The following is a 115,343-nucleotide window of genomic DNA, read 5'->3' as shown; positions in this document are numbered from 1 at the left end:
GCATTTGTACTTTTTTAAAAGTGCTAGCGTCTTCAGGGTATAACATGGTATAAACTGTTCCACCAGCATTCCAAATTCCAGGCTGCGCAGCATTGGCAAAGACTTTTTGAGATAAGATAATTGTCATCAGCAAAAATGCTGTGATTCTTATTTTTGAAATTATCGTTTTCATACTCTTACTGTTTTAAGGTAAATATTGTTGTAAAAGTGCTTCAAATATATGTAGCTTTTTATGGCGAAAGTCAGTTGTACCAGTGATTTTTCCATCAGCATATTCAATTTTAAAAAAACCAACACCTACGATGGTTTTAGTCTTTACATCTACTTCTGCTTCTGCAACAATATTGTTGTGTTCATCTCTTAAAAACAACTTCATATAGAATGGTATGATCTCGTCTTTATTTTTCAAATAAGCTTGTAAAGTTTGATCCGAATACTGTTTCAATCCAAAAGGCAAATTGTCTGTTGGTGCTTCCTCTTCAAAGCGCTGAATGCCTTTCATAAGTTTATCTTGAACGGTGCTGTCTTCGATTAACTTAAACTTAATCTCGCAAGCCTCATTTCCCATCGCATCTTTAAGGTAAGCCGTTGCATAAAAATAGCTTTTCGGTTCTACGTAAGATATAATTTCACGTTCTTCGAGATAGAAATAGTTGGTGATAATGTCGCCTTCTCCAGGTACTTTTTGCCGATGTATTTCTTTGTATAAATTTTCTTTTTTGCTGTAATAACGCTCCGTAACGGATTGCGTACCGTCTATATTAGCCTCAATTTCATAAAGCAGCTTGTTTTTGTAATGGAATTTGACATGACTTTTACTTCTGTCCTTAAAACGAATTTTCTGCTCAATGATACGATGTTCATTGTCGTAACTATATGAATATTTTCGGTTTAAATACGGATTGCTGTGTTCCCAAATTTCTTGATGTAAGCGATTATTTTTATATACTGCTTTTGATTTTGCCCAACTATCATCAAGGAAACTCTGGTTTTCGAAAGCACTGATTTTTCCGTCAGAGTTAAAACGATGAATAACTTTTTCTACTTTTTCAATACTATCTCCTTCAAAACTGTAGAAGACTTGTTCTACATGTGTCACCTGCTTCTTAAAGCCATAATCTTGGTAAGTAATATTAGGTAACGATTGTCCCTTACTTCCAACAAAAGCAAAAAATATGATGATTGAAAATACTGTTTTACATTTCATTTTCTATAGTTTATCGTTGTTGTTTATTGCTTGTTGAAATTCTTCCTTAGTAAATGTCTTCAGTGGGTTTATTTTTTTGATTAATTCCATCACAAACCATTGGTACATCTTTTCATATTGATTTTTAATGGTTGGATTAGAAAGATTTACAGTATAATGCATCACATCGCCATTGGCTAAAATAACTTCCATTTTTTCTATTTTTATTTTAAAATAGGATTCCATGAATTGGTAATGAATTTGAATTTTTAGTGTGAATCCGTCTTTGTATTTTTTTGAAAAAACTAACTTATAATCTTGTTCCGAAATTACAGCAGTTCTCAAAAATCGGAATCCAGGACGTAACATTAAGGCTTCATATTCTTCAATTTTAGGATGAATTGTTTTGAAATTTTGCTCTTTTTGGTAATAGCCGTAAAGTTCGGTTGTAGGGGAATTGTTTGGTTTTTGTCCAAAAACAAAAATTGTAAATAACCCTATAAAAATGAGGAAACGATTTTTCATTTGCTTAAACTTTATGCTTACCTATTTTATCAATTCAAAATTTTAACAAAACATTTTTTAATTTGATCTTGTATATTTTTGAATACGCTCTTTCGATTTTTCACGAATATAATCTCTTACCTCTGTTTGAAGTTTTGGTAAGGTATCTTTGGTAGCGTCTTTGTCCATTTTCATCATGAACTCGAAGGAAGCATAAGGTGCTACTTGATATATTTCGTTAATTAGGCTAGCATAAAATTGCCCTAGTAAATCTCCAGTTATTGCTTTTGCTTTCCACTTTTTGTCAAGATTAGCCAAATGTTGTTTTAAACCATCAGGATTGGAATTGTAAACATCAAAATACGCCTTAGCTTCGGTTGAAAGTGTTTTATTAGATGTATTTACAGGTTTTGGTTTTTCTATCGTAAAGTTACCGTTTCGTAAGACGCCATTGACCCAATTTCCTTTTTGAGTAATCACAAAACTTTTATCGGTTTTATAGCCTTTACCATTTAGGTTGCTATTTGAAAACTGACCAACATATGATTCACCATTAGATTTATAAACCAACATTCCAACGCCTTCCATTTTATTGGATTTAAATTCTCCCATATACAAATCGCCATCGTTATTTTTATACATTCCTAAATAATGTGGTTTGCTGTTTTGAAAAAAGCCATAGTACCAACTTCTATCACTGTATTTGTATTGTCCAAAACCATTGGCACAATCTCCGGCACAATTGCTTTTATAGATGTTGTTTGTGTAATCATAAGTTAGCATATCTCTAGTGAGTTTACCATTGGTGTAATATCCAGCCACAACTGCTTTGCTATTTTTAAGTTGGTATCCATAGCCGTTTTGTAAACCTTTTTGCCAAGTTCCGTAATAGATCACGCCTTCACTTTTCCATGAATATATGCCGTATCCGTCATAATTTCCGTCTTTAAAATTTCCAATGTAATAATTGCCATTAGGTAAGGTATGCGTAGCAACACCATTTATCTTTCCATTTTCAAAAAAACCTTCAATAACTTCTCCGTTTGCAAAACGTTTTTTGCTAAAAGTGTTGATGCAGTCGCCTGATAAACAAGTGTCTTTTTCTGTTAATTGAGTTTCAGTAGAAATTTTGTTTGCTGTGGCTGATTTTGCAGTTGTAGCTGCTGCAGCAGTGTTTGATTTTTGTACTTCTATTTTATCGGTTGATGCGTTGAATATACGCGCTTTGAAAAACTTTTTATCAACTACTTTATCAAAATCTGATAAAACATAATATTTTTTTGTTCCTTCTCCAACCTGAATAACTGGACTGCATGTGTTTGCTAAGAATCCAATTAAAGTATATTTTCCCTGTACATATACTCCATTTTCAAAAAGATACACATCATTTTTATTGGATATAGGAACATACCATAAACCAGCAATCTGTTTTCCAGCTACAGCCACAGTTCTTGTATCGGACAAAGGAGGCATATTTTCAAAAGCATAAGCACGACCGCTCTTTTGATTCACACTTACATAACTGCTCAATGCATTAGTATAATTTATTGTTTTCCATTCGTTGCCATCTGCAGTTGTTTTTCCATTTTCAATAACTCTTACATTTTTACTATTTGCGACAATTATATTTTCAGCTTCAGTAATTAGCTTTTCTACAGGTAATTTTTGACCATCTTTATTCGTATTTGCATAGGCGTTTCGAGCGATATAGTAGCTTTTTGATATAGGAATGTAAAACACATAATCATTTCCAAGACGACAAAAAAGAAGTTGTTTTTTTAACTCTTTACCATTAATATGTGGTCTTGCTAATAGAGGTGTGTTCGGAATTTTCCCTTTAGTAATGTCTTCTAAAACAACGCTAAAAGCACTAACCCCTTTGTCAAAATCACTATAATAAATAATATCTCGGGTTCTAGGTTTGATGGGTTTATTATCAAAGGAACTTAATTTTGTGGTATTAGTTTCGGCATCAATAAAGGATTTAGAAATCCAATTGCCTTTAGCGTCATATAGATATTCAAATTTTGTAGCAGAGTATCCTTTAAATTTTTCATATACTTCTATTCCGTTTCTAAAATGCGTCTCTTTTTCGTTTTTCTCACCACCAATTTCAATCTTAATTTCTTTTACAATTAAAAGATCTCCTTTTTTTTCATAGCTATATTCACTTGATCTGATTCTGTTTTGATTGTCTTTATAACTTTCTTTTACAACTCTGTTTAGATTATCGTAAGTATAAATTACTGGAGGAGCTTCATTGTATTTATTTTCAATTAAATTACCTTTTTCATCATATTTATAGCTATAACTATTGCCTTGGTAATCTTTAAATACAATTGCTCTGCCTTGATTGTCCTTTGCAATTTCTTCGTTACCTTCATAAGAAAACCATTTTCCATCTCTTGTAAAATAGTTGAGAATACTTTCTTGTAACACATCACCTTTTAGATTATGAAATTTCAAATCCACACCATTTGGAATTGGATTCATAGGTGCATTTACCCAATCTACTTTTTGAGAGAAAGTATTTAGAGTAGCAAGAGTAAAGAGTAAAGTAAGAATTAATCTTTTCATATTTTAAAATTGAATGTTCTTCCAATAATTTTTGTTTGTTTCTCCATTGACAACATAACCTGTACCATTACATCTTGGGCAAACGTTATCAACATGTTTTTCTATATATCGCACTTTTTTTGAAGCTACTTCGGCTGGTTTGTATGATGATGTGGTAACATGCTTATCATAGTAAACTCCCTTAACAACATAGGAATTACTTTTGTATTCTGCGGGTACAAAATAAGTTTCGTTTTTTTCGGCATAAACAGGGACTTTTATTGTTTTTGGACAAGAAGCATAATCATTAGCTCGAAAGGTTTCATTTACATATATTGGGCCACTATTTTTATCTAATTTTGTGAAGATATTTGGGTTATCTGTGAAAACGGTAATAGAATTATCTTGGGGATTAATGCTTTTGATTTTAGCAACTCTGTTGATTTTTTCTATATAAATTTCATCCGATGTTTTTAGTTGAGTAAGTTTAATATTTGAAAATCCAGAAAATAAATCCTTTGATTTTTCACCTACATAGTTAAATCCATCAAAAGGAATAGCGTCCCAAAAGTTTTTATCTGTTTTTTCATTATTTGCTTTAATGTATTTTACATTTTTAGGTTGCCCATTTTCAAACATTCCATAACAAGCATCAATTGTTAATAAATCTCCATATCTATCCTTTATTGTGAACATTTTCGTTCTGTATCCAATTCCGTGTAATTTTCCATTTTTAAAAAAGCCAACTTCCATAAAAATTCCGTCTCCTGCTTTTATATTGTCTTGAGGAATAAGGTTAATACCATAACCATTTAATGTTTTGATATTCTTACTAACCATTTTTGCCAAATGTGGTTTATAAACCTCAACATCAGTTTGTTCGTTTAATTCTACAATGTTTGGTTTTTCTGTAGCTTTCGCTTCAATTGTAAATTTTATTTCTTGGTCGAGTATTACTGCCCAATAGTTCTTTTTATTTACTTCGTCTTCTAAAAACACTACTGATCCATTGCCTAATTTAAAAGCTGTAGGTAGCAAAAAACCAGTTATAGAGTACCCAAAAACATTATTCATGAAAGTGCCTAAATGGTTGTATCCATAATAATACGCTTTATTATCACTCCTCCAATCCATAAGTTGTTCTCGCTCGGTGGGGAAATTCAAATAACTATCCGAGGGGTAAAAAGAGGGTTTCTTAGCTGGAATATAATCAACTAATCCAGAACCATATTTAGGATGACTAACCCACTGATGTGTTTCCATTTTCGGCAAATAGGCTTTGTCCATAATGGTATTCCCATCTTTGTCCCAAACTACAAAGCGCTCAACTTCTGGGTCTTCCTCGTCTTTTAATAAAACATTCCAAAGTTTACCGTTTTCATGAAAGATAGGATTCTCATAAATATCTTCTCTTTCTGGATTGTAATCGTAGTACAATTGGTCATTGGAAGCATAATACATCTTGCAATTAGGAAAACTTTCTTTGTCTGCTTTTTCTTTATACTTAACATTTTTACTGTATAATGCTACACTGTTAATAGTAAAATCTAGTCTTTCGTAAGTTCTATTCTTTTTAGCTGGTTTTCCTTTACTTTTTACGTTGTAGGGCTTTCTAAGATATTGATAATAATCAATGCGTTTACTCTCAAAATAATTGTAAGTACCAAAAACTTCACTACCAAACAGCTTGGTGTTGTCCATAATGAATTCTTGCCCAAATACATTAAGCACTAAAAAGATAGAAAATATAACTGTTAATACACATTTTTTCATAGCATTATTATTTATAATGTTTCACTTTCATATCAAAAATCAAATCAAAATTGGTGCTACCACTCTCGGTACCATCTGCATATTTTAGGTACTGAAAAACCATACGCTTTTGGGAACCAAACCTTCTGTCAAACTGAATTCTTTTGATCCAATCGCCTTGTTCATTACGAGCTTCCGCAGGAATATCAAACACAATTTTACTTGCAGTTTTTTGAAAAGTTTCCGATAAAGCATTGTTATTTCTTCTATAAGCAGTTCGCAATTTTAAAGCATATTCAAAAGGTTTCTCTACATCTTCAATTTCATATTCTATTCTTCGAACATTATCATAAAACGTAATTCTTTGTTTTTTGGAAATGGTAAAACTCGCAAATATATCATCGCCTTCATACATATAACAACTTTCAATAATACGATCTGATTTTTCAGTAGTTGTTTCTTTTATATAATTATATTTATGAATAAACTCTAAGAATACTTTAGTACCTGTTGCATTTCTTCTTGTCATGGTTTGTAACATGCCACCTTCATCATAGGTGAAAGTATCTGTATAGGTTGCGTATTTTCCTGTTGATGTGATTTTAATTAAATTTCCCTTGGCATCGTAGTGCATTTTTTGTGAACTATTGAAATTTTCGGCTGAAGCTATGGTATTGATGCTATCTAAAACACCGTTTTTATATACATAATTTTTGGTTGTTTCGCTCGCAAACTTTCCATAAATCCGGGTATATTTTTGAATAATATGACCTTCTTTATTGAATGAATACACTTCCGCCATTACAGGTTCGTAGCCTAAACTGTCACTTTTGTAATAGGCAATTTTAGCATGATCGGGTTGTTTTTGAAAACCATACGATTGCCAATAGGATTTGGGTGGTGAAATATGGTGGTAATTTTGTGCATTCACAAAAAAACCAACTAATAGCAGTAAAATAGTTACTTTAAATTTCATTGACTGTAGTTTTAGTTACGGTATTCAATAGTTCTTCTGGTAATGGTGTTACATTCCCATTTTCCATTTTTCATTTTGTAGTTTTTACGTTCTATCCAGTTGCCTTTTGCATCAAAGGTGTATTCAAAACGCTCTTTGTCTTGACCATCTACTTGGATTTTATCTAAATCTTGGTAGTCAAATTCATCTCCAAAAACATCTACTTTTCGGGTTTTGTAGTGATATTTGGTAACGCTACTTATTCCAAAGTTTGTAATAGTCTTTATTAGTTTTTTTCCATTGCTATTTAATACAATACTATCGGTTTGATCAAGTATATCATCAATGTATCGTTCAGTAATATGAACTGTATTTCCTTCAGTATTTGATTTATACCAATGCTTCGTTTGTTTTATTTTTTTCTTCTGAGGATTATATACTGTTTCTTGTGTGTAATCATCATCGTTGCCTTCATAAAGTACTTCAAAAACATCAGGTTGGGTTACATTTAATAAATAACGACTTACTTTAATTTTCTCTACATCAAAAGCACCATAAGTATAGTGCCAATCTTCAAGGGTTTTTAAAGTATTGGGATTGGTTATTTTTACCGACTTTAGTTGTCTAGAATTAGCGTCAACATAATAAAAAGCTATATCAAAATCGGCATAACTGTTGTTGAAATTGACAAATTGATAATCCGTTAATTGATACGTATTGTTCCACTGTAAATAGATTTCTAAAATGGGAAATTCTTCGTTTTCATCAACTGCAATTTCTTTAGTTGTCAAACTTTTAACTTGTGAAAAATCAATGACATCCACTTGATTTCTAAACTCCCATTCTGTAGGATAATAAGGGATGTAGTCTTGGGCAATTGTTACATTGATTGATACTAAAAGTAATGTAAAAAATAAGTAGTAATTTTTTTTCATGATTCTATTTTTATGATAGTATTATTTTAAATTATGATTGTCAGATGAAAGTTTTTGATTAAGCATTTTTAATAACAAAAAAGGAAATACAATAACGACTGAGCCCCACTGGTTTTCAGGTGTAAAAGTCTCTGGAAATCGTTTGACCAAAAAAAATAGTATTAAACCTCCCACAATTATTGAAACATGAAGTACTATCATATTCGGATTAAAGGCTCCAAAATAAATGGTTAATGGTTGTTGTTTCTGATGCAAGTAAATCCTTTCGAATAAAACAAAAATCAAATTGAGATTGAAAAACCAATTTTGAAAAAAAACAATTTCCATATTGGTTAGGATGATTTCTCTGTTGTCTGATACAGCAATAAAACCAAAAAAAACAATCAAGAAAACCCAATAAATACCCATCGAAAATAAACCGCCCATAAAACCGGTTGATTGCCAATCTTCATTTATTGCATTTGGATTTTTTTTAAAATACAATCGATCAACTATTAATCGTATCAGTTCATTCCACCAGAAAAAATACATCAAGTAAAACACTGTAGTTTGCCCATTGAGTACCGACAAAAGTGTTAATAACATGAAAACCAAAAAATCCCATTTTTTATATTTTTTTAATTGCTGGTCAATTATTGCTTGTAATCCCATCATTTGTTCTAAATATTATTTGAAATATTTCGAATGAAATTCGTTAAGATGGTGTTTTAGGAATACATCAATAGCTTGTTCTACCCCTTGTTCATATTTTGGAGCATCTGCAGGCACAATAGCGGCTTTAGCTGTGGCTTTGTTTTTAGCTACGTAAACCGTGCCAAATGCAGTTTTTGTTCCCCAATTGTCGTAATCTGAATCCACATAATTCGTGATTTTTTCTTCTTTGATAACACCGTCAATATCTAAATCTTTTTTTAGAATGCCTTGGTATTCGGCTAAAGGGGAACCACCAATTTTATTACGCCCAACAATAAAATGAACAATAGTACTGTTTTCTGATAAAACCAAATTTGTTTTAGCAACTACATTAGCACCTATACCACTTTTGTTAGAACCTTTTGACTTTACAAATTCTACATATAAATCCACTCGAATCACAGCTGCATCGTTTAGTTCTTTAGAAAGTTTTGTTGTGTTCTCTGTAGAGCCTTTCTCTTTATAAAAAAAACCTACATTCTGAGGATGTACAGTAATTGCTCCTTCAACAGTAGTTGAGGGAAGCATTTTTAGGCTGTCACTATATTGGTATCCTTTATAAAATTCGGTGTCTTTTGCTTCCTCTGTCTTCATAACATTAAAGCCTTTTTCTTTAAGGTCAGCTATAAATTGACTATAAGCAGTATTCGTAATATTCTGTAGTGTTTCTTCTGGAATATCTAATCCTACTGCAAGTGAAGCTTTTGCAGATCCCATAACAGCACCAAACAATCCCGAACCTCCTTTTTTTGAAGCTGCTTTTTCACTATACACTTGATAATGCACAGCAAAGTCGGCTATATATACATTTCTGTTATCAAATTTTGGTTTTTCTAAACTTAAAGGGCCAGATTTTCCAGGTTTAAATTCTCCTAATGTTTGAGCACTTAAAATAGCTGCATTAATACAAAATGCTATTAAAATAAAATGTTTTGCTTTCATAAATTTGGATTAATAATTTACTTTACAATATTATATTAATCCGTTTTTTTATGAAATAGGGCATTTGCACCATATTTATAGAATAGTAAATAATTTAGATCAATTAATGAATAAAACTGAAATGAGAAAGGGTTGCTTTAGATTTTTATATAACTAATTCTAATTTCTTTAGGAATAAGAATTATGATAAGTACTAATTTATTGCATTAGTATATTAAAAATTTTAAAGTATATTTGCTCGATAACTCAAACCTAAACAGTATATAAATTAGTATACGATTTAGTATACGTTTTTTATAATATTATATAAAAAACTGCGAAAATTAATGATTTTGGGCAATTCATAACCCTGAGGTCACGGGTTCAACTCCCGTCTTCGCTACGAAAAATCAAATCCCTAACTAGTCAAATAGTTAGGGATTTTTTATTCCTTAAATTTCGCTATTCTTTTATCTACTCTATATTTTATTTGAAATGACAACATGTTAATAACGTGGAAATAGATATATTTGAGAAAATAAAATTTTACATTTATTATTAATTTATTATTAATTTACAATTATAAATCAAATTCGTGTGATTTTATAATGTAGATTAACAAATTGGTTTTAACCAATAAAACTAAAATACAATTGTAAAATGAATATCTGAAATTATGAACTATGACTATTATCTTGAAAGATTCAGAAAATCAGCAGAGCAAATTGACAAAAAAATGCTGAATGAAAAACATCTTAAAATTCATGTAGGTGTCACTCTTGATTCGGTCGTTCTGAAATTGTATAAAACAACATGGGCAAATGACAAAACTGATCCAATTAATGATAAAACAAGGATTTTCTTTGCTATTTGGATAAATGACAAAACCTTACAAAACAACAAACTATTTTATAATATTCACGCGTTGAAACTTCGCGAATTAAAAGGTTATTCAATTACTAGCAGAATATTTGCTAATAATTTCAGAGAAGCTTTTATCAAGTTGGAACAAAATTGGGAAAATGTAAGCTTTGAATTTGGACCATTAACACTAATGGAAGGTTGGGAACATTTTGATAACGAAAACCTTGAAAATGGCATTATTAAATTGGCAAACAATTTTTCAAATATTGCCTATTTAATTGACAATACTTTAAAAAAATTTAAGTTAAAAAAAAATAATTGATTTAAAACTGTATTTAAAAACCTCATGAAACCTTATATTGGAAAAAAACAGTAGCTGCTTTGATAGATTATTCTATTATTGTAATAATTGATTTCTATTTAATATTTGCATTAGGTGAACCTGTAGCTGGAGAGCCAGAAAGTTATGAATTAAATGGTTTTCCCGCATTAATAACAATTTTCCCTTGGTTTATTTTTACTATTTGTTTCGAATACTTTTTAGGTTCAACCCTCGGAAATGGAATTGTGGGTTTAAAGCCAGTTGCGGAAGATAATTCAACTATGAAAATTACATTTATTCAATCTTTACAGAGACATCTGTTAGACCCAGTTGATATGTTTTTTTTAGGTCTCGTTGGATATTTGGTAATGAAAAACAATACAAAAGGACAACGATTAGGTGACATTTGGGCAAAAACTATAGTAATAAAATATAGAAATTAATTTTTTTATTATATTTAATTAATTATTAATTAAAACCCTTAATTTATGAAAAAAAATTACCTGCATTTTTTATTAGTATTCGCTTCTATCACTAGCTTAAATTCTCAAAATCTATGGGGTGTAGATGCTTCAATTGACGTAACTAATGCCCAATTTCAAAATAATTTCATAGAAACTGGAACAGCTAATAACTATAGCATTAACGATTGGACAGCTCTATCCATAAGTCAAAGTGGAGGTTCTGTAAGTCCTGGAGCAGCCTACTGGAAAAGAAACACACTCGGATATTCTCAAGGAGCGTATTGGGGCGGAACTACTCCTATTAATTCTCCTTCACAAGCAAATGGTATTGCAATTTTTGATTCTGATTATATGGATAATGGAGGCACAACAGGTGCTTTTGGAAATGGTAGTTCTCCAAGCCCACATAAAGGAGAGTTAATTTCGCCTAGAATTGATTTAACTGGTAATACAGACATTCCTCTGGCGGTAAAATTTTATTCTTTATACAGAAGCTTTCAAATTACAAAATTGAGCATATCTTTCTCTTCTGATGATGGAGTAACTTGGGGAAATTCAGTTGATTATAGATCTTTACAACCTGATTTAACTGAAGGATTTATAACAGTAGACCTTCCTTCAACTTCCACTGAAAATGTAACTAACTTAACACAATGTAGAATAAAGTTTACTTTTGAAGGTGATTATTATTTTGCAATAGTAGACGATATAACCATCTTAGTTTCAACATCTCTTTCTACTAACTCCTCTAATTACATTAGCAATACAATTAATTTATATCCAAATCCATCCTCTAATTTCATCCAAATTAAAGGAGATTTATCAAATCAAAAATTTAAAATCTATAATATACGTGGTTCAGAAGTTATGCATGGAACTATTTCTAGTAACAATCAAATTGATATCCATAATTTATCTAATGGGATATATTTATTAAAATTCAATGACGGGAATAGTGCAAAGTTTATTAAAGAATAAGTTTTTTAATTGTAATAACTTGTAAAATGTACAATCTACTTTAAAATTCAATTCTATTTCATAATACAGAAAAATTAAATATTCCTTTTCACTCTTATAATTTTATTTTAAAATAGGTTCAAATCCCGCTTAGATACAAAAAAGCAAATCCCTAATAAATCTAGTCATTAGGGATTTTTTATTTAATTTAGTTACTCATTTAAACACCCTATTTTTTAAAATTATATAGAAATAGGTATATTTGAGAAAATAAAATTTTACACTTATTGTTATTTTTATTTTAAAGAATAGCTCTGAGCTTATAATTATAATCTTTTAGAATCTATAGAATAGCATTTAGGTTATAAAAAATACCTTTTTGCTTATATTTAATAGCTTTTAGGTTATAAAGAAAAGCTTTTTGCTTATAAGTATCACCTTTTAGATTATAAAGAATACCTTTAAGGTTATAAACACAAGCTTTTAGATTATAAAGAATACCTTTTAGGTTTAAATTAAAAACCACTCCCTTACAGAGGGGTAATATTTTTATTTACTTTGTGCGTATGAAAAGCATTTCTACCTTTACTTTACATTTTAAAAAATCACTAAATTTATTCAAAGAAAAAACACAGGTCAACTAACACATAAAACGAATACAACTTAATATTAAATATGTCTTTGTCTTCTTCTATTTGCAGAAAATTCAGAACATAAAAGATAAATCTTTTATTGGAAAAATTAGAATGGAACACATTAAAAAATATTGGTATGTTTATATAGTTTTGTTTGTATTCTTTATGTTATACAAACCTGTTTTTTGTTTTTTAATTTTAGGTCTAATGATATTTGTTTTAGCATTAAGTTGTTTTTCTTTTATTGATTATATAAATAAAGAAGGAATAAAAACCAATGGAAAAATCGTTAAATACAAATTAGACAATGAAGGAAAAAAAACTCCAATTATTGAATTTAAAACCCTAGAAGGCAAATTAATAACCAAAACAGCATACTGTTATTTCTCAACAGATTTAAGCTTTTTAAAAACTTATTCAGACAAAAAAAATGAAAATATTGAAGTGATTTATGACAAAAAGAAACCACAAAAATTTATAATAAAAACTGAAAACAATTCTAATTCAGTAATTTTAACTGTCATGATAATTATCAGTCTAATTTTTATTGCAATTCCAATTGCCGAACTATTAGAGCTAATAAAAATTGAAATATAAAAATAAAACATCAACACAAACACCAATTACCTTTAACCATGAAAAACACTTTTTCTTTAACTACTCCACTCACTTGTCTTTTAATCGCTTTTTTTTCTTTTACTGCTATGAGTCAAAATGAAATAGATAGTATTGGCAACAAACAAGGGGAATGGATACTTTCAAATAAAAATTTTTCCTTAAAAGCAACTTTTAAAGATAATAAAACGGTTGGCCCAATGCGTTTCTATGAGAATGAAAAGTTAGTTTTGGAAGCTACAGAAGGACCAGATAAAACCTACACTTGGAAATTATACACCAATGAAGGTAACAAAGAAGGCATTGCTAAAAATAATGAAGAAGGCTTATTTCGATATTATGACCTACAATCCAATGAAATAGATTCTACTACTCTAATAAAACTTAATTCAATTGGTGAAATTTTACCAACTTATAATGGTGGCATCAATCAATTTCACATATATATCGCACAAAATATTGACTCATTAAACATTAAAAACGAAAAATTTAAAGTCGATTTTGTAATCAATCAAAATGGTAAAGTAACAGATGTAAAAATAGCTTCTTCAACAAACCCTAATTTGAATGATCGTATCATCCATTTTTTTGAAAATTCTCCACGATGGAATCCAGGTTTTCAACGCTTCCGTTTTGTAAAAGTTAAAATGTCAATTCCTTTAAACTTACAATAATTAAAAGCTAAAAATAAAATCATCTTACAGAAGGAATTGAAATCAGATTTTTTTTATTCTGTAATTTTAGTCTATTTTTACGACCAGTATCGTCTAACTTTAAACAAGAAATGAAAAAAATAGTTTTCTTGATATTTTTCTTAACTATATCAAACTTTTTCCACGCACAAAATCGCATTTCTGGAACCATTTCAGAAGAAAATTCAAATCTTCCTTTAGCTGGCGCTTATATTTATATTACCGAATGGAACAAAGGAGTTGTTTCTGATGAAAACGGCAACTATTCTATAACTTTAACTACAAAAGGTAGACTGACACTTCAATATTCCTATTTGAGTTACGAACCAGTAGTTAAAGAAGTTATTCTTTCGGATTCCAATACGGAACAAACCCTAAATGTACAATTAAAAAAGCATATCATTCAAATGGATGAAGTGGTGCTATCAAATTCATATATCAACACACAAAGTACCAATACTTATGAAGTTGATGTAGTGGATATTGATAATATAGCTAAAGTGGGTGGTTTTAGTGTAATGGACATTATTAATAAAATACCGGGTGTCGATGCAGTAACTTCTGGAACTATGGTAAGCCGACCTTCCATTCGCGGACTTTCAAGTAATCGTGTTTTAACAGTTATTGATGGGGTGCGTTTTGAGACCCAACAATGGGATGACGAACATGGAATTGGAGTAAATGAAAATGGGTTTGAAAAAATTGAAGTCATCAAAGGGCCTGAAAGTTTATTATACGGACCAGAAGCAATGGGTGGTGTTATTAATTTTGTAAAAACCAAACCAGCTCCTATTGGAACTACTCAAGGTTCCGCTTTTGCCGCTATGTCTACCAATAATTTGGGTTGGAGAGCCAATGCTAAAGTAGATGGCGCTAAAGAAAATTTGAATTGGGGTGTGAGTGCTTTAGGTAAACTTTTCTCTGATTATTTCATCGACAATCAATCTTTCCGTATTCCAAATACCCGTTTGTTAGAATATGGTGCCAAAGGGTATGTGGGTACCAATAGAAAATGGGGATCCACTAATTTAGAATATACTTTTAATCAAGCTTTTTTTGGAATTTTAGACGGTAAAGACATTACTTTTGGACCTAATGGAGAAATTATTAATAGTGATATTGAAAAAGAAAAATATCCATTTGAAATTGAAGCCCCTTTTCATACAGTAGTAGACAACCGACTTACTTCCCACTCTACTTTTCTAACAGGAAAATCGAAATTGGATTTAGTGGTGGGTTACCAAAACAACCACCGTACTGAAAATGAAGAATTATCTGGTGTAAAAAAAGGCTATAAGTATGTCGATATGACCTTGCAAAGTGTAACCTATAACTTGAAATGGTATGCTCCTACTTGGAATAGATTCAGTACCATTGTAGGTTCTCAAGGGATGTACCAAAACAACACCAATAATTCGGGAGCACAAACGGTTTTAATTCCAGATGCAAGGATTAAAGATTTTGGTTTGTTTGCAGTAAACAAATACCAATACCAAGCTTTTAATTTTAGCTTGGGTGCGCGTTTCGATTCTAGAAATTTAGATACAGATGAAACGAACGGCTTAAATTATACTATTCCCGAAATTTCCAAATCGTATAATAATGTAAGTGGTTCAGCCGGTATTGCTTATACTATTGCTAAAAAACTAACCTTACGCTCTAGTTTTGCAACAGGCTATCGTTCACCTAATTTAAACGAATTAACATCAAATGGTTTCAAATTAGAATCCCAACGTTTTGAAGTAGGAAATGCCAATTTTAAAAAGGAGCACAATCAACAATTTGATTTGAATGCGGTTTATGCCAATGAATCGATAAGCATTGAAGGGGCTTTCTTTGTGAATACCATTCAAAATTATATTTACATTGCACCAACAGGCTCTACAGTTCCTAGTAATTTAGATCCTGCTACAAATGTTCCATTGTATGAATTTCAACAATCGGAAGCACAAATTACAGGTGGAGAAGCTACGCTTTCTATTCATCCAGAAGGCTTAAAATGGTTCCGCTTGGACAATAGTTTTGCTACCTTAAAAGGAATACGAACAGATAATGATTCCTATTTACCCATGATGAACCCAACAAAATTAACCAATACCATATTCATTACGCTGAATGATTTTGGTAAATTTAGTAGTTCGGTTATCAACTTAACAGTTGCTTCTACTTTTGACCAAGACCAAGTAGCCGAAAATGAATTAAAAACACCAGGTTATTCTATATTTAATTTAGGAATTAGCACTACTTATAAGAAGACCGCTTTTACCTTAACTACGAACAATATTTTTGATCGCAATTACATCAATCATATGTCTCGTTTTAGACCTTATAAAATTGCGGAACCTGGCTTAAATATTGCATTAAGTGTAAAAATACCCTTGGATTTAAATTAATTTTAGAGATATAAAAGAAATAAAACCTTTCAGTAGTTGAAAGGTTTTTTTTATTTAATAAATTAAAGTTTCGCAATATAGTTATACACTAAAAAGTCCTGCTGAAATCCCATAGAAAGATATAATTCTTTTGCCCTCTCAGAAGCTTGTAAAACAGCTATAGTAGCTCCTTTTTTTTGAGCAAGGTTTAAAACAAATTGCATGATTTCTCTTGCAAAACCTTTTCCTCTCATTGCAGGAATGACGCCTAAGCAATGAATTCCTGCAACGGTCTCAGTAACATACAAAGCAACAGTTCCTACTCTTTCACCTTCAAAAGTTATGGTAAAAAAAGATATGGTATCTTTTGTTTTCTGAAGCACTTCATCTGAAATAGAATATCCAAAAGCCTTCTCAAAATTTGAAGTCCACATAGTTATACCCTCTTTATCTTCTATTTCTTGAAAAGACAATCGAAATAGTGTATCCCAATTTTTATCAAGTCGCAAAGACATCCCATATTGAATAGATTTTAGTCGAAACATGGAAAAATCAGAATGTTTATCATTTTCACCTTCTTTAAAATAAGCATATGTAAGTCCTATCTTGTTGTTTTCTAGTAGCTGCTTTATTTTTTCAATATCAACTTCGTTACTTTTTTGTGACCAAATTCGGTTAGGCCATTCCCCTTTATTTATTGTTGCTATTGCTGTATTTTCTGAAACAGTATAATCACCCGTTACTAAAGCCGCTTCTTTCCAAAGTGACGTTAAGTTTTTAATATTTATTTGCGTAGTATTCATCATTTCATATTTAATAAAAGAATTCCAATAATCATCGCTCCAATTCCTAAAACTCGTTTGGGTGTAATTAGTTCAACAGGCACTTCTAACCAACCGTAATTACCTGCTAAAAAAGAAAATAAAAGTTGCCCACATAAACCCAAAACTATTACTTTGGATATACCTAGTTTTGGTATTGTATAAAAATAAAAAGAGATGCCTAGCATACTAAAAAACGCACCAGCAAACCACAAATACCAAGGTACATTGACCAACAATGTAGTTGTAGGTGCTTTTTTTGTAAGCAAGCAAGCGAGTAAGATTCCAAACAAAGTACTTCCAAACGAAGTGACAACAACAGCAAATACAGGTTGTTTTAAATAGTTCCCTAACTGCGAATTAAATCCTGCTTGAACTGCTAAAAAAATACCACCTAAAAAGGCAATAGTGTATAAACTAATCTCTTTCATAGTGCAAAGTTAGATTAGAGAATTATAGTACTCCTTTACATATGTTGATGGATATTATTTTTCTTTTAATTCTTTACGAATGCGACTCAGCTGTGTGGGAGTTATACCGAGATGAGATGCAATATGATGTAACGGAATGCGTTTGTCTATAGTAGGATACATCTGTACTAATTGTAAATATCTTTCCGTTGCCGATTGCATTACCAAACTAATTTCTCTTTTTTCTTTATCTATCACCCAGTTTTTTTCAAGATAAGCAATATAAAAATCTTTTAAATCTGTATGTTTCTCAATTAGTTCTCTATACTTCTTATAATTTAAAGTGAGAATCGTACAATCTTCTAGTGTTTCTAAAGCAAATTCAGAAGGAATTCCTTTTAGACAAGACACTTTTGATCCTGCAAAGTTTTTTTCTAAAAAAATATTTTTATTATATGTATTTCCTTTCTCATCTATAAAATAAGCAATAATGGCTCCTTTACAAATAACATGAAGTGATTTTGCTACTTCTCCAACTTGTAAAAGCAAAGTTCCTTTTGAAAAATGCTCAAGTTCCGTTATCTCATACAACAATTCGATGGATGCATCACTTACAGGAGCATAACTTCGAATTACTTGTTCAAAAAGAAATTTATATGCTGTAGGATTTGACATTTTTTGTAAAATTTTACAATTATAAAAAGGTACTAGTCGTAATGGAATAAAAACATCATGAAAAATACAAAAAAATGCTTTGCGGCATAGTTTAAATAAAAAAAGCCTTTCTAAATCAGAAAGGCTTTTTTTGTCGGGGTGGCAGGATTCGAACCTGCGACCTCCTGCTCCCAAAGCAGGCGCGATAACCGGGCTACGCTACACCCCGTGAACGAGGATGCAAATATAAGACTAAAATTAAGACCTGCAAATAAAAAAATATTTTTTTTTTCAAATCAAAAAAGAGACTAAATAATACCCTAAATTTTCAACTTTACCTAAAAAAACAGTATCTTTTGAAGTCCTAAGAATTTACAATAGTTTTATAATCTATAATTTAGCGAATAGTCCTAAAATTAAAATCAAATACTTAAATTTGCCCAATAAAATAAATCAAAAATGTTAATAATAGGAATAGCTGGTGGAACAGGAAGTGGAAAAACCACTGTAGTTCACCAAATTATGAATGAATTACCGGCAACTGAAGTTGGAATTATCTCACAAGATTCATACTATAAAGAAACACATCACCTTAGTTATGATGAACGTACTAAAATAAATTTTGACCATCCAAGAGCCATTGATTTTGATTTATTAGTTGCACATTTAAAAGATTTAAAAGCAGGTAAAACGATTGAACAACCGGTTTATTCCTTTGTAACACACGATAGAACAGACGACTCTATCATTACACATCCTCGAAAAGTAATGATAGTAGAAGGAATTCTAATTTTAACCAATCCAGAGTTACGCGAAATGTTTGACATTAAAGTTTTTGTTCATGCCGATTCAGACGAACGCTTAATCCGACGTTTGAAAAGAGACATTGCGGAAAGAGGAAGAGATATGGAAGAAGTTTTGAACCGTTACCAAAACACTTTAAAACCGATGCACCAACAGTTCATTGAACCGACTAAAGCGTATGCTGATATTATTATTCCAAATGACAAATACAATACCGTAGCTATCGACGTAGTGAGAGCGGTAATCAAACAACGCATCCGTTAATTTGAAAAAAATTAAAAGCATATTATCACAATTTACTTTCCTTAGTTTTTTAGGAAACAGATACCTATTAGTAACCCTAGGATTTCTGGTTTGGATGCTTTTTCTAGACAATTATTCGTATTTAGAACATCGGGTTCTGAATAAAGAAATAGACGAATTGCAAGACAATATCAACTATTACGAAACCGAAATTAAAAAAGACAGTATTCGCATCAAAAAATTGAAAAATCCCGATCAAATTGAAAAATATGCTCGAGAAAAATATTATATGAAACGCGAAAACGAAGATATTTATATTATCGAATTTGAAGGAGAAGAAAAACAAGAGCAAAACGATTTTTAATTGATTTTGAAGTCTCACTTTTGCGCTTCTTTTCAACCATGTTCCTGCTGTACGCACTACAAGGTAGTTGGCTTCCATCAGGACTAAAACAAACGATAGGAACAGTAAAACCATTAAAAAAACAACTAATGGAAAGTCAAAAATTATTTCAAGAGTTTGAAGCCATTTCCTCTAAAGAATGGAAACAAAAAATACAATTTGAACTCAAAGGTGCCGATTATAATGAAACTTTAGTTTGGGAAAGTTTAGAAGGTATTAAAGTGAAACCTTTCTACCATGCAGACGAATTTGAAACTAATACTCAAGTCAACACTCAAGTAACCCAATTTAAAATTGTACAAAATATTTTTGTTCACGATGTTACAAAATCCAATAAAAAAGCACTAGATTCTTTACAGCGGGGTGCAGAAAGCATTCGCTTTACGATTGAAAATGAGTCGGTAATTATAAAGGATTTAATGCAAAATCTTCCGTTAGATAACAACCACTATTTTTTTTATTTACCTTTTTTATCAATCGATTTCGTAAATCAAATTAATGATTTTGCAACCAAAAATAAGGCAAATTTTTCTATCCAAATTGACCCCATAGGTCATTTAGTCAAAGAAGGAAATTGGTTCACCAATTTAGACACTGATTTTAACACATTAAATCAAATTGTTGCTAAAACAAACCTGCCGTTTCTAAATTTGCAAACGCATATTTATCAAAATGCTGGAGCTAATATCATTCAGCAATTGGCTTATACTTTAGCGCATGCAAATGAATATTTCAATAGAATCAACTGGTCTGTTGAATCTAATTCAAAAATAACCATTACTATTGAAGTTGCTGTGGGAACGCATTACTTTTTTGAAATTGCCAAACTGAGAGCCTTGCGCCTTCTATTTGAAATACTAGCAAAAGAATACCATCCCAATATCGAATGTCATATATTAGCAACACCAACGAAACGAAACAAAACTTTATACGATTACAATGTAAACATGCTTCGCACTACAACCGAATGCATGAGTGCTATTTTAGGTGGTGCTGATTCTGTTGCGAATCTTGCCTATGATGCGTTATATCATAAAGATAATGAATTTGGTGATCGTATTTCTCGTAACCAATTATTAGTTTTAAAGAACGAAAGCTATTTCGATAAAGTCAACAATCCTGCTGATGGCGCTTATTATATCGAAACTATTACAGAACAATTAGCTGAAAAAGCACTCCAACTTTTTAAAGATATTGAAGCAAATGGTGGGTTCATTACGCAATTAATTGAAGGCACAATCCAACGAAAAATAAAAGAAAGCGCTACCAAAGAACAAGAACTTTTCGATTCAGGAAAAGAAATTTTATTAGGTACTAATAAATATCCAAATAAAAATGACCGAATGAAGGATGATTTGGAACTATTCCCATTTGTAAAAACCCATTCGCGCAAAACGCTAATTACACCAATTATCGAAAAAAGATTAGCTGAAAAACTAGAACAAGAACGCTTAGCTCAAGAAGAATGATCAAAAAAATTATATCTATAGTATTTCTTATTTTCCTAAGCACTTCCTGTAAAGAAATTGCCGAAAAAACCTCTGAAGCAATCATTGAGAATCAGAAAAAAGAAATTAGTGGAACGTATCACACCATAAAAGCTGAAAAAATAAAAGTATTTTTACCTGAAGAATTTAAGTATACCAATACACAAAATTATTTAAACCAAATTGCACAATCTGGGGATAGTTCAGCTTATTATGCTGAAAAAAAACGCTTTAAAGACATTCAAGATTCTGGAAAAAAAATATATCTTTTTGAATATTTAAAAGGCGCTAGTATTGTAAAAGTTTTACCGGAAAGATACGTAGCCTTTACGAATTCTGATGCAAAATATATGCTTGGTATAGTTGATAATATAATCAAAGCTAACAATACCGAAATAGATTTTGAAATAATGGAATCACAGTTTAAAGGAAATAAAAACATCAGTATTTTTAAAGTGATTTACCAAGTAAAATCTCCCAAACTTATCGTAGACATGTACAAATATGTCTATTTTATTAGTTATAACAAAAAAAGTGTTTTTGTAAATTTAGAAACACCTTCTTTGCTTGATTTTGATCCTTATATTCAAAAAATAAGGCTATAATTAAATCAAAAAATGAATGTACTATGAGAAAAGACATACAAAATTTAAAATTAGAAGTCAGAAGTCAGAAATCAGAATCTGTCAGTTCGAGCGGAAAAGAGAATTTCATTACCGCAGAAGGAATTGAGGTAAAATCAACTTACACAGAAGAAGATATTCAAAATTTAGAACATATTGGTTTCGCAGCAGGGTTTACACCTAATCTTCGTGGCCCATACAGCACCATGTACGTTAGAAGACCTTGGACCATTCGTCAGTATGCTGGTTTTTCTACTGCAGAGGAAAGTAATGCTTTTTACCGTAGAAATTTAGCAGCGGGTCAAAAAGGACTTTCTGTTGCCTTTGATTTAGCGACTCATAGAGGTTATGATTCTGATCATGAACGTGTAGTAGGCGATGTTGGAAAAGCAGGTGTAGCCATCGATTCGGTAGAAGACATGAAAATTTTGTTTGACCAAATTCCCTTAGGAGAAATGTCGGTTTCCATGACCATGAATGGTGCGGTTTTGCCTATTATGGCTTTCTATATTGTTGCAGCAGAAGAACAAGGTGTGGCACCAGCATTACTTTCAGGAACTATTCAAAATGATATTCTGAAAGAGTTTATGGTAAGAAACACTTACATCTATCCTCCTACTCCTTCCATGAAAATTATTGCTGATATTTTTGAATATACCAGTAAAAATATGCCCAAATTCAACTCGATTTCTATCTCTGGGTACCATATGCAAGAAGCAGGTGCTACTGCAGATATCGAATTGGCTTACACATTAGCAGACGGATTAGAATACATTCGCACAGGTTTAGCTGCTGGAATGGATATTGATACTTTTGCGCCTCGCCTTTCGTTTTTCTGGGCGATTGGAATGAATCATTTTATGGAAATTGCAAAAATGCGTGCAGGCAGAATGTTGTGGTCCAAACTATTAAAACAATTTCATCCTAAAGACGAAAAATCATTAGCCTTACGTACACACTGTCAAACTTCTGGATGGAGTTTAACGGAACAAGATCCATTTAATAATGTGGCGCGTACTGCTATTGAAGCTGCTGCTGCTGCTTTTGGTGGCACGCAGTCTTTACATACCAATGCTTTAGATGAAGCCATTGCTTTACCAACCGATTTCTCTGCTCGAATTGCTAGAAATACGCAAATTTTCCTTCAAGAAGAAACTAAAATTTGTAAAACGGTGGATCCTTGGGCAGGAAGTTATTATGTAGAAAGCTTAACGGCTGAAATTGCTGAAAAAGCTTGGGCTTTGATTGAAGAGGTAGAAGCTTTAGGGGGTATGACCAAAGCGATTGAAGCAGGAATTCCAAAATTACGTATTGAAGAAGCTGCTGCTAGAAAACAAGCCCGCATTGATAGCGGACAAGATATAATTGTTGGAGTTAACAAATACCGTTTGGAAAAAGAAGATCCGTTACATATTTTAGATGTGGACAATCAAATGGTGCGTAACCAACAATTAGAATTATTAGCTAAAATAAAAGCTAATCGAGATGCACAAAAAGTAGCCGCATCTTTGGCAAAATTAACGGAATGTGCTAAAACAGGTAATGGAAATTTATTATCTTTAGCTGTAGAAGCAGCTCGTAATAGAGCCACTCTAGGAGAAATTAGCGATGCACTCGAAAGTGTATTTGGAAGATATAAAGCACAAATTAGAAGTTTTAGTGGCGTGTATAGTAAAGAAATAAAAAATGACGAAAGCTTTGAAAAAGCGAAACAATTAGCCGATGCTTTTGCTAAAAAAGACGGACGTCGTCCTCGTATTATGATTGCCAAAATGGGTCAGGATGGTCATGATCGTGGTGCCAAAGTAGTGGCAACTGGTTATGCAGACGTTGGTTTTGACGTAGACATTGGTCCGTTGTTCCAAACACCGCAAGAAGCCGCGAAACAAGCCGTTGAAAATGACGTACATATTTTAGGTGTTTCTTCTTTGGCTGCGGGTCATAAAACTTTAGTTCCTCAAGTAATTGCCGAATTACAAAAATACGGTCGGGAAGACATTATGGTGATTGTGGGTGGTGTCATTCCAGCGCAAGATTACCAATTCTTATTCGATGCTGGTGCGGTAGCTGTTTTTGGTCCTGGAACCAAAATTAGCGATGCTGCTATTCGTATTTTAGAAGTTTTATTGGAGGAGTAATTAAAAACACAACCCCTACAACACCTCAACAATATAAAATAGCTTAGCTCTAAAAGGCTAAGCTATTTGTTTTTATACCTTTTTCGCTATACTATTTTTAACATCATTATCAAAAATTGGAATCCAGAAAAATCGGTTTGTATAGTTTTTATAACCTACTTTTTATACTATTCTAAATTGTAAGGTATTATATTTAGTAATTATGAAAAATAGTAATTCCTTTTTGGCAATACCGAAAAAATACTGCCTTTTAATTTTATTCTTAGCAAACTATACATTCACTTTCGGTCAGCTCGGTTTTTGTAATGGAAGTAGTGGCGCACCTATCTTTTTTGAAAACTTTGGAAGCGGTAGTACATATGGTCCGCAATTGCCTGCAGGAGTTACGAATTACACCTATGTAGCCAGTGGCTTTCCTCAAGATGGACAATATACGCTTTACAACAGAACGAATCTTATTCCAAATAACTGGTTGTATTCGTTAGATCACACTCCTGACACAGAACCTAATGGCCTGAATGGAAAATGTCTCATCGTTAATGCTAGTAATACACATGGTCAATTCTATAGAAGAGTGGTTACGGGCTTATGCAGCAATACGACTTTTGAATTCACCGCTTGGTTACTAAATATTTACAATTCGGCTTCTGGTGGCTGTCCAGGAACTGGTATTCCTATTAATGTGACTTTCGAAATTTGGAATGCAACTGAAACGGTATTGCTACAATCGGGAAGTACTGGAAATATTGCTGGGACCTCATCACCTAATTGGAATCAATACGGACTAGTTTTTACTATGCCAACTGGGCAATCTGCTGTTGTTCTAAAAATGAAGAACAATGGCGCAGGCGGTTGTGGTAATGATTTGGCGATTGATGACATCATGTTTCGTTCATGTGGGGATTATTCTTCTATTACGAATACCACTGCTTCAGGAAACTCGATTACTATTTGTCCGAATGAAACACTTACCCATACCAATTTACAAGTTACTACTTCTGGTGCTTCAACTCATTTTTATCAATGGCAACAAAGTACAGACAATATTAATTTTTCTGATATTTTGGGAGAAACCAATACTACTTTTACACTACCTACATCTTCAGTAACCACCTATTACCGAGTAAAAGTAGCACAAGATATTACGCACATTAACAATAATTTTTGTTCTACTTTATCTGATATTTACACGGTTTTTGTGAGTGCGTTACCTGACCCTCCTGTAAGCAATGAGAATGGAACCGCTTGCAACAATTCAACTACTACTCTATCAGTTAGTGTGAACACTAATGAAACGGTAAATTGGTACGATGCTCCTACTGGTGGTTCACTTTTATTAGCAAATAGCACCTCTTTTACACCAACCAACATTGGGACCTATTATGCGGAAGCCATTAATACAAATAGTTGCTCTAGTGCTACAAGAACTGCTGTTACTTTAGAACCAATGCCTACAGTAACAACTAACGGCACAACAACTATATGCTCTGGTGAAGCAACAGCTATTACTTTAACATCTTCAAATCCAAGTGTAACTTTTAGTTGGACCGTTGTACAAACGAATTGTGCTGGAGCTTCTGATGGAACTGGAAACACTATTTTACAAACGCTTACCACTTCTGGAAATACAGTTGGAACTGCTATTTACACCATAACTCCTTCCATTAATGGTTGTGAAGGAACAACAGAAACTATTACCATAACTGTAAATCCTATTGAAAATGTAACGTTAATCTTTCCGAATATACCTGTGTTATACTGTGAAAATGCAACAGTCCCCGTTTTACCTACCACATCTTCAAACAGTACACCTATTACAGGAACTTGGAATCCAGCAGTAATTAACACTACAGTTTTAGGAACTACAACCTATACTTTTACTCCAGAACCACAAACTTCGTGTGTACAAATTGAACCTTACGAAATCACAATTAGGGTGGCTAATGATTTTAGACCTAATTTTGAAGATACTATTCGTTTTTGTTCAGGAACCACACCGCCTATTTTAGAGACTGAAGCTCCCAATGGAATTACCGGAACTTGGAATCCTCCTGTAATTGACAATACTTCTTCAAACTCCTACACTTTTACTCCCGATGCGGGTCAATGTGCGCAACCCCAAACTATAGAAGTAGCCGTAATTGAAGGTACTTTAACCAATTTAGAATACACAACTACAGCTGCTTTTGCTGAAAACCAAATTATCACCGCGATTGCAAATGAAGCAGGTAATTATTTGTACCAACTAGACGATGGTCCTTTACAAGAAAGCAATATTTTTGAACAAGTATCAATGGGAAGTCACACCATTACGGTTATAGATATAGAAGGTTGTTCGGAAGATCTAACCAAAGAAGTTTTTATTATTAATTATCCCTATTTCTTTACCCCAAATGGAGATGGAATTAATGATACTTGGTCTATTCGTTTTGAAAATGCGTTTCCTAATGCTGTTATTTCAATTTTTGACCGTTATGGTAAATTAATCAAGCAAATTACTAATAATTCTAACGGTTGGGATGGTACTTTCAACAATCAAGATTTACCAGCAAATGATTATTGGTTTACCATAGAATTTACGGAAAATAATACACCGCGTATGTATAAATCTCATTTTAGTTTGATTCGTTAGTTAAAAATAAAAAAGGAGATTTTTTAATCTCCTTTTCTTGCTAAAAACACAACATCTATTTATTGACCCACAATAATTTTTCTAGAAATTACTGCTTCATTGGCTCTGAGTTGTAATAGATAAATTCCCGTTGGTAATCCCGAAACATTATATTCTAAATTATACAATCCTTCCGTTACCGTATCATTAAATAATTCCCCCACCAAAATTCCTTTTTCATTATATAAAGAAGCCATTACTTGGCTTGGTTCTGCAATTGCAAAATGAAGATTGGTTAAGCCTTTACTTGGGTTTGGGTAATTCCCAATAACAACCACTGCGTTTTCACCTGTAGTTTCAGTAGTTGCAATGGTTCTTGCTAAAGGTGCTAGAGCAGGTACATTGGTTGTAGCTAAAGTAGAAGCCGCATTGGCACTTTTTAAGAATTTCTCCCCATCTCTAACATAATAACTGTGCGAATAAAACTGTCCTGGATTTACCGTTTGAATCGTATTCACATAATTCCAATCTGCTTGTACACGGTCATTTTTCACATCTAAGATAAAATACCCATGATTGCTTAAATCAGCTTTCTTAATATGCGGATTAAAAGCAGCGACCAACCAGTTTAAGAACGAACTTGTAAATCCTGCAAACTCATCTAAATTAGAAGAAGTAATACTTGGCGCTACAAATTCAACTCCCATTGAACCTGTTTTAAACAACGTATTATACGTTAACAAACTCTTTGGTAAATCTGCTACAAAAGTCATATGAATATCACCTGTAATTACAACAATATTATTGATTTTTTTGTCTTTAATATAGGTATACAAACGCTCTCTTTCTTCTTGATAACCGTTCCACGTATCTTTTAATTCTAAAGGAATAACTGGCATCATTAAAACTTGATTTCCTACTACTTTCCATTTCGCTTTAGAGTTCGATAATTGTTGGGTAAACCAATTGAACTGCGTTTCCCCTAACAATGTCTTATTTCCTTTATTTTCTTGTAAATTAACTCTTTGCAATTTTGAATACACTTCTGCTCTTAATTCGTTCCATTCTTTTTGAGAAACATTTTTTTCTAATTTTTGAGCATCCCAATCAGAAGCTTCCATATACACTAATAATTTATCATATAAAGCATCAAATTCTTCTTGAGAAATAGCTCCTTTTCCTTCTTTCATTTTAAAAGAACCTTCTAAAAAGGATTTCAAAAGAAATTTATTCGCCTCATCTTGAGAAAAACGAGATAAATCGGTATTTTGAATTTTGAAAAGAAAAGAATCGTCTTGTTTGTCTCTACCTTCAATTCGGGTATCTAATAGAATTAAATCCATTAAATTACCATATTGTATTCTTCTGTAAATTTGATTTGGGTTTTGAACATTATCGCGAATAGGCATCCATTCAAAATAAGCTTTCCAAGCGTTATTTTTTCTAGTATTCCAATCTCCTTCCGTAGCTGGTTGATGATTTTCTGCACCATTTACATAGGCATCATTTGCAAATTCATGATCATCCCAAATTAAGATAAATGGATGTTGCTGATGTGCTCTACGTAAAGAAGGATCCAATTTATAAAACGAGTGACGTACTCGGTAATCATCTAGTGTGATGATTTCGTTAGTAGGTTCATGACCACGACCAACTGCAGAAGAATAACCAAATCCGCCTTCTTCGTATTCATAAATATAATCTCCTAAATGAATGACCGCATCAATGTCGTTTCTTTCAGCTAAACGGTCATATACATTAAAAAACCCATTTTGATAATTCGAACAAGAAGCCACAGCAAAACGAAGTTGCGACACTGAAGTTGTAGGAACAGTTCTGGTTCTCCCTGTTATAGACTGTTTTCCAAGAGCCGTAAAACTGTAATAATAAGTAGTCCCAGGATTTAAACCCGTTACATCTACTTTTACCGTGTAATCTCTGAAATCTCCCGTTTGAAAATTTCCTTGTTGCACTACATGCTGAAGTTGGGGATCGGTTGTCATTTTCCAACTCACAGTTACCTCTTCGTCGTTATAAGGCGTAACACGCGTCCAGATGATGATGCTAGTACTTGTTGGGTCACCAGAAGCCACTCCGTGATAAAATGGAAAAAGAGAAGCATCCATAGTACCTTGTACTGTAGTTGTCTTCTCTTGTTCTCCATAAGAATGAGAAATTTTTGTCAATCTCGCATTCATTTGTTTTTGAGCTGTTCCTAAAAAGGCACAGCAAAGCATTGCAAATAAAAAATAATTTTTTTTCATGATTAGAATGTTTGTTGTTTGTGGAGCAAAACTAATCATGAAAAAAAAGATTTGAGTCTCGGTTACATTAAGAAAAATTAAACAGTTTGTAACCAAAAATCACGAGATGTTAAAAAAACATCAAGTATATTATTCCCCTTTTATCGATAGGTTATTTTCTTTAATATAAAGCGCCATTTGTTGGGCTACAGCATTAGGTCTATCCGAAGAAATAATCATGACACCCGCTTTTACAATGTCTAAATAAATAGCATCTCCATTTGCAATGGCACTTTTGTCGATATTCCCCATGGTTCCAGATATACAAGCAATTCCTTTCTCTTTCATATAGTGCATGGTTTCTGGTTTTGGAAAAGTAGTTCCTACAAAAGCAACCATATTTTCGGCTTTAACCCCTAAATTTTCCATACGCTCTACATCTTCTTTACCTCTAGCTGAAACCGAAAGCATCATCTCTGGAGCCAAAGCAGCCACTTCTGCAGCTTGAGTAGCATTATACGTAATAATTATGGAATAATTTTCTGCTTTATTACGCTTTACGGCATCCACTATCATTTTAAAAGGCACGCCTCTTTTTACATCTAAGGTATACACAACCTTATCTTTTCCCCATTGCAACACCTCGTCTAAGGTTTCAATTTTATACGGAGTAACATTTCCTTCGGTATCTTTTAAAGATAATTCTTGTAATTCTTTGTAGGTATATGCATTGATATTTCCAGTTCCTGTAGTAGTTCTATCTAAGGTATTATCGTGCATCATGACTAAAACTGAGTCTTTGGTTAATGCAATGTCTGTTTCAATTACGGCTGGATTATACGAAATTGTATGTGCAAATGTAGCCGTACAATTTTCTGGAAACCCAACTGTTGGTCCACCTCGATGTGCACTCACCACAGGATAAAAATTACTTGAAGCTCTAAAAAATGATTTAAAATCGGTATTATTTTTAAAAACTAAAGTGTGTTCTTTTTGTTGCGCAGTTCCTAAATAGAAACTACAACATACAGCTACATATAAAACGATATTTTTCAAAACGTAATTTTTTAAAATTTGAAGCACAAAAGTACATATTCTATGAAATGATACGCCTATAGAAATGTTAATTAATTGGAGTCCATTTTCGCACTAATTTTTATTAAAAAACTTCTACATTTGTAAGGATAATTTATTTTCATGTCAAAACTACCTCACATTCCAACAAGCATTTTCTCTGTGATGTCGCAACTAGCGAATGAACATGGAGCTATTAATTTATCCCAAGGGTTCCCTAATTTTCCGGTTGACCAAAGACTTTTAGATATAGCAAAGCAACTGACACAAGAAAACACCCATCAATATACACCTATGGCTGGGCTGCCATCTTTATTAGAAAAAATTAGTCTGCTTACTTACGAAAAATATGTACGAAAAACAGATATTGCTACTGAAATTTTAGTTACAGCTGGAGCCACTCAAGGCATTTATACTACGATTAATGCCTTAATTGATCACGGCGATGAAGTGATTATTTTAGATCCGTGTTACGACAGTTATGAACCTTCTGTTTTAGTTGCGGGTGGCAAACCCGTTCGTATTGCATTAAACGAAGATTATGCCCCAAATTTTAACCGTATTGAAGCCGGAATTACTAGTAAAACCAAAATGCTTATCCTTAACAATCCACACAATCCTACGGGAAGAATTTGGAAAGAAAATGAGTTTGAAGCTTTAGAAACACTTTTAGAAAAACACCCACAAATAGTACTTTTAAGTGATGAAGTGTATGAATACATTTCTTTTACACAACCCCATATTTCGATAAACACTCGTCCTAAATTAAGAGAACGTGCCATAATTGCTTCCTCATTTGGAAAGTCGTTACACGTAACCGGATGGAAAATCGGTTATTTGATTGCACCAGAAAAACTAATGCAAGAAATAAAAAAAGTGCATCAGTTTTTAGTGTTTAGCGTGAGTAGTCTTTCCCAACATGTGATTGCTTCTTATTTAGACATGGTTGATTTTGATGCTATAGCTAAAATGTATCTACAAAAAAGAGATTTATTTCGATCCCTTTTAGAAGGCAGTCGTTTTACCCTATTACCCTGTGAGGGCACGTATTTCCAAGTGGTTAATTATGAAAAAATCAGTTCAAAAAACGACACTGATTTTGCGAAAGAATTAATTACCCATCATGGTGTTGCCTCCATTCCAATTTCGGTATTTTATGAAGATGCGACAGACAAGCAGATGTTGCGCTTTTGTTTTGCGAAAACCGATGAAACTTTAGTTGCTGCTGCGGAGAAGTTGAGAAGGGTTTAGATTACTAATTTGGATTGAAATAATAGATAGATTTAATATTTATTTAATTTTAAGGCATCTTGTAGTTTACTTCAGTAAGCTGCTTCATTTTTTTAACAAACTCCACATCTATTTCGTAAATTTTTTTATTAAAACTTGAATCTATCATTTTATTATCAAAATAAGTGTAAGTTTTTCTTTTGTCATATAAAACAACAAACAATGTATCTGAAAAATTCCCATTTCTTTTATAGTCCCATTCATAAAAAACTTTTCTTCTGACTATCTTTTCTATTTTATCAGAATTTGAATCAAAAAAAACTAAAGATTTTATTGTCCCATTTTCTGGTTCATGTTGATATTGCAAAAATTTCAGTTTAGAATTGACAAAATAAGATTTCTGAGGAGTTAAACCATCATATTGAAAAACAAAACTTTTCGCATTAAATTCTGCTATACTAGCATTAAACTCATTTTCATATCTTGAGAATAATTTGTCATTGCTTTTATTGGAACAACTTATAAAAAAAGCAGACGCTATCGTAAAGAAAAAAACTTTTGATTTCTTTTTCATTATCATTTTCTATTATATAAAAAAGTGCATTTATTTTAGAGGTTTCAAAATTGAATTACTTCACCTCTTTCCCTTTTACAAAAACTTGTGTTGGTTTTACATACGGTACTTTTTCGATAGGCATTGTCATGATATCATTTGAGAAGATAGTAAAATCGGCCCATTTTCCTATTTCTAAACTTCCTTTTTCTTTTTCTTCAAAATTAGAATAAGCGGCCCAAATGGTCATTCCTTTTAAGGTTTCTTCTCTAGTTAAGGCATTTTCCATTTGGAAACCCTTTTCTGGGTAATTTTTCAAGTCTTTTCTAGCAACAGCCGCATAAAAAGTCAGCATGGGATTCACTTCTTCTATAGGAAAATCAGTTCCTAGAGCAAGTAAACCCGCTTTGTTTAAAATCGTTTTATAAGCATAGGAATTTTTAATACGTGCCTCACCTACTCGATCTTCCGCCCAATACATATCGGAAGTAGCATGTGTAGGTTGTACTGAAGGAATGATTCCTAATTTGAAGTAATCAAAATCTTGTTCCTGCATAATTTGAGCATGTTCAATTTTCCATCTTCTGTTGGGTTTATTTTTTAAAACTTCAGCGTAGATTTTTAATAAAACGGTATTGGTAGAATCGCCAATAGCATGGGCATTCATTTGATAATCAGAATTGGCTATTTGTGTAGCAATTCTTTTTATTTCTTCTATTGGTGACAATAAAGCACCAAATTGTTTGGGTTTATCTGAATAAGGTAAATGCAAGCAAGCACCTCTAGAACCTAAAGCACCATCGCCCATAAATTTGAAGGAACGTACATTTAATTGTGGTGTTTTATAAATTCCTTTTTGGGTATAATATGCTAAGTTTTCTTTGGTAGCCATGGCCATGGCATAAACATTCAAATCCAATACTTTGGCTTTTTGTAGGCTATCAATTAATTCGATAATTTCGCGATCCAAACCTGCTTCATTAATGGTTGTAATTCCATAATTAAACACCGTATCCTGAGCTTCTTTAAGCGCTTGTATTTTTGTTTTTAAACTAGGTTCAGGTGTAATGGCTTTGATTAATTCCATGGCGTTGTCTACCAAAATCCCAGTTGTTTCCCCATTGATAACTTCTACTTGTCCGCCATCAACTTTTGTGTTTTCTGTAATTCCTGCCAAATCAAGAGCCTTTCCATTTACCAACATAGCATGACCATCTATTCGCGTTAAAACCACAGGTGTTTCTGGAAATAACACATCTAATTTTGCTCGTGTAGGAAACTCTTTATTTTCCCAATCGTTTTGATCCCAACCTCTACCTTCAATAAAAGCAACCTTTTTTCTTTGCTGAAATTCGACCACTTTAGCCACTACCTCATCATAACTTTTTGTTCCTCGTAGATTCACCGTTTGCATCGTCAATCCATATTTGTAAAGATGGGCATGGGCATCATAGAAACCAGGATACACATATTGATTATTGGCTTCAATGATATCTTTAGCTTCAAAACGTTCATTGGCCTCTTTGGTTGTACCAATAAAAATAATTTTACCCTCTTTCACCACCAATGCTTCTACTATGTCAAAAGTGTCGTTAACTGTATAGATTTTAGCATTTGTTAGCATTAAATCTGCAGATTCCTTTTTAGAGCTGCAAGAAGTTAAGCTTACCAATAATAGTATTAAAAAGAATGAGAAACGTTTCATGATGGCTTATTTTTTTATAAAAACAAATGTAACAGAAACTAATGGATTTTACTAAAAGGCCTTTACAAAAATCTTTTGTAGCGATTCTCTTATGCGATATTTTTTTTGCTTTTAAATCACAAAAGAAGCTTCATTCGTGTTTTTAATTAAAAAAAGTTTATCTATTTTAGCCCCGGTAGAAACGACATCCTTTTTTATTAGGGCTTTCTAGATTTACAGTAATTTACCCTAATAAAAAAGATAGAGTGGATAACGGGACAGATTGTGTTAGAAATAAAAAGTGGTGCTCCAAAAAATAAAATACTACAATTTATTCTTTAAAATAGAGGACTTCGCCTACTTTAATGTATTGTTAACAAATTTGGCTTGAAAAAACCATAAATAATTGTATTTTTACGACTCAAAAATTTTTAAAAAACAAATGGGTAAAATCATAGCAATTGCCAATCAAAAAGGTGGTGTTGGTAAAACAACAACTTCTATTAATCTTGCTGCAGCACTAGGTGTTTTAGAAAAGAAAGTACTTTTAATTGATGCTGATCCACAAGCAAATGCCAGTTCGGGTTTAGGCATTGATGTAGAAAGTGTTGCCATCGGTAGTTATCAAGTTTTGGAACATAGTAACACTCCAGAAGAGGCGACTATGGCTACCAATGCTCCTAATGTTTCGGTTATACCTGCACACATAGACTTAGTAGCTATTGAAATTGAGCTAGTAGACAAAGAAAATCGTGAGTATATGTTGAAAAAAGCACTTGAAAGTGTAAAAGACAAATACGATTACATTCTTATCGACTGTGCTCCTTCATTAGGATTACTAACATTGAATGCATTAACAGTTGCGGATAGTGTTATTATTCCGATACAATGTGAATATTTTGCTTTGGAAGGTTTAGGAAAACTATTGAATACCATTAAAAGTGTTCAAAAAATACACAACCCAGAATTAGATATAGAAGGATTATTATTAACAATGTATGATTCTCGTTTACGTTTATCGAACCAAGTAGTTGAAGAAGTGCAAAAGCACTTTAACGATATGGTTTTTGAAACCGTAATTCAAAGAAATATTAAATTAAGTGAAGCTCCAAGTTATGGTGAAAGCATTATCAACTATGATGCAACCAGTAAAGGAGCGACCAATTATATTAATTTAGCGGAAGAAATTATCAAGAAAAATAAGTAATATAGAAAGATGGCGAAAGCAGAAAAAAAACAAGCACTAGGAAGAGGTTTATCCGCTTTATTGAAAGACCCTTCAAACGATATTAAATCGGTTGAAGATAAAGGAGCCGATAAAGTAGTAGGTAGCATTATTGAGCTTGAATTAGATGCAATTGAGATAAATCCGTTTCAACCGAGAAGTAATTTTAACGAAGAAACCTTAAAAGAATTAGCCATTTCCATCAAGGAATTAGGTGTTATTCAGCCGATTACGGTTCGTAAATTAGATTTTAATAAATTCCAGTTAATTTCTGGAGAAAGAAGATTACGTGCTTCTAAACTAGCGGGTTTAGAAACGATTCCTGCATACATTCGTTTAGCGAACGACAATGAATCGTTAGTAATGGCATTGGTGGAAAATATCCAACGTCATGACTTAGACCCTATTGAGGTAGCTTTATCGTACCAGAGATTAATTGATGAAATTAATTTGACTCAGGAAGAATTGAGTGATCGTGTAGGTAAAAAACGTTCTACAATTACCAATTACCTACGTTTATTAAAACTAGATCCAATTATCCAAACAGGTATGCGTGATGGTTTTATTTCTATGGGTCATGGAAGAGCATTAATTTCTATTGAAGACGACGAAGTACAATCTTCTATTTACCACAAAGTAGTGAGCCAAAACTTATCAGTAAGAGAAACAGAAGCTTTGGTTAAAAAATATCAAGATAGTTTAAAACCTCAAGCAGCTAAAACCAATGCAAATAGTTTTGAAGTAGCAGAAACCGATCAAAAAGCCTTTACTGGATTCTTTGGAACCAAAGTTGATGTTAAAGTAGCTTCTAATGGAAAAGGAAAAATTACCATTCCATTTCATTCTGAAGAAGATTTTAATCGTATTTTGAAATTGATTAACTCCTAGTGAAACACTTATTAATCATATCTTTTTTTGGTTTACTTTTTGGTAACAGTTGTTGGGCTCAAGAAGAAGTTTCTTTAGTTATTCAAGACACTATTACTGCTAAAAACTCAAAAATAAATCCATTATCTCCTGCTAAAGCAGCTTTTTATTCGGCTATACTACCAGGTTTAGGTCAAGCTTACAATAAAAAATACTGGAAAATTCCTATTGTATATGGTGGTTTAGGAGCGGGTATTTATTTTTACGCTTGGAATAACAAAAAATACCATGAGTATAGAGATGAATACAAAGCGAGATTAGATGGTACTTCGAAAGAAGGACAGCATCCTGTTTATGGCAGTCTTTCCAATGACGGACTTATTAGAGGTCAAAAATTTCATCAAAGAAATAGAGATTTATCTGCTTTAATTACTGCGGGTATTTATATCTTAAATATAGTCGATGCCAATGTTGATGCTCATTTACTTCAGTTTAACGTAAACGAAAATCTATCCATTAGACCTGAATTATATCAAAACGAAATTGACTATCGTTTTAAAACAGGATTAAAATTAACCTATAATTTTTAACATTTCATTGGCTAACAGAAGCTAAAAAAAACGTCATATACTTCATGAAAATTGCACTTTTAGGATATGGAAAAATGGGTAAGGTTATTGAAAAAATAGCCTTAGAACGTGGTCATGAAATTGTACTAAGAAAAGGAAGAAGTGATACTTATGCTGGTCTAGAAAAAGCGGATGTAGCAATAGACTTCAGTATTCCTACTAGTGCTGTTGCCAATATTTCGGCTTGTTTTGAAAACAAGGTACCCGTTATTTCTGGAACTACGGGCTGGTTAGAAGAATATGATGACATAGTTGCCTTGTGCCAAGCTAAAAATGGAAGTTTTATTTATGGTTCTAATTTTAGTTTAGGCGTGAATATCTTTTTTGAATTGAATGCTTGTTTAGCAAAAATGATGGCCAATTTAAAACAGTATCAAGTATCAATGGAAGAAATTCATCACACACAAAAACTAGATGCACCCAGCGGCACAGCTATTTCTTTAGCGAATGGAATCATCCAAAACACCGATTATACAAACTGGACATTAGAAGAAGCTACTTCTTCTGAAATACATATAGAAGCCAAAAGAATTGAAAATATACCAGGTACACATAGTATCTTTTATGATAGTAGTGTAGATCAGATTGAAATTAAACACACAGCACATACTAGAGAAGGGTTTGCATTAGGAGCTGTTGTAGCTGCAGAATGGATTATTGGAAAAAATGGCATCTTTACAATGAAAGATGTTTTAGGATTACGTTAGAAGTTAGAAAGATAAAAATAGAATACTTGTTTTGAAGTTTAAATTCATAAACTTTAAACAATTTAAACAATTAAATAAAATAAAGATGTCAGTACAAGGTTGGTTATTATTTATCTTAATAGTACAAGTCATACATGGTTTAGGCACTTGGAAATTATACACAAAAGCAGGTAGAAAAGCGTGGGAAGCTTTTGTCCCCATTTATAATGCAATTGTATTAATGAAAATCATCAACAGGCCTACATGGTGGACTTTGTTGCTTTTCATCCCTATCATTAATTTGTTTATGTTTCCTATTATTTGGATAGAAACTTTACGAACTTTTGGTAAGAAATCTACACTTGATATGGTTTTAGGAGTGGCTACTCTAGGCTTATATATTTTTTATGTAAACTACACTCAAGAACTTACCTATCATGCGGATCGTGATTTAAAAGCTCCTACAAAAGCTATGGATACCTTAGGTTCGTTAGCATTTGCCATTATTGTTGCCACCTTTGTACATACTTATTTTATACAACCTTATGTAATTCCAACTTCTTCTTTGGAAAAATCCTTATTAATAGGTGATTTCCTTTTTGTAAGCAAGTTTAATTATGGAGCTAGAACACCTATGACACCCATTGCAGCTCCAATGGTACACGATTCGATTCCTTTAGTAGGAACTTTGTCGTATTCTAAAAAACCACAATTACCCTATTTTAGATTTCCTAAATTAGAGAAAATTAAAAATAACGATATTGTTGTTTTTAACTGGCCAAGAGATACCCTAGACAACATGTACAATCCTTCGAATAGAAGAATTGACAAACCAATCGATAAAAAGACTAACTATGTTAAAAGATGTGTGGGTATTGCTGGAGATTCTTTAGAAATTAAAGATGGAATTGTCTTTATAAATGGAAAAGAACTTATTTTACCAGAACGAGCTAAACCACAGTATTTTTATATTATTAAAACCAAAGAGCCTCTATCTCAAGGTTTATTAAACGACTATGATATTTCAGAAACAGGTTACGTTTTTGAAATTGATAATGAAGTTTGGGATAAACCTGAAGTAAAAAAACTTTTGATAAACAATTATGGGATTGAAGAAGTTGACAGGGATTTGAAAACTTCTCTAATCAGAGGAAGTATTTCTCAAGAAATATTTGATAAATTAAATTTAAAGATAGCAACCAATTATATACTTGGTAATCTGACTTTTGAAAAAGTAGAAAAAATGAAATCTGATTCTAGAATTATTTCTACTAAAAGGCAGATTAAAGAAGGTGCTGAAGACGGTACTTTCCCAGATTTCAAAGATGGTAAACCTTCTACAACTAGAGATTGGAATGGAGATAATTTTGGACCCATTTACATTCCTGAAGCAGGTAAAACGGTTACTTTAAATAAAGAAACACTGCCGCTTTATAAAATTATTATCACAGAATATGAAGGGAACACCTTAGAAGTGAATGGCGACCAAATTAAAATTAACGGACAAGTAACCAATCAATATACCTTCAAACAAGATTATTACTGGATGATGGGAGACAATCGTCATAATTCATTAGATGCACGTTATTTTGGTTATACTCCAGAAGACCATATTGTAGGTAAGCCGGTATTCATCTGGATGAGTTGGAATTCAAATGGAAAAGGAATCAATAAAATACGTTGGGAACGATTGTTTACAACCGTATCTGGAGATGGGCAACCCAAATCTTATTTCAAATACTTTTTAGTTTTACTTGTGTTATACTTTGTAGGCGAGTATTTCTATAAAAAAAGAAAAAAAGAGAAAGCAGCTTAATTAAAAATAAGCCTTAAATATTACAAGAGTTTATATTTCAACAATATAAACTCTTGCTTTTTAAAATTATTTCACAAATGAACATTTTATTACATCCAACCTATTTCCCTTCTATAAGTCAATATGCTGCTCTATTACAAGCGGAGACCATAACTTTTGAAAAAGAAGATAATTTTCAAAAGCAAACGAATCGCAATCGCATGTATATTTATAGTCCGAATGGGGTTCAAATGCTAAACATCCCCGTTAAGCATAGTAAAGAATTACACCAAAAGTATAAAGATGTAAAAATTGAAAATGCCTTTGATTGGCAAAAAAACCATTTTAAATCTCTAGAAGCAGCTTATAGGACTTCACCTTTCTTTGAGTTTTTCGAAGATGATATTCGTCCCGTTTTTGAAAAAAAACACGAGTTTATGATGGATTTAAATTTTGAAATATTTGAAATCATCAATGCCTGTTTAGGTATTACCTTACCTTATACTACAACCACAGAGTATTTTCATGAAGCAAAAAATTATACGGATTTTCGTCCGTTAGCCAATGGAAAAAAAGACACTTTTGTAAACGAATCTTACACTCAAGTTTTTAATGAAAAACACGGTTTTATTCCGAATTTAAGTATTTTGGATTTACTTTTTAATGAAGGAAGACATGCAAAGGACTATTTATTAAAACAAAAACTACTTTTTTGAGTGGTTTGTTGCAACGGATTCTATTTTCTTTAATCGCGTAAAAACCGGAAAGTGATCGCTAAGCTTCACTTGATTATCTGTTATAAATTCTTTCACTATAAAAGCATCTTCAACAAACACATAATCGATTCGCGCTGGATAATATTTAAAATTATAGGATTCTCCAAAACCTTGTCCTGCTTGTTGAAAAGCATCGGTCATTTCGCCCTTAATATTACTATACACATAAGAAAAGGCACTATTATTCATATCGCCACAAATAATTTTGGGATACGAACAACTTGAATAATGATCTTTAATCAACTCCGATTGCAATTGTTGTTGTTTAAAAGCTTCACTAATTCGTTTAAAAATAAACTTGGACTTATTTTCATCTAATTTCTCATGAATATCGGTACTAATTTTAACCGATTGTAAATGCATACTGTATACTCGTATGGTATCCTCTTTTTTCACAATATCAGCAAAAATGACATTATTTGTAGAATTTGGAAATACTATTTTTCCAGTATTTACGATTTCGTATTTAGAAAAAATAGCTTGACCGTATTTATTTTTATCCCCTTTCAAATATATTTTTTTGTAAGGAAAATTTCGCAACCTTACATCTTCATTAGGTGTAAATTCTTGCAAACACAAAATATCTGGATTGTAATCTTGAATGACATCCGAAATATCACTAGGGACATTTTTATTGGGCAACCATTCGTACTTATTAAACAAACGTACATTATAACTCATAAGTGTAAAATCATCCGGCTCTGCTTCTAATTTAGCTTCTTTAAAACGGTATAATTTACCTAAAAATGTTATTCCAATTAACAGCACTATTCCAGAAAGCAACATTTTTCTTTTCAATTGAAGCAACCAAATGATAAAAAAAGCGGCATTCAGTACTAAAAATAGAGGCAATAAAAGCGTCAAAACACTTAAGAAAGGAAATAAATTGGGTGCTAAAAAAGGTAAAATATAAGCAAGAAAGGTCATCAAAGCTAAAACTTTATTACAAAAGAAGGCGATTCTGCTTATTAATGATTCTCTTTTCAATTATTTACCCACTTTAAATAAAAATTCCTTTTCTTCTTTGCTTAAACTATCATAACCTGATTTACTAATTTTATCCAAAATATCATCTATCTTTTTCTGATTGATATCTTTTTCTTGAGTAGTTTTAGTAAAAGTAGTCTTTTGATAGGTGTTTTTATGTACTTTTTTAAATGGTGTTTTCTTTTTGGGAGAAAAAAGATTTTCTATTCCATCTTGTAATTTAGAAATTCCTTTTGATAAATCAGTACCATTTTGAAGTAATTTAACATATATAAAACCAAATAAAGCACCTCCTAAATGCGCTACATGGCCACCTGTATTATTCAAAGGCAACTGAATTAAATCCAATAGCACAATTACAAAAGTAACTTGCCATAATTTAACAGTTCCAATTAAAGGAATTCGTAATAACATATATGGAGCATAAGTAGCAGTAGCTATCAAAATTGCCATTATGGCACCACTAGCACCTACTAAAGCTGAGTTCATTCCTAAAAAATAATAGGAAACTATAAATACGAATCCTGCAAAAATTCCTCCTAACACATATAATCCTAATAATTGCCTTCCTGTGAAATAGGTTAAAAACAATCTTCCTGAAAAATGCAAGACCAACATGTTAAACAATAAATGCAAGAAACCATCATGCAAAAACATATACGTAAACAACGTCCATGGTTTGGTTACAAAATGGCTTGAGCTAGAATATAGCGCCAACCAATCGGGATATAAAAATTTTCTTATTTCAAAAGAGAAGAAAACGAATGAAAGTATAAACAGGCCTACATTCCAGAAGATCAACCGCTGAACGATACCACCCATTTTATACTGTAATTTTAAATCTTCTAGAATATTCATACTACTTTTTATCTATCCCAACGATTTTTATTAAATTGATTCTTTTTCCAATACCAAACCATTATCAGTCCCGTTAATGCTCCACCAACATGCGCATAATGTCCAAAATTACTATTTGAAATTCCTAGATAACCTCCAATGATTCCATAACAAACGTCAAAGCCAATAATTATTATAGGCACAAAATATTTTGCCTTTACAGGAACGGGTATAAACATTAAGGCCAATTCTGCATTAGGATACAAATACGCAAAAGCAACTAACAAACCATAAATGGCTCCAGAAGCTCCAACAACGGGTGTAAAGAAGGCTGACAACATTCTATCTAAAGAACCACTCGATAAGTATTGACTCCAATCTGTATTATATTTACCTTCATTAAGAATTCCAAAGATTTGACTTTTATCAATACCATTATCAACTAAAATACTCATGCCATGATGAAAAAAAATATAATTAACAACAGTGTGCAATAAAAAAGCACCAATTCCACAAGAAAAATAAAAGAACAAAAACTTCTTGCCTCCCCATAAATGTTCTAAAGCACTACCAAAAGAAACCAAAGCAAACATATTGAATAAAATATGTGCAATCCCACCATGCATGAACATATGCGTTAAAGGTTGCCAAAAACGAAATTGTTCATTTTCAAAATAATGCAAAGCCATTAAATTGAAAGAGTTAGGAACTAAATAGGTTCCAATAAAAAATATAATATTAATGATTAACAAATGCTTAACCATTTCTGTCATTCTCATCATAACGCGAATTTTTTATCTAAATCCTCTACACTAAGCGTAATAAAGGTTGGTTTATTAAATGGGGAAACATTAGGGTCTTTACAAGCAAATAAAGCATTTACCAAATTTTCTTGTTCCAACTCTGTTAAATAGGTTCCCGTTTTTACAGCTACACTTTTTGCCATTGTTTTAGCAATACCGTCGTTCAAACAAAAGTTACTCTCTGGCACATTATTTTGTAATCCATTGATTAATTCTTCTAACAAAATACTCACTTCACTTTCTTGAATAGATACGGGTATTCCAGAAATATGAATACTGTTTTTTTGAATGCCGTCAAAAATAAAACCAGTATTCTCCAAAGAAGGAATTAATTCCTGTATAAGAAACATCTCTTCATTTGTAAAGTGCAATTCTAAAGGAAATAATAATTGTTGGCTAGAAGCCTTTTTCAATGTAATATTACTTAAAAATTGTTCGTACAAGACACGTTGATGTGCTTTATTTTGATCAATAACAAGCATACCCGACTTAATCGAACTTACAATATATTTTTTGTGAATTTGATAGGTTCTTGAAGGAGTTATTTCCACTTCTTTACTTTCAAAAAAAGAACCCGTTACTTCTTCACTTTCAAAAGAAAGACTCTCCACTTCTTTAGTGTCCTGACGTAAATCTACATACAAACTTTCCCAAGAATGAGCCGTTTCCTTTTTAGCATAATTCCCACTAGAAGCATAGGAATTGCTACTGTTTTTAACAGGCTTTTCGTCTAGAAAAGGGTTAAAATTAGCATCCACCTGAATTAAAGGCACATCCGAACTTTTATCTTTATACGCATAAGGTGTGTCTAGATTTGGATCTCTCTCAAAATCTAAAACTGGGGCCACATTAAATTGACCTAAACTGTGTTTAACCGAAGAACGCAAAATAGCATACAAGGCTTGTTCGTCATCAAACTTGATTTCTGTTTTGGTGGGATGAATATTAATATCAATCGTATGTGGCGGAACTTTTAAATATAAGAAATAACTCGGCTGGTTGCCTTCTTTAAGCAATCCATCATAAGCACTCATAATAGCATGGTGCAAATAACCACTTTTAATAAAGCGATCGTTCACAAAAAAGAATTGTTCACTCCTACTCTTTTTGGCATATTCTGGTTTACCAACAAAGCCACTAATTGTTACTATTTCAGTATCTTCTGAAACGGGAACCAACTTCTCATTGGTACGACCTCCTAATATATTTACAATACGTTGTCTGTAATTTGAAGAAGGTAAATTATAATTCTCAGAACCGTTATGAATTAGGGTAAAATAAATGGATGGATGTGCCAAAGCTACTCTTTGAAACTCATCCATAATGTGTTTCATCTCTACCGTTTCAGATTTTAAGAAATTGCGTCGCGCAGGAATATTAAAAAATAAATTTTTAACTAAGAAAGAAGTTCCTTTAGGCAAAACAGCAACTTCTTGCGACACAAACTTACTTCCTTCAATAATAATATGGTGTCCTAATTCTTCTTGATCCTGCTTGGTTTTTAATTCAACATGAGCAATAGCTGCAATAGAAGCTAAGGCTTCACCACGAAAACCTTTGGTATGTAAATCAAATAAATCTTCTGCATGACGTATTTTAGAAGTCGCATGACGTTCAAAGCACAAACGCGCATCGGTTACACTCATTCCAATACCGTTATCGATAACTTGGATTAATGTTTTACCGGCGTCTTTAACAATTAATTTTATATCTGTTGCCTTCGCATCAATGGCATTTTCAAGTAGTTCTTTAACTACAGAAGCAGGTCGTTGAACTACCTCTCCTGCAGCAATTTGGTTGGCAACATGATCGGGTAATAACTGAATAATACTAGACATTTATTGTTTTTTAAAAATAGACAAATCAAAATCTATTATATACATAAAAAGCAATAATAAAACTAAAACTATAATTAAAATTCTTAGATTAAATTGCCTATTCCCTCTGTTTCTGCTATTTGCTCTTGCTTCACTCCAATGCGCCCTCAAATCGTTATAACTAACAGCATCTCTATCCTTTTTTATAATAGAATCAAAATCGTATAAATTATCGATTTTTTTTCCTTCATAGTGACGAGGCGTATAGTTAAACTTTTTATTTTTAGGCAATTTGAATTGACCTCTTCCAAATTTAATCATGCGTAATTATTTTTTTCAAATTTACGGATTTTTACGCTTTTTTGTCTGAATTTTTTGTTAACAAAAAATCCCGAAAAATTCGGGATTTAATCAAGTAGGGTAACCTTTTTTATTTTCTATTTAAATCGACCATTTTTATGGCGGCGATAGCGGCTTCTGTACCTTTATTACCGTGTTTTCCACCACTTCTATCAATTGATTGTTGCATCGTATTATCTGTCAACAAACAAAAAATAGTAGGCACATCGTATAAAACATTCAAATCTTTAATTCCTTGAGTTACCCCATCGCATACAAATTCGAAATGCATGGTCTCACCTTTAATTACACATCCAATTGCAATTACACAATCCACATGCTGGGTTTGAATCATTTTTTTTGAACCAAAAATTAGTTCGAAACTTCCAGGAACATCCCAACGAATAATATTTTCTGGCAAAGTACCACAATCCAGTAAAGCTGCTTTAGCACCTTCAAAAAGGCCATTGGTAATCGTATCATTCCATTCTGAAACAACAATCCCAAATCGAAAGTCTTTCGCATTTGGGATTGTGTTTTTATCGTATTGAGATAAGTTTTTATTTTCAGTAGCCATAAGCTTATTCTGTCATCGCAATTAAAGCATCAATATTAACCGCTTCTCTTGATGTTTCATATTTTTCTTTGATAGTAGAAAACATCGCGTGAGCTTCTGCTTTTTTATTATTTAAATATGCCAATTGAGCTGCTTTCATTAAATATTTTGGTGCTGTAAAATCGTTTTCATCTACTTCAGAAGCTTTTTTGTAAGATGCAATAGCTTCATCAACTTTATTTAATTCTGAATAAGCATCACCTAATGCACCTAAAGCAATCGCTTTCGTCATTACATCTTGCGCATCATACTCTAAAAGGTATTTTTCAGCATTTTTAAAATCTTTAATATGCAAATAAGCCATACCTGCATAATAATTAGCTACATTACCTGCTTTTGAACCTGAATATTGTTCCGCTAAATTAACTAATCCTAATTTTCCTTCTCCTCCTTTAAGTGCTAAATTAAATAAAGAATCTGGATTTTGTGTATTGGTTAATGCCTCATTAAAATAAACCTGAGCTTGGTAAATATCATTTAATGCTTGTTCTTGTTTTGGCTCTGCTACAAATTTATTAAACAATATGTATCCTACTGCAGCTAATGCAATTACACCAACAATTCCTAAAATTACTTTTTGGTTTTTAGCCACCCATTCCTCTGTTCTAGAAGCCGTTGCATCAAGTTTATTAAATACTTCTTCTGTAGTACTTTCACCTGATTCTAACACTTCATCAAATTCATTTTCGTTTTCTAAAACTTCTTTTGGTTTTGGTGTTTTATAACCTCTTTTGTTATATGTTGCCATTTATAATACATTTATTAGAGGTGCAAAAATATAATTTTTATTCAAACACACACAAAAAATATTTTAAAATAATCAATATTTAGACAAGAAACCTAGGAATACCAGAATTTGCTTACACTTTGATTGCTAGTTTGCACAAGAAATAGTACTCAACAAGATTTTACATTTTTACACTCATTTACTTTATTTTTATCTAAAAGACTTCCAATATCTTTTATTTACCATTACTTTTGTAGTCTGTTTACTTAAAAGAAATTTCGCTTGTGTTTTTAAAACATCTCACACTATTAAATTATAAAAATATCGCTTCAAAATCCTTAGATTTTGACAGTAAGATTAATTGTTTTGTAGGAAAAAATGGCGTTGGAAAAACCAATATTTTAGATGCCATTTATCATTTAGCTTATGGAAAAAGCTATTTCAATCCACTAGCCACACAAAATATCAAACACGAAGAAGATTTTTTTTTATTAGATGCTGTTTTTCTAAAAAAGGATACCGAAGAAAAAATTTCGTGCAGTATTAAAAGAGGACAAAAAAAAATAATCAAACGCAATAATAAAATATACGATAAGCTTTCGGAACACATTGGATTTATTCCTCTTGTTATTATTTCTCCATCAGATACAGATTTAATTATTGAAGGAAGTGAAACCCGAAGAAAGTTCTTAGACAGTGTACTTTCTACTTTAGATCAGTATTATTTGAATGAATTAATTCAATATCAAAAATTACTCGCACAAAGAAATGCATTGCTAAAATATTTTGCTCTTAATCAAGTTTTTGATAAAGACAATCTTTCGATTTACGACGAACAATTAGAACCTATTGGAAAAAATATTTATGAGAAAAGACAAAATTTTATCCATCAGTTTACTCCTATTTTCCAAAAATACCATGCCATCATAACCAATCAAAACGAAACGGTTCAATTGGTTTACCAAAGTCAGTTAACAGAAGCAAGTATGAGCGAATTATTTTCCCAAAACCTATCGAAAGACAGAGCTTTACAATATACTAGTGCTGGTATTCACAAAGACGATCTTTCTTTTGAAATTGAAGGTTACCCAATTAAAAAATTTGGCTCTCAAGGACAACAAAAGTCTTTCCTAATTGCTTTAAAATTAGCTCAATTTGAATTTATCAAACAACAAAGTGGAGAATTACCTATTTTACTGTTTGATGATATTTTTGACAAACTAGATGAAAGTCGGGTAGAAAAAATTGTTTCTATGGTGAATGACTCGGTTTTTGGACAAATATTCATTTCTGACACACATGCAGCACGTACTGAAGAAATTATTAAAAGCACCCATCAGTCGTATCGCATTTACAATCTTTAATTACTTAACCATAAATTAGTATTTTTACATCATTAAAATGCAACTCTCTTATGATTTTTGAAACTGATTTCTCCCTACAACCTTTTAATACTTTTGGTATAAATGCACTAGCAAAACAATTTGTCGCAGTACATTCCAAAGAAGAATTAGCCACTGTTTTACAAAATCACAACGATATTTTCATTTTAGGAGGAGGCAGTAATATGTTACTAACTAAAAACATAGATAAATTAGTAGTTCATGTTGACTTAAAAGGAATCGAAATTGTAGATACTAATGATGATTTCGTTTGGGTAAAAGCTCAAGCTGGTGAAAACTGGCATCAATTTGTTTTATACTGCATTGAGAAGAATTATGGAGGTTTGGAAAATCTTTCCTTAATTCCTGGAAATGTAGGCACAACCCCAATTCAAAATATTGGTGCCTATGGCGTAGAAATTAAAGATACCTTTTTTTGTTGTGAAGCCATGGAAATTGCTACTCAAAAATTAGTTACATTTGATAAAGAAAGTTGTGCTTTTGGTTATAGGGAAAGCATTTTTAAAAATGAATTGAAAAACCAATACATTATTACTTCAGTTACTTTTAAGTTAACCAAAAAAAATCATAAATTAAATACTTCTTATGGAGCTATTGAAGAGGAACTAGCTAAACAAAACATTAGTAATCCTTCCTTAAAAGAAGTAAGCAATGCGGTCATCGCAATACGACAAAGTAAACTTCCAGACCCAAAAGAACTGGGAAATAGCGGGAGTTTTTTTAAAAATCCAATTGTTTCTAAACAAATATACGAGCAAGTAAAATTAAAATATCCAAATATGCCTCATTACCCAGTTTCAGAAACTGAAGTAAAAGTTCCCGCTGGCTGGCTTATTGAACAAGCTGGTTTTAAAGGAAAACGCTTTGGTGATGCAGGAATTCATAAAAACCAAGCTCTAGTCTTGGTTAATTATGGTACCGCAACAGGCACAGAAATTTTAGAAGTGGCTCAAAATATTCAAAAAACAATTTTAGAACAATTTGGAATATCAATTGAAGCCGAAGTAAACATTATCTAATTCGGATTACACAAATTAAAAACAACAAACCCTTTTTTAAAAATTGTTTTTTGTATCTTTGTACCAGCTAATTTTTATTTACAGAGATGAAATTAATTTTACTTACAATAGGTCTTCTTGCTGTTGCTATTCTTGGCATCACAATAAAAATTTGGGGAAAAAAAGACGGTAAATTTGCAGGTACTTGCGCAAGTCAGAGTCCTTTTTTAAATCCTGATGGAGAAAACTGTAGCTTTTGTGGTAAAACACCTGAAGAAATGAAAGACTGCAAAGAAAGTTCGCATTCCTAATTTTAGATTTCTATTATGATTTTTACCATCTTACTAATTGCATTAGCAGTTGTTGTAGGCATCCAATTTATTTATTATGTATTTATTTTTGGACGTTTTTCTTTTGCTAAAGCACAACAAATAAAAACTAACGCGACTCCTGTTTCTGTTATCGTTTGTGCTAAAAATGAGTCTGAAAACATAAAAAAGTTTTTTCCCATTTTGATGAGTCAAAATTATCCTACATACGAAGTGGTTTTAATTGATGACGCCTCAACCGATGAAACGTTAGAATTATTTGAAGCCTATGAAAAAGAATATCCTAATGTAAAAGTGGTAAAAGTTCAGAATAACGAAACATTTTGGGCAAATAAAAAATATGCACTAACTTTAGGTATTAAAGTAGCTAAATACGAAAACCTACTCTTTACTGATGCAGATTGCGTTCCTAATTCTAGCAATTGGATTAGCCATATGAGTAGCCAGTTTTCAGAGAAGAAACAAATTATTTTAGGTTACGGTGCCTATGAAAAAATCAAAAATTCTTTTTTAAACAAAATCATCCGTTTTGAAACTTTATTGACCGCTACACAATATTTTGGCTGGGCAAAAACTGGAAAACCCTATATGGGTGTAGGTCGTAACTTAGCCTATCAAAAAGAACTTTTTTTAACCTCTGGAGGTTTTGTAAATCACATGAAAATTCGTTCTGGTGATGATGACTTATTTGTTAATCAAGTAAGCAATAGTTCTAATACTGCTATTTGTTTCACTCCAGAAAGTTTTACTTATTCAGAACCCAAAAAAACATTCTCTACTTGGTTCAATCAAAAAAGAAGACATGTGTCAACCGCAAAAATGTACACCACTTTTGACCGCTTTCAATTGGGTCTTTTTTACTTTACCCAGTTATTTTTTGTTTTACTTACAATTATTTTACTGGCTTTCCAACAAGAATGGTTACTGGTATTAGGTTTACTATTTTTTAGATATCTTTTCACATGGATAAGTTTAGGTTATGCTGCTGGAAAGTTAGATGAAAAAGACACTTTGATTTGGTATCCTATTATAGAAATAATACTTATCTTCACACAACTGAATGTTTTTTTTACTAATCTTTTTTCAAAACCAGTACATTGGAAATAAATTCTGAAATTATTCAAAAAAACATTGAACTTGCTAAAACTGGCGATCAAGTAGCTTTTACCTTTCTGTTGGATTTTTTTTGGAATGAAGTCTATGGCTTTATGCTAAAAAGAACAGAAAACGAAACAGATACAGACGACATCACCATTGAAACCTTTGCTAAAGCATTCGATAAAATTGCAAGTTACAATCCTGAATTTGGATTTAATACTTGGTTAATTACAATTGCAAAAAATGTACACATCGACATGCTTCGTAAGAAAAAATCTTCATTATTTATTGATATATCAGATGAAGACGATGATCGAGCTTTTAATGTAGTAGATGACACTCCTTCTATTGAAGACGAAATTATTACCGAACAAAATCTTTCTCAATTATTGAGTTACATCAAAAAATTAAAGCCAGCTTATCAAGAAGTGATTCAATTGCGTTATTTTCAAGAAATGAGTTATCAAGATATGGCAGAAACTTTGGAGGAACCACTAAATAATATCAAAATAAAACTACTTCGTGCCAAAAAATTATTAGCTGAAATTATTACTAAAAAAGAGAAGAAAAAAACAAAATAACTTTTCTATATTTGGCAACCAACCAACATAGCATGTTATGCAAGATTTTACCACTTCTCAGAAGCTAAAACATTTATTTTCACTTCCCGTAATTGTAGCTGCTTTAGGCTATTTTGTAGACATTTATGATTTATTATTATTTGGAATTGTAAGGGTTCCTAGCTTAGAAGCGTTAGGATTAGATGCCAATGTAGCAGGTTCAACGATTTTAAATTACCAAATGGTTGGCTTATTAATAGGAGGTATTATTTGGGGAATTTTCGGAGATAAAAAAGGAAGATTATCAGTGCTTTTTGGATCCATTTTAGTGTATTCATTAGCGAATATTGCCTGCGGTTTTTTACCCTATTTTCCTAAAGATAACTTAATAACAATATATGCTTTATTGCGTTTTGTTGCTGGAATAGGCTTAGCAGGTGAACTAGGCGCTGGAATTACTTTGGTTTCAGAATCTTTACCGAAAGAATTAAGAGCTATTGGCACCTCTATTGTAGCGGGTTTTGGATTATTAGGAGCGGTTGTAGCTCAATTAACCGTAGAACTTGCTGGAGATTGGACCATTGCCTATTTTGTAGGAGGCGGTTTAGGGTTGCTTCTTCTATTTCTTCGTGTAGGAGTAGTTGAATCTGGTATATATAAAGACATCAAAAAATCAGAAACCATTCAAAAAGGGAATATTTTATTATTTGTAACCAATACAAGTCGTTTTGTAAAATATTTAAAGTGTATCGCCATCGGACTTCCCACATGGTTTTGTGTAGGGATTTTAGCCGTAATGGGAAATCAATTCGCTCCAGCTTTTGGAATCGAAAACATCAACCCAGGAAAAGCTATTATGTGGACCTATATCGGTATTTCTGTTGGAGATTTTGCTAGTGGTTTTATTTCACATTGGTTACATTCTAGAAAAAAAGCTATTTTTTACATGATGCTTTTTACCCTTGTAGGTGTTTGTCTCATGCTTTTTGGAGGAACCAAAACAGAAAACATGTATTATTTCTACTGTGCTTGGCTTGGTTTAGGCACAGGTTATTGGGCAATGTTTGTGACTGTAGGTGCCGAACAATTTGGCACTAACATAAGAAGTACGGCTGCCACTACAATACCAAATATGGTAAGAGGCCTACTTCCAGTTATGTTGATTAGCTTTAATTATTTAAAGGTTTCTAATGGTGTTGTTTTAGCCGCTGCCATTGTAGGTCTTGTGGTTTTTATTTTGGCTATTTATGCTACCTTAACGATTCCAGAAACACACAATACCGATTTGGACTTTGTGGAGTAATACATTGTTACTTTGTCGTTAGGTTTAAAAACAATAACAAATCCTAACAATTTCATAAAGTTTGTAATTTTTCTAATTTCTAACTTCTAACTTCTAACTTCTTTTTATCTTTGTAGTTCAAATTGATTAGAATGGAATCGGTATTAAATAATGTTTTTCCACCAAAGGAACCCAAACCAAAATGGTTACGTGTAAAATTACCTACTGGAAAAAAATATACAGAATTAAGAAGCTTAGTAGATAAATATAAATTAAACACAATTTGTACCTCTGGTAGTTGTCCTAATATGGGTGAATGTTGGGGAGAAGGTACAGCTACATTTATGATCTTAGGGAATGTATGTACGCGTTCTTGTGGTTTTTGTGGGGTGAAAACAGGACGACCAGAAACAGTAGATTGGGACGAACCTGAAAAAGTAGCACGCTCAATCAAATTAATGAAAATTAAACACGCCGTTATAACGAGTGTAGATCGAGACGATATTAAAGATATGGGATCTATCATTTGGGCGGAAACGGTGAAAGCCATTCGCAGAATGAATCCGAATACGACTTTAGAAACTTTAATTCCTGATTTTCAAGGAAACGAAAGAAATTTAGATCGTATTATAGCTGTTGCTCCAGAAGTCGTTTCTCACAATATGGAAACGGTAAAACGATTGACACGTGAAGTACGTATTCAAGCGAAATACGAAAGAAGTTTGGAAGTACTTCGTTATTTAAAACAACAAGGTATCAAAAGAACCAAATCGGGAATCATGTTAGGTTTAGGAGAAACTGAAGAAGAAGTCATTCAAACTTTACATGATTTAAAAGATGCAAATGTAGACATTGTAACCATTGGACAATATTTGCAGCCCAGTAAAAAACATTTACCTGTAAAAGAATTTATCAAACCAGAACAATTTGAAAAATACGAGAAAATTGGTAAAGAATTAGGTTTTAGACATGTCGAAAGTGGAGCGCTTGTTCGTTCTTCTTACCATGCTGAAAAACACATTCATTAATATTTTAAGCCTTACTTATATAAAAAAGCCTTCTTAATTCGAAGGCTTTTTTATTTTATGAAATCTTTAATCCAAAATTAGGGAAGCGTTTTTAGGACTTTTTACTTTATATTTTATAGTAAGTTTCTTTTCATTTTTAGAGGGCAACTCTACTTTCCAAGTAATAATTTTTGTTTCCTCAGCTAAAGTTCCTTCTTTGTATTCTTCTTCTTGAACGGTAATTTCTTTAGTATTACTTATTGGCAATTGATCCATCACAACAATATCAATAGGATACGGTTTATTGTTTTTAATTGAAATTTCGAAAGCTCTACTTTCTGTTTTATAGCTACTTAAAAATTGTTTCGCCTTAAATTCTTTCAATTGCTTTCTCGAAACACTAATTCCTTTGTCTTTTCCTAAGGAAACTTCTAAAGTATCAGATGCATTTTGTAAGTCTAACAAAGATTTCCCTAAATAAGCACCTTCAAAAAATAAATTTAATTCACCATCAAACAAATTTAAATCTTGCCAATCGGTTATTTTGGCAGTTAAATAAGCACTTGCGTCTAATTTTGGTATACTCAAATATTGATACTTCGCTGGCAAATTAAACGTTTTTATTTCAGCTGTATATACTTTTCCATCACTTAAAACGGTATATGGATCTTTGATTTCATAAGAAATAGTAGTTGGTTGATAAGCCACTGTTGTTTCCATGGGAATACTAGAATCTTCTTCCTTATATTTTTTTCTTGATCTTCTAGAAGAATAACCCGTTACAACTACTGCTTCTAATAAAGCAACACTTTGATCCAAAACCACATTAATAACATTACTATTTGCAGGAACTATTTTTTCTTCCATTCCAACATACGTAAAAACTAATTCACTATTTACGCTAGGTACTTTTAGGGTATAATTTCCATTAAAATCGGTAGTTGTACCTATTGAAGTTCCTCTCACAACCACATTAGCACCAGCCAAAGGACCTATATAATCTGAAACGGTTCCAGAAATCGTGTTCCCTACTAATTGTCCAAAAGTTTGGACCGTGCTTTGTTTTCTTCTTTGATTTAAATCCAAATACCAAGGAGTAATCGTAGGTGCAACACCACTTTCTGTAGGGTTTCCACTAGAAATAGACATATTTACATCTTTCCAATCTTCGCCAGAAGACTGAAAAATATTGGCTTTAAGCAATAAATTTATAGGACTGTTTACATCTTCAACCCTTAAATCATAATTGGAATACCAGCCTGCATCTAATACATAATAATCAATATCGAAAGAAGCATTTGCAACTGCATTTGTTGCAGATACAGTTACTACAATGTCACTTGTTGCATTTTCATCAGATTGATTTAAGGCTTTTAATTGTTTGTCCAATTTAACTAAGGTCGTATCAATACCCATTATTTTTTGCTCAATTTCGGTTTTTTGCTTCACTAAATCAATCAAACGTTGCCTATGAAATTCAACTGCTTCTCTTAAATCAGTAGTTTTTAATCCCGAATTAGTCCCTCCAACAACTTGGTTTTTAGATAAAATCCCTTCTTCATTTTTAAGAATAGAAAGAATATTTGTTTCTGTTGTCTTTTTTAACTCCCATTCTTTTTTTTCAGTTTCTAATTTGCTTATTTCTGCTCTATGTTGTTGCGTGTTAAGAAAATTATTTTGATGAATTACAGATAATATTGTAAAACGTCCTTTTCCTTTTACTTGCAAACTTTGCTTGTCGATTTTAGGTGAAATTCCTTGAAAAACAAGTTCGGTTTTACCCGAATCAAAAGTTGCATTTGCACTTCTACTTACTTGAGCACCTTGAGAAAAAACAATAACTTTTTCTATTTTAGAGTTTACTTTTTTTGTTTTGGTTTGTGAAAACATTGCCATTGTTGCCAATAAAAAACAAACTAAAACATACTTTTTCTTACTTTGATTATTCATCATTATTACTGTAAATTAAGTTGGAAAGAACATTAAATTAAATCGTAATGCTCATCAACAAATATAATAAATTACTTACTTTTGTAGTCTAATTTTCCCCCATGAAAAAAACAAAAATTGCAATTAATGGTTTCGGAAGAATTGGCAGAAATGTTTTCCGATTACTATTAAACCATCCTAATATAGAAGTCGTTGCTATTAACGACATTGCAGACAACAAAACCATGAGTCATTTGATTAAATATGACAGTATTCATGGCGTTTTACAAGAAAAAATAAGTTATAATGACAGTGCTATTCTTATTAATGAAAAAGAATATTTATTTTTTCACGAGAAAGAGATTAAAAATTTAGATTGGAAATCTTTAGACATCGATTTTGTTATTGAATCTACAGGTAAATTTAAAACTTGGGACACCCTTTACCCTCATATTTTGGCAGGAGCTCAAAAAGTAATTTTATCCGTTCCACCAGAAGATGATTCCATAAAAACGGTTGTTTTAGGAGTAAATGAAACTATTTTAGATCATTCTGAACGCATTGTTTCCAATGCTAGCTGTACCACAAATAATGCAGCACCCATGATAAAAGTGCTTCAAGAACTGTGCGAAATTGAACAAGCTTATATTACAACAGTACATTCTTACACTACCGACCAAAGTCTTCACGACCAACCTCATAAAGACCTAAGACGAGCAAGAGGTGCTTCACAATCTATTGTACCTACTACAACAGGTGCCGCAAAAGCCCTTACTAAAATTTTCCCAGAATTGGATGGTAAAATTGGTGGTTGTGGCATTCGTGTTCCAGTTCCAGATGGCTCTTTAACTGACATCACCGTTAATGTTAAAAAAGAGGTTACTATAGAAGAAATCAACGCTGCGTTTAAAAAAGCATCGGAAACGTATTTAAAAGACATTCTAGATTATACAGAAGACCCAATCGTTTCTGTAGATATTATTGGCAACAAAAATTCTTGTTTATTTGATGCCCAACTCACTTCTGTTATTGATAAAATGGTAAAAATTGTGGGTTGGTATGACAACGAAATAGGGTATTCCTCAAGATTAATCAATCTTATAGAATATATGACTAAAAAATAATCTTTTGTCCCATATATTCTGCTTAAAAAAATAGTATTCCACAGAAAAAAAACATATTTTTGTTATAAACTGTTTAGACCAAAAGTTTACTTTAAAATCGGATTTTAATGAAAAGCTTCTTATTTGCTTTTTTCTTATTTTGTACTTTTAGTAATGCGCAATCCCTTCTAAAAGAAACAACTCAAATAAATGATAGTGTAGATTATTATCTAGAGATTGCATCGTTTAATAAAGAAGACAAACATTCTTTTAATAAAGCTATCGTTTACACAGAAAAAGCAATTGATTATGCTAAAAAACAAAAACTAGATGATAAACTTCCAGAATGTTATCTTATTCTAGGAAACATCTACTATGATTTGGAAAAAACAGATACCGCTATTGAGAATTACATTCGAAGTATTAACCTTTATAAAGTTCAAGAACCTAATTCAGATTTAGCATTAGCCTATTATAGTTTAGGAAAATGTTATCTCGAAAAAAACAAAGTAGAATTATCAGAAGTTTATTTTAAAAAAGCGAGTGAGATTTACGAAAAATTGAACTTTAAGGATGCTATTCAATTAATAAACATTCAAAAAGGAATTATACAAAAAAATAAAAAGAACTATAACAAAGCAATTTCCATTTTTTCATCCATTATCAATTCTATTAATAATGATGCTTTTATAAATACTAAAGTGGAAGCTTATTATCAAATTGGGGAAATTGAACTTATTAATAACCGCTACGATCAGGCAATTGAAAACTTTGATTGGGCATTAGAACTAAACGAGAGTAACTCTAAAAACGTTCAACTACAAAAGAAAATTTTAAAACAATTAAGTGTAACACATAAGTACAAAAAAGATTTTTCAAAATCACAAGCCTACTTAGAAGAATATGTTGACATTGTAGACTCATTAGGAAATTACTATAATCATTCGTTAACTGAAAACACCTTTGACAAAATTCAGTTTGACAAACAATTAAAAACCATAGAACAATTAGACAAGGATAAAAAAATCCAACAACGTTCCTTACGCTTTAACAAACTAATTAGCATTTTAAGTATCGCTTTAATTTCTATTTTATCGTTATTAAGCTTATCCTTATACAAAAACAATAAAATTAGAATTAGCACCAACAAGCTTTTAAAAGAAAAAAATAAGGAATTAACTATTGAAAAAAACAAAGCTGAAAGAGCCAGTAAAGCAAGAGCAGAATTTTTAGCAACAGTTAGTCATGAATTAAGAACCCCTTTAAATGCTATCAATGGGATTACGTATTTACTGTTAAACGAAAAACCTAAAGCCACGCAATTAAACTATCTAAAGTCATTAGAGTTTTCAGGAAAATATCTGCTTACTTTTATTAATGACATTTTAGAAATTAACCGCTTAGAATCGGATAAAGTCTTAGTAGAAAAGATCAATTTCAACCTAGTAGAATTGATTGATAATATTAAAATATCCTTTAACGAGTTTATTGAAGAAAACAATATTAATTTTCATCTTTTGGTTGACAAAAGTTTCAATCCAAATATCATTGGTGATCCTACCAAAATTTCTCAGATTATCATCAATTTAGTAAATAATGCCATTAAATTTAGCAAAAACGGAGATGTTTGGCTTTCCATTCATAAGAAAAGTGAATCCAATAATAAAATCACACTTTCTTTCGAAGTAAAAGATAATGGAATTGGAATACCCAAAGACAAACAAGCTACTATATTTGAAAGCTTTAGTCAAGGTTCTGTTGAAGTGAATCGAACGTATGGCGGAACTGGTTTAGGTTTATCTATTGTTAAAAAAATTGTAGAAATATTAGGAAGCGAAATCCATTTAGACAGCGACACCAATAGAGGTACGACTTTAACTTTTGACCTAACCTTTAAAAAAGGAAAAGAAGAAAAGAAAGACAAAGAAGAAAGTATTTCTAAAGAAAAATTAGATTCTGGAAAACAGAAAAAAATTCTTTTGGTTGAAGACAACAAAATCAACCAAATGATTACCCAAAAAATGCTGGAACAAAAAGGCATTCCTTCTCATACAATTGATAATGGTGAAGAAGCTATTGAACATCTTAAAGAAAACGGCTATGATTTGGTTTTGATGGATGTACATTTACCAGGTATAAACGGTACTGAGGCAACCTTAGAAATCAGAAAATTTAATCCTACCATACCTATTATAGCACTTACCGCTATTTCTCTGAATGAAAACAGAGAAATGTTATTGTCCTATGGTATGGACGAAGTAATCATGAAACCTTTCGTTCCTGAAGAATTTTATGAAATCTTATTCCGTTTTTTAACTAAAACTGAAGAATAAAACTTTTAATCAGATTTCTAACGTGCGGTTCCGCTTTTTTAGCCGCTTCTAATACTTCTTCATGGTTTACTTCTTCGATATTTTCTTCATTACCCATATCGGTAATCACTGAAATTCCCAAACAATCCATATTCATGTGCTTAGCTACAATAACCTCAGGAACTGTTGACATACCTACACAATCTGCTCCCATATTTTGAACCATTCTATATTCAGCTAAAGTTTCAAAAGTAGGTCCTTGTAATGCCAAATAAATGCCTTCTTGAACTTCAACTTGCATGGTTGTTGCAATTGCTTTTAATTTAGCCAACATTGCTTTGGAATAGGGTTCACTCATATTTACAAAACGGGGTCCAAAACGTTCCTCATTATGCCCTCTCAAAGGATGTTCTGGCATCATATTAATATGATCTTTTATCAGCATAATATCACCCACTTTAAAAGTAGGATTTACACCTCCAGAAGCATTGGAAACAATTAGTTTTTCAATTCCTAATTGCTTCATTACACGAATAGGAAAAGTCACTTGCTTCATATCATACCCTTCATAGTAGTGAAAACGACCTTGCATGGCCAAGACTTTTTTATCTCCAATTAATCCAAATAACAAGGCTCCTTTGTGTCCTTGTACAGTTGAAACAGGAAAATTAGGTATTTCTGTATACGAAATAGTATGCAAAATTTGAATATCATCTGCAAAACCACCTAAACCCGAACCTAAAACAACTCCATATTCAGGTTTAAAATTAGTTTTCTCAATGAGGTAATTAACTGTTTCTTGAACTTTCTCCCACATAATTTAAAATTTTAGAATTAAATCCTAAGGCATCGTTTATTATTTTGCTCTGAATAGGTAAATAATACAATTGATTTACTGGTAATTTTCCTTGCAAACGCATGTAATCTTTTTCAGTTGTCACAATTTTTCTTCCTTCGGCTACTTTCAAAATTTTCTGAATATCCTCTTCTGCAAAATTATGATGATCTGGAAAAGTCATAACTGTATCCTTTTCCCTTTTTAAATGCTCGAAAAAAAATTCCGGTTTTGCAATACCTGCTAAGAGTAATATATTTTCCTCAAACGCTTTTACCTCAATTTGATCTCTTTCACCATACAAATAATCATCATATACAATCGTACTAAAATAGACGGGAATATCTTTTGCTATTAATTGTTGCCTTATTTTTACCTGCGCAATTTCCGATAAATCTTCGGGACATTTGGTGACAATTATCAGGTTTGCTCTTTTTTTACCCATTTCTGGTTCTCTTAAGTTTCCAAAAGGCAAAATATAATCATCACTAAACAAGTCATTATAAGCGGTTAATAAAATATAAAATCCTGCTTTCACTTTTCGATGTTGAAACGCATCGTCTAATAAGATTACCTGAGGGTTATGCGTTAGTAATTGATTAATTCCATTTCTTCGGTCGGCATCAACAGCTACTAAAACATCCGGAAATTTTGAAAAAAACTGAAAAGGTTCGTCACCTATTTCTTTTGCAGAAACCGATTCATCTGCTAAAATAAACCCTTTAGATTCCCTTTTGTATCCTCTACTTAAAGTCGCAATTTTATAATCGTGTAACAATCGGATTAAATATTCGATTTGAGGAGTTTTACCTGTACCGCCTACACTTAAATTCCCAACAGCTATTACAGGAAGTGCATAAGACTGACTTTTAAAAATCCCTAAATCGTAAAAAAAATTACGTATAAACGTGATAATCCAATATACAATTGCAAGTGGAAATAATACTTTTCTTAAAAAAATCATAGTACGAAAGTAGCATTTTTTTATCTTTGAAATAAATATTTGTACATGAAACTTTTTGAAATAATTGCAACTCTTGAAGAACTAGCTCCACTAGCCTATGCGGAAGATTTTGACAATGTAGGCTTATTGGTAGGGAATCGAAATGAAACCATTCATGGTATCTTAGTGTGTCATGATGCATTAGAAGCTGTTATTGATGAGGCAATTTCCAAAAAGTGCAATTTAGTGGTATGCTTCCATCCTATTCTATTTTCAGGGTTAAAGAAAATTACTGGTAAAAATTACGTCGAAAGAGCTGTCATTAAAGCCATTAAAAATGACATTGCTATTTATGCCGTTCATACCGCTTTAGACAATCATCAATTAGGTGTTAATAAAATTTTAAGTAATGCGCTGGGTTTAGAAAACACCAAAATTTTAATTCCTAAAGAAAATTTCATCAAAAAGCTAGTCACCTACACCATTCCTGAAAATGCCATTACACTGCGAAATGCTTTATTTGAAGCTGGAGCTGGAAAAATAGGTAATTATGAAGATTGTAGTTTTAACAGTGCAGGAACAGGAACCTATCTTGGTAATGAAAACAGTAACCCAGAAATTGGCGAACGCTTTGAGTTTGTTGAAAGTACCGAAATTAAAATCGAAGTTACATTTGAAAAACATTTAGAGTCGAAAATCGTAGCAGCTTTATTTAAAAATCATGTGTACGAAGAAGTTGCTTATGAGCTTTATAGTTTAACCAATACACATCAAAATATTGGCTTAGGTATGATTGGTGAATTAACAGAAGCTAAATCAGAAATGGATTTCTTACAACATGTAAAAGAAAAAATGCAATGTGGAGGCATTCGACACAGCGCTTTTACCCATAAAAAAATAAAAAAAGTAGCTGTTTTAGGTGGTTCAGGTAGTTTTGCTATTAAAGCTGCCTTACAAGCTGGAGCAGATGCTTTTATCACTGCAGATTTGAAATACCATCAGTTTTATGAAGCGGAAGGAAAGCTCCTTTTAGCAGATATTGGTCATTTTGAAAGTGAAAGATACACAAAAAATTATATTGTTGATTATCTTAAAGAAAAAATCACTAATTTTGCAGTCGTTTTATCAGAAGAAAATACAAATCCTGTTCAATACTTTTAATATGGCAAACAAAAAAGAACTTAGCGTAGAAGATAAATTAAGAGCACTTTATGCTTTACAGCTAGTTGACTCAAAGATTGATGAAATACGTAATGTAAGAGGTGAACTTCCTCTTGAAGTGGAAGATTTAGAAGACGAAGTTGCCGGTCTAACTACTCGTTTAGATAAATTAAAATCAGATTTAGAAACTATTGATGTGCAAATTAAGGAAAAGAAAAATGCCATCGATGATCACAAAGCTAATATCAAGAAATATTTAGAGCAACAAAAAAATGTTCGTAATAATAGAGAATTCAATTCTTTAACAAAAGAAGTAGAATATCAAGAATTAGAAATTCAATTAGCGGAGAAGCACATTAAAGAAATGAAAGCCTCTATTGAACATAAAAAAGAAGTATTAGCACAATCTAAAGAAAAATTAGAAGCAAAGCAACAGCATTTGAAACACAAAAAATCGGAATTAAGCGATATTATGTCTGAAACTGAAAAAGAAGAAAACTTCTTATTAGAAAAATCAGCAGAGTATCAATCTCAAATTGAAGATCGTTTATTAAGTGCTTACAACCGTATTAGAAATAGTGTTCGTAATGGTTTAGCAGTAGTTTCAATCGAAAGAGGTGCTTCTGCAGGATCTTTCTTTACAATTCCGCCACAAACTCAAATGGAAATTGCAGGTCGTAAAAAAATTATTACGGACGAGCATAGTGGTAGAATTTTAATTGACAACGTTTTAGCTGATGAAGTTAAAGAAGAAATGGAACAATTATTCTCAAAAATATAATTTCTTATTTCCTTATAAATAAAAAATCCCGAAATGCATATTTCGGGATTTTTTTTTATCCTATCTTCTTAGAAGAACTTAATTTATATTTTAGCCCCGATAGCAGTGACATCCTTTTTTATTTTCTAGACTTTTACTTTTTTTAATAAAGGCTGATGAAAATAAAAAAGATATAGCGAATAGCGGGACCGTTTTCTGCAAAAGCAATGGTGTAGTGCTTCAAATAACTAAAAATATACTTCTCACATCTATTAATTTCTGTACTTTAACGGGTAAAAAACTTATCTTTGCTACATGGAAGAAGGAAATTTAATTCGCGTTAATAAGTTTTTATCAGAATCAGGTTTTTGTTCGCGTAGAGAAGCGGATCGACTCATTGAACAAGGTCGTGTAACGATTAACGGACAAGTTCCAGAAATGGGAACCAAAGTGGGTCCGGACGACGAAGTTCGTGTGAATGGAGAATTGATTCAAGAAAAAAAAGAAGCCAAAATCTATTTAGCATTTAACAAACCTCCTGGAATTGAATGCACTACCAATTTAGAAGTAAAAGACAATATAATCGATTACATCAACTATCCAGAGCGTATTTTTCCAATTGGCCGTTTAGATAAAGCCAGTGAAGGTTTAATTTTTCTTACGAATGATGGAGATATTGTAAATAAGATTTTACGTGCTAGAAACAATCACGAAAAAGAATATATCGTAACGGTAAACAAAGCAATAACGGAACGTTTTATTCAACGAATGAGTAATGGAATTCCGATTTTGGATACTATAACTCGCAAATGTAAAGTAGAACAAGTGAGTAAAACAGTTTTCAGAATTGTTTTGACTCAGGGATTGAACCGACAAATTCGTAGAATGTGTGAATACTTAGACTATGAAGTAGTTGCTTTGAAACGCACCCGAATTATCAATATTTCTTTAGATGTTCCTATTGGGAAATACCGCTTGTTATCGAATACAGAAATTAAAGATTTGAATCAGCTAATTGCACCTTCTAGTAAGACCGAAGAAGCCAGTTTACCCAGTAACAAAAGTAAGTTTACAGGAAAAAGGAATTATAGAGACCGCAATAGATAATCCATTAAAAAGCCAATTCCATCACATAATCGTCCATTACGTAATTGCAACCTATATCGATAACTTCTTCTTTTACAATTACTAAGCCCAGTTTTTCATAAAAAAACTTCGCTTGATTGTATTTGTTTACGTTTAAGAAAATTGCTTTTTGGTTTGCTTTTAAAGCTTCTTCTTTTACCTTTTCAAACAATAATTTTCCTAAACCTAAACCTTGAGTTTCAGGTAATACATATATTTTATGAATTTTAGTTTTATTCCGTTCACAATTTAATTCGTAGGAAACGAATCCTAAATAATCGCCCGAGTTATTTTGCACCAAGTAAAAAACATGGCCTTTTTCTAATTGCGCTATTAAAGCCTCTTCAGAATAGAACATAGAAAGCATATATTCCAATTGTTCTTGGCTTAAAATTTCAGCATAAGCAACAGGCCAAATAGCATAGGCCAAATCTTTTACGATTGATAGCTGTTCTTTCTCAATTGTAACAATATTCATAGAAATAGAAATTCGATTTTAAAGTAAAAAATAAAACCATTTAGCTGGATTTGACCTAAATGGTTTTTTTATTTATGCTTGACCTGTTGGTCCAAAATTTAAAGGTACTTGAGGTTGTTCTCCTTCTTCAATTTTGCCATGAGCCGCTTCAAAACGTTGAATATTTTCAGCCATCGCTTTTAATAATCTTTTGGCATGTTGTGGTGTTAAAACAATACGCGATTTTACTTTTGCTTTGGGCACACCAGGCATAATTGCAATGAAATCGACCACAAATTCACTGTTAGAATGATTGATAATCGCTAGATTAGAATAAATTCCTTCTGCTGTTTTTTCATCTAACTCGATATTAATTTGACCTTGTTGGTTATTATTTTCCATAAATGCTAATTTAAAAAAACCTAACAGAAAAATCTGTTAGGTTTTTGGTTATACTTAAACTTAATGAACTACTACTTATTAATAATTAAATTCTTCTTTAGCAGCCATTAATTCATTATACTCTTCTTTAGAACCTACGATTGTATTATCGTATTCTCTCATACCTGTACCTGCAGGAATTCTATGACCTACAATTACATTTTCTTTCAAGCCTTCTAAAGTATCGATTTTACCAGCTACCGCTGCCTCATTTAATACTTTAGTCGTTTCTTGGAACGATGCTGCAGAGATGAATGATTTTGTTTGTAATGAAGCTCTTGTAATACCTTGAAGTACTGGAGTAGCCGTTGCTGTAATGATATCTCTAGCTACTACTAAGTTTTTATCTTCACGTTTTAATAAAGAATTTTCATCACGTAACTGACGAGGAGTAATGATTTGACCTGCTTTAAGATTTTGAGAATCTCCAGCATCTTCAACCACTTTCATTCCGTATAATTTATCATTTTCAACGATAAAGTCGCTCGTGTGAGCCAATTGATCTTCTAGGAATAAAGTATCCCCAGCGTCTTCAATTCTTACTTTACGCATCATTTGACGAATAACTACCTCAAAGTGTTTGTCATTAATTTTTACCCCTTGTAAACGGTATACTTCTTGAATTTCATTTACCAAGTACTGTTGTACAGCAGATGGACCTTTAATTCTTAAGATATCTTCTGGTGTAATTGCACCATCAGAAAGAGGCATTCCCGCTTTTACATAGTCATTCTCTTGAACTAAGATTTGGTTCGAAAGTTTTACTAAATATTTCTTTACTTCACCAAATTTAGATTCGATTGCAATCTCTCTGTTTCCTCTCTTAATTTTACCAAAAGTAACAACACCATCTATTTCAGAAACTACAGCTGGGTTAGAAGGATTACGCGCTTCTAAAAGCTCTGTAATTCTTGGTAAACCTCCTGTAATATCACCTGCTTTAGAGGAACGACGAGGAATTTTTACTAAAATTTTACCTGCTTTAATTTTCTCTCCATCATCAACCATTAAGTGAGCTCCTACTGGTAAGTTGTACGAACGAATTAACTCACCATCTTTACCATAGATATGTAAAGTAGGAATTAATTTTTTATTACGAGATTCAGAAATTACTTTTTCTTGGAAACCAGTCTGTTCGTCAATTTCAACTACAAACGAATCCCCTTGCTTGATATCTTCATATTCTACTTTACCCGTAAATTCAGAAATAATAACTCCGTTATATGGGTCCCATTTACAGATAGTAGTTCCTTTTTCAACAGTTTCACCGTCTTTTACAAAAATACTAGAACCATAAGGAATATTATGTGTATTTAAAACGATACCAGTAGTTACATCTACTAATTTTAACTCCGTAGAACGAGAAATTACAATATCTACTGAATTTCCTTCAGCATCTTCTCCGATAACTGTTTTTAAATCTTCAATTTCTAAACGACCTGCAAATTTAGTAACAATACTTGATTCTTCCGATAAACCTCCAGCAACCCCTCCAACGTGGAACGTACGAAGTGTTAACTGTGTACCAGGCTCACCAATTGACTGTGCAGCAATAACTCCAACAGCTTCTCCTTTTTGAGTCATTTTACCAGTTGCTAAGTTTCTTCCGTAACATTTAGCACAAATACCTTTTTCAGCTTCACAAGTTAATGGAGAACGTACTTCAATTCTTTCTAAAGGAGAGTTCTCAATTTTCTTAACTAACGCTTCTGTTATTTGTTCACCAGCTGGAACTAATACTTCAGAAGTTAAAGGATTGATTACATCATGTAAAGCTACACGACCTAAAATTCTTTCTCCTAAAGACTCAACAATTTCTTCATTTTTCTTTAATGCTGTAACCTCAATTCCTCTTAAAGTACCACAATCTACAGAGTTTACAATAACATCTTGAGATACGTCATGTAACCTTCTTGTTAAGTATCCTGCATCGGCAGTTTTAAGAGCGGTATCCGCAAGACCTTTACGAGCACCGTGAGTTGAGATAAAGTATTCTAAGATTGATAATCCTTCTTTAAAGTTAGAAAGAATAGGATTTTCAATAATTTCACCACCTCCAGCAGTTGATTTTTTAGGTTTAGCCATCAAACCACGCATACCGGTTAACTGACGAATTTGCTCTTTAGAACCCCTTGCTCCAGAATCAAGCATCATATATACCGAGTTGAATCCTTGTTGGTCTTCTCTAATGTTTTTCATTGCTAATTCAGTTAACAATGCATTAGTAGATGTCCAAACATCAATTACCTGATTATAACGCTCATTATTCGTAATAAGACCCATGTTATAATTCATTGTAATTGCTTCAACTTGTTCATTTGCATCTGCAATTAAATCTTGTTTCTTTTCAGGAATAATAATATCCCCTAAACTGAATGATAAACCACCTTGGAAAGCGAATTTATAACCCATATTTTTCATATCATCTAAAAAAGCAGCAGTTGTAGGTACATCTGTTACACCTAAGATTTTACCAATAATATCACGTAAAGATTTTTTAGTTAAGACTTCGTTGATATAACCAGCTTTTTCAGGAACTACCTCATTAAATAAAACTCTACCTGCAGTAGTTTGAATTATTTTATAAACTAATTCTCCATTTTCATTGAAATCTTTTGCTCTTACTTTAATACGCGCATTTAAGTCTAATTTACCTTCATTAATTGCGATATTTACCTCTTCAGCCGAATAAAAAGTTAAACCTTCTCCTTTAACTTTCATTTCAGGAGTAGATAAACGCTCTTTTGTCATATAATATAAACCAAGAACCATGTCCTGAGAAGGTACAGTAATTGGAGCACCATTCGCCGGGTTCAAGATATTATGAGAAGCTAACATTAATAATTGTGCTTCTAAAATTGCTTCTGGGCCTAAAGGTAAGTGAACAGCCATCTGGTCACCATCGAAATCGGCATTAAATGCAGTACACGTTAACGGGTGTAACTGGATTGCTTTTCCTTCGATTAATTTTGGTTGGAAAGCTTGAATACCTAAACGGTGAAGCGTAGGAGCACGATTCAATAATACTGGATGTCCTTTGATTACATTCTCTAAGATATCCCATACTACTGGCTCTTTTTTATCAATAATTTTCTTAGCTGATTTTACCGTTTTAACAATACCTCTTTCAATTAATTTACGAATTACAAAAGGTTTGTATAATTCAGCTGCCATATCTTTTGGTAAACCACACTCATACATTTTTAATTCAGGTCCTACAACAATTACAGAACGAGCTGAATAATCTACACGTTTACCTAATAAGTTTTGACGGAAACGACCTTGTTTACCTTTTAAGGAATCCGATAATGATTTTAAAGGTCTGTTTGATTCTGTCTTAACAGCAGATGCTTTTCTTGTATTATCGAATAACGAATCTACTGCTTCTTGAAGCATACGTTTTTCGTTACGTAAGATAACTTCAGGAGCTTTAATTTCTACTAATCTTTTCAAACGATTGTTACGAATGATTACTCTTCTGTACAAATCATTTAAATCTGAAGTTGCGAAACGACCTCCATCTAGTGGCACCAACGGACGCAATTCTGGTGGAATAACCGGAATTACTTTTAAAATCATCCATTCTGGAAGATTCTCTCTGTTTAAGTTAGCTTCACGGAAAGACTCAACGATATTTAAACGTTTTAAAGCCTCCGTTTTACGTTGTTTAGATGTCTCTGTGTTTGCTGCATGACGCAATTCAAACGACAATGAATCTAAGTCAATTCTTGATAATAAATCCATAATACATTCAGCACCCATTTTAGCGATGAATTTATTTGGATCTGTATCATCTAAATATTGATTTTCCATTGGAAGGGTATCTAAAATATTCAAATACTCTTCTTCTGTTAAGAAATCTAATTTATTTAAAGTTTCACCTTCTGGTCCTTTAGCAATACCTGGTTGAATTACTACGTATCTTTCGTAGTAAATAATCATATCTAATTTCTTAGAAGGCAATCCTAAAATGTAACCAATTTTATTTGGTAACGAACGGAAATACCAGATATGAGCAATAGGCACCACTAAATTAATGTGACCTACTCTATCTCTACGAACTTTCTTTTCTGTTACTTCAACACCACAACGGTCACAAACAATCCCTTTATAACGGATTCTTTTATATTTTCCGCAGGCACATTCATAATCCTTTACTGGTCCGAAGATTCTTTCACAGAAAAGACCATCTCTTTCAGGTTTGTGCGTACGATAGTTAATAGTTTCAGGCTTTAAAACCTCACCTCTTGACTCTGCCAAAATAGATTCTGGTGAAGCCAATCCTATCGTAATTCTGTTAAATCTTTTAACGGTGTTTTTATCTTTTAATCTTGTCATGATCTGATTACTATCGATTTTTTGTAAAAAACTTTTTGTTCAGTGATACAGTCCCCAATTAAGGGTAACAGCCTCAGTATTCAGTCGCAAAACTGATTACTGCGACTGAGACTGTTACTGCTTTATTTATTCTTCTAATCTGATGTCTAAACCAAGACCTTTCAATTCATGCATTAATACATTGAATGATTCAGGTAATCCTGGTTCTGGCATTGTTTCTCCTTTTACGATTGACTCGTAAGTTTTAGCTCTACCGATTACATCATCAGATTTAACCGTCAATATTTCTCTTAAAGTACTTGATGCACCATATGCTTCAAGTGCCCAAACCTCCATTTCTCCAAAACGCTGACCTCCGAACTGAGCTTTACCTCCTAATGGTTGTTGCGTAATTAAAGAGTATGGACCAATAGAACGAGCGTGCATTTTATCATCTACCATGTGTCCTAATTTCAACATGTAAATTACACCCACAGTTGCTGGCTGATGGAAACGCTCTCCAGTACCACCATCATATAAATAGGTATGACCGAATCTTGGAATTCCAGCTTCATCAGTTAAAGCATTGATTTGATCAAGTGAAGCTCCGTCAAAAATAGGAGTAGCGAACTTTCTTCCTAAGTTCATTCCAGCCCATCCTAATACGGTTTCATAAATTTGACCAATGTTCATACGAGATGGTACCCCAAGTGGGTTCAATACGATATCAACTGGTGTTCCATCTTCTAAGAAAGGCATATCTTCATGACGTACAATTCTAGCAACAATACCTTTGTTACCGTGACGACCCGCCATTTTATCCCCTACTTTTAACTTACGTTTTTTAGCGATGTATACTTTAGCTAATTTCAAAATTCCAGCTGGTAACTCATCTCCAACAGTGATTGTAAACTTCTCTCTTCTTAACCAACCTTGTAAGTCATTCAACTTAATTTTATAGTTATGAACTAAGTCATTCACCATTTTATTTGTTGCATCATCAGTCGTCCATTGTCCTTTTGTCAAGTGAGCAAAATCATCTACTGATTGTAACATTTTTTTAGTGAATTTCTTACCTTTTGGTAATACTTCTTCACCTAAATCGTTCATTACACCTTGAGATGTTTTTCCATCAATGATAACAAATAATTTTTCGATTAACTTATCTTTTAATTCATTGAATTTAACTTCAAACTCGATGTCAAGTTTATCGATATCTTCTTTATCTTTTGAACGTTTACGTTTATCTTTAACTGCTTTAGCAAATAACTTTTTGTCTAAAACAACACCGTGTAATGATGGAGAAGCTTTTAACGAAGCATCTTTTACATCACCTGCTTTATCACCAAAGATAGCACGTAATAATTTTTCTTCTGGTGTTGGATCAGATTCCCCTTTTGGAGTGATTTTCCCGATAAGAATATCACCAGGTTTTACTTCTGCACCAATACGAATCATTCCATTCTCATCTAAGTCTTTAGTAGCTTCTTCAGAAACGTTTGGAATGTCATTTGTTAATTCTTCATTACCTAATTTCGTATCACGAACTTCTAATGAATAATCATCTATATGAATAGAAGTAAAAATATCATCACGAACAACTTTTTCAGAAATTACAATCGCATCCTCGAAGTTATAACCTTTCCAAGGCATGAAGGCTACTTTTAAGTTTCTACCTAAAGCTAACTCTCCATTTTGTGTTGCATATCCTTCACAAAGTACTTGTCCTTTAGCAACTTTATCACCTTTTCTAACGATTGGTTTTAAGTTGATTGAAGTACTTTGGTTCGTTTTTCTAAATTTAATTAATTGGTATGTTTTTTCATCTTCTTCAAAACTTACCATTCTTTCCTCTTCCGTTCTATCGTACTTGATGGTAATTTTATTAGCGTCTACATAAGTAACGATACCATCACCTTCAGCATTAATAAGTACACGAGAATCAGAAGCCACTTGTCTTTCTAAACCAGTACCAACAATTGGAGATTCTGGTCTTAACAAAGGAACTGCCTGACGCATCATGTTTGATCCCATCAAGGCACGGTTCGCGTCATCATGCTCTAAGAAAGGAATTAATGAAGCGGAGATAGAAGCAATTTGATTTGGTGCAACGTCAGTATAGTGAACTACATTTGGTTCCACAACTGGGAAATCACCTTCTTCACGAGCAATAACTTTTTCAGCTGTAATTTTACCCGCATTATCCATTTCAATGTTTGCTTGTGCAATCATTTTTCCTTCTTCTTCTTCAGCACTTAAATAAATTGGTTCTGATTCTAAATCAACCACACCATCCGTAACTGGACGATAAGGAGTTTCAATGAATCCCATTCCGTTTACTTTAGCATACACTCCTAAAGAAGAAATCAAACCAATGTTTGGACCTTCTGGAGTTTCAATTGGACATAAACGACCATAATGCGTATAGTGAACGTCACGAACCTCGAAACCAGCTCTTTCTCTAGATAAACCACCAGGTCCAAGAGCAGATAAACGACGTTTATGCGTAATCTCAGCTAAAGGATTCGTTTGATCCATAAATTGAGATAGCTGATTCGTACCAAAGAAAGAATTGATTACAGAAGATAATGTTTTTGCATTAATCAAATCGATTGGCGTAAACACCTCATTATCTCTAACATTCATTCGCTCTCTAATGGTTCTTGCCATACGAGCAAGTCCAACACCAAATTGTGAAGACAATTGTTCACCAACTGTTCTTACACGTCTGTTAGATAAGTGATCGATATCATCAATCTCTGCTTTAGAGTTAATTAACTCAATCAAATATTTAACGATAGTTATGATATCCTCTTTGGTTAAGACTTGCTTCTCCATAGGAATATCCAACTGTAATTTTTTGTTCATTCTATAACGACCAACTTCACCTAAGTTATAACGTTGATCTGAAAAGAATAATTTATCTATAATACCGCGAGCCGTTTCTTCATCAGGCGGTTCTGCGTTACGTAATTGTCTATAAATATGTTCAACAGCTTCTTTTTCAGAGTTTGTTGGGTCTTTTTGTAATGTATTGTGAATAATAGTATAATCAGCAGCATTATTGTCTTCTTTATGTAAAAGAATAGCTTTAACATCTGCATCAATAATTTCTTCAACATTATCTTTGTCTAAAATTGTATCACGATCTAAAATAATTTCATTTCGCTCAATGGATACAACTTCTCCAGTATCTTCATCTACGAAGTCTTCATGCCAAGTATTTAAAACACGTGCAGCAAGTTTTCTTCCGATATATTTTTTAATACCTGTTTTAGACACTTTAATTTCTTCTGCTAAATCAAAAATTTCTAAGATATCTTTATCTCTTTCAAATCCGATAGCTCTGAATAAAGTAGTTACAGGTAGTTTTTTCTTTCTATCAATGTAAGCGTACATTACACTATTGATATCTGTTGCAAATTCTATCCAAGATCCTTTAAAAGGAATAATTCTTGCAGAATATAATTTAGTTCCATTCGCATGGAAGGATTGTCCAAAGAAAACCCCTGGTGAACGATGTAATTGAGATACAACTACTCGCTCTGCTCCATTGATTACGAAAGTACCACTAGGCGTCATATAAGGTATGGTTCCCAAATAAACATCTTGGACAATTGTTTCAAAATCTTCATGCTCAGGATCCGTACAATATAATTTAAGTCTTGCTTTTAAAGGCACACTATATGTTAAACCTCTATCAATACATTCTTCAATTGTATACCTTGGTGGGTCAATAAAGTAATCTAGAAACTCTAAAACGAATTGATTTCTCGTATCCGTTATTGGGAAATTTTCCATGAAGGTGTTATAAAGACCTTCGTTGCCTCTTTCGTCAGATTTCGTTTCCAATTGGAAAAAATCCTTAAAAGATTTTACCTGAATATCCAAAAAATCCGGATAATTAGGTATGTTCTTTGTAGAAGCAAAATTTAATCTTTCAGTCTGATTAGTTATCATCTATGGACAAAATTTTGATTTAAAAAAAGTAATTTTTTTTTGTGTAAAAACACTATTTCAATTTATACTTCCTTTTTAAATAATCAATACATCTTTAAAAATATACCAGGAAAGATAGTCTATTTTCTTTCTTCGTATTGATTACATTTTTTTTCATTTTTGAAAATTAAAACCTTAATCTTCTTATACGAAAAATGGTTTAGGCCTTTGAGATTAAATCTCAAGGCCTAAACCTGGTTTTTTACCTTAGTTTAACTTATTTAAGCTCAACTACAGCACCAGCTTCTTCTAAAGCTTTCTTAAGACCTTCAGCCTCATCTTTAGAAACTCCTTCTTTAACGTTAGCAGGAGCAGCATCTACCATATCTTTAGCTTCTTTAAGACCTAAACCAGTTAATTCTTTTACTGCTTTTACAACAGCTAATTTAGAAGCACCAGCATCTTTTAATACTACTGTAAATTCTGTTTGCTCAGCAGCAGCACCAGCACCGTCTCCTCCTCCAGAAACTACAACTGCAGCAGCAGCTGGCTCGATACCATACTCATCTTTTAATATTGTTGCTAGTTCATTAACTTCTTTAACAGTTAAATTAACTAATTGTTCTGCGAATTGTTTCAAATCTGCCATTTTTCTATCTTTTAAAATGTTTTGTAAAAATTATAATTTATTAAAGCGCGTTCTTTTTTTATTCTGCTGATTCTTCTTTTCCTTCTTGGTTTTGAAGAGCAGCGATAACTCTTTGAGCTGGTGATTGTAATAAACCGATAATTTCACCGATAACTTCAGCTCTAGATTTAATAGAAGCTAATTTATCAAGGTTATCATCACCAATATAAATGTCCTCAGTAATGTAAGCCCCTTTTAAAATTGGCTTGCTACCTTTCTTACGAAATTCTTTGATAATTTTCGCAGGAGCATTAGCAACATCTGAAATCATTACAGAAGTGTTTCCTTTTAAAACTGATGGCAAATCACCAAAATCAGTATCAGAAGCTTCCATAGCTTTTTCAAGCAATGTATTTTTAACCACCTCTAATTTGATACCAGCTTTAAAACAAGCTCTTCTTAAGTTTGAAGTAGAATCTGCATCTAGTCCTGAAGTATCTGCTAAATAAATAACATTTACTCCCGCTAACTTTGCAGTTAAATCTTCAATAGCGATTGATTTTTCTTCTCTAGTCATACTAAAAATTTTTAACTACCAAATTATACTGCCTTAGGATCTAAAGCAATAGCAGGACTCATTGTACTTGATAAGTGGATTGACTTAATATAAGTACCTTTAGCTGCAGTTGGTTTTAATTTGATTAATGTTTGAATAATTTCGTGAGCATTGTCATAGATTTTATCAGCATCAAAAGATACTTTACCTATTCCAGCGTGCACAATACCAGTTTTATCAACTTTAAAATCGATTTTACCAGCTTTAACTTCTTGAACAGCTTTTGCAACATCCATAGTTACTGTACCTGTTTTTGGGTTTGGCATTAAACCTCTCGGTCCTAATACACGACCTAAAGGCCCTAATTTACCCATTACAGCAGGCATCGTGATGATTACATCCACATCTGTCCAACCGTCTTTTATTTTTTGAAGATAATCATCTAAACCTACGTGGTCAGCACCAGCAGCTTTAGCCTCTTCTTCTTTATCTGGTGTAACTAAAGCTAACACACGAACATCTTTTCCTGTTCCGTGAGGTAAAGTTACAACACCTCTAACCATTTGGTTCGCTTTTCTAGGATCAACTCCTAAACGAACAGCTATATCCACAGACTCATCAAATTTTGCAGAAGAAACCACTTTAATTAATGCAGCTGCATCTTTTAAAGTATATTGTTTGTTCTTTTCAATTTTTGAAGCAGCCTCTTTTTGCTTTTTTGTCAATTTTGCCATGTCTAATTCAATTTAACGATTAAAAAGGAGCGTTTCCTGATACTGTTATACCCATAGATCTAGCTGTACCTGCAACCATACTCATTGCTTTTTCAATTGTAAAAGCATTAAGATCAGGCATTTTGTCTTCAGCGATAGTTCTGATTTGATCCCAAGTAACACTAGCTACTTTTTTACGATTTGGTTCACCTGAACCAGACTTAACTTTTGCTGCTTCTAAAATTTGAATTGCAGCAGGTGGCGTTTTTACAACAAAATCGAAAGACTTGTCTTTATACACAGTAATTTGTACTGGTAAAACTTTGCCAGGTTTATCTTGAGTTCTAGCATTAAATTGCTTACAAAACTCCATGATGTTAACCCCAGCAGCCCCCAAAGCAGGTCCAACCGGTGGCGATGGATTCGCAGCACCTCCCTTAACTTGTAGTTTAACTACTTTACTAACTTCTTTTGCCATTTTTAAAAAAATTTAGCACATCTATCAATTGGAAGCGATTGATGTGATTTATATATGTAACTGATTATACTTTTTCTACTTGCATAAAACTCAACTCTAACGGTGTTTTTCTTCCGAAAATTTTCACCATTACTTCAAGTTTACGCTTTTCTTCATTAACTTTTTCAATTGCTCCATTAAAACCATTAAATGGACCATCAATAACCTTAACTGTTTCACCAACAGAAAAAGGAATAGACACGTTATCTACTTTTACAGATAACTCATCCACTTTACCTAACATTCTATTTACCTCAGACATTCTCAATGGCACAGGTTCTCCTCCTTTAGTCTCACCTAAAAAACCAATTACTCCAGGAATTGATTTAATAATATGCGGAACTTCACCAGTAAGATTTGCCTCAATCATAATATAACCAGGAAAATAGACTTTTTCCTTAGCTATTTTTTTTCCATCTCTTACTTGAACCACCTTTTCAGTCGGAACTAAAACTTGAGAAACATAGTCAGACATGCCCAAACGAAGCGTTTCAGACTCAATATAAGCTTTCACTTTATTTTCCTGACCACTTACCGCTCTAACAACATACCATTTTTTCACATTATTATCCGCCATGATCTTATCTTAGCAAGTTATGAAAGCCTTCTAAAGCTTTAACAAACAATTGATCTACTCCAAAAGTCAAAAGCGCAAAAATCACTGAAAACAAAGCAACAATAATAGTTAGACGTTGCACTTCAGCCCATTCAGGCCATGTTACGTTAGATTTCAATTCTTGAAATGCTTCTGAAATATAGTTAACAAATTTTGCCATTATTTTATATGATTTGCACGGGCGGAGGGATTCGAACCCCCATCAATGGTTTTGGAGACCACTATACTAGCCCTTGTACTACGCCCGTTTATTATAAGCCAGTTGAAAAATCAACTGGCTTTTTATTTATTTATAGACTTAAAATTAGTCTAAGATTTCAGTTACCTGACCAGCACCAACTGTTCTACCACCTTCACGAACTGCGAAACGTAATCCAACAGACAATGCAATAGCACTTAATAATTTAACTTCAATAGTTAAGTTATCACCTGGCATAACCATCTCTACACCAGCTGGTAAAGTAATAGTACCTGTAACGTCAGTTGTACGTACATAGAACTGAGGACGGTAGTTATTGTGGAATGGAGTATGACGTCCACCTTCTTCTTTTTTCAAGATATAAACCTCTGCTTTAAAGTGAGCATGTGGCTTAACAGATCCTGGTTTAACGATAACCATACCTCTTTTGATATCTTCTTTAGCAATACCTCTTAATAAGATACCTGCATTATCTCCAGCCTCTCCTCTATCAAGGATTTGACGGAACATCTCAATACCTGTAATAGTTGAAGTTAATTTCTCAGCACCCATACCAACGATTTCAACTGGATCTCCAGTGTTCGCAATACCTGTTTCGATACGACCTGTAGCAACAGTTCCACGACCAGTAATTGTAAATACGTCCTCAACAGGCATTAAGAAAGGCTTATCAACATCACGAGCAGGTAATTCAATCCAGTTATCAACAGCTTCCATCAAAGCTAAAACTGTATCAACCCATTTTGGCTCACCATTTAAAGCTCCTAAAGCAGAACCTTGGATAACAGGACCATTATCACCATCATATTGATAGAAAGATAATAAATCTCTAATTTCCATTTCAACAAGCTCTAATAACTCAGCATCATCAACCATATCAACTTTGTTCATGAAAACAACCATTCTTGGCACACCTACTTGGCGACCTAAAAGGATGTGCTCACGAGTTTGTGGCATAGGACCATCTGTTGCAGCAACAACAAGGATAGCACCATCCATTTGCGCAGCACCTGTAACCATGTTCTTAACGTAATCCGCGTGACCTGGACAGTCAACGTGAGCGTAGTGACGGTTTGCAGTTGCATATTCAACGTGAGATGTATTAATTGTAATACCTCTTTCTTTTTCTTCTGGAGCGTTATCAATCTGATCGAATGATTTAGCTTCTGAAAAACCAGCATCAGCTAATACTTTAGTAATTGCAGCTGTTAAAGTAGTTTTTCCGTGGTCAACGTGTCCGATAGTACCAATGTTTAAGTGTGGTTTGGAACGATCAAAATTTCCTTTTGCCATGATTTAATAATTTAATCTTAGTTATATATTAGTGTTCAAAAATTATAAACATATCCAGAGCCAATGACGGGAATTGAACCCGTGACCTCTTCCTTACCAAGGAAGCACTCTACCCCTGAGCTACACCGGCTTGTTTGTCATCAACAGGTATGTTAGTGGGGAGAGCAGGATTCGAACCTGCGAAGGTTTCCCAGCAGATTTACAGTCTGCCCTCGTTGGCCGCTTGAGTATCTCCCCAGACCTTCTTTATTATCAGTTACTTATCCTTTTTTGAGCCGATAGAGGGACTCGAACCCACGACCTGCTGATTACAAATCAGCTGCTCTAGCCAGCTGAGCTACACCGGCAACTATAATAAAAAAAGTCCGCTATTTCTAACGGACTGCAAATGTATAGAATTTATTTTTTATTCAAAACTTTTTTTAGCTTTTTTTTTATTTAAGCATGTGCTCTTATTTTTTCCTTATACTTTACAAGGATTCTTTCAAGCGACTCTTCGGAAAGATCAACCGCCTCCTCGAAGGTCTTGCATGTTTTTTTAACTAAAAATTCCTCACCTGGAACATGTATTTTCACCTCCACTGTTTTATTTTCTTTATCACTTGTGTTTTCAAGTTTTAAATAAACTTCGGAAGAAATCACTTTATCAAAATACTTTTCTAATTTATCTAATCGCTCTTGAACAAAGTTGACTAGTTTTTTGTCAACATTAAAATTAACTGCCTGAACATTTACTTTCATACTTTTTAAAAATTACTTAGGTTAGACAAGTGAATTATTTTTGGTTTCTAGGATGCGCTTCTTGATACACTTTTTTTAACTCAGCGAGGCTACTATGAGTATATATTTGTGTTGACGACAAACTAGCATGACCTAATAATTCTTTAACTGAATTTAAATCGGCACCATTATTTAGCAAGTGAGTTGCGAAGGAGTGCCTAAGAACATGAGGACTCTTTTTAACTTTAAGAGACACACTACTAAAGTAATCATTAATTAATCGATAGACAAATGATTCGCTAACTTTATTTCCCGTTTTAGACAAAATTAACACATCTACAGAAGACGATGCTGCTTTCTCTGCTCTTAACTTAAGATATTCTTTTAGCAATTGCGCTGTACATTGCAACAAAGGAATAATTCTTTCTTTATTTCTTTTACCTAAAACTTTTATAGTTTGATTCAACAAATCAATTTGAGTTACTTTTAAATTAATCAATTCTGCCCTTCGAATTCCAGTTGTGTAAAAAAGCTCAATAATTAATTGATTTCTTATACCTTCAAAATCATTTGCAAATTCATTTAATTCAAAAACATTTTGCATTTCTTTTTCCGAAAAAGGAATTTGAACTTTCTTAGGTGTTTTTAAAGATTTATGTTTCAACAAAGGACTAACCTCTATTTGTTTGATTTTAAGTAAAAATTTGTAAAACGATTTTAAAGAGGAAATTTTTCTGTTCACAGATTGATTTGAAATATCATTTTCCACTAAAGAAACAATCCAGTTTCGAATCAAAGGATACACCACTTTTTCCAAGACAATTGAATCATGATGCTCTCTTAGAAATTGTTGAAAAGAAAGAACATCCGCCAAATACGCATTTACTGTAAGCACAGAATACTTCTTTTCTTTTTCTAGATAATCTCGATATGCTTGTAAATTATTCACCATATAAAAAAACCGTTAGGAACAAAGTTACACTTTATTCACTAACGGTTTTATATTTTGAATTCAAAATATTAAGACTCCAAAGAATCTTTTAATCTTTGAATGTAAGCAGCTTTTTGAATTACAGCTCTTTTAACGATTGACGGTTTATGGAAAGCTTGTCTCGCTCTTAATTGACGAACAGTTCCAGTTTTATCAAATTTTCTTTTGTAACGTTTTAACGCTTTATCGATATTTTCTCCGTCTTTAATTGGAATAATTAACATAGTTTAGGCACCCCCTTTCATTTAGACTGCAAAAGTAATCATTAATTTTAAAAATCAAATTGTTTTTTTTATTTTTTTATCTTTTCAAAGCAATACACCTTAGCCCTGATGGAAAGGATATCCTTTTATTGTTTTTATACTATAATTTGTTATAAAAAAAGAGCGCCCGATTAGGAAGCTCCTTTTTTTATTAGAAATTTGTATAGAAGCAATAAAAGATAGCATAAACAGCAGGATTAGCTTCTATAAAAATTGAATCTTTATTTATTCAACTGCTGGTTTATAATTTTGATTATCAATAATCATTTTAGACAGAATTTCTTTTAAAATTTCAGAAGTTCCGCCACCAATAGGACCTAAACGACTATCTCTAAACAAACGAGCCAATGGATATTCTTCCATATAGCCATAACCGCCTAGCATTTGTAAACAACTATATATGGTTTCATCGGCCACTTTTGTAGATTTTAACTTCGCCATTGTAGCTTCTTTCACCACATATTCCCCTTGATCCAAACGAGCAACTGCTTCATAATTAAAAATTTTACAGTGCTCTACATCGGTAGCATGTTCAACTAATTTATGTCGTAACGCTTGAAATTTATCTATTGTTTTACCAAAAGCCTCTCTTTGTGACATGTAGGAAATCGTGTACTCGATAGCATATTCTGCTCTTGCATGGGCATTAATAGCCATAATTAGACGTTCTAATGCAAAATGCTGCATGATATACGGAAAACCTTTACCTTCTTCCCCCATTAAGTTTTGAGATGGAATTACCACATTATCAAAAGAGATTTCAGCAGTATCGGAAGCTTTCCAGCCTAGTTTATCTAATTTTGTTGCTGTGATTCCTATTTCTTTTGCATCAACTAAGAAAATACTAATTCCTTTATTACCAAGTTCAGGATTAGTTTTTGCAGCAACGACATAATAATCGGCATAAAAACCATTAGTTATAAATGTTTTAGAACCGTTAATGACATACGCATCTCCTTTTTTTATAGCTGTAGTTCGCATTCCTGCTACATCACTCCCTCCAAAAGGTTCTGTTATGCATAAGGCTCCAATTTTATCACCAGAAATACTAGACGCTAAATACGTTTGTTTAATTTGTTCATCTCCTTCTGCATTGAGATGCGTCATAGCTAAATAAGAGTGTGCCCACATGGCTGCAGCAAAACCAGCTGATTTTATTTTTTGCAATTCTTCTAAAAAAATTACGGTGTAAAATAAATCCAAATTTAATCCGCCATATACTTCTGGGTATTTTATTCCGAAAAACCCCATTTCTCCAAATTTTTTCCATATGAAACGGTCAATTGAACCAGTTTTTTCCCATTGTTCAATATGTGGCACGACTTCCTTTTGCAAAAAGTCTCTAAAACTAGATCTAAATAATTGATGTTCTTCTGTGAAGTATTTTGAATTCATAAATGTGTAACTAATGTGTTTAAATTGAGCTATTTTTTTAGAATTCCAAATATAAGGCGATTATTTTTAATTTTTCTAAAGGACAGTTGTTAATTTTTGCTAAATCTTCAATAGAATGAAAAACACCATTCATACTTCGATACGTTACAATCTGTTTAGAAAAGGCATAATTAAAATATGGAAACTGGCTTAATTCTTTGACAGAAGCATTATTAATATGTATCTTTTTTATAACGACATCTGACGGAACAAAAAAATGTTGTTTGCAACTTTCTAAAATTTCTGGTGAAATACCCCATACATATTCTAATTGGTCTACACTAGCAAAAGCTCCAAACTTATCCCTTTCTTTAAGAATAATATCTGATATTTTATCACCAATACCATATATTTTCATTAAATCTTCTTTAGAAGCATCGTTCAAATTTATTGGATTGATCTTTTCTTTTTTCTTGTTAGAAAACGTTTCAAATACAGTTTGTTTTTTAGCATTAGTAACCCAATCCGGAAATTTAAAAAAGGGCGCTATTTTTTGAAGAAGTTCATTAGAAACCTGAGTAACCGCTTGAAACTCGTTTGCAGAGTTTACATACTTGTTCTTTGCTCTAAATTGATGTAATCGATCAATTTCATCTATAGACATACCTAACATATACCCTTTATAATCAGAAATAAAATTCGGATTAAAAGGTTGTATTTGATAACTAGTTTCCGTTTTTACCTTTTTAAGGCTATCGATTTTAGATTGTACTAACAACCACTCTTGATTTTCTTTAGAATCCGCTTTAAAACTAAAAAACCCTGATTTAAGTCCGTAGTAAATGAACTGAAGTAGTACAATTAGTATTGCTAATAAAAAAATCCCACTTCTATGTTCTCTCGAAAATAGAAAGTAGGATTTTAAAAATTTTATTTGCTTTTTCAAAACAAATTATTCCAAATAGGTGATTAAAAAAGAAAAATTATTCTTTTTCTTGTCTTACCAATTCATCATCATTTTCGCTATATGAATCTGGTTCTGGTTTAGGTGGAATAGTTAATACTTTATAGAAAAAATAACTTGCAAAAGAAATTACGATTCCTTGTGCTACAAGCATTGTTATTAAGGCTGATGTATTCATTTTTTTTATTTTTAAAATTATAACGTTGCTCTTCCTTCTCTCACTCTTTTCTTATATGCAAAATAAACAATTAAGCTTATAAAAATAAACAAGGATAGTAACAACATTCTTCCTGCAAACTTATACAAGGTATCATTTGTAAAACTTCCTGTTGCAATGGTGTCTTTAGGCTTAACTACGTCCCCTTTTTTAACCACCACAACTTGATTTTTATCTTGTTTGAATGTATATTCTTTATAGTTAGTAAAGGTAATTACTTTTACTTTTTCCGTTTCTTTATCAAATACCTTTTTAGTGTCTTCAAATGAGAACTTCACACTATTAGGAGTTACTTCTTCGACTGTACCAAAACTTTTTCCTGTACCATCAAAGTTTTCTGCATAATATTCATTAGCAAACCACTCTTTATTATTCGTATCGTTATCTTTTACTTTATCAATCCAATCTGGCACACTAGAAACTAAGACCCATCCTAACAATAAAGGCGTTACTATTAAAATTATATATTTATAAAAACCAGGAATTTTAATATCGGCACCTTGATTCAATTCTGCCCAACCTTTTTTAATTCCAAATATATAAGAGAACAATACGGTTTCTAAGAATGCAAAAACCACTAAACTTACCGTTCCTGCCCAATAATCATATTGATCAAACAAACCTTCATTAAAGAAAATAACAGTTGGTAATCCCATGATTAATACTAATAATCCAAATGACCAAGCTCCTTTATTTTTTTTCCATCCAAATTCATCTTGCATAAAGCCCATCCAAGGAGTCCCCATGGCTAAAGAAGAAGTAATTCCAGCAAAGAATAGCAATCCAAACCAACACACACCAGCAACGACTGCTAAAGCACTACCCCACTGTTGGAATAAATAAGGCATAGTTTGAAAAGCCATACCAAAACCAGCATTTTGAATTACCCAATCTAAACCTAAATAACCCGCTGCAATTGGGATAACGATTAAACTTCCCAAAACCACTTCTACAAATTCATTCATAAATCCAGCTGAAACTGCATTCAAAGCAATATCATCTCTTGTTTTAAGATAGGATGCATAACAGTGAATCGTTCCCATACCTACAGAAAGAGTAAAGAAGATTTGACCCGCTGCTGCCAACCATACTTTGGGACTGGTCAGGGAATCAAATTGAGGTGTCCATAAAAAGTTCAAACCATCCCAAGCATTTGCATCTGGAAAAATATCTGAAGCTCCCGAAGTTCCTAAAGTTAAACCTCTTACAGCTAAAATTACACCGAATAATATTAATAAAGGCATTCCTATTTTTGCCACTTTTTCAATACCTCCAAGTCCTTTCGAAAGAATATAGGTATTCAATAGTAAACAAACGATATAAAAAATGATTGCTTCTCCAGGAATTCCTGTTGTTGACTCCGTTACATTAGTATATGATTGAAAAAAACCAGCCACATCTGCCTGACTCATTCCGTTAAAAGTTCCCACTATTGAATGGTACACATAAGACATTGTCCAAGATTCAATATAACAATAGTAAGCTGCAACAGCTATGTTGGTAAAAATTCCGAAAACACCAATATATTTCCAAACTCTACCTTTCGCCATAGTATCTAAAATATAAGGTGTACTATGATTTCCATATCTACCTCCAAATCGTCCTGAAGACCATTCTATAAACAATAATGGAATACCCATTACTAAGAAACATACTAAATAAGGAATAATAAACGCTCCACCTCCATTTTGAACAGCTTGAACAGGAAAACGAAGAAAATTTCCTAAACCTACAGCGTTTCCAGCCATTGCTAAAATGAGTCCTACTCTAGAACCCCATGAATCTGATTTTGTTGACATATTTTTTTATTGGTTGTTAATTTTCCAAAGATAAGAAAAGTATCGAAAAAACAAAGAAAACTTAAACCATTGACATTCAATGATTATAAATCAAAAACGGAAGAACGTTTGGTATAGATCATATCTTTCAGCTTTAATAAAAAAGCCAAAGTAAGGTAAAACCCAAAACCTAACCCCGCAGTTACAAAGGATATATAAATAAAAAACAATCTCACATTGGTTGCCCTCATTCCTAATTTATCAGCCAATCTTGTGGCTACAAAAAAACCATGTCTTTCGAAAAAATGAAGTATTTTATACATTGTATTCCGTAATTTATTCAAATATAACTAATTTTTAATTAAATGGATTCCAATATGACAATCTAAACACCTGTGTAAATCACAATATTGTTTTTTTAATTGTAATAAACTTTGCGATTCAAGCGCTGATTCTGAAACAATACCAAAATAGGCAAATTTTAAAATAACATTATTTTTCTCAGGTTTTATTTGTCGCATCAAATCTAGTATAGCTTCTGTGCTATCTTTACCTAGATATTTAGAATAAGCAAACTGAACGGGAATAATTGTATTAATAATAAGTAAATCGATGAATTCCTTACTAATTCGCTTCTTTTTAGGAGAACTTTCTCGATCAAAATTATAATGAAAATTCCAATATATACTTGCTGTGATATCAAACAATTCATACCAATTTACTAAACTGTTTAAACGAATGCATTTTTCGAAAAGATTGGGAATAGTATGATACAAAACAGCTAATTGAGACAAGCGAATCGTTGGGAAATTATCGGGTCTCAATTTATAAAACTGCAGTATTTCTAAATGATTCGTTTGCAATTGGTATTTTTCTTTTAACAAATTCCATTTGGCTGCTAAGAGCTGGAAATAAGCATCCTCACAATCCAATTCTAAAAGGGACGTTAAACCAAAAAACAATGCTTCTAAATTTTCTTGATGACTCATTTCTTTTCTTATTATGTGAAAAGGTATTGATTTTGCCATTTTAAAAAAGGCATCTCCATTTGAGTTTAAACCAAAATTTTTAGCCAATAGGCAAAACAAAACCGATTCCCAATCGTTTTTTGAGGCTTCCAATAACGAAAACACAAACTCAGATTTTGTTTCAAGTCGCTCCAAAAACAACCTTTCCAACCAATTTTCAAGTACAAAGGGTTCTATTAATCCGATTTGATTTTCACAATTAATCCAAGATTTTGGATTTGTTAATTGTGTGTAATTGACAATGTCTTTAGAGGCAACATATTGTTTCAATTCTAATACGGGTATTTCTGAATTGTCTTTTCGATAAACTTCAATATCATGTTCCCAAACTACATGTAAAACAACATTATCATAGTTGGCATCTTTTTCATGATGATGCACATACCAATCAGATGATTTAAGATGTATTTCGATATTTCCTGCCCATTTTTGATAATCTATAATCAATTGTGCATTGAAAAAATCAGGACCAGCAGATTGCAAATAATGTCCGAAATGGAGAATTTCTAGTTTTTCTCCCTTAGTAGTGTATAATTGTGTTACATTAATTTTTTTATGCAACCAAATATAATGCAAGAACTCTTCTTTCATAATAAGGCGTATAATAATTTTAGGCGTATAGAAAGACAAATATATAAAAATAAAAAACCTGCAAATCAATAAATTTGCAGGTTTTTTATTTTTATAAGATTAGAACCAATTATTTAATAGAACTAATAACATCATGTTTTGTAATAATGTGGTATTTTCCATTTTCAAGTGCCACTAAAACGGCTTGATTGTCTTTATTAATTAATTTAGACACTTCTTCCACTGGTGTAGTTGCTTTTACTATTGGAAAAGGCTTACCCATTACTTCTCTTATAGGCTTCTCAGCAATATTTTTATCTTCAATATAACTTCTAAACAAATCTGTTTCATCTAAGCTCCCTACAAAACCGGTAGTATCGATAACAGGAATTTGAGATATTTTATATTTTTTCAATCTTTCGATAGCATGAGAAACCAATTCTTCCGTACGTACAATAACCAATGGTTTATCTTGATGCTCTTTAATTAAATCGATGGCTTTGGTTACTTCCTCTTCTAAGAAGCCTCTTTCACGCATCCAATCATCATTAAACATTTTACCCACATATCTACTACCAGAATCATGGAATAAAACGACTACCACATCTTCTGGTTTAAAATGTTCTTTTAACTGAAGTACCCCTTTTATAGCAGCTCCAGCAGAATTACCAACAAAAATTCCTTCTTCTAAAGCTAATTTTCTAGTATATACAGCAGCATCTTTATCGGTTACTTTTGTAAAACCATCAATTAGTGAAAAATCAACATTTTTTGGCAAAATATCTTCTCCAATACCTTCTGTAATATAGGAATAGATTTCATTCTCATCAAAAATTCCAGTTTCATGGTATTTCTTAAAAACAGAACCATAGGTGTCTACTCCCCAAATTTTTACATTTGGATTTCTTTCTTTCAAATACTTTGCCACACCAGAAATGGTACCACCTGTTCCTACACCTACAACAAAATGCGTAATTTTTCCATCGGTTTGTTCCCAAATTTCTGGAGCAGTTTGTTCATAATGAGCTATAGCATTACTTGGATTATCGTATTGATTTACATACCAAGCATTTTCAGTTTCAGTTGCTAAACGTTTGGATACCGAATAATACGAACGAGGATCAGTAGGTTCTACATCCGTTGGACAAACAACAACTTTTGCACCTACAGCCCTAAGAATATCCATTTTCTCTTTGGATTGCTTATCAGAAATCACACAAATTAATTTATATCCTTTTACGATTGCCGCAAGAGCTAATCCCATTCCTGTATTTCCTGAAGTCCCTTCAATGATTGTTCCTCCTGGTTTTAATCTGCCGTCGGCTTCTGCATCTTCAATCATTTTTACAGCCATTCTGTCTTTTACAGAGTTACCTGGATTAAATGTTTCCACTTTAGCTAAAACTAATGCATCGATTTCTTGCGTTAGCTTATTGATTTTAACTAGAGGGGTGTTCCCAATAGTTTCTAGTATGTTTTTTGCAAATTTCATTTTATAATTGAAAAAAATTGTTAGCAAAGATAGTGTGAATATTGCGAATACAAAAATGAAAATGAAGAGCTTATTAACCCTGATGGTAGTGATAGCTTCTTAAATTTATTTAAGAACTTTAACGAACAGCAGGAAAATGGATTCCAAAAATCCTAAAGATTCGTTCCCACCATTAACTAAAGAAATTCCAAACAATTCCAAAGCGTACAATAAAATCGCGATAGGGATAATTTGGTGCAGTATAAAAATTATAACCTGTAAAAGAGGAATTAAAATGTTCTGCTTTCAAAAATAATCGTGCTTGTCGTACTTTGGCATTAATAAAAAAGTCAAACATTGGAAAAGCTCCAATTTTTTTTTCATTTTGCACATAAAACTCTCCTAATAAAGGATTGTAATCGTTTGCATAATATTTTGTAAAATAATTAAAAACGACACCTGTTTGAATGAACATCGCTTTTTTAAACACATGTTCTGAAAAATAAAAAGCATTTCGAGTTACTAATTGTGGAACATTTAAAGTGTTATCGGCATTATCAACTTGTTGCAATAATACTGTATTATCTAAACCAAATTTCCAAAAATGAATATCTTTTGAGGCTTTTAAAGAAGCATAGGTAATCGTATTATTGTTTTGAAAAGGTTTAACCGTTAACGTTTCAATATCATTAGTTGTATTGTCAAAATACAGATAATCGTCTAAAATACTATATTGCGCTTCAAGATTAATCCATTTGGTTCTAGCAGCAATTTGAAAAACATTCCTTTTCTCGTTCTTAAAATTGTTGTACCAATTATAATCTACATAGTTACTTTGATACAATGTATAATTTAAATTAGGGAGACTATTTAATTTTTGATAGTGAAATTCAAATTGATAATTTTCATTTAATTTATAGTTAATTGAAGCTTCAATATTTGATATCGATTGATTTGTAATAGCGTTCGAAACATGCAAATTGGTTTTAAAATTACTCCCAAAATAGGTATAATTTCCACCTATTGAATTAATTCTATCATTAATCGCATTGGGAACTAACGTATTTCCAGAACTATCAAAAACTATACTTTTATAAAAATAATTGTAATTATTATCATCCACATAGAACTGCACTTCACCGTAATTTTTAGTAGTAAATCCAACTCCTATTTTATTATAAAAATGATTGTATCTTGTTTTATTACTTATGGAATTAGAATAGGCATTTCCAAAACGTTCATTAGCATTTGTTTGATCAAAATTAAAAAATTTATATTCATGATTGAATTGATGAGAAAAAATCAAACTATTTGGATTTTCTTTATTTAATTTAAAAGAATGATCAATTAGGAAACGATTTCCTTTTAATAAAGAAGTAGCATCGTTAAAATAAACATCCAAACGTTCTCTTTCATTAAAAGGAGGTTCACTTAATTCAAAAACCGCTGTATCTACTATACCACCATTTTCTTGATTAGATATATCTTGACCTGTAAAATGGGCATTAAGTACATATCTTTTGTCTTTAGTAAAGTAGCTAGTTGTGAACCTAAAATTTCCAGAACTAGAAATGGCATTTATATACTTACCTATTGAACGTAATCCTTTATATGCAATTGAAAAATTTAGATTTCTCTTAGTATTTACAGTTAAAAAAGCATCTAATGATTGTCCTTGTTCCATAACTGTTTTAAAGTATAAATCACTTAATGGTGTAGGAACATTATAGTAGTTAATATCGTTAACTTCTAAATAATTAAAATGTTTTGCTAAAAAACCCATTGTAGGCATCACATTTTTTTTAGTAAGACCAAAATCTAAGGTATTATAGGTTTGTCCTTCATTAGCAAAAGGCAATAATCCAAAAATATCTTTGCGTAGTAAGTTAAACTTATATTCTTTTTGAATGGAAAGTGTTGTATCTAGATACGTGGTATCTTTTTGTAAAGTATAGATTTTATATAAATCTATTGGTGGTTTTTTCATATTTTTTGAAATTCCTTTTGAATTTTTAAAAATACTATCATTGAGATTATTGTTGTTAAAACTACCCAAGCCACCATCAGCTCCTTTCAAAGTATTCTTTTGAGAAAAAACAAATACTGGGATTGATAAGAAAATAATAATAAATACTTTATTCATTAGTTTGAAAATTGCAAACAAATGTAATGAGAAATATTTTTAGATAAAAAATAAAAACGCAAAAGTAACGTTAAACTATTCTAAGTTCAAAAAATAAAAAAAGCCAGTGAAAATCACTGGCTTTAAAATTTATATATAATAATCTAAATTATTATAGTGTAAAATTATAACTCACTTCTGTACCAAAATTTCCACCACCAGAAGCTAAAGTTGTAGTACCCGAAGTTAGCATAAATCCACCAGGTGAACTAATACCATCTCCATAATCATCATATACAACTAATGTATAATCACCATCAGGTAAGCAAAACAATTGTGAAAAAGTTGACTGACCAGTATAATCACCAGCAGCAGATGAAGCATATAGAGTAGCTCCTTGATATAATTCCCAGTATGTTTCTTCTGGATAGCTATCAAAAGTAAATGCTAAATTAACAGGATTTTGGAAACAAGCTTCCGTTACATTGATTGTTACTTTATCTGAACTCGCAGTAGCATTTGAATTTGTATACACTGAAGTTGAAGGAGTCAATCTCAAAACTATTTTCACACCACTTCCTAAATTAGTACCCGTAACAGTTACAGGAATTACTCCCTCATTTGCATTACCAGGAATAGTAAAAGTAGCAGGAACAGAATAATATTGTGGATCAGCTGTTGTTTCTGCTTCAACAACATCTACTGAAAAAGTTCTACTTTCTCCAGTTGTATTTGATGCATATACTTTAACATCAAAAGAATCAGTATCATTTAATGCTACACCAAAATTTATCGTTTTCTTCTCAAAAGAGATATAGTTGAAATCTTCTTTCTCATCCTCACTACAGCTTGTTACCACAAATAATGAGCAAATTAAAGAAAAAGTAACGATTATATTTTTAAAATTCATACTTTCTTAAATTTAAGTTGGTTAATTTTGATCGTTGATAAATGGATTATTTAAAATCTCTGCTTCAGGGATTTCAAAACTTAATCTATCATCATTATAAGGTACCTGAACACCTACTTGAAATAAATGGTTAGCTCCTCTATTTATAGTCGCTCTATTACGTTTCATAGCTAAATAAGATTTACCTTCACCCCATAATTCGATTCTAGTTTGTAAGTAAATTTCATCCAACAAAGCTTGACCAGTAAGAGCATCAACATAACTCACATCAGGAATACGGTTTAATAATAACGCTTTTAAACTATTTCTAGCAGTAAGCTCATCACCACTTTTTGCTGCGGTTTCAGCATTCAATAAGTAGAACTCATCTACTCTCATGTAAATATAATCTGTAGTAATATTCCTTTGCCCACCAGCTGCTCTTCCAGGCGCAAAAAACTTGTTTAGAGGTAATTTAGTAGATGCTGAAAACTGCGTTTTACGAACATCATTTGAAGGAATCGCATTATACAAGTTATTATCAATAACTTTTCTATCACCTGCCCAAGCATAACTATAGGTATACACATCCATTTGTCCCCACCAAGAAATCAAATCTAAACCTTGATCAGTAGTTAAGTCCACTCCCCACATCCAAGACGGAGTATTAACATCGTTAAAACCAGATCCTGCACCAGGATAAGCTAATTGACCAGCAGAAGTTACTGGATAACCACTATTATTAATGATATCCGCAGATACTGTAGCTGCTTCTGAATTTCTACCCATAGCTGCATAAGTATAAGCCAATAAACCTTTTGCAACATTTTTATCAACTTGATTTTTTGCTGTACGTGTATAGCTATCTAATAACGAAATCGCATCTGTTAAATCACTGATAATTAAATCATAAACTTCAGCAGCTGTACTTTTTGGTTTTCCAACATTTACAGGTTCAGTATAGATAGGTAAAATTGGTTGAGAAAGATCATAATTATTCACTTCAAATTGTGCTAAATAAAAATAGGCATAAGCTCTTAAAGCTTTAGCTTGTCCCATTAAATATTGATTCTCTTGATTTGGTGGAATAGCATCATTACCACCTAAGGCATCAATTACAACGTTTGTTGAACGAATAATTCTATAATAATATCTCCAAACTACATAATTTTCATTTCTCTTGAAATCTACTGTTACTTGATAATCACAAAAGTTTCTGTACCAATTGTATGTATTCGTACTTAATGCCATATCACCAGTCAACATATCAGACCAGATATCACAACCTTTTTGACCAAAGTCATTGTGACCCGTTGTCCCACCAGTACCAGTTTCAAACATTAATGAATAAATACCCGTAACAGTTCCTCTTAATAAAGCAGGATTATTTACAGAATTTTCTTGTAACTGTTCTTGAGTTATGAACTCAGTAGGTTCAGTTTCCAAATATTCTTTATCACAACTTGTCCCCAATAGAAGCAAGGCAATAAAAACTGGATAAATTAATTTATTACTTTTCATATTTTTTTTTTTTTTTAAAATTCAAGTTTAACACCTAATGTAAAATTAGATAAAGGTGAATATCTGTAAGTATTAGAACTACCATTTTGAGAAGTAGATGGATTAAATCCTTTTCTATGACTTAAAAACATTAAATTATCACCTGTAACATAAACATTCAATTTAGATAACTGTAACACATCAGCATATTTTGCAGGTAAAGAATACCCTAATCTAACGTTATTGATACCTAAATAATCTGCTTTAGTTAAAAATCTTGTTGAAGTAGAATTAACATTCGCATCTGTACCACTAGAAATTCTTGGAATATCTGTGATATCGCCAGGTTGTTGCCATCTTCCTCTAATATCTTCATGCCAGTTATTAGAACCGATTTGACCGTTACCCATTAATCCTGCATAAGTGAAATCATATGAATAACCACCAATACTGTATGTAAACTGAGTTGATAAATCGAAGTTTTTGTAACTTGCACTCACTCTGAAAGCACCTCTAACATCAGGAATAGCAGATTTACCTACAAACTTACTAGTTGCTTCAGCATAAGCAGAAGTAGTAGTTTTAGCTACCGTTGCATCAGGATTTAAATCTAAATACTGAGTTAAAGATTGAATTCTAGTATCACCTGTATTGAAAACACCATCATTATTAGCATCATCAAAATACATATACCACAAACCAACCCCAGTTGCTGAATCTACACCTGCCCATTCTGGCATGTAGAAATCATAAATAGAAGATCCATTTGTCCAACCATAAGGAGCATTTGATGTATCTAATACTTTCGGTAAATCTGTAGAAGGCTCAATTGGCATTCTCGTTATTTTATTGGTTAAAACTTCACCATTAATACCAAAATCTAAAGTAAGATCTCCTGGGTTTTTAGCTTTAATAATATGCGCTTGCACATCAAATTCTAAACCACTGTTTCTTAACTGACCATCGTTAACTGTAATTAAAGCAATACCAGTTGATGGAGCCACACGTCTTTGAAAAATTAAATTATCTACGTTTTTAATATAATAATCTAAATTTACATCTAAAGTATTATTGAAAAAAGTCGATTCTAGACCAACCTGGAAAATTTTAGAAGTTTCCCAAGTTAAATCTGGATTACCATTACCCCTTGGAGGAATAGAATAATCATCATTTAAATTATTTACATCAAAAGTATCATAACCTGGCCATAAACCTGAACCTTCTTGATCTCCAATAATACCATAACTTGATTTAATCTTTAAAAAGTTGATAAACTTCGAATCTTCTAAAAATGCTTCTCTTGACAATATCCAAGATGCACCTACAGACCCAAAAGTTCCCCATTTATCATTTTTAAAACGAGAAGAACCATCTCTTCTTATAGAAGCCGTAAAATAATATTTTTTATCAAAATTATAATTGAATTGACTAAAGTAACTTTCAATAGAAGCTCTATCTGTATAAGAAGATGGAGGGGAAGAAGTCACTAAATATTGCGCTAAATCATAACTATCTAACACAGCAACTTTATTTTTACTTGCTGAAAAGTTAGTAAATTTAAAGTCGTTTGATTCATGCGCCACAAACAATTCAAAATTATGACTTCCAACTTCTTTGTTGTAACGTAATAACTGTAAGAAATCTTGGTTTACATATGCTGTTCTACTTTTAAATAATGATCCAAATTGCTCTGGAGTAGCTGCTGAACCATAGAATGGATTATTTCTATTGTTATATTCTTGATCATAGTATTGAACACCATATCTTGTTTCTAAAGTCAAATCTTTATACAATTTAAAGTCAAAATTGAAAGATCCGTTGAATTCATTTCTATCTGTTCTACTTCTATCAAAAGTAGCATCAGCAATTGCATTGGTTAAACCTCCAAAACCTCTAGATCCAGAAGTACCATCTCCATAATCGTATTGATTACCTCCAAAAATAGGATCAGGAATAAAATTACCATTTGTATCTCTAGAAAATAATGGGTAAATTGAAGGAATATTATCTACAAACCAAAAGATACTTCCAGAATCCGAAGATTGACCATTATTATTAGTTCTTGAACCAGAATACCCAATATTAGCAGATGCTTTCATCCACTTCTTTGGTTGGTGTGATAAGTTTAATCTAGTAGAATAACGCTTGAAGTCAGAGTTAATGATATAACCTTCATCATTTAAGAATCCAAATGAACTAAAATATTTTGTTTTTTCATTACCACCGCTGAATCTTACATTCGCTTCTTGTCTGTAAGAATTTTGAAAACCGTAATCTTCCCAATCTTCAGGATTGTATTTTCTAGTCACACCAGATCTTACTTGTCCAGTAGCTGGGTCAATAAGATCAGCTCCACTAGTCACGTTCCACATGTTATATCCTGGACTAATACCTGAACCGCTAAATAAATTATTATTTGCATAATCTACTGGATCGGCAGCACCTGTAGCAACCCCTTGATTGTACATTGCATTCCATGATAAACTAATATATTCTTCTGGCGAACTAATAGTATTATATCTTGGCAACAAACTAATATTTATACCAGATTTAAATTCAACTTCTATAGAAGAACTTTCTGATTGCCCTTTTTTTGTTGAAATTACAACAACTCCATTAGCCCCTCTAGAACCGTAAATAGCTGTTGCAGTTGCATCTTTTAATATAGTTAAACTCTCTATATCAGATGGGTTAATTGCATTAACATTCCCAGTATAAGGAACACCATCAACTACAAAAAGAGGATCTCTGTTACCATTAACAGAACCAAAACCTCTAATTCTAATTTGAGCTGATGTACCTGGCTGACCAGAAGTTGTAATTACGTTAACACCCGCAACCTCACCTTTTAAAGCTTGAGAAATATTAGAAACTGCTTTTGCTTCAACATTCTCACTTTTAACTCTAGTTGCTGTTCCTACAAACGCTTCTTTTGTAGTAGTACCATATCCTACCACAACTACTTCTTTCAAATCAACATTATTTTGGGTTAACAAAATACTGTATGCGTTTTCTGAAGTTACTAGCACAGAGGAATCATTCATTCCAACGTAAGAAACAACAAGCATGTCTCCCTGATTAGCTTTAATAGTAAAACTACCATTAAAATCTGTTGTAGTACCTTTACTTGTACCTTTAACTACAACATTAGCACCAGCTAATGGGCCTAAAGCATCTGAAACGATACCTGTAACAGTTTTCTCTTGTGCGAACGAAAACTGCATTGTAAACGCTACCAAAAGCGTAAAAATCCATTTAAACTTCGATCTCATATTAATTTTTTATTTGAGTTAGTTATTTCGCAAACTTCTTAATAATTTCTTAAATAACCAAATAATACTTCGGAATATTACTTTTTAAATATGTTAAATATTTAATTATTAATTTGCATTAAACCAATCAATACTAGTTTAAAGATGTTAATTATTCAAAAAGGTTGCGTTAAAAATTATATTTTTACAAAAAAAACAAAATGTTAAGTAAACGTTATAAATCTATAACTTTTGAATGCGGAACCGATGAAGCTGGCAGAGGATGTCTTGCAGGACCAGTAACAGCCGCTGCCATTATTTTACCCGAAACTTTTGAATCTACTCTATTAAATGATTCAAAACAATTATCCGAAAAAAAACGTTTTGAATTAAGACCTTTAATAGAAAAAGAAGCAGTCTCTTTCTCTTTCACTCATATATTTCACCAAGAAATTGATGAAATAAACATTCTAAATGCCTCCATGAAAGCCATGCAAGAAAGCATTTTACAATTACATCCTTTACCAGAATTTATTATAGTAGATGGAAACAGACCCATTTTCTCAAAATTAGGAATAAAGACATCGTACGGAAAAGCATTTACTGAAGAGGAGATTTCAATTTTAAAAAGAATCCCTAATCAAAGTATTGTTAAAGGAGATTCCAAATACTTAAGTATTGCAGCAGCATCTGTTCTTGCCAAAACATACCGAGATGAATACATGGATACAATTCACGAAGAATTCCCCATGTATAATTGGAAAAAAAACAAAGGATACCCTACCAAAGAACACCGTGAAGCCATAAAAAAATATGGCCCTTGCAAATATCACAGAATGAGTTTCAAACTTCTTCCAGACCAATTGTGTTTGGATTTATAATTTCAACTTTTAAGAAGTTAATACAAATTCATTTTCAAACAACACTTTAAAGTGTTTTAAGATTTTTTGTTTAACCAAAGCTTCGTCTACATGAGTATTCAATTCTACATGCATGGATGTAACTGCCTTTCCTTTAATACCGCAAGGAATGATATTATCAAAATATCCTAAATCTGCATTTACATTCAAAGCAAATCCATGCATGGTTACCCAACGACTAGCACGAACTCCCATAGCACAAATTTTTCTTGCAAAAGGAGTTCCTACATCTAACCAAACTCCTGTTTCTCCTTCACTTCTCGTTCCTTTAATATTATATTCAGCTAAAGTCAAAATAATAGCCTCTTCTAAGAACCGCAAGTATTTATGGATATCAGTAAAGAAATTTTCCAAATCTAAAATTGGATAACCCACAATTTGACCTGGACCATGATAAGTAATATCCCCACCTCTATTAATTTTATAAAAAGTTGCACCCTTTGCTTCCAACTGTTTTTCAGAAAGTAATAAATTTTCAATATCACCACTTTTCCCTAAAGTATATACATGTGGATGCTCTACAAAAAGAAAATAATTGGATGTTTCAATGGTTGTATCTTCTCTTCTATTTTGTATTTTTTGATCTACTATCTCTTTAAAAAGAACTTCTTGATAATCCCAGGTATCCTTGTAGTCTTTTTTACCTAAATCTTGAAGTTTTATTTTCTTATTCATAAAATTGCACTTTAAAACTTAAATCTTCTTGATTCTCTAAATCATCTAACAATATTTCATAAGTAAAAGATTTTTTATCCTCACTTATTTTTGCATTTTTTAAAGAAACCGATTTTATTTTCTTTGGAAATGTATATTTCATAACATATGAACATTCTTTCAATGCCTCTTTAAGTTGTTTTGAAAACTCATCATCTCCTAACTCTTCATTTTCAGAAAATCTCTTCTTTTCTCTCTTTTTCTTTACTTTGGAAACAATTTTTTTTTCAAAATATCGCTCATTATAAGTATACGTCGTTTCATAGTTTTCCTTATCATCATCTGCTTTATCCGCTCCCATAGCCAAACTTTTATCCATTTTTGACAAAGCTCCTATACTTTTAAAAGGATTCATGTCTTTAGACATCGCTTCAAAAGAAGGCAACTTCATCCCCATTTCATAAAGAAAAATATCTTTTGATTCATCAACTTTCATATGAATATCAAAATCGGCTAAAAATTCTAATTGGGTTCTAACACTATCTGGAAGTTTTGCAATACTATCTTTATGCTCTGCTAATAGTGCTCGGAAATCTAGAACCGTATCATAAGCTTTTTTACTTTCCTTCGCTTCATCCTCTTTTTTTCCTAATTTTAACATAGGCGAAAAATCAAAACCATATTTTAAATCCACTTCATTTAATTCATTTACAGCTATTGTTTCTTGAATTTTACAACTCACTAAAACAGATACTATACTGATAAGAAAAATTATTTTTTTCATTTTTACAAATTTGACACAAATATACAAATACTTTCCCGTATAGCCCTGACAGAAGTGACATCCTTTTTTTGCATTTTGGCATAGCATACTAATTGCAAAAAAGATAGAACGAATGGCAGGAAAATAGTTAGCAAAAACGAGACAAACCTTCGCTCCAAATAAAATACAAACTTTTGAAGTTTTATACTTTTAAACTTTTAAACTAATACTTATCTTTGCACGCTTAAAAAGAATTTATATGCAACTTTCAGAACAAGAAATCATTAGAAGAGACAAGCTTACAGCTTTACGCGAACTTGGTATCAACCCTTATCCTGCAGATTTATTTCCTGTAAAAGAAACATCGAAGCAAATTAAGGAAACTTTTGAAGAAGGCAAGAAAGTTGTAGTTGCGGGACGTTTAATGAGCGTTCGTGACCAAGGAAAAGCGGCTTTTGCTGAATTACAAGACAGCGAAGGAAGAATTCAGTTGTATTTTAATAGAGATGTAATTTGTACTGGTGAAGACAAAACAATGTACAATCAGGTTTTTAGAAAATTAACCGATTTAGGTGATTTTATTGGTGTTGAAGGAGAGCTTTTTACTACAAAAGTGGGAGCACAATGTGTAATGGTTCATAAATTTACTTTTTTAAGTAAAACATTACGTCCGTTACCTTTGCCAAGAACAGATGTTGACGGAAACATATTTGATGCTTTTACTGATCCAGAATTGCGTTATAGAATGCGATATGTGGATTTAGTAGTAAATCCACAAGTGAAAGAAGTCTTTAAAAAGAGAACCAAATTATTCAATGCTATGCGTTCTTTTTTTAACGAAGCAGGTTACATGGAAGTGGAAACTCCGGTTTTACAAGCCATTCCTGGAGGCGCAGCGGCAAGACCTTTTATTACACATCATAATAGTTTAGACATTCCATTATATATGCGAATTGCTAACGAATTATATTTAAAAAGACTAATCGTAGGTGGCTTTGATGGAGTTTACGAGTTTTCAAAAAACTTCCGAAACGAAGGAATGGACAGAACGCATAACCCAGAATTTACAGCAATGGAAATCTATGTAGCTTATAAAGACTACAACTGGATGATGGAAATGACCGAAAATTTATTAGAATATTGTGCTAAACAAGTCAACGGAACTACCGAAGCTACTTTTGGAGAACATAAAGTAGATTTTAAAGCACCATATGCTAGAGTTACTATGACCGATGCAATTAAACAATTTACTGGTTTCGATATTACTGGAAAAACCGAAGCTGAATTATTTGAAGCAGCCAAATCTATGGGAATCGAAGTAGATGAAACCATGGGTAAAGGAAAATTAATTGATGAGATATTTGGTGAAAAATGTGAAGGCAATTTTATCCAACCTACCTTTATTACGGATTATCCAAAAGAAATGTCTCCTTTATGTAAATCGCACAGAGATAATCCAGATTTAACCGAACGTTTTGAATTGATGGTTTGTGGAAAAGAGATTGCTAATGCCTATTCGGAATTAAATGACCCGATTGACCAAAGAGAACGTTTTGAAAACCAAATGGCTTTGGCTGCAAAAGGAGACGATGAAGCTAATGGTATTATTGATGAAGATTTCTTAAGAGCGTTAGAATATGGTATGCCTCCTACTTCTGGTTTAGGAATAGGTATGGATCGTTTAATGATGTTTTTAACAAACAATGCTTCGATTCAAGAAGTATTATTCTTCCCGCAAATGCGACCAGAGAAAAAAGGTCCGGAATTAACGGAAGATGAGAAACATATCATTGAACTTTTAAAAGCTAACGAAGGAATCTCAATAGGTGATTTAAAAGAAAAAGCAGGTTTAAGTGGTAAAAAATGGGATGCTGCAAGCAAAGGTATCGTGAAACACGGCTTAATGAAAATTAAAGTGGAAGGCGATGCAAAAATTGCTGAATTTCTAGGAAAATAATTATTTATATAAAAAAAGGAACTCAATTGAGTTCCTTTTTTTGTTTACAAACTATAATTGAAATTGATACTCCATCTATAATTAGCTTCCACATTTCCACCTGTTAAATTTTGATGAATCGGCAACATGGCATTGGCTCCCAAAGAGAATCGGTCTTTACCAATTTCAAAACCCATTTTTCCAAACAAAATATCTCCTTCAGTATTTCTTACTTTTTGTTGGTGTTGGTAATTACTTTCATACATTTCTCCTGCAAAACCCAGTTGGGGCACAAAAGAAAAACTTTCGTTTGCTACAACATAAAAAAAGGTACCGCCATAATTGAATTGGTTTCCAAAACGATAATTTTTCTCATTCTCTGTTTTGATTGTATAATTCAACATCGCATTAAAACCGATTTGTTCTTTTCGAAGTATGTATTCTGTTGCTACAATATAATCCCAACTTCCAGTTCCTAATTGGTAACTTGGATTAACGCTTCCGTTGTTTGACTCATTGTACTTTCCTGTTGGTATTTTTACACCACCACCAAGTAATACATGATGTTTAAAAGATAAAGAATCCTTCTTTGTTTTTACAATCGAATAAAATCCTAAAGCTGTAAGATCACCTAGGCCTGAAATAGATTGGTTCCCTGTGTTTGACTCTCGATTATGAAATTGATACGGTAAAAGCAAAGAAACTTGAATTTTAGAAGTAACGGGTATTCTTCCCCATAGTTGAATGGTGTTAAAATTTTCTGTATACCAAGGTGAATTGCTATACAAGCCATCTGTACTTTGATAGGATTGATAAAAATAACGAATCCCGATAAAATTTGGATTTAACATCGAAGAAAAACCCATACTTCCCCCACTTGCAGAACAACCGCAAGCGTCACACTCATCCAGTAATTTGTAATATTTTTTAAAAGGATATTCCAAAGCCAAGCTATCCTTTTCAGAAGCATGAGACTTTGCAAGACCTATTATTAGAAATAGTATTATTATTTTTTTCATCTGTATGTTTATTTTTTAAAATTCTGCAAAACGCGTATCTGTCAAAAACTCATTATCAGTTAATGTTTTCAAGAAAGCGATAATTTTTACTTTTTCATCGGTTGTTAAAGGAATTCCTAAAACACCATTCTGATTTAAACTAGGATCTAAATTTTGAGTATTTACCACACCATTTGCATAATGATCTAAGACTGCTTCTAGAGTAAAAAAACGACCGTCATGCATATAAGGTGCTGTTTTTTCTATATTACGTAAACTAGGAACCTTAAATTTGTACCTATCTTCTTCTTGCTCGGTTACACGATACCTTCCATTATCTTGAATTTGTGGATTAATCGACAGACCGTTGTTTCGAAATGAATTATCTGTAAAAATATCGGTAGCATGACAATTTGCACATTTTCGATTAAAAAGAGTATAACCCTCTACTTCATCTGAAGTAAGTGTTCCTCCAGGTTCATTTCTTCTAAATTTATCAAAACGCGAATTAGAAGAAGTTAGCATCGTCATAAATTGCGCTAATGCTTTTAACATGTTTTCACTGTTAATGGCACCATTTTCAAAAGCTTGTTGGTATAACTTTTTATATTCGGAATCATTTTGCATCATGGTGATAATGTTCCCAATGTTTCCATTCATTTCTACTTCGTTAGAAATAGGGTTCATAGACAACAATTCGATATGATTAGCGGCTCCATCCCAAAAAAACTGGGTTTGATACGCCATATTCTGTATTGGTGGTGCATTACGTGTTCCAATACCTTCTCCCACACCATGACTAAAGGTATGTCCGTGATGTGTAAAAGCGTTTTCTTGGATATGACAAAAACCACACGCCACCACTCCATCAGAAGCTAAACGACCGTCGTAGAAGATTTTTTTTCCTAATTCGAATCCTTTTTCTGTTAAAGGATTGTATTCCATATTATAAGCCAAAGGAGGAAAATTACTGGGCACTTGATAATTTATGGGAATATTTTGATATTCTGAATCTTTATTGGGACTACAACTTACAACTAACAGTAAGGCTGCAACAATTACTATTTTTCTCATTATTTAGGATTTTAGCCCTGATTGAAAGGAATAGCCCGCAGGGCGTATCGTTATATTTTCTTATTTTTAAAAAGCGACCTAAGAAGCTCTTTAAAAAATTGTAGAAAATAAACGATACGACCGAGGACTAGTACTGTAAAGCAGGAATAGCTTCTACTTCTACTTAATCGTTGTGTACATGATGTACTTCAAACATGTTGGGTACATTGTTTGCCATAATATTTTGCACTTTGGCACCACCCATAACCATACCTCCTTCTTCAAAATTAACTACAGTAGTTCCGTCGATAATTTCTTTTAGATTCGCCATAATATGAATTTGAGGTGTAATAGAAGAACGCACTAAAGCTTTTTCAGGTAGATTTAAACTTACTTCCGCATAATTGTAAATTTCCCCCGTTTTTCCTGTATGAACCATAAAACTGGCATCGGTAAAACTTGGTGATGTAAAGGTACCTTCGAATTTAATAAACTTATATCCTGCAGCCCAAGACCAAGTCATCCCTAAGGCATCTGCTCTTTCCCATAAATTGCCTTGTCCTTCACCACCCACATTAAATTGGGCTTCATCAACCCCAATCCCGAAAGTGATTTTTGTATAGTTTGCAGCAGGAATATTGGGCAATGAAAGTAAAGTACTAAATGCATCTGCTTCGTTAACAAAGAAATAGCTATCGGATTTTGGCACTGTATAAGTGGCACCGTCTTCTTTGGTTAAAACAATATTACTTACAATATAAACCACATTAGTTACCTTAACCACTTCTCCATTAGAATTAGCATAAGGTGTATGAAAAGCAAAATTAGCATCGCCATAAATATTATCAAACTCTACTTTTAGCGTTCCAGTAGCCTTAGTAATGTTATCATCATTGTTAGAACAAGAAAATAAGATTGTAGTAGCAACACATAGTATTGCTATATTTTTAATTAGATTTTTCATCTGTAAATTTTTAAATTGTATACATAAGTGATTGTTCCGAGGTAAAAACCTCAGAAAATTTTGAACAGAGTAGCTCGCTGATTAACACAGAATTAACCAGTAATACTTAAAAAAATTAAGAGATGTAAATAGGAGGATGAAAGATAGAATATGCAGCAACAGATTGATACAAATTCTGATAAAAAACATCTTTTTCTTGCATTAAAAAGATGTTTTCTAAAAGAATGTTCCATCTTGCTATTTCGTTACAAAACAAGACTTCGATTTCTTGATGTCCATTTTTTTTGTTGGATGAAATAGGTTTTTCCGATTCAGAAACTTTAGCAAGCTCTTTGGCTAAATGACATTTACCATTACATTTTAGTTCTGGTTTGGTTACATTTTCGCATAATTCTGTTGCTATATATTCATAATTAACAATATAATCCAATACAGGAATTACTGGCTTTACCAGTATAAATAATGCTAACAGGAACATTGCTTTTTTCACGAAACAAATATACCTATTACAAGCTTTAAAAAATAATGATATTTATCATTTTTTTGAAGGGATTAAACCTTTTAAAAGTTTACCTATCTAATTAGTATAAATTTTAAAAAAAGAATTATGAGAACAATAATGTTAGCATTGGTTTTAGCTTTTAGTACGATTACTATGGCACAAAACAAAGAAATGAAAAGGGAAAAATTAACTTCAGAAGAAAAAGTAGCGAAACAGTTAGAAAAAATGACTTCTGACTTAAGTCTTACCAATGAGCAACAAGAAAAAATAAAACCTATTTTAGAAGCTCAAATGGAAAAGAGGGAAAAGAAAATGGAAGAGATGAAAGAAGCAAGAGTAAAAGAAGAAAAAAAATCTAAAGAAGAGCGCGCTAAAAGAAGAGAAGAAATGAAAACCAATCAAGAGTCTTTTAAAAAAGATATGTCTAAAATTTTAACTCCAGAACAATTTGAAAATTGGGAAAAGATTCAGGAAAGCAGAAAAGAAAAAGCAAAGGAGCATATTAAAGAAAAAAGAGGTCGCCACTAAATAAATAATCTTTTTTTTGGTTTAAAGCTAAAATTAATTTAGATTTGGTGTTATAATATTAAAAATTCTATTAAAATATGAAACAAATACTATCCATTTTAGTACTATCATTTATGTTTAGTTTAAGTTCTTTTGCTCAAGAAAAAAGCTTTGCAAAATTTGACAGAGAGCAAATGATTAAAGACACTAACGAAATGGCAACCTATCTTGACATTGACAACAACTTGAAACAATCTCTAATTCAATTAGTTGATATGCGTATTGAGAGTGTTGGTACTGCGACTAATTTAGAAGAAGCTAAAAAAATTAATTCTCAGTTCAATACTAAAATTTTAGCTGGTTTACCACAAGAAAAAAGAGAAAGACTTTTAGAAAATAAAGCCTTACATAAAAAAATAATTTTAGAACTGTAATGTTTTTTTAAGAACATAAAAAATGGGGTTGTACAACCCCATTTTTTTTATACTTTCTATTCTTTCCTTGTCACTTCGTGAATAGATTGGATGGTATAATCTAAATCTTGATAACTTAAAGCATCCGTTATAAACCAAGTCTCATAAGCAGATGGCGCTATATAAATTCCTTTAGCGAGTAAATCATGGAAAAACTTTTTAAAGTGGTCATTATCTCCATTTTTAGCTGTTTCAAAATCATATACTGGATTCGCATCAAAATGAACTGAAATCATTGACCCCACTCTATTAATTGTAAATACAACTTGATTATCCTGTAATACCTTTTGAATTCCTCTTTCTAAATAGGCTGTTTTTTCTTCTAATCTTTTAAAAATACTTTGATCTTCATTGAGGGCTTTCAACATTTCATATCCTGCAGCCATAGCCAAAGGATTTCCAGATAAAGTCCCTGCTTGATATACTGGCCCTAAAGGTGAAAGATAATTCATAATTTCGTTTCTAGCTGCAAAAGCTCCCACTGGCAAACCTCCTCCAATTACTTTACCAAAACAAACAATATCTGCTTTTACTTGATACAATTCTTGAGCACCTCCTTTTGCTAATCTAAAACCTGTCATTACTTCATCAAAAACAAGCAGTGTACCGTTTTGAGAACAAACTTCTCTTAATTGTTGTAAAAAATCTTTATTTGGTGGAATACACCCCATATTTCCAGCTACAGGTTCAATAATTAATGCCGCAATTTCACCTTTATTCGCTTCAAAAAGCTGTTTAACATTATCAATATCATTATACTTAGCTAATAATGTATCTTTTGCAGTTCCTTCAGTAACTCCTGGACTATTAGGCACTCCAAAAGTACTTGCTCCGCTTCCAGCAGCAATTAGAAAAGAATCAGAATGTCCATGATAGCAGCCCGAAAATTTAATTATTTTTTCTTTTTTAGTAAACCCTCTAGCTAAACGAATGGCACTCATACAAGCTTCAGTTCCTGAACTCACAAAACGAATTTTGTCGATATTTGGAACCATAGAAACTGCCAAAGCAGCAATTTTAGTTTCTAATTCCGTAGGAGTACCAAAAGAAGTTCCCTTTTTAGCTTTTTCAATAACTGCATTAACAACAGGTTCATAGGCATGACCAAGAATCATTGGTCCCCATGAATTAATATAATCTATATACTTATTCCCATCTTCATCATATAAATAAGCTCCTTTTGCTTCTTTGATAAATATAGGAGTACCTCCTACCGCTTTAAATGCTCTAACTGGTGAGTTAACTCCGCCTGGAATAACTTCATTAGCTTCAACAAACAGTTGATTACTTCTTTTGTATAACATTATTTTATTTTTATTTTTTGACCAATTGCTAATGTATTATCTTTTAATCCATTAATTTTTTTAAGTTCTTCTACAGATAAATTAAACTTTTTAGACAGCGAATACAATGTATCACCTTGTTGAATTATATAAAGTACTATTGGCTCATATTCAGATTTATCCTCTTGAGCTATAAAATCTTTTTTTGATTTATCTCTTTGTAAAACTTCATCATCGTATTGATCTAATTCATACCTTTCAATGATACCAATTAGTTTTGCAGGATATTTTGGATCTGTAGCATAACCCGCTGCTTTAAGTCCTCTAGCCCAACCTTTGAAATCACCTTTATCCAATTCAAATAATTTATTATACCTGCTTCTTGAAGTTAAAAACAAAGAATGATCTCTGTAGGAATCTGCAGGATCTTGATACTTTCTAAAACATTCTTGAGCAGCATCATCATCATGTGTGATAGAGGGACCATTCCATTCTTTATGGCATTTTATTCCAAAGTGATTGTTTGCTTCTTTACATAATCTTCCATTCCCTGCACCAGATTCTAAAATACCTTGTGCCAAAATAATACTTGCAGGAATTCCATACTGTTGCATATTTTGTTTAGCCACTTCCTTAAACGAATCGATATAAGCATTCACATTGCTGTAAGTAACAGAAACTTTAGAGGTTGCTTCCAACTCTTCTTTGTCTTCTACTTTTTCTTCTATAATTGGCTTGGAAGCACTAATAACTGGATTGGTATTTCTTGTAGTGTTGGTATTTCTAGTTGCAACTGTTCTAGTTTTAGCAGTTGTACTCCTTCTACTTTTTGAAGAACCACAACTAAAAATGATACAGGCTATACCTATATAAATTATTTTCTTTATCATGTGTATTGTAATAGCTCTTTGTTTTTCTTTCCTCTTCTTTGATTGACACCTTGAATACCTTGAAGTCCTCCTGTATGAATTAATAAAATCTTACTATTTTCAGGAAACTCTCTTTTTTGAATCATATCTAAAACTCCAAACATCATTTTTCCAGTATAAATTGGGTCCAATGGAATTGAGGTTGATTGGTAAAAATCATTTAAAAAAGCAATCAGTTCATCCGTTACCTTTCCGTAACCGCCAAAATGATACTCTGAATTCATGGTCCAATTCTTTTTGGTCACAAAATTACAAATTACATCAGATAAAAAATTACCTTTTAAAGCGGAAAAACCAACTATTTTTTGATTTGCATTAGACGCGTTAATAATTCCTGACAAAGTACCACCTGTTCCAACAGCGCAACAAACATAATCAAAATCATAATCCATAGGCTCTAAAATTTCTTCACAACCTTTGATTGCTAAAGAATTGGTTCCGCCTTCAGGCAAGATATAACATCCTGAATAACGCTGCTTTATATCTCTTAGAAAACCTATTTCTTCTTTTTGTGCGTAACTAGTTCTTGAAACAAATTCGAATTCCATACCAAATTCTTTTGCTAGAGATAATGTAGGGTTATCAATTAACTTATGTTCCCATTCTTCTCCTCTAATGATACCTACCGTTGCAATACCATATTCTTTCCCAGCTGCAGCAGTTGCAAGAATATGATTGGAGAAAGCTCCTCCAAAAGTAATGAGCATTTTTGCTTCTATTTTAAGCGCCTCCTCCACATTATATTTCAATTTTCTAAATTTATTCCCCGAAATATAAGGATGTAATAAATCTTCTCTCTTGATATACAATTCTAGATGATAAGGCAAATCTATATCTATTCTTTGATTCACTGCACAAAATAACAAAAAAACCTCGATAAAATCGAGGTTTTCCTTTATTTTTAAAAAAACTATTGTCTTGAAACTACTATTTTTTTATCGATATTTTTATTTTCTAAAGTAGATAAAGTAACAAAATATACACCGTCTAGCAAACCTGCAGTTGAAACTTGAATTTCAGACGCATTTCCTAAATTATTTTTATTCACTACCATTTTTCCAGTAACATCATATAAACTCAAATGTTTTACTTCTTGTTGCATTGGATTAAAGATGGTCAAGAATTGACTGTCATTATTTTGGTAAACCTCAAAAGATTTCACAATTTCATCTTCTAAACCTAAAGTATTTTCTTGATTTTTGAAAGTAATTTCAAATCTATTTTTATAAACCCCTGGAGGAAGTGTTATACTAAAAAAACTATTTTTAATATCGTAATAAATGTTTGTTTCTTTATCATGTAAAAAGATATCTTGAGCAAGATTGAAATTAATCAATTCATTCACGCTCACTTTAAAAGTAGTTTGAATATCTGCTTTAAAAGCAATTGGCATTTTTTTATCAATATCAAAAGCTAAAGTTGAGATTACAAATTGTTTATCCCCTTGCAATGGAAAATAAACATCTCTTGGCAAACTCGATTCTGGAGTAATCGCATCAAATGCTGGGTCATAATTATCTGAAGCCATTTCATTAAAAGCTAAAGCCGTTTCTCTCGTATATTCATCATTCATTATCGTATGAATTTTAAATTGAGGAACTTGTTCTTTCGTGAATTGAGTATAATCAACATTAGCTATATTTGGTATAGGACTCCAATTTCCATTAGAAACTTCATCATTTGAGGAACGCTCAAATTGAGAATTATTTTCAGGTGCTTCTTTTACAAAAGCACGATATAAATTTTTCATCTGTGCATTTCCAGAACTCACAACTCCTTGTATCATAAAGCCTTGTCCAACTGGGGCAAACATTCTTAAATAAGCATTAGCAGTCGAAGATCCGTTAGAATTAGGAGTACCATCAGAATTATAAGTGTTCCAAGTAGCTGGAGTGTATGTACCAGGAGAAAAAGCTGTTGCTCCATTAGCTACATATACACCATATCCACCAACATATTCAGACACATAATGAGAAGTTGCAGGTTTTTGATGTTCCCAAAAATAGGCATTACCATTGATTATAGGTGAACCTGTCAAGGTATAAGCACCTGTACTATAATTTACTGTATATCCACTATTCTCTAATAAAAATAAATTTAAATTGATTGCTGAAGGATATGGATTCCCCGTTAAAGTCCTATTTGGGTAATCTGGACCTGCTGCATTACCAACAGGTATAGAAATCAAACCTTCATTTGGCTTTCCTCTAAAATCATATCGTTGATTATTTCCAGGGTTATTTGCAACACCTTCATTAGTATCTACAATTACTGTATCAGTACCCGAAACCCCTTTCATCGTAAAACCTTCCCCAGGATTAATTGTGGAAGCATTACCTACATATGCCCATTGCCCATATTGATTGGATTGAACAAATTTATAAATCCATCTTGAAGCAATTGATAAAGAGGAATTAGTAGCCACGCCATCTAATGTGCCACTAGGAAGAATTGTAGCCGGTGAACTAGTAATTAGCGCTGTAGGTCTATTCAATCTCGTAATTCCAAAAGCGGCATTTCCAACAGAAGCTGATGGCACACCTACTGGAGAACACCAATAATTATAACCATATTGATTTGAGGTTCCTTCTTGAAAAACGGATAAATTCCCCAATCCACGATTACTACTTGTTGTTGTATTTCCTTGAAGTAATTGGGAACTATTTCTCAAATACATATTGGCATTATTATCAAGATTAACATCCTGACCCACATACACATACGCATTATTAACAAAAACATAACTGTTCGGACTCACATACATTTGCGCATTCATATCCAAAACAAATAAAACTAAAAAATAAAATAATATTTTTCTCATAATCAAGAAATTTTATTAGTACACTTTGTAAAAATAATTAAAAATTTATAGCCACTGATACTTAACAGATTAAATACCAATAAAATCTTTAAAATACATGTTAAAGATACTAAATTATATCTTATGAATTTATAAAATTACATATAAAATCATACTTGATTATCAAAAAAAAACCGATGAAAAGCATCAAAAACAGCTGAAACATACTTTTTTTAACATAAAATACAGATAATCTATTGGTTATGTTAAAAAAAGAATTATTTTTGTACTAGCTTATGGTTAAAAATACGCTAAGAACCAGTAGAAAAAATTACTAATTTAACCAAATCGTCTATGAAGTTACTTTACTCATTTAATGAGTTATGCTCTTTTTTTGCCCAAAAAAATCATAACTTAATGAAAAACAATTTTTTAATTGTTTTATTTGTTCTTTTATTCTCGACCGTTACTTTTGGACAACTTAACAATTGTGGAGATGGTGCGACAGGAGAAATAATTGTTGGAACAAGTTGCACACCCGTTTCTTTTGATTCAACCAACAATACAGATTACTGGGATGGTGCTTCTGGTTGCAATGCTCAAGACAGAGATGATGCATGGGGTTGGTTTGACGCTACATCTAATTCAACTACTATTACATACAACAGTACAGGAGATGCTATTTTACATTTATTTACTGGTACGTGTTCATCGGGAATGACAGCAATAGCATGTTCAGACAGTACTTGGTTTGGTGATGAAACAATAACGTATGCAACAACTCCTGGTGTGAGATATAGAATACGTATTCAACAGTATAATTCAAATAGTAACATGACTGGAACTATTTGTGTTTATTCTAATATTCCTGCACCTACAATTTCTAGTTTCACACCTTCTAGTGGATGTGTGGGTTCTACTTTTAATATAACTGGGACTAGTTTTTCAACTGCAACTGCTGTTACAATTGGAGGAACAAATGTAACTTCATTTACTATTAATTCTGATACTTCTATAACGGCAACTGTAGGTTCAGGAACTACTGGTTTTGTACGTGTTACAAATCCAAGCGGCACAGCAACTTCTTTAGGTATATTTAGTGTTGTTGCAACACCAACTATTACTTCTCAACCCGTTTCTACTTTAATTTGCAAACCAGGTAACGGATCATTTAGTGTTACCGCTACAGGTGCTACATCTTATCAGTGGAGAAGAAATGGAGTAAACTTAACCAATACAGCTCCATATAGTGGCGTTAATACGGCTACTTTAACGCTTACAGATCCTGCTTTAGCCATAGCAGGCTCATTTGACGTTGTTGTTAGCAATGGATTCTGTTCTACAACTTCTAATACCGCTACATTAACCATAGACACAACTCCTGTTATTAGTTCTCAACCGACAGCAACATCCATTTGTGAATCGGGAAGCGGTTCTTTTAGCGTGACCGCTACAGGTGGAGCTACATACCAATGGAGAAGAAATGGCGTAAATTTAACCAATACTGCTCCATACAGTAATGTTACAACAGCCACTTTAACAATAACCAATCCTACAGCTGGAATTGCAGGTAATTTTGATGTTGTTATTACTTCAACATCTGGATGCACAACAACTTCTTCAGCTGCAGCTTTAACTGTAATTGCTACTCCAGCTAACCCTGGAAACCCAACGAGCAACTCTCCTCAATGTAACCCAACTGGAGTTACATTAACAAGAACAGGAACTCCTCCCGCAGGAGAAACTTGGTATTGGCAAACTACTTCAGGAGGAACAAATACAACTAATAGTGCTAACACATTTGTAGTTAATACCTCAGGCACTTACTATATAAGATCAAGAAATAACGTAACAGGATGTTGGAGTATTGGAGAAGGTAGCTTAGCAGTAGTTGTTAACAACGCTCCTACAGCTATTGCAACCACACCTAGCCCAACAACTTCTACTTCTGGAATATGTTACATGGGATCTGGTGCCGTATCAAGTATTTCATGGGCAGCGGTTGCTGGTGCAACGTCATATGACGTTTATTTTGGAGCCGGGAGCTTACCTGCTGTAGTAACTACAAACACAGTATCAACATCCTATAACACTGGAGCTCTAGCCGCTTCAACAACATATTATTGGAAAATTGTACCAAGAAACGCTTGTGGTATTACTACTGGCACGCCAGTGGTTTGGAATTTTACCACTACTGACAAACCTTGTTATTGTCCTTCAACAGGAAGCACAAGTTCATACGGAATTACAGGCGTTCAATTTAACACTATCAATAACACATCTACAGCTACCAATGTTGCTTATTCTAACTTTACAGCAATTTCAACAACCGTTTTAAAAACAGTTTCATATAATATAAATGTATTTGTAAATACAAATGGTAACAACACAAACTACCAAACTGTTTGGATTGACTGGAATGGTAATGGCTTATTTACCGATGCAGGAGAAACATATAACTTAGGTACTGCTACTAATACGGCAAATGGTCTAAGTTCTGCATGTCCTTTATCAATAACGGTTCCAGCAGGTGCTATCACAGGACAAACAAGAATGAGAGTACAATCTAAACTTGGTTCAGCAACTGGTAGTTCATGTGCAACTGGTTTTAGTGGAGAAGTAGAAGATTACACTTTAGATATAATACCAGCATCTCCTTGTAGTACTCCTACAGCACAACCTACAGCCTTATTGTTAAGTCCTACAGGAACTTTTATATCAGGTTCATTTACACCTGCATCGCCAGCGCCAAATAATTATTTAGTAGTTTATAATACTACGGGTACGGTACCAACTCCTACAAATGGCTCAACATATACAGTTGGTGGTACCATTGGAGCTGGAAACATAGTAGTTTCTACAGATAATAGCACTAGCTTCACCATTTCAGGATTAACAAACACCACTACCTATTATGTTTTTGTATTCTCTTACAATTCATTTTGCACTGGTGGACCAAGATACAACACAACTAGTCCATTGAGTGGTTTTACAACCACAAATACACAAAATTATTGTACTCCTTCTGTAACTTCAGGATTACAATCTGCAAATTATATTTCTCAAGTGGATTTTGTTGGAAACTTAACCAACTCAAGCAACACCTCTACTTTCTCTACGAATCCAGCTGGATTTCAAGATTTTTCTTCTTTAACTCCAAAAGCAAGTCAAGCCCAAGGAGAAGGAGTTAATATATTTGTAGACACGAATAGAAATACCGCAGTTTACATGAAAGCATGGGTAGATTGGAACAAAGACAATACGTTTGATAATACCACAGAAATTGTTTATCAATCAACTAGTGCCTTTTTAAATACTACTTTTGGTTTTGTTGTACCAACTGGAACAACACCTGGTGACTACAGAATACGTATTAGAATTAACGTAGGTAGCAATAGTTTTACTTCTTGTGGCAACTTAAATAGTGGTGGTGAAACTGAGGATTATACCTTCACCGTTATTGCAAATTGTGCAGCAAAAATACAAACGATTGCTTCTGCAACGCGATGTGGAACAGGTACTGTTACTTTAGGAGCAACAGGAACTGCAGGAACAACCCAATACAGATGGTATTCTGCAAAAACGGGAGGTGTATTAGTAGGCACATCAAATACTACTACTTGGACTACTCCTTCTATTTCAACAGATACTCCTTATTATGTAACGGCATTTAATGGCACTTGTGAGTCATTATTCAGAACACAGGTTATAGCCTATGTAAAACCCGTTTCAAATATTACTTTTACAACCTCCAATCCAGAAGTATGCGGAGAAGAAAGTATAATTGCTCTTACTGCTAGTAGTACAACTGAGAGAATCACACTAATTGATGAAAATTTCGAAAGCGGTTTAGGTGTTTTTGCCAACAACAGTATCGCTAGTCCTAATACAGCTATTACCAACTGGCAAATTAGAAGTAGTACTTACGTACCTCCTTACCCAACCTATCCAGTTTGGTACCCTGCTATTTCATCTGGATTTAGTCCGAATCAATTTGCTATGACCACTTCTGACTTATCAACTGGTGGAAGTTCATTTGGAAAAGTAGAAACAGCTTTAGAATCATCAGCAGTTAACACCACTGGTTTCTTAAACCTTACGTTATCTTTCAGAATGTATTTTTCAAGTTATTATGATGCCAATAGTGCAACTGTTGAATATGTAATTGTAGAATACAAAAATGGAAGTGGAGCATGGACCGCAATTCCATCTGCGATATTTGTATCTGATGTAGGAATCGGAAATCAATTTGCAACACAAACATACGACTTAAGCTCGTATACTAATATTGCCTCTTTACAACTTAGATTCAGGTATAAAGCAGGTTGGTGTGATGGAGTTGCTATTGACGATGTACATTTATATGGCGACAAACCTTTAACTCCTGCGTTTACTTGGACAAGTGCCCTACCTGTAGATGCTTATATTGATGCCGCTTGTACCATTCCTTATACATCTGGTACTCCAATTTCTACTGTATATATTAAACCAACAGTAACACAATTAGAAACACCAAGTTATTCGTTTACTGCTAATGCCAATTTAACTAATGGTTGTTCTACTAGTTCTACGATTAATGTTACCAATAAAACTAAAATTTGGAAAGGTGGCTCTTCAACTGATTGGAATGATGCCAATAACTGGTCACCTGTAGGAGTTCCTGATATAAACACTTGTGTAATTATTTCTAACACAGGAGTGAATTCAGTATTGAACACAGGTGCAAATGGAATTGGAAAGAATTTAACCATAAAATCTGGCTCTACTTTAAATGTTCAAAATAGTAAAGCTTTAACTATAAAAGAGTTTATTGTAAATAATGGTACATTTAATTTAGACAATAATACAAGTGTTATTCAAATTGACAACACTCTTAACTCTGGATCAGGAATAACTACAATGACCAGACAAGGAGTTACAACTAACACTTATGATTACATCTATTATTCATCACCTGTTAGTAATTTCCCAGTAACTAGTTTACCTGGAAGCCCAAGATACGTTTGGCAATCAACAGTAAATAGAGCTCCTACATATCCAAGTAATTTTGGTACATGGGTAAGTGCAAGTGGCAATATGACTGTTGGTAAAGGATATATATCTAGACAAGGTGTAGCTGGAACAAAAATTGTAAACTTCACAGGTACTTTAAATAACGGAAACCTAAGTATTCCTGTATCTAGAGGCACTTACGATGGAGCGAATTACACTGGACCAACTACTACTCCAGTAACAAAAGACGATGACAATTTAAATCTTATTGGTAACCCATATCCATCTGCAATTAACGCTATAGATTTCTTAAATACCAATACTAATCTTGAAGGTTTCGTAAAAATTTGGACACATGGAACAGCAGTAAGCACTTCTACAACGAGTCCTTTTTATGAAAACTACCAAAGTAATTATTCTATTAACGATTACATTACTTACAATTCTACTGGTACCTCATCCGGTCCAGGTGTATTTGGAGGACTTATAGCTTCTGGGCAAGGGTTCTTTGTACAAATGAAACACACTTCTGCTTCAACCACAGAAAATGTAAATTTCACAAATAGTATGAGAAACGCAACATATAGCAATAGTCAGTTCTATAGAAATGCTACCAATGAAGTAGAAGCCAACAGAATTTGGTTAGACTTAACTAAAGAAAATGGCCCTTCAGTAAGAACTCTAGTAGGTTATATTACTAACGCAACAAATGATCTTGATCGTCTTTATGATGCTCCAGCAGTAGATAAAAATTATTTCGATATCTATTCTATCCTTAATTCAGATAAAAAATTAAACATTCAAGGAAGAACACTACCATTTAATGAAAATGATCAAGTAGCAATAGGAATGTATATTGCTCAAGACGGGAATTATACTATCGGAATAGCTGCTGTTGATGGTCTTTTCGAAGATTCCAATCAAAACATCTATTTAGAAGATCTTACTACTGGAATTATACACAATTTAAAACTTACTCCATATCGTTTTAATTCAAATTCTGGAAACATAGATAATAGATTTATCCTAAGATACAATAACTCTAATAACTTAGGAAATCAAGATTTTGAAACGAATGAAAATGATATTTTAATCTTAACGAGTGATCATCTAACTATTAAATCATTAGTTAAAAATATTGAATCGATAAAAATTCATGATATTTTAGGCAGAAATATTACAACTATTAACCAAATTAATTCTCTTGAAAAAGAAATTAAAAATATTCAAAAGAATAATACTCCTTTACTTATAGAAGTAAAATTAGATAATGGTTTTACTATGAAGAAAAAGATTATCTTTTAATATCAGTTGAAAATAATGTCTTGAAATGGAAAGCCAGTCTATGACTGGCTTTTTTATTGTATTACCTCTAAACAAATTTTAAAAAAATAAAAATAATTCATAATTTTTTGGTTTTTTTTAACATTATGTTTATTTTGGTCTAAATTATTTGCTTTTAATAGATATAATATGAAAAAAAATTACATTTTTCTAGCCCCACTAGTATTTGTAACAATCTTCTTTTTTAACCTCTCTTTTTCTCAAGGCTCTAACTGTTCAACAGCAACAAGCTTAACTATTAATGGTCCCTGTAGCAGTGGAACTATTACCGATTTAACTGAAAACAATCCAATTGCTTCTGGGTGTGCATTTAATGTATTCAGAAGAGAAGGTTGGTATACCTTCACAGTTACTAGCGGACCACAAAACATTACCATTACAGCTGAAGGCAATAATCGCGATTTATTTCTTCAATTAATTTCATCAACTTCATCTTGTACTGGATTAACCCAAATTGCATGTGCTAATGACACACAAGCAAATGGAACACAAACCGAAACCATTAGTACTGTTTTACCAAACGGTATCTATTACATCAAAGTTATTAACAACCGAAATAACAATGATATGGTTCTTAATAGTATCTGTGTTACAGCTCCAGCAAGTGCACCTACAAATGATAATTGTACTGGAGCCATACCTTTAACTATAAACTCAACTTGTACTTATTCCAACTTCTCTAATACCGGAGCTACTGCATCTACTACACCTTCTACTCCACCAGCACCTGGTTGCGCAAACTATTCTGGAGGAGATGTTTGGTTTTCGTTTACTGTTCCTGCCAACGGAACCGTTACAGTAGATTCACAAGCTGGAACATTGACAGATTCTGGAATGGCTTGGTATACTGGAACATGCGGAAGCCTCAATTTATTAGAATGTGATGATGACGACAGTAATAATGGATATATGTCATCCATTACAAGAACTGGATTGACTCCGGGAGCTACCATTTATGTCCGCTTTTGGGAATATGGAAATGACAACCAAGGCACATTTGGCATTTGCGCTTCTTCACCATTACCGTGTTCACCTCCATCATCTCAAGCTAATGGCTTTACTTTTGGAACAATAACATCTACTGCCTTTCCAGCAACATTTAACGGTACTGCTGATGGATATCTCGTAATTCGATCCTTATCTGCAACACCACCTACACAGCCTTCAAATGGAACATTGTATAATTCTGGAAATATAAGTAGTTTAGGAACTGGATTAACATTTGTTCAAAGTGGTACTTCGACTTCTATTTCAGGTACTGGACTAAGTGGTAATACCCATTACTATTATTATATTTATGCCTACAATAATACTAGTTGCTCTGGAGGACCAATTTATAATACATCCGGACCGTTAACCGGAAATGGAACAACTTGTTCTTCGACACCCACCCCTATTGCAACAAATTCAACTTTAACGAGTATTGATTTTTCATGGCCATCTTGTGCTGGCGGTGGAGCTAATTCAGTAACCTATCAATTACAAGTAACATTGGATGCTGGTTACACAATTAATGTACCAGGATCTCCCTTTACAATTAACGATCCTACTACTAATAGAAATGTAACAGGACTTAGCGCTAATACTAACTATTATTACAGAATTAGATCTTCAAATGGATGTAACAGTCCATATACCTCTGGTGTAGCTAAAACAGGGTATTGTAATGCAAACAATTCTACAAACACTAGTTACTATATAAGCGGCATTACAACTTCTGGAGCTTCAACCAATTTTACTAATTCTCCAACTGGGTTTACAAGTGGAGGCTACGTAGACTATACTTCATCTTTCTCAGTTTCCCAATATGCTGGACTAGGCTTTAATATTACAGCAACTCATCCATCTAGTACTTACGGATATTCTGTTTGGGTAGACTGGAATAATGATTTAGATTTTGATGATACCGGAGAAAACATATTAAATACAAGTTACTTATCAAGTCCAGCTTCTATAGGTACAATTACAATTCCTAATGGAACACCTGCTGGAAACTATAGAATGAGAATTCGAAATGCCTATCTAAGTAATCCTGCTCCATCTTGTGGTGATTTTCAATAT

97 protein-coding genes, 5 tRNA genes and 1 pseudogene (2 of these 103 cut by a window edge) are annotated in these 115,343 nt (G+C 32.4%); 37 read left to right on the top strand and 66 right to left on the bottom strand.

Annotation, left to right across the window (positions count from 1 at the left end; translation table 11 throughout):
* The 9 genes in view from NHF47_RS06890 to NHF47_RS06850 are tightly spaced (at most 57 nt apart) and all read right to left on the bottom strand, a layout consistent with a single transcriptional unit that may run on beyond the window.
* Positions 1-172, bottom strand: partial view of a hypothetical protein gene (locus NHF47_RS06890; protein ID WP_252764231.1) — the start only. The gene continues 881 nt to the left of window position 1, outside the view; 172 of the gene's 1,053 nt are visible here — the first part of the coding sequence; the start codon lies at positions 170-172; its stop codon lies beyond the left edge, outside the window.
* Positions 173-184: 12 nt separating this feature from the next.
* A complete protein-coding gene (locus NHF47_RS06885) occupies positions 185-1,207 on the bottom strand; it encodes a hypothetical protein (protein ID WP_252764230.1) in 1,023 nt (340 codons plus the stop codon).
* A 3-nt stretch (positions 1,208-1,210) separates the two neighbouring features.
* The gene (locus NHF47_RS06880) at positions 1,211-1,711 is read right to left on the bottom strand and encodes a hypothetical protein (protein WP_252764229.1); all 501 of its coding nucleotides are present in this window, start codon (positions 1,709-1,711) and stop codon (positions 1,211-1,213) included.
* Positions 1,712-1,768: 57 nt separating this feature from the next.
* Positions 1,769-4,267 (bottom strand): MORN repeat-containing protein, encoded by a 2,499-nt coding sequence (locus NHF47_RS06875; RefSeq protein ID WP_252764228.1) that lies wholly within the window; start codon positions 4,265-4,267, stop codon positions 1,769-1,771.
* A gap of 3 nt (positions 4,268-4,270) precedes the next feature.
* The gene (locus NHF47_RS06870) at positions 4,271-6,019 is read right to left on the bottom strand and encodes a hypothetical protein (RefSeq protein ID WP_252764227.1); all 1,749 of its coding nucleotides are present in this window, start codon (positions 6,017-6,019) and stop codon (positions 4,271-4,273) included.
* A gap of 7 nt (positions 6,020-6,026) precedes the next feature.
* Positions 6,027-6,974 carry an RHS repeat domain-containing protein gene (locus NHF47_RS06865; protein WP_252764226.1) on the bottom strand — a complete coding sequence of 316 codons (948 nt, stop codon included), beginning with the start codon at positions 6,972-6,974 and terminating at the stop codon, positions 6,027-6,029.
* An 11-nt stretch (positions 6,975-6,985) separates the two neighbouring features.
* Complete coding sequence (locus tag NHF47_RS06860; RefSeq protein WP_252764225.1) at positions 6,986-7,888, bottom strand: hypothetical protein; 903 nt, start codon at positions 7,886-7,888, stop codon at positions 6,986-6,988.
* A gap of 21 nt (positions 7,889-7,909) precedes the next feature.
* The gene (locus tag NHF47_RS06855) at positions 7,910-8,542 is read right to left on the bottom strand and encodes a hypothetical protein (protein ID WP_252764224.1); all 633 of its coding nucleotides are present in this window, start codon (positions 8,540-8,542) and stop codon (positions 7,910-7,912) included.
* A gap of 12 nt (positions 8,543-8,554) precedes the next feature.
* Positions 8,555-9,523, bottom strand: a complete 969-nt coding sequence (locus NHF47_RS06850; protein ID WP_252764223.1) for a hypothetical protein — start codon at positions 9,521-9,523, stop codon at positions 8,555-8,557.
* A 655-nt stretch (positions 9,524-10,178) separates the two neighbouring features.
* Between NHF47_RS06850 and NHF47_RS06845 the strand changes: the two genes are divergently transcribed.
* From NHF47_RS06845 to NHF47_RS06820, 6 genes and pseudogenes are all read left to right on the top strand, one after another.
* Entirely contained in the window at positions 10,179-10,688 is a 510-nt protein-coding gene (locus NHF47_RS06845; protein WP_252764222.1) for a hypothetical protein, read from the top strand.
* Between the two features lie 50 nt (positions 10,689-10,738).
* Positions 10,739-11,131 (top strand): annotated as a pseudogene (locus tag NHF47_RS06840) (RDD family protein); the annotation flags it as partial.
* A gap of 45 nt (positions 11,132-11,176) precedes the next feature.
* Complete coding sequence (locus NHF47_RS06835; RefSeq protein ID WP_252764220.1) at positions 11,177-12,130, top strand: T9SS type A sorting domain-containing protein; 954 nt, start codon at positions 11,177-11,179, stop codon at positions 12,128-12,130.
* Between the two features lie 821 nt (positions 12,131-12,951).
* The gene (locus NHF47_RS06830) at positions 12,952-13,341 is read left to right on the top strand and encodes a hypothetical protein (RefSeq protein ID WP_252764219.1); all 390 of its coding nucleotides are present in this window, start codon (positions 12,952-12,954) and stop codon (positions 13,339-13,341) included.
* A 38-nt stretch (positions 13,342-13,379) separates the two neighbouring features.
* A complete protein-coding gene (locus NHF47_RS06825) occupies positions 13,380-14,033 on the top strand; it encodes an energy transducer TonB (protein ID WP_252764218.1) in 654 nt (217 codons plus the stop codon).
* A gap of 110 nt (positions 14,034-14,143) precedes the next feature.
* Positions 14,144-16,444, top strand: a complete 2,301-nt coding sequence (locus NHF47_RS06820; RefSeq protein ID WP_252764217.1) for a TonB-dependent receptor — start codon at positions 14,144-14,146, stop codon at positions 16,442-16,444.
* A gap of 62 nt (positions 16,445-16,506) precedes the next feature.
* On the opposite strand, the gene NHF47_RS06815 is transcribed toward NHF47_RS06820, so the two are convergent.
* From NHF47_RS06815 to NHF47_RS06800, 4 genes are all read right to left on the bottom strand, one after another.
* Positions 16,507-17,226, bottom strand: coding sequence for a GNAT family N-acetyltransferase (locus NHF47_RS06815; RefSeq protein WP_252764216.1), 720 nt, complete (start codon positions 17,224-17,226; stop codon positions 16,507-16,509).
* The gene (locus tag NHF47_RS06810; protein ID WP_252764215.1) at positions 17,226-17,675 is read right to left on the bottom strand and encodes a DMT family transporter; all 450 of its coding nucleotides are present in this window, start codon (positions 17,673-17,675) and stop codon (positions 17,226-17,228) included. Before NHF47_RS06810 ends, NHF47_RS06815 begins: the two co-directional genes overlap by 1 nt.
* Positions 17,676-17,729: 54 nt before the next feature.
* Positions 17,730-18,329, bottom strand: a complete 600-nt coding sequence (locus NHF47_RS06805; protein WP_252764214.1) for a Crp/Fnr family transcriptional regulator — start codon at positions 18,327-18,329, stop codon at positions 17,730-17,732.
* Positions 18,330-18,462: 133 nt separating this feature from the next.
* Positions 18,463-18,537 (bottom strand) — tRNA-Pro (locus tag NHF47_RS06800).
* 230 nt (positions 18,538-18,767) lie between these two features.
* On the opposite strand from NHF47_RS06800, the gene udk reads away from it, so the two are divergent.
* From udk to NHF47_RS06770, 6 genes are all read left to right on the top strand, one after another.
* Positions 18,768-19,376, top strand: a complete 609-nt coding sequence (udk, locus tag NHF47_RS06795; RefSeq protein WP_252764213.1) for a uridine kinase — start codon at positions 18,768-18,770, stop codon at positions 19,374-19,376.
* Between the two features lies 1 nt (position 19,377).
* Positions 19,378-19,719: a septum formation initiator family protein gene (locus NHF47_RS06790; protein ID WP_252764212.1), complete on the top strand. Its 342-nt coding sequence runs from the start codon at positions 19,378-19,380 to the stop codon at positions 19,717-19,719.
* A 128-nt stretch (positions 19,720-19,847) separates the two neighbouring features.
* Positions 19,848-21,227, top strand: coding sequence for a methylmalonyl-CoA mutase subunit beta (locus tag NHF47_RS06785; RefSeq protein WP_252766065.1), 1,380 nt, complete (start codon positions 19,848-19,850; stop codon positions 21,225-21,227).
* Positions 21,224-21,850 (top strand): hypothetical protein, encoded by a 627-nt coding sequence (locus NHF47_RS06780; protein WP_252764211.1) that lies wholly within the window; start codon positions 21,224-21,226, stop codon positions 21,848-21,850. The genes NHF47_RS06785 and NHF47_RS06780 overlap by 4 nt, the downstream gene beginning before the upstream one ends.
* A 23-nt stretch (positions 21,851-21,873) precedes the next feature.
* Complete coding sequence (scpA, locus tag NHF47_RS06775; protein WP_252764210.1) at positions 21,874-24,006, top strand: methylmalonyl-CoA mutase; 2,133 nt, start codon at positions 21,874-21,876, stop codon at positions 24,004-24,006.
* A gap of 202 nt (positions 24,007-24,208) precedes the next feature.
* Entirely contained in the window at positions 24,209-26,638 is a 2,430-nt protein-coding gene (locus tag NHF47_RS06770; RefSeq protein ID WP_252764209.1) for a T9SS type B sorting domain-containing protein, read from the top strand.
* 59 nt (positions 26,639-26,697) lie between these two features.
* Here NHF47_RS06770 and NHF47_RS06765 read toward each other — a convergent pair whose 3' ends face one another.
* Entirely contained in the window at positions 26,698-28,881 is a 2,184-nt protein-coding gene (locus NHF47_RS06765) for an alkaline phosphatase D family protein (RefSeq protein ID WP_252764208.1), read from the bottom strand.
* A 129-nt stretch (positions 28,882-29,010) separates the two neighbouring features.
* Complete coding sequence (locus NHF47_RS06760) at positions 29,011-29,916, bottom strand: glycerophosphodiester phosphodiesterase family protein (RefSeq protein ID WP_252764207.1); 906 nt, start codon at positions 29,914-29,916, stop codon at positions 29,011-29,013.
* A gap of 141 nt (positions 29,917-30,057) precedes the next feature.
* Here NHF47_RS06760 and NHF47_RS06755 point away from each other — a divergent pair, with 141 nt between their 5' ends.
* The gene (locus NHF47_RS06755) at positions 30,058-31,185 is read left to right on the top strand and encodes a methionine aminotransferase (protein WP_252764206.1); all 1,128 of its coding nucleotides are present in this window, start codon (positions 30,058-30,060) and stop codon (positions 31,183-31,185) included.
* Between the two features lie 49 nt (positions 31,186-31,234).
* Here the strand turns inward: NHF47_RS06755 and NHF47_RS06750 are convergent, their stop codons facing one another.
* Both NHF47_RS06750 and NHF47_RS06745 read right to left on the bottom strand, forming a co-directional pair.
* The gene (locus NHF47_RS06750) at positions 31,235-31,738 is read right to left on the bottom strand and encodes a hypothetical protein (RefSeq protein ID WP_252764205.1); all 504 of its coding nucleotides are present in this window, start codon (positions 31,736-31,738) and stop codon (positions 31,235-31,237) included.
* A 55-nt stretch (positions 31,739-31,793) separates the two neighbouring features.
* Positions 31,794-33,422, bottom strand: a complete 1,629-nt coding sequence (locus NHF47_RS06745; RefSeq protein ID WP_252764204.1) for an amidohydrolase — start codon at positions 33,420-33,422, stop codon at positions 31,794-31,796.
* Positions 33,423-33,843: 421 nt separating this feature from the next.
* Here NHF47_RS06745 and NHF47_RS06740 point away from each other — a divergent pair, with 421 nt between their 5' ends.
* The 6 genes from NHF47_RS06740 to NHF47_RS06715 all read left to right on the top strand — a co-directional run bounded on the left by NHF47_RS06740 (position 33,844) and on the right by NHF47_RS06715 (position 39,319).
* Complete coding sequence (locus NHF47_RS06740) at positions 33,844-34,608, top strand: ParA family protein (RefSeq protein WP_140997593.1); 765 nt, start codon at positions 33,844-33,846, stop codon at positions 34,606-34,608.
* A 9-nt stretch (positions 34,609-34,617) separates the two neighbouring features.
* Complete coding sequence (locus NHF47_RS06735; protein ID WP_252764203.1) at positions 34,618-35,514, top strand: ParB/RepB/Spo0J family partition protein; 897 nt, start codon at positions 34,618-34,620, stop codon at positions 35,512-35,514.
* Positions 35,514-36,083: a DUF5683 domain-containing protein gene (locus NHF47_RS06730; RefSeq protein ID WP_252764202.1), complete on the top strand. Its 570-nt coding sequence runs from the start codon at positions 35,514-35,516 to the stop codon at positions 36,081-36,083. The genes NHF47_RS06735 and NHF47_RS06730 overlap by 1 nt, the downstream gene beginning before the upstream one ends.
* 44 nt (positions 36,084-36,127) lie before the next feature.
* Positions 36,128-36,829: a 4-hydroxy-tetrahydrodipicolinate reductase gene (gene dapB, locus NHF47_RS06725; protein WP_252764201.1), complete on the top strand. Its 702-nt coding sequence runs from the start codon at positions 36,128-36,130 to the stop codon at positions 36,827-36,829.
* A gap of 85 nt (positions 36,830-36,914) precedes the next feature.
* Complete coding sequence (lepB, locus tag NHF47_RS06720) at positions 36,915-38,624, top strand: signal peptidase I (RefSeq protein ID WP_252764200.1); 1,710 nt, start codon at positions 36,915-36,917, stop codon at positions 38,622-38,624.
* Positions 38,625-38,701: 77 nt separating this feature from the next.
* The gene (locus NHF47_RS06715; RefSeq protein WP_252764199.1) at positions 38,702-39,319 is read left to right on the top strand and encodes a WbqC family protein; all 618 of its coding nucleotides are present in this window, start codon (positions 38,702-38,704) and stop codon (positions 39,317-39,319) included.
* On the opposite strand, the gene NHF47_RS06710 is transcribed toward NHF47_RS06715, so the two are convergent.
* The 7 genes from NHF47_RS06710 to NHF47_RS06680 form a co-directional block, all read right to left on the bottom strand.
* On the bottom strand, positions 39,308-40,366 hold the full coding sequence (locus tag NHF47_RS06710; RefSeq protein ID WP_374670169.1) for an endonuclease/exonuclease/phosphatase family protein: 1,059 nt from the start codon (positions 40,364-40,366) through the stop codon (positions 39,308-39,310). The genes NHF47_RS06715 and NHF47_RS06710 overlap by 12 nt on opposite strands.
* Entirely contained in the window at positions 40,367-41,224 is an 858-nt protein-coding gene (locus tag NHF47_RS06705; protein ID WP_252764197.1) for a rhomboid family intramembrane serine protease, read from the bottom strand. It abuts the gene before it with no gap.
* An 8-nt stretch (positions 41,225-41,232) separates the two neighbouring features.
* A complete protein-coding gene (locus tag NHF47_RS06700; RefSeq protein WP_252764196.1) occupies positions 41,233-41,985 on the bottom strand; it encodes a rhomboid family intramembrane serine protease in 753 nt (250 codons plus the stop codon).
* Complete coding sequence (mutL, locus tag NHF47_RS06695; RefSeq protein ID WP_252764195.1) at positions 41,982-43,844, bottom strand: DNA mismatch repair endonuclease MutL; 1,863 nt, start codon at positions 43,842-43,844, stop codon at positions 41,982-41,984. Before mutL ends, NHF47_RS06700 begins: the two co-directional genes overlap by 4 nt.
* Complete coding sequence (locus tag NHF47_RS06690; RefSeq protein WP_140997602.1) at positions 43,845-44,144, bottom strand: hypothetical protein; 300 nt, start codon at positions 44,142-44,144, stop codon at positions 43,845-43,847. It abuts the gene before it with no gap.
* Between the two features lie 109 nt (positions 44,145-44,253).
* The gene (gene ribH, locus NHF47_RS06685) at positions 44,254-44,739 is read right to left on the bottom strand and encodes a 6,7-dimethyl-8-ribityllumazine synthase (RefSeq protein ID WP_252764194.1); all 486 of its coding nucleotides are present in this window, start codon (positions 44,737-44,739) and stop codon (positions 44,254-44,256) included.
* A 4-nt stretch (positions 44,740-44,743) separates the two neighbouring features.
* On the bottom strand, positions 44,744-45,526 hold the full coding sequence (locus tag NHF47_RS06680) for a tetratricopeptide repeat protein (protein ID WP_252764193.1): 783 nt from the start codon (positions 45,524-45,526) through the stop codon (positions 44,744-44,746).
* Between the two features lie 263 nt (positions 45,527-45,789).
* On the opposite strand from NHF47_RS06680, the gene recF reads away from it, so the two are divergent.
* The 7 genes from recF to lipA all read left to right on the top strand — a co-directional run bounded on the left by recF (position 45,790) and on the right by lipA (position 52,203).
* Positions 45,790-46,869, top strand: a complete 1,080-nt coding sequence (recF, locus tag NHF47_RS06675) for a DNA replication/repair protein RecF (protein WP_252764192.1) — start codon at positions 45,790-45,792, stop codon at positions 46,867-46,869.
* A gap of 50 nt (positions 46,870-46,919) precedes the next feature.
* Positions 46,920-47,927 carry a UDP-N-acetylmuramate dehydrogenase gene (gene murB / locus NHF47_RS06670; protein WP_252764191.1) on the top strand — a complete coding sequence of 336 codons (1,008 nt, stop codon included), beginning with the start codon at positions 46,920-46,922 and terminating at the stop codon, positions 47,925-47,927.
* Between the two features lie 86 nt (positions 47,928-48,013).
* Positions 48,014-48,217 (top strand): membrane or secreted protein, encoded by a 204-nt coding sequence (locus NHF47_RS06665; RefSeq protein WP_252764190.1) that lies wholly within the window; start codon positions 48,014-48,016, stop codon positions 48,215-48,217.
* 15 nt (positions 48,218-48,232) lie between these two features.
* Positions 48,233-49,342 carry a glycosyltransferase gene (locus tag NHF47_RS06660; protein ID WP_252764189.1) on the top strand — a complete coding sequence of 370 codons (1,110 nt, stop codon included), beginning with the start codon at positions 48,233-48,235 and terminating at the stop codon, positions 49,340-49,342.
* Positions 49,333-49,914 carry an RNA polymerase sigma factor gene (locus tag NHF47_RS06655; protein ID WP_252764188.1) on the top strand — a complete coding sequence of 194 codons (582 nt, stop codon included), beginning with the start codon at positions 49,333-49,335 and terminating at the stop codon, positions 49,912-49,914. The genes NHF47_RS06660 and NHF47_RS06655 overlap by 10 nt, the downstream gene beginning before the upstream one ends.
* Positions 49,915-49,951: 37 nt before the next feature.
* On the top strand, positions 49,952-51,196 hold the full coding sequence (locus tag NHF47_RS06650; RefSeq protein ID WP_252764187.1) for an MFS transporter: 1,245 nt from the start codon (positions 49,952-49,954) through the stop codon (positions 51,194-51,196).
* A gap of 131 nt (positions 51,197-51,327) precedes the next feature.
* Complete coding sequence (lipA, locus tag NHF47_RS06645) at positions 51,328-52,203, top strand: lipoyl synthase (protein WP_252764186.1); 876 nt, start codon at positions 51,328-51,330, stop codon at positions 52,201-52,203.
* 66 nt (positions 52,204-52,269) lie between these two features.
* Here the strand turns inward: lipA and NHF47_RS06640 are convergent, their stop codons facing one another.
* Entirely contained in the window at positions 52,270-54,135 is a 1,866-nt protein-coding gene (locus NHF47_RS06640) for a DUF4139 domain-containing protein (protein ID WP_252764185.1), read from the bottom strand.
* 98 nt (positions 54,136-54,233) lie between these two features.
* Between NHF47_RS06640 and gap the strand changes: the two genes are divergently transcribed.
* Together gap and NHF47_RS06630 are read left to right on the top strand one after the other, a co-directional pair.
* Complete coding sequence (gene gap / locus NHF47_RS06635; RefSeq protein WP_252764184.1) at positions 54,234-55,235, top strand: type I glyceraldehyde-3-phosphate dehydrogenase; 1,002 nt, start codon at positions 54,234-54,236, stop codon at positions 55,233-55,235.
* A 107-nt stretch (positions 55,236-55,342) separates the two neighbouring features.
* Positions 55,343-57,547 carry an ATP-binding protein gene (locus NHF47_RS06630; RefSeq protein WP_252764183.1) on the top strand — a complete coding sequence of 735 codons (2,205 nt, stop codon included), beginning with the start codon at positions 55,343-55,345 and terminating at the stop codon, positions 57,545-57,547.
* Here NHF47_RS06630 and NHF47_RS06625 read toward each other — a convergent pair.
* Both NHF47_RS06625 and lpxK read right to left on the bottom strand, forming a co-directional pair.
* Positions 57,531-58,343, bottom strand: coding sequence for a purine-nucleoside phosphorylase (locus NHF47_RS06625; RefSeq protein ID WP_252764182.1), 813 nt, complete (start codon positions 58,341-58,343; stop codon positions 57,531-57,533). The two genes, NHF47_RS06630 and NHF47_RS06625, sit on opposite strands and share 17 nt — an antisense overlap.
* Positions 58,315-59,325: a tetraacyldisaccharide 4'-kinase gene (gene lpxK, locus NHF47_RS06620; protein WP_252764181.1), complete on the bottom strand. Its 1,011-nt coding sequence runs from the start codon at positions 59,323-59,325 to the stop codon at positions 58,315-58,317. The genes NHF47_RS06625 and lpxK overlap by 29 nt, the downstream gene beginning before the upstream one ends.
* A gap of 45 nt (positions 59,326-59,370) precedes the next feature.
* On the opposite strand from lpxK, the gene NHF47_RS06615 reads away from it, so the two are divergent.
* From NHF47_RS06615 to rluF, 3 genes are all read left to right on the top strand, one after another.
* A complete protein-coding gene (locus NHF47_RS06615; protein ID WP_252764180.1) occupies positions 59,371-60,465 on the top strand; it encodes a Nif3-like dinuclear metal center hexameric protein in 1,095 nt (364 codons plus the stop codon).
* Position 60,466: 1 nt separating this feature from the next.
* The gene (locus NHF47_RS06610) at positions 60,467-61,246 is read left to right on the top strand and encodes a zinc ribbon domain-containing protein (protein WP_252764179.1); all 780 of its coding nucleotides are present in this window, start codon (positions 60,467-60,469) and stop codon (positions 61,244-61,246) included.
* A gap of 294 nt (positions 61,247-61,540) precedes the next feature.
* Complete coding sequence (gene rluF / locus NHF47_RS06605) at positions 61,541-62,332, top strand: 23S rRNA pseudouridine(2604) synthase RluF (RefSeq protein ID WP_252764178.1); 792 nt, start codon at positions 61,541-61,543, stop codon at positions 62,330-62,332.
* Between the two features lie 4 nt (positions 62,333-62,336).
* On the opposite strand, the gene NHF47_RS06600 is transcribed toward rluF, so the two are convergent.
* From NHF47_RS06600 to NHF47_RS06460, 29 genes are all read right to left on the bottom strand, one after another.
* Positions 62,337-62,828, bottom strand: coding sequence for a GNAT family N-acetyltransferase (locus NHF47_RS06600; protein WP_252764177.1), 492 nt, complete (start codon positions 62,826-62,828; stop codon positions 62,337-62,339).
* A gap of 72 nt (positions 62,829-62,900) precedes the next feature.
* Complete coding sequence (locus NHF47_RS06595; protein ID WP_252764176.1) at positions 62,901-63,209, bottom strand: DUF3467 domain-containing protein; 309 nt, start codon at positions 63,207-63,209, stop codon at positions 62,901-62,903.
* Positions 63,210-63,287: 78 nt separating this feature from the next.
* Positions 63,288-67,586, bottom strand: coding sequence for a DNA-directed RNA polymerase subunit beta' (rpoC, locus tag NHF47_RS06590; protein WP_252764175.1), 4,299 nt, complete (start codon positions 67,584-67,586; stop codon positions 63,288-63,290).
* Between the two features lie 126 nt (positions 67,587-67,712).
* A complete protein-coding gene (gene rpoB / locus NHF47_RS06585; protein WP_252764174.1) occupies positions 67,713-71,525 on the bottom strand; it encodes a DNA-directed RNA polymerase subunit beta in 3,813 nt (1,270 codons plus the stop codon).
* 256 nt (positions 71,526-71,781) lie between these two features.
* Positions 71,782-72,153 carry a 50S ribosomal protein L7/L12 gene (gene rplL / locus NHF47_RS06580; protein WP_140997624.1) on the bottom strand — a complete coding sequence of 124 codons (372 nt, stop codon included), beginning with the start codon at positions 72,151-72,153 and terminating at the stop codon, positions 71,782-71,784.
* Between the two features lie 58 nt (positions 72,154-72,211).
* Positions 72,212-72,709 (bottom strand): 50S ribosomal protein L10, encoded by a 498-nt coding sequence (rplJ, locus tag NHF47_RS06575; RefSeq protein WP_252764173.1) that lies wholly within the window; start codon positions 72,707-72,709, stop codon positions 72,212-72,214.
* A 23-nt stretch (positions 72,710-72,732) separates the two neighbouring features.
* Complete coding sequence (gene rplA / locus NHF47_RS06570; RefSeq protein WP_140997626.1) at positions 72,733-73,422, bottom strand: 50S ribosomal protein L1; 690 nt, start codon at positions 73,420-73,422, stop codon at positions 72,733-72,735.
* A gap of 19 nt (positions 73,423-73,441) precedes the next feature.
* Complete coding sequence (rplK, locus tag NHF47_RS06565) at positions 73,442-73,879, bottom strand: 50S ribosomal protein L11 (RefSeq protein ID WP_140997627.1); 438 nt, start codon at positions 73,877-73,879, stop codon at positions 73,442-73,444.
* A gap of 64 nt (positions 73,880-73,943) precedes the next feature.
* On the bottom strand, positions 73,944-74,495 hold the full coding sequence (gene nusG, locus NHF47_RS06560) for a transcription termination/antitermination protein NusG (protein WP_140997628.1): 552 nt from the start codon (positions 74,493-74,495) through the stop codon (positions 73,944-73,946).
* A gap of 4 nt (positions 74,496-74,499) precedes the next feature.
* On the bottom strand, positions 74,500-74,694 hold the full coding sequence (gene secE / locus NHF47_RS06555) for a preprotein translocase subunit SecE (protein WP_140997629.1): 195 nt from the start codon (positions 74,692-74,694) through the stop codon (positions 74,500-74,502).
* A 16-nt stretch (positions 74,695-74,710) separates the two neighbouring features.
* Positions 74,711-74,782: transfer RNA gene (locus NHF47_RS06550), tRNA-Trp, on the bottom strand.
* 56 nt (positions 74,783-74,838) lie between these two features.
* Positions 74,839-76,026 carry an elongation factor Tu gene (gene tuf, locus NHF47_RS06545; RefSeq protein WP_140997630.1) on the bottom strand — a complete coding sequence of 396 codons (1,188 nt, stop codon included), beginning with the start codon at positions 76,024-76,026 and terminating at the stop codon, positions 74,839-74,841.
* 58 nt (positions 76,027-76,084) lie between these two features.
* Positions 76,085-76,156, bottom strand: a tRNA-Thr gene (locus tag NHF47_RS06540).
* A 26-nt stretch (positions 76,157-76,182) separates the two neighbouring features.
* Positions 76,183-76,263 (bottom strand) — tRNA-Tyr (locus NHF47_RS06535).
* Between the two features lie 36 nt (positions 76,264-76,299).
* Positions 76,300-76,373, bottom strand: a tRNA-Thr gene (locus tag NHF47_RS06530).
* A 91-nt stretch (positions 76,374-76,464) separates the two neighbouring features.
* Positions 76,465-76,767: a ribosome hibernation-promoting factor, HPF/YfiA family gene (hpf, locus tag NHF47_RS06525; RefSeq protein WP_252764172.1), complete on the bottom strand. Its 303-nt coding sequence runs from the start codon at positions 76,765-76,767 to the stop codon at positions 76,465-76,467.
* Positions 76,768-76,801: 34 nt separating this feature from the next.
* Positions 76,802-77,698 (bottom strand): tyrosine-type recombinase/integrase, encoded by an 897-nt coding sequence (locus NHF47_RS06520; protein ID WP_252764171.1) that lies wholly within the window; start codon positions 77,696-77,698, stop codon positions 76,802-76,804.
* Between the two features lie 68 nt (positions 77,699-77,766).
* Complete coding sequence (gene rpsU / locus NHF47_RS06515; RefSeq protein WP_140997633.1) at positions 77,767-77,961, bottom strand: 30S ribosomal protein S21; 195 nt, start codon at positions 77,959-77,961, stop codon at positions 77,767-77,769.
* Between the two features lie 264 nt (positions 77,962-78,225).
* Positions 78,226-79,395, bottom strand: coding sequence for an acyl-CoA dehydrogenase family protein (locus NHF47_RS06510; protein WP_252764170.1), 1,170 nt, complete (start codon positions 79,393-79,395; stop codon positions 78,226-78,228).
* A 37-nt stretch (positions 79,396-79,432) separates the two neighbouring features.
* On the bottom strand, positions 79,433-80,320 hold the full coding sequence (locus NHF47_RS06505; protein WP_252764169.1) for a helix-hairpin-helix domain-containing protein: 888 nt from the start codon (positions 80,318-80,320) through the stop codon (positions 79,433-79,435).
* Between the two features lie 37 nt (positions 80,321-80,357).
* Positions 80,358-80,516 (bottom strand): hypothetical protein, encoded by a 159-nt coding sequence (locus tag NHF47_RS06500; protein WP_181369156.1) that lies wholly within the window; start codon positions 80,514-80,516, stop codon positions 80,358-80,360.
* A 17-nt stretch (positions 80,517-80,533) separates the two neighbouring features.
* Positions 80,534-82,354, bottom strand: a complete 1,821-nt coding sequence (locus NHF47_RS06495; protein ID WP_252764168.1) for a sodium-dependent transporter — start codon at positions 82,352-82,354, stop codon at positions 80,534-80,536.
* 83 nt (positions 82,355-82,437) lie between these two features.
* Positions 82,438-82,656 carry a PspC domain-containing protein gene (locus tag NHF47_RS06490; protein WP_252764167.1) on the bottom strand — a complete coding sequence of 73 codons (219 nt, stop codon included), beginning with the start codon at positions 82,654-82,656 and terminating at the stop codon, positions 82,438-82,440.
* Positions 82,657-82,683: 27 nt separating this feature from the next.
* Positions 82,684-83,952, bottom strand: a complete 1,269-nt coding sequence (locus tag NHF47_RS06485; protein WP_252764166.1) for a DUF2851 family protein — start codon at positions 83,950-83,952, stop codon at positions 82,684-82,686.
* Positions 83,953-84,061: 109 nt separating this feature from the next.
* Positions 84,062-85,423: a pyridoxal-phosphate dependent enzyme gene (locus NHF47_RS06480; RefSeq protein WP_252764165.1), complete on the bottom strand. Its 1,362-nt coding sequence runs from the start codon at positions 85,421-85,423 to the stop codon at positions 84,062-84,064.
* A 172-nt stretch (positions 85,424-85,595) separates the two neighbouring features.
* Complete coding sequence (locus NHF47_RS06475; protein ID WP_252764164.1) at positions 85,596-87,545, bottom strand: putative porin; 1,950 nt, start codon at positions 87,543-87,545, stop codon at positions 85,596-85,598.
* A 151-nt stretch (positions 87,546-87,696) separates the two neighbouring features.
* Positions 87,697-88,434, bottom strand: a complete 738-nt coding sequence (locus NHF47_RS06470; protein ID WP_252764163.1) for a hypothetical protein — start codon at positions 88,432-88,434, stop codon at positions 87,697-87,699.
* 21 nt (positions 88,435-88,455) lie between these two features.
* The gene (locus NHF47_RS06465) at positions 88,456-89,934 is read right to left on the bottom strand and encodes a RagB/SusD family nutrient uptake outer membrane protein (RefSeq protein WP_252764162.1); all 1,479 of its coding nucleotides are present in this window, start codon (positions 89,932-89,934) and stop codon (positions 88,456-88,458) included.
* A 14-nt stretch (positions 89,935-89,948) separates the two neighbouring features.
* Positions 89,949-93,185 (bottom strand): SusC/RagA family TonB-linked outer membrane protein, encoded by a 3,237-nt coding sequence (locus tag NHF47_RS06460; RefSeq protein WP_252764161.1) that lies wholly within the window; start codon positions 93,183-93,185, stop codon positions 89,949-89,951.
* A 200-nt stretch (positions 93,186-93,385) separates the two neighbouring features.
* Between NHF47_RS06460 and NHF47_RS06455 the strand changes: the two genes are divergently transcribed.
* Positions 93,386-94,045 carry a ribonuclease HII gene (locus tag NHF47_RS06455; protein WP_252764160.1) on the top strand — a complete coding sequence of 220 codons (660 nt, stop codon included), beginning with the start codon at positions 93,386-93,388 and terminating at the stop codon, positions 94,043-94,045.
* Positions 94,046-94,054: 9 nt separating this feature from the next.
* On the opposite strand, the gene lipB is transcribed toward NHF47_RS06455, so the two are convergent.
* Together lipB and NHF47_RS06445 are read right to left on the bottom strand one after the other, a co-directional pair.
* The gene (gene lipB / locus NHF47_RS06450) at positions 94,055-94,759 is read right to left on the bottom strand and encodes a lipoyl(octanoyl) transferase LipB (RefSeq protein WP_252764159.1); all 705 of its coding nucleotides are present in this window, start codon (positions 94,757-94,759) and stop codon (positions 94,055-94,057) included.
* Positions 94,752-95,522 (bottom strand): hypothetical protein, encoded by a 771-nt coding sequence (locus NHF47_RS06445; protein WP_252764158.1) that lies wholly within the window; start codon positions 95,520-95,522, stop codon positions 94,752-94,754. Before NHF47_RS06445 ends, lipB begins: the two co-directional genes overlap by 8 nt.
* Positions 95,523-95,760: 238 nt before the next feature.
* On the opposite strand from NHF47_RS06445, the gene lysS reads away from it, so the two are divergent.
* A complete protein-coding gene (lysS, locus tag NHF47_RS06440; RefSeq protein WP_252764157.1) occupies positions 95,761-97,458 on the top strand; it encodes a lysine--tRNA ligase in 1,698 nt (565 codons plus the stop codon).
* Between the two features lie 44 nt (positions 97,459-97,502).
* Here the strand turns inward: lysS and NHF47_RS06435 are convergent, their stop codons facing one another.
* The 4 genes from NHF47_RS06435 to NHF47_RS06420 all read right to left on the bottom strand — a co-directional run bounded on the left by NHF47_RS06435 (position 97,503) and on the right by NHF47_RS06420 (position 100,942).
* Positions 97,503-98,456 carry a transporter gene (locus NHF47_RS06435; protein ID WP_252764156.1) on the bottom strand — a complete coding sequence of 318 codons (954 nt, stop codon included), beginning with the start codon at positions 98,454-98,456 and terminating at the stop codon, positions 97,503-97,505.
* Positions 98,457-98,471: 15 nt separating this feature from the next.
* Complete coding sequence (locus NHF47_RS06430) at positions 98,472-99,509, bottom strand: cytochrome-c peroxidase (protein ID WP_252764155.1); 1,038 nt, start codon at positions 99,507-99,509, stop codon at positions 98,472-98,474.
* A 163-nt stretch (positions 99,510-99,672) separates the two neighbouring features.
* Positions 99,673-100,452: an MbnP family protein gene (locus NHF47_RS06425; protein ID WP_252764154.1), complete on the bottom strand. Its 780-nt coding sequence runs from the start codon at positions 100,450-100,452 to the stop codon at positions 99,673-99,675.
* 115 nt (positions 100,453-100,567) lie between these two features.
* A complete protein-coding gene (locus tag NHF47_RS06420; RefSeq protein WP_252764153.1) occupies positions 100,568-100,942 on the bottom strand; it encodes a hypothetical protein in 375 nt (124 codons plus the stop codon).
* 117 nt (positions 100,943-101,059) lie between these two features.
* On the opposite strand from NHF47_RS06420, the gene NHF47_RS06415 reads away from it, so the two are divergent.
* Positions 101,060-101,482, top strand: a complete 423-nt coding sequence (locus NHF47_RS06415) for a Spy/CpxP family protein refolding chaperone (protein WP_252764152.1) — start codon at positions 101,060-101,062, stop codon at positions 101,480-101,482.
* A gap of 77 nt (positions 101,483-101,559) precedes the next feature.
* The gene (locus tag NHF47_RS06410; RefSeq protein ID WP_252764151.1) at positions 101,560-101,895 is read left to right on the top strand and encodes a hypothetical protein; all 336 of its coding nucleotides are present in this window, start codon (positions 101,560-101,562) and stop codon (positions 101,893-101,895) included.
* Positions 101,896-101,951: 56 nt separating this feature from the next.
* Here NHF47_RS06410 and hemL read toward each other — a convergent pair whose 3' ends face one another.
* Genes hemL through NHF47_RS06390 form a run of 4 tightly spaced genes read right to left on the bottom strand, consistent with a single transcriptional unit; the run spans position 101,952 to position 106,967 of the window.
* Complete coding sequence (gene hemL, locus NHF47_RS06405) at positions 101,952-103,238, bottom strand: glutamate-1-semialdehyde 2,1-aminomutase (RefSeq protein WP_252764150.1); 1,287 nt, start codon at positions 103,236-103,238, stop codon at positions 101,952-101,954.
* On the bottom strand, positions 103,238-104,107 hold the full coding sequence (locus NHF47_RS06400; RefSeq protein WP_252764149.1) for a glucosaminidase domain-containing protein: 870 nt from the start codon (positions 104,105-104,107) through the stop codon (positions 103,238-103,240). Before NHF47_RS06400 ends, hemL begins: the two co-directional genes overlap by 1 nt.
* Positions 104,104-104,997, bottom strand: a complete 894-nt coding sequence (locus NHF47_RS06395; protein WP_252764148.1) for a 1-aminocyclopropane-1-carboxylate deaminase/D-cysteine desulfhydrase — start codon at positions 104,995-104,997, stop codon at positions 104,104-104,106. The genes NHF47_RS06400 and NHF47_RS06395 overlap by 4 nt, the downstream gene beginning before the upstream one ends.
* A 59-nt stretch (positions 104,998-105,056) precedes the next feature.
* Positions 105,057-106,967 carry a T9SS type A sorting domain-containing protein gene (locus tag NHF47_RS06390; protein ID WP_252764147.1) on the bottom strand — a complete coding sequence of 637 codons (1,911 nt, stop codon included), beginning with the start codon at positions 106,965-106,967 and terminating at the stop codon, positions 105,057-105,059.
* A 396-nt stretch (positions 106,968-107,363) separates the two neighbouring features.
* Between NHF47_RS06390 and NHF47_RS06385 the strand changes: the two genes are divergently transcribed.
* The gene (locus NHF47_RS06385) at positions 107,364-113,243 is read left to right on the top strand and encodes a GEVED domain-containing protein (protein WP_252764146.1); all 5,880 of its coding nucleotides are present in this window, start codon (positions 107,364-107,366) and stop codon (positions 113,241-113,243) included.
* Positions 113,244-113,411: 168 nt separating this feature from the next.
* Positions 113,412-115,343, top strand: the 5' end (the start) of a protein-coding gene (locus tag NHF47_RS06380; RefSeq protein ID WP_252764145.1) for a GEVED domain-containing protein. The gene runs 3,036 nt beyond the window's last position; 1,932 of the gene's 4,968 nt are visible here — the first part of the coding sequence; its start codon is at positions 113,412-113,414; its stop codon lies beyond the right edge, outside the window.

Source organism: Flavobacterium sp. NRK F7, assembly GCF_024054195.1.
Lineage (GTDB): Bacteria > Bacteroidota > Bacteroidia > Flavobacteriales > Flavobacteriaceae > Flavobacterium.
This window is presented reverse-complemented; position numbering and strand designations above follow the sequence as displayed.

Coding starts and splice junctions, on each gene's coding strand:
- lysS (WP_252764157.1), top strand. CDS start 95,761: ATGCAACTTTCAGAACAAGAAATCATTAGAAGAGACAAGCTTACAGCT.
- NHF47_RS06860 (WP_252764225.1), bottom strand. CDS start 7,888: ATGAAAAAAAATTACTACTTATTTTTTACATTACTTTTAGTATCAATC.
- mutL (WP_252764195.1), bottom strand. CDS start 43,844: ATGTCTAGTATTATTCAGTTATTACCCGATCATGTTGCCAACCAAATT.
- NHF47_RS06415 (WP_252764152.1), top strand. CDS start 101,060: ATGAGAACAATAATGTTAGCATTGGTTTTAGCTTTTAGTACGATTACT.
- NHF47_RS06435 (WP_252764156.1), bottom strand. CDS start 98,456: ATGAAAAAAATAATAATACTATTTCTAATAATAGGTCTTGCAAAGTCT.
- NHF47_RS06425 (WP_252764154.1), bottom strand. CDS start 100,452: ATGAAAAATCTAATTAAAAATATAGCAATACTATGTGTTGCTACTACA.
- NHF47_RS06465 (WP_252764162.1), bottom strand. CDS start 89,934: ATGAAAAGTAATAAATTAATTTATCCAGTTTTTATTGCCTTGCTTCTA.
- NHF47_RS06880 (WP_252764229.1), bottom strand. CDS start 1,711: ATGAAAAATCGTTTCCTCATTTTTATAGGGTTATTTACAATTTTTGTT.
- NHF47_RS06495 (WP_252764168.1), bottom strand. CDS start 82,354: ATGTCAACAAAATCAGATTCATGGGGTTCTAGAGTAGGACTCATTTTA.
- NHF47_RS06650 (WP_252764187.1), top strand. CDS start 49,952: ATGCAAGATTTTACCACTTCTCAGAAGCTAAAACATTTATTTTCACTT.
- NHF47_RS06630 (WP_252764183.1), top strand. CDS start 55,343: ATGAAAAGCTTCTTATTTGCTTTTTTCTTATTTTGTACTTTTAGTAAT.
- rpsU (WP_140997633.1), bottom strand. CDS start 77,961: ATGTTAATTATTCCAATTAAAGACGGAGAAAATATCGATAAAGCGTTA.
- lipA (WP_252764186.1), top strand. CDS start 51,328: ATGGAATCGGTATTAAATAATGTTTTTCCACCAAAGGAACCCAAACCA.
- NHF47_RS06820 (WP_252764217.1), top strand. CDS start 14,144: ATGAAAAAAATAGTTTTCTTGATATTTTTCTTAACTATATCAAACTTT.
- NHF47_RS06740 (WP_140997593.1), top strand. CDS start 33,844: ATGGGTAAAATCATAGCAATTGCCAATCAAAAAGGTGGTGTTGGTAAA.
- hemL (WP_252764150.1), bottom strand. CDS start 103,238: ATGTTATACAAAAGAAGTAATCAACTGTTTGTTGAAGCTAATGAAGTT.
- NHF47_RS06400 (WP_252764149.1), bottom strand. CDS start 104,107: ATGATAAAGAAAATAATTTATATAGGTATAGCCTGTATCATTTTTAGT.
- NHF47_RS06850 (WP_252764223.1), bottom strand. CDS start 9,523: ATGAAAGCAAAACATTTTATTTTAATAGCATTTTGTATTAATGCAGCT.
- NHF47_RS06855 (WP_252764224.1), bottom strand. CDS start 8,542: ATGATGGGATTACAAGCAATAATTGACCAGCAATTAAAAAAATATAAA.
- dapB (WP_252764201.1), top strand. CDS start 36,128: ATGAAAATTGCACTTTTAGGATATGGAAAAATGGGTAAGGTTATTGAA.
- rplA (WP_140997626.1), bottom strand. CDS start 73,422: ATGGCAAAATTGACAAAAAAGCAAAAAGAGGCTGCTTCAAAAATTGAA.
- murB (WP_252764191.1), top strand. CDS start 46,920: ATGATTTTTGAAACTGATTTCTCCCTACAACCTTTTAATACTTTTGGT.
- NHF47_RS06445 (WP_252764158.1), bottom strand. CDS start 95,522: ATGAAAAAAATAATTTTTCTTATCAGTATAGTATCTGTTTTAGTGAGT.
- NHF47_RS06595 (WP_252764176.1), bottom strand. CDS start 63,209: ATGGAAAATAATAACCAACAAGGTCAAATTAATATCGAGTTAGATGAA.
- secE (WP_140997629.1), bottom strand. CDS start 74,694: ATGGCAAAATTTGTTAACTATATTTCAGAAGCATTTCAAGAATTGAAA.
- NHF47_RS06690 (WP_140997602.1), bottom strand. CDS start 44,144: ATGATTAAATTTGGAAGAGGTCAATTCAAATTGCCTAAAAATAAAAAG.
- NHF47_RS06615 (WP_252764180.1), top strand. CDS start 59,371: ATGAAACTTTTTGAAATAATTGCAACTCTTGAAGAACTAGCTCCACTA.
- tuf (WP_140997630.1), bottom strand. CDS start 76,026: ATGGCAAAAGGAAATTTTGATCGTTCCAAACCACACTTAAACATTGGT.
- NHF47_RS06385 (WP_252764146.1), top strand. CDS start 107,364: ATGAAAAACAATTTTTTAATTGTTTTATTTGTTCTTTTATTCTCGACC.
- NHF47_RS06835 (WP_252764220.1), top strand. CDS start 11,177: ATGAAAAAAAATTACCTGCATTTTTTATTAGTATTCGCTTCTATCACT.
- NHF47_RS06490 (WP_252764167.1), bottom strand. CDS start 82,656: ATGTATAAAATACTTCATTTTTTCGAAAGACATGGTTTTTTTGTAGCC.
- NHF47_RS06460 (WP_252764161.1), bottom strand. CDS start 93,185: ATGAGATCGAAGTTTAAATGGATTTTTACGCTTTTGGTAGCGTTTACA.
- NHF47_RS06870 (WP_252764227.1), bottom strand. CDS start 6,019: ATGAAAAAATGTGTATTAACAGTTATATTTTCTATCTTTTTAGTGCTT.
- NHF47_RS06770 (WP_252764209.1), top strand. CDS start 24,209: ATGAAAAATAGTAATTCCTTTTTGGCAATACCGAAAAAATACTGCCTT.
- NHF47_RS06805 (WP_252764214.1), bottom strand. CDS start 18,329: ATGTCAAATCCTACAGCATATAAATTTCTTTTTGAACAAGTAATTCGA.
- rluF (WP_252764178.1), top strand. CDS start 61,541: ATGGAAGAAGGAAATTTAATTCGCGTTAATAAGTTTTTATCAGAATCA.
- NHF47_RS06885 (WP_252764230.1), bottom strand. CDS start 1,207: ATGAAATGTAAAACAGTATTTTCAATCATCATATTTTTTGCTTTTGTT.
- rpoC (WP_252764175.1), bottom strand. CDS start 67,586: ATGACAAGATTAAAAGATAAAAACACCGTTAAAAGATTTAACAGAATT.
- NHF47_RS06865 (WP_252764226.1), bottom strand. CDS start 6,974: ATGAAATTTAAAGTAACTATTTTACTGCTATTAGTTGGTTTTTTTGTG.
- NHF47_RS06390 (WP_252764147.1), bottom strand. CDS start 106,967: ATGAGAAAAATATTATTTTATTTTTTAGTTTTATTTGTTTTGGATATG.
- scpA (WP_252764210.1), top strand. CDS start 21,874: ATGAGAAAAGACATACAAAATTTAAAATTAGAAGTCAGAAGTCAGAAA.
- gap (WP_252764184.1), top strand. CDS start 54,234: ATGAAAAAAACAAAAATTGCAATTAATGGTTTCGGAAGAATTGGCAGA.
- NHF47_RS06700 (WP_252764196.1), bottom strand. CDS start 41,985: ATGATGAGAATGACAGAAATGGTTAAGCATTTGTTAATCATTAATATT.
- NHF47_RS06410 (WP_252764151.1), top strand. CDS start 101,560: ATGAAACAAATACTATCCATTTTAGTACTATCATTTATGTTTAGTTTA.
- NHF47_RS06475 (WP_252764164.1), bottom strand. CDS start 87,545: ATGAATAAAGTATTTATTATTATTTTCTTATCAATCCCAGTATTTGTT.
- rpoB (WP_252764174.1), bottom strand. CDS start 71,525: ATGATAACTAATCAGACTGAAAGATTAAATTTTGCTTCTACAAAGAAC.
- NHF47_RS06600 (WP_252764177.1), bottom strand. CDS start 62,828: ATGAATATTGTTACAATTGAGAAAGAACAGCTATCAATCGTAAAAGAT.
- NHF47_RS06715 (WP_252764199.1), top strand. CDS start 38,702: ATGAACATTTTATTACATCCAACCTATTTCCCTTCTATAAGTCAATAT.
- NHF47_RS06845 (WP_252764222.1), top strand. CDS start 10,179: ATGAACTATGACTATTATCTTGAAAGATTCAGAAAATCAGCAGAGCAA.
- NHF47_RS06705 (WP_252764197.1), bottom strand. CDS start 41,224: ATGAATATTCTAGAAGATTTAAAATTACAGTATAAAATGGGTGGTATC.
- NHF47_RS06735 (WP_252764203.1), top strand. CDS start 34,618: ATGGCGAAAGCAGAAAAAAAACAAGCACTAGGAAGAGGTTTATCCGCT.
- NHF47_RS06500 (WP_181369156.1), bottom strand. CDS start 80,516: ATGAATACATCAGCCTTAATAACAATGCTTGTAGCACAAGGAATCGTA.
- NHF47_RS06455 (WP_252764160.1), top strand. CDS start 93,386: ATGTTAAGTAAACGTTATAAATCTATAACTTTTGAATGCGGAACCGAT.
- ribH (WP_252764194.1), bottom strand. CDS start 44,739: ATGGCTACTGAAAATAAAAACTTATCTCAATACGATAAAAACACAATC.
- NHF47_RS06660 (WP_252764189.1), top strand. CDS start 48,233: ATGATTTTTACCATCTTACTAATTGCATTAGCAGTTGTTGTAGGCATC.
- rplK (WP_140997627.1), bottom strand. CDS start 73,879: ATGGCAAAAGAAGTTAGTAAAGTAGTTAAACTACAAGTTAAGGGAGGT.
- NHF47_RS06510 (WP_252764170.1), bottom strand. CDS start 79,395: ATGAATTCAAAATACTTCACAGAAGAACATCAATTATTTAGATCTAGT.
- NHF47_RS06430 (WP_252764155.1), bottom strand. CDS start 99,509: ATGAGAAAAATAGTAATTGTTGCAGCCTTACTGTTAGTTGTAAGTTGT.
- NHF47_RS06815 (WP_252764216.1), bottom strand. CDS start 17,226: ATGAATACTACGCAAATAAATATTAAAAACTTAACGTCACTTTGGAAA.
- lepB (WP_252764200.1), top strand. CDS start 36,915: ATGTCAGTACAAGGTTGGTTATTATTTATCTTAATAGTACAAGTCATA.
- NHF47_RS06765 (WP_252764208.1), bottom strand. CDS start 28,881: ATGAAAAAAAATTATTTTTTATTTGCAATGCTTTGCTGTGCCTTTTTA.
- NHF47_RS06825 (WP_252764218.1), top strand. CDS start 13,380: ATGAAAAACACTTTTTCTTTAACTACTCCACTCACTTGTCTTTTAATC.
- hpf (WP_252764172.1), bottom strand. CDS start 76,767: ATGAAAGTAAATGTTCAGGCAGTTAATTTTAATGTTGACAAAAAACTA.
- udk (WP_252764213.1), top strand. CDS start 18,768: ATGTTAATAATAGGAATAGCTGGTGGAACAGGAAGTGGAAAAACCACT.
- NHF47_RS06680 (WP_252764193.1), bottom strand. CDS start 45,526: ATGGCAACATATAACAAAAGAGGTTATAAAACACCAAAACCAAAAGAA.
- NHF47_RS06470 (WP_252764163.1), bottom strand. CDS start 88,434: ATGAATTTTAAAAATATAATCGTTACTTTTTCTTTAATTTGCTCATTA.
- NHF47_RS06520 (WP_252764171.1), bottom strand. CDS start 77,698: ATGGTGAATAATTTACAAGCATATCGAGATTATCTAGAAAAAGAAAAG.
- nusG (WP_140997628.1), bottom strand. CDS start 74,495: ATGGCGGATAATAATGTGAAAAAATGGTATGTTGTTAGAGCGGTAAGT.
- NHF47_RS06745 (WP_252764204.1), bottom strand. CDS start 33,422: ATGAAACGTTTCTCATTCTTTTTAATACTATTATTGGTAAGCTTAACT.
- NHF47_RS06625 (WP_252764182.1), bottom strand. CDS start 58,343: ATGTGGGAGAAAGTTCAAGAAACAGTTAATTACCTCATTGAGAAAACT.
- NHF47_RS06780 (WP_252764211.1), top strand. CDS start 21,224: ATGATCAAAAAAATTATATCTATAGTATTTCTTATTTTCCTAAGCACT.
- NHF47_RS06640 (WP_252764185.1), bottom strand. CDS start 54,135: ATGATGAATAATCAAAGTAAGAAAAAGTATGTTTTAGTTTGTTTTTTA.
- NHF47_RS06750 (WP_252764205.1), bottom strand. CDS start 31,738: ATGAAAAAGAAATCAAAAGTTTTTTTCTTTACGATAGCGTCTGCTTTT.
- NHF47_RS06785 (WP_252766065.1), top strand. CDS start 19,848: ATGGAAAGTCAAAAATTATTTCAAGAGTTTGAAGCCATTTCCTCTAAA.
- lipB (WP_252764159.1), bottom strand. CDS start 94,759: ATGAATAAGAAAATAAAACTTCAAGATTTAGGTAAAAAAGACTACAAG.
- NHF47_RS06830 (WP_252764219.1), top strand. CDS start 12,952: ATGATATTTGTTTTAGCATTAAGTTGTTTTTCTTTTATTGATTATATA.
- lpxK (WP_252764181.1), bottom strand. CDS start 59,325: ATGATTTTTTTAAGAAAAGTATTATTTCCACTTGCAATTGTATATTGG.
- NHF47_RS06485 (WP_252764166.1), bottom strand. CDS start 83,952: ATGAAAGAAGAGTTCTTGCATTATATTTGGTTGCATAAAAAAATTAAT.
- rplJ (WP_252764173.1), bottom strand. CDS start 72,709: ATGACTAGAGAAGAAAAATCAATCGCTATTGAAGATTTAACTGCAAAG.
- NHF47_RS06610 (WP_252764179.1), top strand. CDS start 60,467: ATGGCAAACAAAAAAGAACTTAGCGTAGAAGATAAATTAAGAGCACTT.
- NHF47_RS06810 (WP_252764215.1), bottom strand. CDS start 17,675: ATGAAAGAGATTAGTTTATACACTATTGCCTTTTTAGGTGGTATTTTT.
- rplL (WP_140997624.1), bottom strand. CDS start 72,153: ATGGCAGATTTGAAACAATTCGCAGAACAATTAGTTAATTTAACTGTT.
- NHF47_RS06875 (WP_252764228.1), bottom strand. CDS start 4,267: ATGAAAAGATTAATTCTTACTTTACTCTTTACTCTTGCTACTCTAAAT.
- NHF47_RS06755 (WP_252764206.1), top strand. CDS start 30,058: ATGTCAAAACTACCTCACATTCCAACAAGCATTTTCTCTGTGATGTCG.
- NHF47_RS06665 (WP_252764190.1), top strand. CDS start 48,014: ATGAAATTAATTTTACTTACAATAGGTCTTCTTGCTGTTGCTATTCTT.
- NHF47_RS06480 (WP_252764165.1), bottom strand. CDS start 85,423: ATGAAATTTGCAAAAAACATACTAGAAACTATTGGGAACACCCCTCTA.